This window comes from Sporomusa sp. 246TCP1 (assembly GCF_057319775.1).
The window spans coordinates 230685-320000 of sequence record NZ_CM170492.1 but is presented as its reverse complement, the minus strand read 5'-3'; the positions used below and the strand labels follow the sequence as shown (position 1 = coordinate 320000).

The following is an 89316-nucleotide window of genomic DNA, read 5'->3' as shown; positions in this document are numbered from 1 at the left end:
CTACCTTGTTACGACTTCACCCCAATCATCGGCCCCACCTTAGACGGCTAGTTCCATTGCTGGTTACCCCACCGGCTTCGGGTGTTGTCAACTTTCGTGGTGTGACGGGCGGTGTGTACAAGGCCCGGGAACGTATTCACCGCAGTATGCTGACCTGCGATTACTAGCGATTCCGACTTCACGGAGGCGAGTTGCAGCCTCCGATCCGAACTGAGAGCTTGTTTATGCGTTTGGCTTACCCTCGCGGGCTTGCTTCGCTTTGTTTAAGCCCATTGTAGTACGTGTGTAGCCCAGGACATAAGGGGCATGATGACTTGACGTCATCCCCGCCTTCCTCCGCATTGTCTGCGGCAGTCTCCCTTGAGTTCCCACCATTACGTGCTGGCAACAAAGGATAAGGGTTGCGCTCGTTGCGGGACTTAACCCAACATCTCACGACACGAGCTGACGACAGCCATGCACCACCTGTTTTCGTGTATCCCGAAGGATAGGAGCTAATCTCTTAGCTTTTCACTCAATGTCAAGTCCTGGTAAGGTTCTTCGCGTTGCGTCGAATTAAACCACATACTCCACCGCTTGTGCGGGCCCCCGTCAATTCCTTTGAGTTTCAACCTTGCGGCCGTACTCCCCAGGCGGGGTACTTATTGCGTTAGCTTGCGGCACAGAAGGGGTCGATACCCTCTACACCTAGTACCCATCGTTTACGGCCAGGACTACCGGGGTATCTAATCCCGTTCGCTCCCCTGGCTTTCGCGCCTCAGTGTCAGACACAGTCCAGAAAGTCGCCTTCGCCACTGGTGTTCCTCCCAATATCTACGCATTTCACCGCTACACTGGGAATTCCACTTTCCTCTCCTGCACTCAAGATCTCCAGTTTCCTGCGCCTATACGGGGTTGAGCCCCGCACTTAGACACACGACTTAAAAATCCACCTACACGCCCTTTACGCCCAATAATTCCGGACAACGCTTGCCACCTACGTATTACCGCGGCTGCTGGCACGTAGTTAGCCGTGGCTTCCTCCTTTGGTACCGTCATTGCTCTACATTATTCACATAGAACACGTTCGTCCCAAACGACAGAGCTTTACAATCCGAAGACCTTCTTCACTCACGCGGCGTTGCTCCGTCAGACTTTCGTCCATTGCGGAAGATTCCCCACTGCTGCCTCCCGTAGGAGTCTGGGCCGTGTCTCAGTCCCAGTGTGGCCGTTCATCCTCTCAGACCGGCTACTGATCGAAGCCTTGGTGAGCCGTTACCTCACCAACTAGCTAATCAGACGCAGACCCATCTCTAAGCGGTAGCATATTCAGAGGCCACCTTTCTTATCTCAGTCATGCGACTAAGATACCACATTCGGTATTAGCACCACTTTCGCGGTGTTGTCCCCAATTTAGAGGCAGGTTGTCTACGCGTTACTCACCCGTTCGCCACTAGGAGTTATAAATAACTCCCCGTTCGACTTGCATGTGTTAGGCACGCCGCCAGCGTTCGTCCTGAGCCAGGATCAAACTCTCCAATAAAATATTATTGAAGCCATTTGTTGGCTCTATAAATCAATTAAAAAGAAATTGTTTTTGGTTTTGATGTCGCAAGCGACATACAACCGCACATCTGGCTTTTTGATGCATTACTTACATTGTTCAGTTTTCAAGGAACACTTTTTGTTGTTCGCTTTCGCGCTGATCTTAAGCGCTGCGACGTTTCTATATGTTATCACGTTTATTACATCGTGTCAACATAATATTTTCGGATAGCTATTGAACCATTTTGGGATATTTTGTCGCATCAAGCGGCGACTTATTTATATTATCATATTCATCATTTAAATGTCAACACACATATTGTATATAAATTGTTGGAAAATAATACGCCCCCGGAATTTTTTCAGCAATACCCGGGGGCATATTGATTATTTCATTTAAGCTTATCTTGTTCCGATATTTTCACCATCACTAATAGCCGCTTGAGCTGCTGCCAATCTAGCTAATGGTACGCGATATGGTGAGCAACTAACAAAGTTTAAGCCTATTTCATGACAGAATCTAACTGAACTAGGTTCACCACCATGCTCGCCACAAATACCAATCTCCAGCCCTGACCGAATCTTGCGTCCACCTTCGACGGCCATGCGCATAAGTTTGCCAACACCTTTTTGATCAATTGCGACAAAGGGGTTTTCTTTTAAAATTTTACGTTCAAGGTAATGCGGCAAGAATTTCCCTTCCGCATCGTCTCTGCTAAATCCTAGCGTAGTCTGAGTCAAATCATTAGTACCAAAACTAAAGAAGTCACAGAACTCAGCCAATTCCTCAGCCAAAAGGGCAGCACGAGGCATTTCAATCATCGTACCAATAGAGTAATGGAAGGTAACATTGGCTGCTTTCATAGTTGCTCCCGCAATCACTTCAATTTTTTCTCTAAAGAACTTCATTTCGTTTACATCAATGGTTAACGGGATTTCAACTTCTGGCAATACTTTATAGCCTTCTTTAGTAAGTCTGGCCGCCGCATTAAAGATAGCTTGCATTTGCATTTCATAAATTTCCGGAAAAGTTATACCCAGACGGCAACCACGATGACCAAGCATCGGGTTGAATTCATGTAAAGCCCGTACTTTCTTTAACAACAGTAATTTTTCTTCAAGCAGTTTAGGATTTTTTTCGGTTATTTTAAGTTCAGTTGTTTCCACCAGTAATTCCTCTAAACTGGGGAGGAACTCGTGCAGCGGCGGGTCTAACAGACGAATCGTAACGGGAAATCCTTCCATAGCTTGTAGTATTCCATAAAAGTCTCCTTCTTGCATCGGTAGAAGATGGGACAATGCTTTTTGACGCTCTTCTAGAGATTCAGCTAAGATCATTTGTTGCACATATGGCAGCCGGTCTTGTTGCATAAACATATGTTCAGTTCTAACAAGACCAATCCCAATAGCCCCAAACTCCCGGGCTTTTTTAGCATCTTCCGGGGTATCAGCATTGGCTCTAATCCCAAGTCGTTTACATTCGTCTGCCCAACCCAATAAAGAATTATATTCCTTAGATATCTCCGGGTCCTTCATGGGCACCTCGCCTAAAATTACCCGGCCAGTAGATCCGTCAATAGAGACTATGTCGCCCTTTTTAATTACTGTTGCACCAATATTGAACTCTTGTTTTAAATAATCAATATGAATGGCTTCGCAACCACATACGCATGGTTTACCCATCCCCCGGGCTACTACTGCAGCATGGCTGGTCATACCGCCTCTACTGGTCAAAATACCTTGGGCCATAATAATACCGTGGATATCATCAGGTGTTGTTTCGGTACGTACAAGCAGTACTTTTTTACCAGTTTTGCCCATTCGCTCAGCCTCGTCAGCATCAAAGACAACCTGTCCCGAAGCCGCTCCAGGTGATGCGGGTAAGCCTTTTGCCACAACATTCAACGTAGCATTACCGTCAATCTGCCGATGCAATAACTGGTCAAGCTGACCGGGTTCAACCAGTAGTAATGCTTGCTGCTTGGTAATTAATCCTTCCTGTGCCATTTCAAAAGCAACACGTACACTGGCTTGCGCTGTTCGTTTACCGTTACGCGTTTGAAGTATGTATAACCGCCCGCGTTCAATCGTAAATTCAATGTCCTGCATGTTTTTGTAATGGCTTTCTAACAATTGGGCAATCCGTGAAAACTCAGTATATAATGCAGGCATCTCATCATTAAGCTGCGCTATCGGGCGCGGTGTACGGATACCGGCAACTACATCCTCCCCTTGGGCATTGGTCAGGAACTCACCATATAATAAGTTTTCACCAGTCGAAGGATTACGGGTAAAAGCTACACCAGTACCCGAGTCATTACCCATGTTGCCGAACACCATAGACTGAATATTTACCGCTGTCCCCAGGTCGTGGTCAATCTTATTAAGATTCCGGTATACTATGGCTCTGTCATTATTCCAGGAACGGAATACAGCCTCAATAGCCATAGCCAGTTGATCCAGCGGATTTTCCGGGAAAGCACTACTGGTTTTCGCTTGCACCAATTCTTTGTAACTGTCAATAATTTTGCGTAATGATTCCGGAGTAAGTTCCTGGTCATATTTCACACCTTGCACATCCTTTTGTCTGTGCAGGATATCTTCAAACTCATATTTTGGAATTTCCAATACAACATCACTAAACATTTGAATGAAACGACGGTAAGCGTCATAGGCAAACCTAAGATTGCCTGTATTTTTTGCTACAGATTGGACCGTGTCTTCGTTAAGACCCAAATTTAAAATAGTATCCATCATCCCTGGCATGGAAAACATCGCTCCAGACCGAACAGATACCAATAAAGGATTTTTTAGGTCACCAAACTTCTTCTCTGCTTGCTGTTCAACTACTGACAAATTGCGTTTAACCTCATCCATTAGGCCTTCTGGTAATTTTCGACCCAACCGGTAATATTCGGTACAAGCTTCTGTAGTAATTGTCATTCCCGGAGGTACAGGCAAACCAATATTGGTCATTTCCGCTAAATTAGCCCCTTTACCGCCTAATAGAGCTTTCATATCGGCTCTGCCTTCTTTAAATAGGTAAACAAATTTACTCACTTGTCACTACTCCTTTACGATAAATGTCCAGCACATATGCTGCTGTCTCTTCTACAGATTTGTTAGTTACATCAATAACAGTGCATCCAAGCTTCCGCATAATCGACCAAGCATACTCGTACTCTGTCGATATTTTCTCCATACTTGCATAGTCAGTGTCTACGGATAAGCCCATTGTCCTTAATCGCTGCTTGCGTATTTCCTGTAAAATTATTGGTTTAATTGTTAACCCAATAATTTTATTTCCTGGTAAATTAAAAAGTTCATCTGGTGGCGGTGCTTCGGCAACAAGCGGCACATTGGCAGCTTTAACCCCTTTATGGGCTAAATACATGCATAACGGCGTCTTGGAGGTACGTGATACTCCAACTATCACTAGATCAGCCTTTGCCAGCCCGCTGGGGACTTTGCCATCATCATACTTTACGGCAAACTCAACAGCCTCTACTTTGGAAAAATACTCCTTATCCACCTTCCTAATTAGACCTGATTCATTACGTGGTGACAAACCAGTAATACTTTCTAGTGCCGCAATGACCGGGTACATGATATCAACGCTGATTATACCAAGCTCTGCTGCTTTAATCTCCAAACACTCTTTTAAATCCTGGCGTACCAAAGTATAGACCACAACAGCACCAATCTGCACGGCCGCCTCTAAAGCACACATTATTTCTTCCTCTGAATTAATATGAGGTTTGCGCTTAAAGTTTATCTTGGCACCAGCAAATTGACTGGCTGCCGCTCTTACCACAAGTTCCGCGGTTTCACCAATGGAATCGGACATGATATAGACTGTTGGCATATTATTGGCTGAACGTATAGCCATTACCCCCCCATTGCCGTTGATTACTCATCCTGCTACTTGCAAATCAGCCCGCACCATTAAATATAGTATACTAAATACGATTTAAGAACTTAATAGCATACTCTAAATAAAGTCTATTCAACACAAATTGCATTTTTCCTTCCACATTAGCAAAAAAACTATGGACAGGTTTAGTATTCCATAGTTTTCGTATTCTGGATTATTCCCATCCAAGTTTCCTTTTAATCTCCGCCGATACATCCTGCGCTTCTTGGCAACAAATAGAGCCTTGTTTAGATTTTGCTAACTAAACGTTTATAATTTTTTAAATTTAGCTCAGTGTTAAATTTAGGCTCGAAAATAGTTTCATCTGCGCCTTTACTAAAATCCAGATGGACCGAATAATACTCTATATCCGGATCAGTAAATTTGTCTTTTATAGGAACTTTAAGTTGCTTTTGAATTGTTACTATATCTGATCTTTTACGCCGCTCAATACATATATTACTCAAACCAAAACTAGCCTTAATAAGTTCTTTTGCTGTTAAGAAGAATACTGAACAATTGTTATTTTCCAATATCTCTTGGTCTATGTTGATTTCTTGGATAAAAAACTCAACATCGCTTTCTCCGGTATCTTTTACTATTATCGATAATCTACGCGGAACCCATATTGGTAAACCTTTAATTGCAAATATGTCGGCAAGAACCACAATTACCAACTCCTCCATTCCCATTTCCTAACATCTTCGGCAAAAGAAAGTAGATTCCTGCTTACTGGTAACAAAGCTCATGCCTGGCTTTTTCTTTGAACTCTAATCAGGCGCAGCAATAATGCCGACGCACCAACAGCCAGCCCGGCAATAAAGCCAATCCAGTAGCCAAACGGACCAAAAGCCTTGTGATAGGACAGTAGATAACCAACCGGCAAACCAATAGCCCAATAGGATAGTAACGCCACAATAAAGGTTACTTTTACATCTTTGTAGCCTCTCAGCACGCCCTGGATAGGTGCTGCCACAGCGTCGGACAACTGAAAAAAGGCTGCATACAATAAGAAATGCTGTGTTAATGTTAGCACACCATAATCATTCGTATATAAGCCTGCTACTTCCTTATTAAACAATACTAATCCCACTGCAAAAAAGATAGCAGCAATTATCGCCAAACCCATACCTAAATACGTATAATGACGGGCATCCCGAAATCTTTTTGCCCCTATTTCAAAACCAACAACAATTGTCATTGCCATACTGATACTTAGCGGCAGCATATATACTAAACTCGCAAAATTGATAGCAGCTTGGTGCGCGGCAATTGTAACAGTACCAAATCGCGCCATTAATATTGCCACTGCACCAAAAACGCTTGTTTCACAGAAAATAGCAAAGCCAATCGGTATGCCGATGTGTAACTGTTCCTTCCAGGCTGCTATCGAAACAGGATACACTTTTTTTAATATACCATAGCAGGTAAACCGCCGCATTCGTAAAATAGTTAAGCCACTGACAAACAGCATAATCCAGTAGGTAATCGCTGACGCATAGCCTGTTCCTACACCTCCTAAACGGGGAAAACCGCAATTGCCAAAGACTAGCAAATAATTAAGTACCACATTAATCGGCAGTGTCCCCAGCACAATTAGCATCGTTATGCGGGTATAGCCAAGTGTATCAATAAAACCGCGCAGCACCATACTGAGAAAAAACGGCACCACACCAAAGGCAATAGCCGCTAAAAAACGGTAAGCAATATCAAACACAGCCGGTTCAAGATTCATAGAAGAAAGCACCGGGCGAATTAAAAACATACCGGCTATAATGACAATACCAGCAAGTGCCACAGCTAAATAACCTCCCTGCAGCACAATAAACGGCATCTCCTTATGGCGTCCTGCACCGTTAAGCTGGGCAATTATTGGCGTAAGCGCCATCAGTATGCCATTAACGCCTGTAAATACCGGCATCCAAAGATTCGCCCCAATCGCCACCCCAGCCAAGTCATTCTGACCGGCATGACCCGACATCACGGTATCAAAAAAACTTAAAGAACATAAGGTTAGTTGTGAAATAAATATCGGTAATAAAATAATCACTAACTGTCGAATTTTTTCTTGCAGCGTATATGTTTGCTTCACTATCGGCCACCTCAATATTCATAAAACCCTGGCAGTTAATGCATTTATACATTAACTGTCTGCCTATCACCTGCACTATATCGCTAAATAAGTAAATATTACCATATATATTGGAATCATCACCATTGCAATTACTGTAGTAACCGTTGTCATTAGCGCCGCATACTTATAATCTGCATTATATGCTTTAGCAATTATAGATGCACTAGCAATTATCGGCATTGCTGATTGGACAATAAATACTTCTTTCATCAATGAGGGCACCGGTATTAGTAAAGTAAGTAGAAATACTATAAACGGAGCGATGATAAATCTCCCCAAAACCAGAGCAACCACATCTTTACTTACGTGAATTTCATCAGGCTTAACACTATAAATCGATATACCGATAAACAGCATCGATAATGGAGTCGTACAATTCCCTAAGTATTTACAAACATCTGAGATAAACGGTGGTAGTTTACTATCAGCTATTACCAACAATATACCTACAATAAAACCCAAGAGCGGCGGCGAAAATATATGTTTTAGATTCTGATAACTAAATAATCTGGGGGTACTGTCGCTGCCGTCGCAGCTAATAAGGTAAATTCCAAGTGTCCAGAATAATGTTGTATTGGCTATATAATACAATAAAACATAAGGTATACTTTTATCACCAAATAGGGCTAAATTTATTGGTAAACCAATAAAGATGGTATTAGAAACAAAAAACATACAATTAAACACACCCTGGTGTTTAGCTTCAATGCCGATAAGCTTACTGATTAGCCAACCAACGCTATAGCAAGCTAACATTGATATAAAAGGAATAGTTATTCCACCAACTAAATGCAACAATTTTTCCTGGTCAAAAGTATTTGTGAGATTCCAAACCATATAAGCTGGCAAGGATATTTTAAGAACCATCGTAGTAAATGCTTTACCCGTATTTTCATTAAAAACTCCCCTTTGGGTCAAAATATAACCAAGAAATATCATTATGATTATGCTTAAAATGCTTTCTAATGAATTTATAAACACCATAAATACGTTTTCTCCTCTTAGCTTTCTCCCTGTTCCTGGGTTAACCATTTTGGCTGGTTATTCGTTTTGCCGCTGTTTTTCCATAGTAAAAAAGACCATCCGGTTTATACCAAGAAGGTCTCTAGCTTCGTTATACACACCTCACAATTTGGCAAAACATGGCTTAGGGCTAATACTCGTCCTTTGCATAAACATTATATCAAATTAAAATGTAACTGTCCAAAAAACAGAAAATAGCCGTTAACCATACGCTTACCGAAAAAGTACACCCGCAGAACCTTGATAAATCAAGGCTTGCGGGTTTCTTTCTTATTCCCATTCAATTGTAGATGGTGGCTTTGAGGTAATATCATAAACAATCCGATTTACACCTTTAACCTCATTAACAATTCGTCGCGATATGCCGTCAAGTACCTCGTAAGGAAGACGTACCCAGTCCGCTGTCATGCCATCTTCACTTTCTACGATTCTGAGACCAATAGTATATGCGTACGTCCGCTCATCACCCATGACCCCGACGCTCTTCATAGCAGGTAACACGGCGAATGACTGCCAGATCTTGCGGTACAAACCGGCCGCTTTAATCTCCTGATATACAATAGAATCAGCTTCACGCAGGATTTCCAAACGTTCCTCAGTGATTTCGCCAATGATTCTAATAGCTAAACCCGGACCGGGGAATGGCTGACGATATACAATATCTTCCGCCAGGCCAAGTTCAAGGCCTAGTGCCCGGACCTCATCTTTAAATAAATCTCTGAGTGGTTCGATCAGCTCAAATTTCATATCTTCCGGCAAACCACCTACATTATGATGACTCTTGATAACAGCAGCCGTGGCGGTTCCACTCTCAATCACATCAGGATACAATGTCCCCTGTACCAGATAATCGAGCTCACCTAGTTTAGCCGACTCCGCTTCAAATACACGAATAAACTCTTCGCCAATAATTTTCCGTTTTTGCTCAGGCTCAGTCACACCTGTCAGTCGCTTCATGAAGCGGTCGACGGCATCTACATACACCAAGTTCATTTTAAAGCCATCACGGAAGGTTTTCACAACTTGTTCAGCCTCGCCTTTACGCAGGAAACCATGATTAACAAATACACAGGTTAACTGTTCCCCCACAGCACGATGCACCAACACAGCAGCAACTGAGGAATCGACACCACCACTTAATGCGCACAGTACACGCTTATTCCCGACCTGTGCCCGAATCCTGGCAATGGCCTGATCAACAAAAGAACCCATATTCCAATTACCGTTACAGCCACAGATGGTAAATAAAAAATTCTTAAGCATCTTCATTCCTTCAGGAGTATGTACAACCTCAGGATGAAACTGTACACCGTAAATATGCCGTTCTTGATTTTCCATCGCCGCTACCGGGGTACTATTGGTATGTGCGGTAATAGTAAAACCTGCCGGCGGCTCAGTAATATAATCGCCATGGCTCATCCATACTTGAGTTTCAGCATTAATTTCTGTAAAAAAGCCTTCGTTTTTATCAACTAACAGTTTGGTGTTGCCATATTCACGCGAATCGGCATGGGCGACTTTACCACCCAGGGTGTGGGCGGCCAGCTGCATTCCATAACAGATCCCCAAAAGCGGCAAATTAATAGCAAATATCTGTGGATCACATTTAGGTGCACCCTCGCCGTAAACACTGGATGGACCGCCGGAAAAAACAATACCCTTGGGAGCAAGTTGGTTAATTTTATCAATACTGGTGTTAAATGGCACAATTTCGCAATAAACCCCGCACTCGCGGATTCGTCTGGCAATTAATTGGCTATATTGGCCGCCAAAATCCATAACCAAAATCATTTCTTGTTTTTCTGTCATCATGTATAGAGACCTCCACCTCGATAGTTCGGTAAATTTAGTTATCGACATAAGTCTGGAACTTTATGCAATCTCATGAATTTCGCCAAATATCGCCAAATTCCTGCCAAGCAAGGTAATTAAGTACAAAAAAACAAGATTGCTTCACCTTGTTCTGCATGACGATTATCTATCAAGTCATTGCAAATACAAGCTGGCAATCTCACTGTTTTAATGCCGCTGTACCCCTTTTTCGCTACACTTTTCTAATAGTTCTCCCACTGTAACAAAGCTGTAGCCCTCGGCCTTGATTTTCTCAATTAGAATGGGCAAAGCATCTGCTGTCTGCACCGGGGTATCGGAAGCATGCATCAAAATAATTGCCCCAGGTTTAAGACGTTTCATAACTCGTTCAACAATGACATCCCTGCCAGGATTTTTCCAGTCCAGCGAATCTACATTCCAGATGATTGTTTTATACCCAAGCTCATCAGTTGCTTTTAACGACTTTTGACTATAGTGGCCATTAGGTGGACGCAAAAGGCGGGGCTCTACGCCAGTAACTTCTTTTATTTGTTCATGGGCTTTTGTAATATCTTCCTTTACCCATTCTGGCGACCTATCGCCATAGTTTTCGTGCCGATAACCATGACTGGCAATCTCATGGCCATCTTGAGCTATACGCTTAGCTACCTCGGGATATTTCTGGGACCATGGCCCCATGATAAAGAAAGTGGAATGAATATCATTTTGTTGCAATGTATCTAAAATTGATGGTGTAAATTTATTGCCCCAGGAATGATCAAAAGTAAGTGCTACTACCTTTTGGTCAGTACGAGTCCCGGCAATTGCTATTGGGCCGCCGGAAATTACATCAGCGACCTGCACATACATAGCTGAAATAGCAAATAAGCCAATGATGCTATAGAAAATATTACGGTGATGAAACAGGCGGTGCAAGCTAATAATCATAGTTCTCCCTCCCTCCGCAGTACAATAGTATCTATGCGTCAGGCAGCATGATTATGCTCTTCCACCATCTCCAACTCTAATTTTCAAATTTTAACTGCCGTATTTCATCTCACCTTGGAAATACTAATTGGGGAGGTGATTCTTTTGAAAAGCTCATTTAGCGGCAGCAAATTATCCCGATCAATTGGTTACACTAGATACAACACTTCAGGTCAAGATGGAATTCAAGCTTCACCTAGAAAGAAAAGACAGTACACTATTGAGGCGCCTAAAGTTTCTACTCAACATTTTTAGTCGGCATAGCCGGCTTTTTTATTGACCTGTAGTACAAATCCCGCCTACCTGGATGAACCCGGCAGGCGGCCAACTATTCTGATTCTGCCTGCTTAGATTAATTTTGTTGTAATCAACACGTTGGACTACAAGGACTGCAATCATCATTAAAACACCATAACAGTAAGATAATTATAATGATTATTATAATCCAGTTATCACCAAATCCTCCACCGCCACAAAATCTATGTCCCATTTTGTATGCCTCCTTTGCTATATACTATTACATAATATGAGGCACAAACCTATTTTGTTCTAGTTTCATTGCGGGTCCGCCTGCCAATAATTAATTTGCAAACGGTCGCCGGCAATAATGAGTCCATGCGGATAGCGGTCTTTAAAAACCCGGTCATAATTTAACTCGATAATACCTTCCCGAAATTCCCGAATGTCCCGCTTTACTGCTGATTTCTTCATAAATTGGTATGAGATATCAGTTAAGGTGTCACCTGATTTCACGGTATACATTTCAGACACTAAATGCCCCTTCAGTTCCGCATTCCCGTAACTCGCTGCAGCCGCGACTATTAATCCTGCCAGTACTAACTGTTTAAACATCTAAATCCCCTCCTAGTTTGAATGCTTGTACATTCTATGACTAGAAATTCATTTTCATGCAGCAGTTTTAACTAGTTTCGTGAAATAATGAAACGATTAGGACACACTAATAGCGACACCCAACAAAGCGAGTGCAAGTATACCTGCAGATAACAAAGACATGAAAAAAGAGGCCGCCCACAAGTTTACTGCACTCATGGACAACCTCTAATTTTTCAACTGTTTTCGGTACTAAAATGGTACTAATTGCAGTTCGGCACTTGCTAGACCCAGTAAAATCAGGGGTCTGCAGGTATTCCTACATCATGCCGCCCATGCCGCCCATACCACCCATGCCGCCCATGCCGCCCATGGCACCAGCACCTGCACCGGCGTCTTTTTCCGGCTTGTCAGCAACAAGAGTTTCTGTGGTAAGAACCATAGCTGCGATACTAGCAGCATTTTGCAATGCAGAGCGAGTAACTTTAGCTGGGTCAACAATACCAGCAGCAATCATATCAATATATTTTTCATTCAGAGCGTCAAAGCCCTGACCTTTACCGGCTTTTTTAACATTCTCAACAACAACTGAACCTTCTAAGCCAGCATTGTTGGCAATTTGACGTACCGGCTCTTCAATGGCGCGTCTAACAATTTCAACACCAGTTTTTTCGTCGCCAGTAAGTTTCAGGCTGTCTAAGCTTGTCTGAATGTCGATGAAAGTAGTACCACCACCAGATACAATGCCTTCTTCAACAGCAGCGCGAGTTGCATTCAGAGCATCTTCAATACGCAGTTTCTTTTCTTTGAGTTCCACTTCAGTAGCAGCACCGACTTGAATAACAGCTACGCCGCCAGCCAGTTTAGCCAAACGCTCTTGCAATTTTTCTTTGTCAAAATCGGAAGTAGTTTCTTCAATGTGAGCGCGAATTTGGTTAACGCGTTTTTTGATTTCTTCAGTTTGTCCACTGCCATCAACGATCGTGGTTTCTTCTTTAGACACACGGACTTGACGAGCACGACCAAGATCTTCAAGAGTTACGCTATCAAGCTTGCGTCCCAATTCCTCAGTAATAACAGCGCCGCCGGTAATGATAGCGATATCTTCCAGCATAGCTTTTCTGCGGTCGCCAAAACCAGGAGATTTTACAGCTACAGCACGGAAGGTGCCGCGGAGTTTGTTCACAACCAAGGTGGCCAAAGCTTCGCCTTCCACGTCTTCAGCAATAATTAGGAGTTCCTTACCTTGCTGAACAACCTTTTCAAGTACTGGCAGCAGATCGGCAATGGCTCCAATCTTGCGGTCAGTAATAAGAATATACGGATCATTTAAAATGGCTTCCATTTTATCAGGGTCAGTAACCATGTACGGGGAGATATAACCACGGTCAAATTGCATACCTTCCACAACATCAAGGTCGGTACCCATGGTTTTGGATTCCTCAACAGTGATAACACCGTCTTTACCCACTTTTTCCATAGCTTCTGCAATCAGAGTGCCAATTTCTACATCACCGGCTGAAATAGAAGCAACTTGAGCGATAGCATCTTTGGTTTCTACTTTTTTAGAGCTTTTCTTAATTTCGTCAACAAGCACATTTACTGCCTGTTGAATACCTTTTTTAAGAATCATGGGATTAGCACCAGCAGCAACATTTTTCATGCCTTCACGAATCATAGCTTGTGCCAGCAATGTAGCGGTAGTAGTACCGTCACCAGCAATATCATTAGTTTTGGTAGCAACTTCTTTTACAAGCTGTGCTCCCATATTTTCAAACGGATCTTCCAAATCAATATCACGGGCGATAGTTACGCCGTCATTAGTGATCGCCGGAGCGCCAAATTTTTTATCAAGCACTACGTTACGGCCTTTAGGTCCTAAAGTAACTTTAACAGCGTTAGCCAGTGCGTTTACGCCTCTTTCGAGTGCCCGGCGTGCTTCCTCGTCAAACAAAATTTGTTTAGCCATTTATGTATTACCTACCTTTCACTTTATAATAAATTAGCTGATTATTAAATTATAGCCAGGATGTCTCTTTCGCTGATGATGAGGTACTCTTTGCCTTCAACCTTGACTTCTGTGCCGGCATATTTTGAGAAAATAATGTTGTCGCCAACCTTAACATCCAAGGCAACCTTTTGGCCATTTTCCAGAGTTTTACCTGTCCCAACAGCTACAATTTTACCTTCTTGCGGTTTCTCCTTGACGGTATCAGGAAGAACAATACCACTCTTAGTCATCTCTTCCTTTGCCAAAGCTTCAATTACTACTCTGTCGCCTAATGGCTTAATCATGTAAAGAACCTCCCTTTATAGTGTGTTATATAAATTTATTTGGTTGTTGTTAGCACTCGCTTAAGTCGAGTGCTAATCCCATAATTTATAATATAAAATTATCCGTGAAAAATCAAGGGGATTTGCGCAAAAAGTAGATAAAAATTTAAAAAATTTCTAGAAATAATAAAAGCAGAGACAATATAGTCTCTGCCCTGGCATCAAAAACGGTCTATTTATCTTTTACGGGTAGCAGACTCCACAATGGCTGCCGCTACGTCCCTGATTGATTTTCGTTTACTCATGCTGTACTGCTGAATACGGCGGTAGGCCTCAGTTTCAGATAAACTGTAGGCATCCATCAAAATACCCTTAGCCCTGTCAAGTATTTTTCTGGTTTCCAGTGAGTTTTTAACTTCCTCCAGTTCCCGCTCTAATTCTGCAAATTCCTTAAACCGCGACAAAGCAATTTCCATTGCGGGAAACAGGTTAGCCTCTTTTACCGGCTTGACCAGATAGGCGAGTACCCCCGAGTCTTTGGCCTTTTCTACAATTTCCTTCTGACTAAAAGCAGTTAAAAGCAGTACAGGCGCCAGTTTTTCATTGGAGATAATTTTAGCGGCAGTGATGCCGTCCATTTCAGGCATTTTGATATCCATAATAACAAGGTCAGGGTGGCATTTGCGGGCCAGTTCTACCGCTTTCACACCGTCAGTTGCCTCACCCACTACAGTATGCCCGGCTTCTTCCAGTATCTCTTTAAGGTCCATCCGTATGATTGATTCATTATCTGCAATTACTATCCGCAAAGTGTCCATGTTATACCTCCTTGGCCTCTTTAGCGCCTTCCATTAGGCGGGGAATGGTGATAAAGGCATGCGTTCCGGAACGGGAAAAAAGGCGGAATTTTCCCCCAAGATCATTTTCGATCAGTGTCCGGACAATCTGTAGACCCAGACTGTTGGTATTTTCAAGGCAAAAATCCGCAGGTAGGCCAATACCGTCATCATAAATATCAATCTGATAATTCTCCGGTGTTGTCGCAATATCTACGCCAATAAGTCCCTCTTTACGCCCCACGAAGCCGTGTTCAATCGCGTTTTGAATGAGTTCATTTATGACTAAGGCCAGACTACTGGCCTGTTCAGACGGTAAAATAACAGTTTCCCCATTAAGCACGGTTTCAATATTAAAATTAGGTTCCAGCATATTCTGAATTACCAGATCCAAAATATTTTTGGTAACTTCAGCCACATCAATAAAGCCTCTGTCCTGTTGAGATAAAAACTCATGCACGACCGATATACTCAAAATCCGGTTAACGCTTTCTCTTAGTGCCGCCTTAACTTCTGGCGTCTTGGTTCGTCTGGACTGCAATCTAAGCAAACTAGCAATTGTTTGTAGATTATTTTTAACCCGGTGGTGTATCTCTTGAATTACAGCTGACTTTATCAGTAATTCTTTTTCCTTTTTTCGAATTTCAGTAACATCGGCAATAATAAATACGGTACGTGACACCTGACTGTGAGCAAAAATTGGAATAGCGCGCTGTACCAAAATCATATTACCGGATTCAAATTCTTTTTCCATTAACTGCCCTGTAGATAGCGCCTGTTGGGCCAGCCGCATATTGACCTGGCGATCAGATACCCGCCGTCCAATAACCCGGTTGATACCGAGAACTTTGTAAATGGCATCAGCTGCTGAATTGGCAAACATAATATAACCGCGTTCGTCAATGATAATAATGCCGTCACGAGTACCCAACGGTCGATACAGCTTATGCCCCAGCGGTTTACCAACTGTTGCCATTGTTAAAAGCATAGATGCTGTTTCTACCAGCAGACCATGTCCATCAGCGCCAGCCTCCTGGTTACTGGTCTCAAAACTTGCGGCCGCAATAAATTTCCCTGTCCCATCTTGTATGGGATAGACCCGCATTTCGAGTGCATCCATACCAAGTGCCCACTCACGCTGCCCGGCAATAGGAGTACCAGAGGCAAGCGTTCGCCATATTAACGGCTCTTCTCCTGCTTGTACCGTACTACCAAGAATGTTGGTTTTAAAGGCAATATAACTGGTATTGGGTTTAGCCTGGGCAACAATAGCCAAAAAATTTTCACTGCGCGCCTGAGCATACAGCGTAACCTGTGCATGAGCAAGATCAGCTGCTAATCCCAGTACACTTGCCGCATTCGCAATCACTTGTATTTGCTCTGCGCTTAAAACAGTTATTTTTTGGCAAACATCGACAACTACGCCCATAAACTTTCCCCCGTTCAAAATTGAACTCTAAGCCGTTAGTCTTTATGTATTCAACTGTACCGTCAAAAATTCCTTGTTAGCTGGTACCAAGTTGACTAAAGAACGCGTCAAGATCTTAATCCACAACAAACAGCCGTGTTATCCCAAAGTTATCCACATTATCCACAGACTTATGCACAGTTAAACTGTCGATATCCAACTGTAATTGCCCACTTTGCACAAAGTTACCCACAATATCCACAATTGTCGTTTTATTGTTTTCCACATTGGCTGTGACCCAATGTAAGTGTAGGCACAGCATTAAGATTAAGATCAGCAAAATCCCCCACCAAATACTGATAATAGGCACGGCAGGCAATCATTGCTGCATTATCTGTGCAAAGCACCGGCGGTGGATAAAAAAATCCAATTCCCTGCTGAGTGGTCGCTGCGGTTAATTCAGCTTTCAGATATGAATTGGCGGCCACCCCACCAGCTAGGACTAACTGCCTGGCACCTACGTGCCGGGCTGCGGCTATGGCCTTCATGACTAATACGTCTACAACAGCGGCCTGAAAGCTAGCGGCTACATCAGGAATACTAACTGTTTCTCCACGCTGGGCAGCAGTATGTAAATAATTTAATACTGCTGATTTTAACCCGCTAAAGCTGAAGGCAAATTTATTTTCTCCTGTTAGATCGGAAAACGCCCGGGGAAAAGCAATAGCGGCAGGCTGGCCTTCTTTAGCGGCATTATCAATATGCGGACCTCCAGGATAGGGAAAATTCATAACCCGGGCAATTTTATCAAAAGCTTCCCCTGCCGCGTCATCGCGGGTTTGACCTAAAAGTTCCAGTTCATTATAATCCTTGATGTGAATGAGTGAAGTATGACCACCTGACACTACCAGGGCCACAAAAGGCGGTCTGAGTTCATTATGTGCCAAAAAATTAGCAAAAATGTGTCCCTCTAAATGATTGACGCCAATCAGTGGTTTATCAAGAGCAAAAGCTAAAGCCTTAGCTGTTGCTACACCCACTAAGAGCGCACCGACTAATCCCGGGCCATAGGTAACGCCAATGGCGTCGACGGCCCCAAGGGTAATCCCAGCTTCTGCCAAAGCCTGATCAATAACCGGTATAACATGTTCAATATGTTTGCGCGAGGCTATTTCGGGTACAACACCACCAAATTTTTGATGTGTTGGCACCTGCGACGAAATAATATTAGCTAAAATTGTGCGCCCGTTCGCAACAACAGCAGCCGATGTTTCATCACAGCTTGTTTCTATAGCCAATGTTAGACTTTGCTTCATAAGGACAGACCTCCATCATATGTCTGCTAATTATTACATGATCAAAATGATGTATTTAAATCGCAAAAGCGAGCCACATTAAAGCCAAGGACAGCAACATACAGTCCGCGAAAGGAGGTGCATGTAAAATGGCACGCTCGAATAAACCTGTAAACCCAGGAGCTGAAAATGCTCTCGACCAGATGAAAATGGAAGTGGCTAATGAATTAGGGATTTCCGAGCGCGTTCGTAGCCAAGGTTGGTCAACGATGACTTCTGCCGACTGCGGCCGCGTAGGTGGTCACATGGTTCGTAAAATGATTGAGCAGTATGAATCTACTCTCCGATAGATTTTATCACACAGGGCGGCTCTGGCCGCCCTGTCGCTTTATCTTATCACCTTTGGATGTACCGGTGCATATGTTACATTACACAATCACCCTTTGGGGGCTGCGAATACATCACGCGGCCCCCGTTTTTTCCTTGCCATAAACGCCCATCTGCGCGATGCTGTTACAACAATCCTACTGCCAGCCAATTGCCGTAAAGTAGTCTCATAGGCGACGGTGTTGCTCTTGCGGGCGTTCCCTTCGACGTACTTCCCAGTACGACTCCGGTCACGTCCTCATCGCGCCTCGCATCTGGACATTTCTAGCAAGTTTCGGGAGAGTGCCATTTTATAGTTTGTCCAGCCACATGATCAACGCATCTTCACCTAATTCGGCATAATAATTGGGCCGAAGACCGCGTTCAACAAAGCCGCGGCGCGAATAGAGTTTGCGGGCTGGTACATTGGATGGACGGACTTCGAGCGTCATACTGACTGCCCCTAACATTTTAGCGGTAAGAATCATGTGTTCTAAAAGCAGCGAACCGTAGCCTGCTCCCTGGTGTTCAGGCAAGAGAGCAATATTAGTGACATGTGCTTCATCCAGCACTAGCCAAAAGCCGCCATAACCTACCAGTTTACCATCCTCCACAACTACCAGGTAATACGCCAAATCATTAGTTATTTCTTCTTCAAAGGCGGAGCGCGACCAGGGAGTAGTAAATGCCCTATTTTCTACAACTAATACAGCATCAAGATCTGACTCCTGCATCCGTCTGATACTTATTTCAACCACTAGCAATGCTCCTGAGCTTGCCGCCGTTCCCATAATACTTCTGCCTCTGAACGTCTGATATATAGCGGCTCCAAGGCAGCTACATCATGCCTGATACCCTGAACATACATAACTTGCGCCATAACGGCTACGCTGCCGGCTCGAGGCATAATAACATGGGGCGGTACAGGGTGAACAATATCTGCTTTATGCATGACAGCCGCCTCCCCCAGCATTAAAGCCGGCTTCTCCAGTTTACCAAGCTCAGCCTGAGCCGCCGCAAAAGCCATCACCCGGGGTGGCTGTACTTCATAAACTGCATCCTCACGCCATTCATAAAGTCCTAAATATACATTGCCCTTTTGGGCATCAAGCATCGGCGCCAAAATCACTCCCGGAACCGGGCAGGAAAATGCCAGCGCTGCCAGGGTAGGCACACCGATAAGCGGGATATTCAGCGCATACGTCAGCGCTTTTGCTGTCGCTAAGCCAATTCTAAGACCAGTAAATGAACCTGGCCCAATGCTTACAGCAACTGCCTTCAAGCTAGTCTGTGTTATTTCAGCCATACTCAACAAACTGGAAATATGAGGCATGAGCCTCTCTGAATGGGTTTTTCGGGTCTGAATTGTAAGTTCAGCCACCAACGTGTCCGGTGTGGCAATGGCCACACTAGACACAAGGGTGGCTGTATCAATAGCTAGAATCGGCAACCTGTTTCAACTCCTCACACAGCGTTTGATACCGCTCCCCCTCGGCCTTGAGATTAATAACCCGCGCCTCTGGCAACTCACCATAGTCTAAGGTCAGCCATAAGCGCTCTTTTGGCAAAAACTCAAGAAATTTCCCGGGCCATTCAATAATAGCAATTCCACCGGCCTCTACATAATGGTCAAAACCAATATCATCAAGCTCTGCCGGATGTTCGAGACGGTATAAGTCAAAATGATAGATAGTAACGTCTTGTCTGTCAGCGGTCTGACCATCGTAAACATTAAGAACAGTAAAAGTAGGACTGCTTACAACATCAGCGACCTGCAGTCCTGCCGCAATCCCCTGACTTAGCAAAGTCTTACCGGCGCCAAGATCGCCGGACAAACAGATAACATCACCCGGCTTGAGATACTTGGCCAACGCCTGTCCAAACTCATAAGTTTCATCTGCCGACGTAGTTTTGCCTGCTAGTATAGCGGAGGGCTCCTCCTCGCGGAAGTGGTTATAACCTCTGGCTTCAAGGTCCTGCACCCCGCCTGCTTCATCAACTAAGGTCACACCCTGACTACTGTCAACAATCTCACCAATTTTGACTAGCTGCAACTCTGGCTGGGTAATCAACAGTTCCTCATATTTTGGGGGCTCCATGGTAAACAAGAGTTGAAAATCTTCACCACCATATAGTGCGTAATCCAGTGCCTGCTTATCTAGTTTTGCAGCAGCTGCTTTTAACTCAGGTGCAAGCGGAATTTGTGCAGCATACAGCTTTACACCCACCCCACTGGCTTTGGCAATTTCATGCGCCTCGCTGGCTAGCCCATCGCTAACGTCATCCATACTAGTGGCTCCGGCCGCAGCCAAAATAGCTCCGGTTTTAACCTGTGGCTGAGGAGATAAATGGGCAGTAACGAGTGGCCAGGCAAAATCAAAATCCTCCCACTCACCAACTGACAATAAGTCCAGCCCTGCCGCTGAATTTCCCAGCCAACCAGTAACTGCTACAATATCGCCAATCTGAGCCCCTGAACGTCTCACTAAATTGACTGGCGCAACCTCGCCAGTTACTGTAACATTGATCACAAGCCCCTGGGGGCTGGATACAGTATCGCCACCGACAATATTAACACCAAATTCATGGCAAATCTCTTTCATGCCCTGATATAGATTTACAACAAAATCTGCCGATGTTGACGGAGGCAAGGCCACCGATACTACAGCATGGCGGGGTACACCTCCCATAGCGGCAATATCACTTAAATTAACAGCAATTGCTTTATAGCCAAGCTGCCAGGGAGTTGTGGTAGCTAAATTGAAGTGTACAGATTCAACTAGCATATCAGTAGTCACCAGCAGCAATTGCCGGGGTGTCGGCAGTAATACGGCAGCATCATCGCCAATCCCAAGTACCACGCTGCCATGGTCACTAATCGTATCTTGTTTTATTAAATCAATCAGACCAAATTCCCCGAGTTTTGTAAGCTCATTCATTGAAACACCACCTTCTCTGGCTGCGTAATGCTTCTAATAAATTCTCTTTTATGCAAGTATTTCCTGCAAGGATAGTATGCCACACCGCGAAAAAAAGTTGTATGCTAACTAGGATTATCCCTGTCAATACCAAAAACAGCAGTCTTCTGCTGCGAAGCACTGCTGTTTTTTACTATTTTTTAATAATTTTTTCTGAACGGCTCAGCGGTTCACTTGTATCCATATGACCGGAAATGGTCTCAATTTTTTTGCCGTTAACCAGAATCTGTACCTGTTGAATATCCGGAAACTCAGTAAGAGTATTCACGATAGCACCTACCAACAATATTTCGCTGGCAGAACCACCATCATTTTTCTTGACTAATTTGTCATTAAAATCCGCATAAGCAATATGCTCTTTAACAGTTATGTTTTTTATTTGGGTTCCCGCCGGCATAACGCCAACCAACTCAGGATTTTTTGGCCCCGCCTGTAACAGTTCAATCGCTGTACGGGCCGGATGACTGTTGACAGGTACCTTGTGTGTTTCCGGTACAAGATACATCGCATCTTTAGTAGCATGGTAAACAACAAGCTGCATTGTCGACTCCGGCTCAGCAGCAGCATTACCGGCTGGTTGCGATTGTTCAGCCAACTTATTATCGGGAGTTGCCGGTGTCAGTTGACTGCCGGGAGCAGGATTATCACACCCTGCAATCAAAAACACTAAGGCCATCAGCGTAGCCATTAACAACATTCTAATCGTTTTCATCATACCCACCTCTTTAGTTTAGCTTGGCAGCCTGGTCAAAAAACCGTTCCAGCCCCCGTACTATTCCTAGAGACATTTTCTGTTGAAACCCGGGTAAGCTTAAAAGTTTTTCTTCATTTGGATTAGAAATAAAGGCCAGCTCCACAAGTGCTGCCGGCATCTGAGTCCGCTTAATCACATAAAAGTTAGCTGTTCTGGCCCCGCGATCCTGCAAATCCCCAGCTTCAATCAGACTTGTTTGCAACGCCTGGGCCAGCATGGAATCATACAGCGTTTTTTGATAATAATACGTTGTCGTTCCACCTGCAGCAGGATTAGTGAAAGAATCGGCATGAATACTTAAAAATATATCAGCCTTACGATTGTTACCTACCGAAGAACGGGCATTAAGCTCCTCAACATCAGTTGCTCCCGGACCAAAAACATCACAGTCATCCTGGCGCGTCATAATAACCTTGGCTCCTGCTTCTTCCAATAAATCCTGTACATTTTTGGCCACCGCCAAAGTCACCGTTTTTTCCTGATATCGAGTAGGACCAATAGCTCCCGGATCACTGCCACCATGGCCGGGATCAAGTACAATTACTTTATCCTTAAGTCCTGCCGTAAAAGAAAAATCAGGCAGCCCAAGGGGCTTATTGATATCCACAACCACCCGGAACGGTCGATTTGCTTTCGCATCACTAGGCAACGTAAATACCTTGTAATCGCCCGCTTCAACCTTCAGCGGCAAATCAAAAGTCACCGTGGTATCCTTACCACTAACATCAAAGCTGACCTTCTCGACAACTTTTCCGTCAAAAGAAAGGTCTGTAACATCTGTTCCCGGGGTTGTCCCTTTAACGGTCACAACCAGACGAGGCGTAGGCGCGTTAATAACTACACCACTGGCCTTAACAGGGCCGGACACATCCATAACCAGCCGCAACTTAGCAACGCCGGTAATAGCTTCCGTATGATTAGCCCAGCGAACTTTGCTAAGTTTTAAACCGTCCTGCCCAGGCGCTATTGCAGCCGAAGCAACATATAGACCTGTCCATGAAGTAACAAGCAGGGTAAGCATCAACAATAACACTATTTTTCGCAATAAAGGCACCTCCAAACCGCGAAGTGTCTTTATAGAATTCGTGTTAATTGTCAAAATTCCTGCAGGACTGCAGTCCCAAATCTATTAAAATAAAATTTATGCTCTACATTTGTAGAATATTACAGTTATTGACTGCCATTCCCCTGATTCTGTCGAGTAATCTGTTCAAAAAGTTCATCCACTTCGGCCTGGGCCTGCTTTGTAGCCTCAACATCAACAGTTATCTCTATCGCCAGGACATCTCCCTCTTTAGCTGCCGGCAATAGCTGGCTAGGCCAATTCACACTGATCTCCTGCTCTCCAGCCAAAAGCACTGCCTTACTCCCCTCAAAACGATCAATTACCGCTCTAAGCTTCATGTCTAGCGCTCCTTCGTAATTGTGTACGCTTTTCCATCACTGACAACCGTTAGCGTGCCATCAGTATCCGTACGATATACATCGATTTTTTTATCTTTGTATTTCTTTAACGTAGATGGATGCGGGTGATGATAGTCATTGTTGGCACCGACTGAAATAAATGCTGCTTCTGGCGTTACAGCCTGCAAAAAGGCCACCGAAGAAGATGACCGGCTGCCATGATGACCACTCTTTAACAGTGTGCTTTTTAGCGCAGAGGCATCTTTTTTGAGCATACGCTCTTCCGCTTCACTTTCGGCATCGCCAGTCAGTAATAGGGAGAAATTACGATACACCAGTTTAGCCACAATGGAGTTATTATTCAAATCAGGCTCACTACCACCAATAAAGGGGGCCTCAGGCGCCAACACCTTAAGCAGTATCTCATTTCCCAAATCAATTGTCATACCGGCACTAACTACCGTAAAAGGAATACCCTTTTTTTGAATCTGGGTTAAATATTGTTTGTATAAGTTTGATGTGCTTTTCTGGCCGCTATCATATATTTGCTTAACCATGAATTGCTGAAATACGGCTACTGCACCACCAATATGATCAGCATGTGGATGGGTAATAATCAATTTGTCGATCGTAGTAATCCCCTGGCTTTTCAGCATACTAACAAGTTTATCTCTAGCCGGGACATCACCTGTATCAACAAGTACTACCTGATCCTTAGCACGAATAAGAATAGCATCTCCCTGCCCAACATCTAGTACCTGAATGGTAAGCGGCGCGCTTGCTGCCACCAGGGCATTACTGCCAGACTGTACATCTTTACTAGTACCACCGCTGCACCCGCTCATAAAGACCAGTGAAAAAACGGTCACAACCAGAACCAGGCATGACCACTTGCGAATGATGTTCATTTTCTCTCTCCCCCGATATGTAACTATTCTCTTCTAAGTCTCCCCTGCTACTTAGAAGTGCCCAGATGCTAGGCGCACCGGAAAAACGCGCAGCGCCGCGTACTGGGTGTGTACGCAAGCAAGCATTTTGAGGAGCAACGACGCAGATGGGTGCTTATAAGTAGCAGGCTAAACTAAAAATAGGCAGTCGCCCGCCTATCCCCCAGTCAAAGTTGAACCAAGCCAATGCTTATCCGTACTGCCTCGTCCACTTTATTCATGATTTCTTCACTTAAATGAGTTACCTTATCCCGCAGACGCCGCTTATCAATCGTACGCAGCTGTTCTAATAATACAACAGAGTCTTTTTCAAGATTATATTGTTTGGCGTTTACTTCAACATGGGTGGGCAACTTCGCTTTAGAAATCTGCGAAGTAATGGCTGCGACAATTACTGTTGGGCTGTATTTATTACCAACATCATTCTGTATAACCAATACCGGTCTGTGGCCACCCTGCTCTGAGCCTACCACCGGACTAAGATTAGCATAATAGATATCCCCACGTTTGACAATCATGCTTATTCACGCTCCGCCAGTAGGCCAGGCATTAGCTCAAACGTGTCAACATCTGCCAATAAGCCTTCCTCTGCTAATGTCAGGTTAATGACTGCCATTTCCTGATAACCTTTTTTCATCATATCACGTACGGCTTTTCGCTTGCGGTCTTCAATATAAAGACGCATGGCATCCCGGACAAACTGACTTCTGCTTAATTTGTCCATAGCTATTATGCCATCAACTTCCTGTAACAATGCATTTGGAATACTTATCATAATTCGCCGTAATTCGGCCACACCATCACCCCCGCCAGTATGGAGCATATTAAAAGATAATATTATTATATAAGCACCGCTATACCAGTGTCAACTTTTTTATATACTTTAGCAGCTCTTTATGCCATACAATGCCGCCGGCACAGCTTTAATCAAATCGGTTGCCGCCATTCCCACCATCCCAGCCTGCGCCGCAATATCTCCGGCCAAACCATGAATATAAACGCCGGCTACAGCGGCGTCATGGCTTGACATACCCTGAGCAATCATCGCCGCAATAATACCAGTAAGCGCATCACCAGTACCGCCAGTAGCCATACCGACATTGCCTGTAGTATTAATATATACTTCACCATCAGGAAATGCAACAACTGTATGTGCTCCTTTTAAAACAACAATGCTGCCCCATTCTCCGGCCGCTTGCCGGGCTATCGTTACACGATCAGAATTTACCTCCTGCGGCGAAAGTCCTGTCAATAACCCCATTTCTCCGGGGTGTGGCGTCAATACCGGCAACGCCGTACACTCAGTTAGCAAATCTGTATAGCCAGCCAAAGCATATAAAGCATCAGCATCAATAACCAAGGGACACTCCACTGTAGTAATCGCGGCTCGCACCGCTGCCACTGTCGCTTCGTGACGGCCAATTCCGGGACCAATTGCCAACACATCATTCTTCGACGCCAGCGCGGCAATTTCGGCCACAGCGTCCTGGCTCATACCGCCGGTTGCAGTTTCGGAAAGTGCCGTCGTCATGACTTCAGTCAACTTCACAGCTACTACATTTTGAATACTGGCAGGAGTAGCCAGTGTAATCAGCCCCGCTCCTGCTCTGAGAGCAGCCTCAGCTGTCATGGCTGCTGCCCCGCTTAAACCGCGTGAACCAGCCACTACGGCTAACCGCCCGTTTATCCCCTTATGCGCATCTGGGCTGCGCTGCGGCAGTATTGTACGGATAGCACCGGCCATTAGTATGTTTTGTTTAATTTGTTGCCTAGTCACAACCGCTGTGGGAATGCCAATATTAGCTACCATCAGTTCGCCGGCAAACTCTGCTCCGGGATATAAAAACAGCCCTGGTTTCGGCAGACAGAAAGTTACAGTATGGGCGGCCCACACTGCTTTTCCACAAATCCGGCCAGTATCAGCCTCTACACCAGAAGGAATATCAACAGCGACAACCAATTTCCCGGCAGCATTAATACTATCAATAACCCTGGCCATGTCTCCGACAACTTCACCACGAAACCCTGTGCCTAATAGTGCATCTACTAAACAATCCGCAAAAGTGGCCGCTACTCTAACCTTATCCCAGTCGCGCTCACTTGCAATCTCAATAATATCAATATTCATCTTATCAATTATGTCAAGATTGATGCGGGCATCGCCACTTACCGACGCCTTTTCACCAAGCAAAAAAACCTTTACTTTCGCACCTTGATTGACAAGGTGCCTGGCAATAACATAGCCGTCACCACCATTATTTCCTTTTCCCGCAAAAATACAAAACTTTCGTTCTGACAATACTTCCATAATTGACTCCAAATATCGTACAACCGCCACTCCGGCATTCTCCATTAATACCGTTCCCGGAATACCATAGTCGCTAATTGCAATCCGGTCAATCTCCCGCATTTCCGCCGCTGTTGCTGCTTTCATTTCTTTTTCCTCCTTCTAAAACCGCCTGTGCGGCCGCATATTCCCGGGCATGTGTCAACGAAATATGTAAGCCGGTAACACCTAGCCCGGCAGCTAATACAGCAAAACTACCATGTAAAATAATCCCCGGCTTACCCCCATCTCCGATGGTAACTTCAATATCCCGGATACTCCCGCCGGCCAAACCACAGCCAAGTGCTTTGGCTACTGCTTCTTTAGCCGCAAATCGTGCAGCAAACGAAGCCGCCTGCTGTACACCACGGCTAAAGCAATAAGCCGCTTCATCAGCCGTAAATACTCGTTTTATAAATGAATCGCGGGCAATAGCCGCCTTGATCCGCTTTATCTCAATAATATCAATACCAATACCAATAACCATGTCATCACCTGCCACAAAATTACAACTATAATTATATACCAATTTTTTAAAAAACCAAATAGAAAAAGTGAGACTACCTCACAACCATGCGCCACTGACGAGAGAGACATCCATCTCCCTCTAGTCAGTGCAAACATAGCGTGGTAATCCCACCTTGCTTACTATTCTGTTACTATAGCCTCAGCTCATCGCCCACACTACGCAGCAGCGCGGCGCAGCAGATATAAGCCTGGCACAAGTGCCGCAATATTAGGCAGCCATGCGGCAAGCATCGCCGGTAGAACACCATTTTGCCCCATAGTTGTACCGATAGTCATAACAATATAATACAAAAAAATGATAATAATACTATAACCCAGCCCGCTGGACGAACTGGTCCGCGGCGAACTTAATGCCAGTGGTGCGCCAACGAGAGCAAAAAACAGACAAGCTGACGGAATAGCAACCCGTTTATTCAATTCTACCAAATAAACATTTTTTTGGCGTTCACCATCAGGCAGCTTGGCGGCAGCGCGTTTTAGTTCGCGGATTGTCATTTCTTCGCTGCGTTTTTGCTCAGATACCTTAACAGTTTTATTTTCAACAGGAAGATACTGCTGGTTGAAAAACATGGTCCTCGTACTATCAGATGATACAATATCCTGGATAGCGCCATTTGTAAGAGCCATACCCCCATCATAGCGAACTGCTGTATCAGCAGTCTCGATACGCACTGGACGGTTATTTTCAAATTCCTGAACAGTTACCTGTTGCATAACCGCGCTAGTTTCATCGTAGCGGCGGGCATAAGTCAGACGCCCAATACCATCCTTGGATTTTTCCAATATCACCATATGTTCCTGACTTTTGGGACGGGTATTGCCTTTAATCTCAGTACTGATAGTTGCATTATAAGCCTCAGTAGCTGCAGGAACCACAGTTTCATTAAAGACTACCGCAAACGTGCTAATAAAGAATGCTGTAATTAAAACAGGCGCCGTCAGCCGGTAAAAGCTCAGTCCCGCTGCCCGCATCGCAATAAGCTCCGACGAAGCAGACAGCCTGCCATAACATAGTAGCGTTGCCAGCAAGGTAGACATGGGAAATGTCAGCACAATAACCCCAGGCAAACTGTAGATAAACAACTTAGCAACAACAGCCGTTGATGCACCAAATTTACTAATATACTGCGCAATTCGATACATTGTACCGCCACCGATAAACATACTGGAAAATGCGCAAACACCAAAAATGAACGGCCACATCAACTCAGTAATAATGTACTTATCTAGTATTCTCATGGCATTGTCCTTTCTGGTAAGATAAATGAATCATGCCGCTTAAGCCAATTATTTACCGCAAACCAAGCCAAACCTATACCAAAAATAACGCCAGCTGTTACTTGCAAACCCGTATGAGAACTTGTTTCGATCCGTGACCAGGAAATAACTACTGCGCAGCCATACCACAGCCAGGCCAGCCGCGGATAAAACACAGATAACAAAAATGCCATGGCAAACGCGTGGGTAGTATGCCCACTGGGAAAGCCACTTGGAATACCATTAGGACGCAAAGACCATTCACCTAAATCAACATATTTGAGCGAATGAACAATCAACCATACTGCAGCATCCACTTTGACCACCAGATAAAAAAGGCTTTTACACTTCTTTTTATAGGCCACCCAAAACAAAATCCCATTACTAAAAGCCAAAAATACATCATTGCCAATACCGCTAAATAAGTTAGCGACAATTAAAATCTCATTCATGCCGCTTTGGTTAACCGTAAGAGCAATCAAAATCATAACCAGGCCAACAATAGCCGCAAACCTCATGTTTTGAAACAAAAGGCTGTTGCGGCCGGAAACCATAGCATTCTCTTTCAAAATAAGTACCTCCATTACTTATTGCCGCTAAAGCCATATGGTAAAGGATACTGTCCTTTAAAATTCTGTCCATAAAAAATTGCTACATCAAATTGAGGCTGCCCCTGTCGGTAAATAGGAACATTACCCTTAAACTCTATCGTCTCAAAGTACGGAGCCAGCTCTTTGGCGACATCAGCCATATTCTGCCGGCCAATAATCAAGGCATTCTTACCAGAGAAATCAGCAGGATTATGCATAAAGGCAAAGTGATGCGGTTCATTTGTCAGACATAAGAGTGGCAGCGTACCACCCATAACGTAATCAATCTTACCCGCATCAATCCAATGTCTTGCGATAAGAAACTCTACCGTAAGTGAACTGTCCAAAAAGCCGCGTTCTGCCAGACTTTCCGGCAAACTTGCCCAATTAAGCGCCTCCCAGGAAGGATCACCCTGAGTAAACCAGTCTGGTTTTGCCGTCTTCAGCCAGCCATTAGCCGTATGACTCCCCAAAACAACAGCAATAACAACAAAAACAGTAACGGAAAAAATCAGCCAACTACGCACTAAGCGACGACCAAACTGAAGCCAGCCGGCAACAGCTTGACCCAAGAGCGGAAACACCAATAAATATCCTGGTGCCTGCCAATGGAAAAGCCCCTGTGCTCCCCATATAGGTGCAATAGTAAATAATAGGATCGGCCCTGAAGCCAGGCAACACAAAAACCAGCGTTTATCCTGCAACCCACTAAACCTCGACCTGGCAGGACCACGGCTAATTCCTTTGACAAACTGCCAGATAAGTGGCAGCCAAATCCACGGCAGTACCCACACTGCCTGTCCTACAATATTAGCAAGCATCTTGCCTGGATAAAACCCGCTAACTGCCCCACGGCTGCCTTGAAACACAAAAGAAACCCAGTCATGCTGAGCATTCCAAATCAACACAGGAGAAAAAACGGCAACAGCAATACAAACAGCCAGATACGGCCCTGGTATTGCCAGGACCCAGCGACGATCCCGGCTGGTGATTAAGTAAATAAACAAACCAAAGACTAACAGCACCGCATGATATTTACTCAAAAGCCCCAGCCCTAAAAACACCCCGGCAATCAGCCACAAAGCTAACGATTGACCGCGGTCCGGCGGGAAAAACAGCTTACTGAGTAAATAAACTACAACCATCAGGCAAAACATCAGCGGACCATCAGGTAATAACCAACCACCGCCAGTCAAACCAAACACAGCTGACACAGTAAGCAGCAGCGCTGCCCACACACCAGCCCATTCACTAAACAGTCTGGCAGTAAGCCGGTACGAAAACCAAGTCGTCCCCGCAAACAATAAAATAAACGGCAAGCGCAAAATCACTGGATTTTCACTGCCAGTTACATATGTTGTCAACCAAATTATCCACAGATGTAACGGCGGATGATCAAAATAGCTTAGGCTTAACTGCCTGGCAACGGCTGTGACATAGGTCTCATCAACCCCCAGGCCAATGGTTGCACCTAACGCCAGACGTACCACAAAGCCGGCAATAATAATCAGCCATACCGCACTAAACGGCGAGAATATAATCGGCATAGAAATCTCCTTTAAGGCTTAATCGGTTTGATCCGGGCAGTTTTCATACTTGCCTGGGCCGCTCTAAGCTTAAGCACCATCCATATCGCTTCCCGAAAGATGGACGAAGACATCTTAGACTGACCTTCTGCCCGCTCTTCAAATACAATAGGAACCTCTTTAATGGTAAAGCCTAATAAGAAGGCTCGATATGTCATCTCTATCTGAAAAGAATACCCGTTTGACTTAACATCGTCAAGGTTAATTGTTTCCAGGACCTTGCGACGAAAGCACTTAAAACCACCAGTAAGATCATGAAAAGGCAAGCTGAGAATAGTACGGGAGTACAAACTGCCGCCCAGACTGATAAAACGACGGAGCAAACTCCAGTTAGTTACACCGCCGCCAACAACATAACGGCTGCCCAAAACAACATCACAGTCAGTAATAGCTGTTAAAAATTCAGGCAAATACCTGGGATTATGCGAAAAATCTGCATCCATTTCAAAAATCAAATCATATTTCCGTGCTAACGCCCATTTAAAACCAGCAATATAGGCAGTACCCAAGCCTAGCTTGCCTGAACGTTTTAAAATAAATAGACGCCCCTGGTATTCACTTGCCATAAGGTTTTCGATCAAATCACCCGTTCCGTCCGGTGATCCGTCATCAACCACCAAAACGTGGCTATCGGGAACATACTTATAAATCAGACCTAATAATTCACGAATATTATTCTTCTCATTATAAGTTGGAATAATTACAAGTTTCATGAGTAGTTGCTGCCTCCTCGCGCTTGCCACGTCTGTCATTAAACGTAATTGCATAATTAAGCGCAAAATTAAGAACCCCGGTCGCAGCAATGGCAATAAGCTGGGCCACCATCGCATTAATGCCAACTTGCTCAACCAAGACCTTTAAAATTGCCAAATTGACAAGTAAATTAATAATACTACAAGCCACAAATAAAATATACTTGCGCCGCAAACTCTTATCAAGCGCCCTGCCTTTAAAAGTCCACAGCAGATTCCAGATAAAATTATTGGTAACAGCCGCCAAAAATGATACCACTGCCGCAGTCATATAGTTTATACCCATCGCCATTAGTGGGACATATACGGCCATATTAACGCCCACACCCGACAGCCCAATTACAGAAAACTTGACAAACATTTTAAAAACCACAGTCTTGGTTCTCCTTATCCGCTGAATAGCCTGTCTATCCAATACCTATATTATATCCCAGGACAAACATAAGTCATTATAATGTTGTTTATCCCTATAGACAAGAAAATTATAGCAAAAATTGTCTAACAAATTAAAAATGAGGCCATATTACTGCCTCATTTAGCATAAACTAATTATTTACTTGTTGCAATAGTTTCCTGAAGATAAGCAACTTTGAAATCATCAACTAGTTTCTATGGCCGGTAGTTACGCTGGATAAGTATCTCAACCCGCCGGTTAGCCGCCCGGCCTGCTTCCGTATTATTGCTGGCAATGGGTCGATATTCACCGTAACCGGTAGCACTAAACCGTTCTGCCTTAAGTCCGGTATCCTGAGCCAACAAAAATCTCATGAAATTTACCCCACGCTGGGAACTTAGTTCCCAGTTAGAAGGAAATTCTCTGGTATTTATTGGTATAATGTCCGTATGCCCGGACACCGTAACTTTTTGTGTAAGCGGCTGCAAAAGTTTGGCTATCTGTTCACCAAAGCGGCGTGATTCCGGTCTAAGCGTTGCACTTCCTGATGGAAATAATGCGGTATCTTTTATGCGAATCATCAACCCATCATCAGTCAGCAAGGTTACCAAGTCATTGCCTAAACCATTTTCGGCAATATACTTATCCAGTTTCTTCTTCGTCTCAACCAGCTGAGCTGTTTCCTGCATATACGCTTTCTTTTCATTAGTCGCACCCGCATCTATAACAGTCGGTAAATACGGTACCGGTGGAGCCTGACTGCCCTTTTCCGGCTGAGGGGGTTTAGGATTGTCCAGCAATGCCGGACTACCGCTGAACGCTACATTGAATGAAGCTCTTAATTGATCAAATTTTTTCGAGTCAACCTGGGCAGAAGCAAACAGTACAATAAACAACGCCAAAAGTAATGTCAAAATGTCAGAGTAAGGAACCAGCCAAGTCTCATCCGCATGCTCCTCATGATACTCTTTTTTTTTCTTTCTACTCATTATTTACCCTCCGGTTTAGGCTTTAATAAATCCCGGACCTTCTGCGGAATAAATACCAGCAGCTTGGACTCAATAGCCATTGGTGAATCACCGGCTTGCAGCGATAGTATGCCTTCAACCATCATTCGCTTTAATTCCACTTCATCTTTGGATATTAACTTAAGTTTATTAGCAAATGGATGCCAAAGCACATACCCGGTAAATATACCAAGCAACGTTGCCACGAAAGCGGCAGCAATCGCATGGCCTAACGCTTCTATATCGTTTAGGTTGCCAAGAGCCGCAATCAGGCCAATTACCGCACCCAATACACCGAGCGTAGGTGCATACATACCAGCCTGGGCAAAAATGAGCGCCCCTGAGCGGTGGCGTTCTTCCATGGCCTCAATATCCGCATCAAGTACATCCCTAACAAAATCAACATCCATGCCATCAATAACCATACTCATACCATTTTTCAAAAATGGATCATGAATTTCTTCCAACCTGCTCTCTAAGGCAAGAATACCTTCCCGCCTGGCAACCTGAGACAATTCGACAAACAAGGTTAGTAAATCAGATTTAGAAATATGCTCATCCTTTTTAATCAATTTTTTGCATAATACCGGAAAGTTCTTAATTTGATCCATTGGGAATGCATTAAGTAACGCAGCCACTGTACCAGCAATAATAATTAAAAATGCTGCGGGGTTTATCAGAGCCGTTAGACTAGCGCCCTTAAGCACCATACCGACACCAATGGCCACAAGCCCCAATATTACACCAATAACTGTTGATTTTTCCAATGAAAGCCCTCCCTATAACATGTAGGCAAAGTACCACTATAATATATATCGCATTTTTTTGGGCGTAATTAAGGAAATTCTCTAAACATAAAAAAAATCCTGCCATTTATGACAGGATTTCCGAAATTATGGTAAACGATCTGACAAAATACCTCTTAAAATTACACATTAGCTGTCGGCGGCTGATACGTTCTGGTAGCCAATTCTTTGTCCAAATAGAACAGCCCCGAGCTTTTATCACCAACCATTTTAAGTTGTTCAAGAATTCCACTGGCAGTAGACTCTTCCTCCACCTGTTCAGTCACAAACCATTGTGCAAAAATTTGAGCAGCAACATCTTTCTCCTCAACAGCCACTTCGTGAAGCTTATTAATGAGATTTGTAACATGCTCTTCGTGAGCTAAAACCTTTTCAAAAACCTCAACAGGCTTGCCAAACTCAGTCGGCGTAGCGTCAATTTCCTTAAGTTCAAGCTCACCACCACGCGCGAGTATATAATCAACAAACTTCAGCGCATGCATAGTTTCCTCCTGGTACTGTACCCGCAGCCAATTAGCAAACCCCTTCAGACCTTTAGACATACAGTAGCCAGACATAGCCAAATATAGATTGGCTGAATACATTTCCGCTTGAATTTGGTTATTAATTGCTTTTTGTAATTTTACACTAATCATTTGTATTTGCCCCTTTCCCTTTGTAACTTTCGATTATAGTAAATCATTTTTCCAGGTATTGCTTAAATTCTTCCAAAGTCTGAACCGGGCGTTGACAAGCAAAATTTTCACAAATATAGCCGGTGGCCCGGCCACCAACAGCTACTTGCCCGGCAGCTACCGGGATTAATTCCAAATTGTCGGTTTGGTATTCCGGATCATTATAAATAACAGTCGTTCCCGGCATAAACCGCTGTCTCGCTAGCGCCAGCATAGCCTGAACCTCAGTGTCTTCTTTGTCCCCGGCAATAACAATATGGCTGGGTGCTGACAGGTAATAGTCAAGCGCCAACAAAAAGAAAGTATAGGCCCGGGGATAATGCGTGACTTCAGCACTAAAACATGTAAACATCTTTTCTACCATCACATTATATTCATTGTTATCTGTTAAGCGTGCTAGCTTGAGCAAAGCCAACGCGGCCACCGAATTACCCGAAGGCATCGCACCATCATATATTTCCTTGGGCCGCAGCAAAAGTTCTTCACTATCATGCCCGGTAAAATAAAAGCCGCCATCCCAACTGTCCCAGAACAATTCCTTAAGGTCCAGGCTGATATGAATCGCCTGCCGCAAATACTTTGGATTAAAGGTTGTTTCATAAACCTCCAGCAGACCCCAGAGCAGAAAAGCATAGTCATCAACATAACCCTTATAAGCCGCATCACCATCCCGGTACCGTGCCAACAATCGTTTCCCGTCAGCAGCAGTCAGCTTATTAAAGATAAACTCAACAGCCCGCTCTGCAGCCTGCGTGTAATCCTCGCGCTGCAGCACTCTGGCAGCCTTAGCCAATGCCGCAACCATCAGACCATTCCAGGCAGTTAAAATCTTGTCATCTTTAAACGGATGGATTCGCTGCTCACGTACCTGATACAATTTTTCCCTGGCTGCAGCCATTTGAGACTCAAGCTCATTAATATCAAGATTGTTCTTGGCCGCATAATCATATAAATCGTGATTAATCAAATTTATAATGCTTTCCCCTTCAAAATTGCCAGCCAGGGTGACATCGTAAACCTCAGCAAACAACTCGCCCAGTTCCGGACCCAATATCGCAAGAATCTCCTGGCGAGACCAAACGTAGAACTTGCCTTCAACGCCTTCTGAATCTGCATCCTCTGCTGAATAAAACCCGCCGCCGGCGTTAGTCATATCCCGCAGGACATAGGTAATGATCTCTTCGGCAATACGGGCAAAATCCGGATCAGCAGTACACTGGTAGGCTTCCACATAACCATAACACAACAGTGCATTATCATACAGCATCTTTTCAAAATGTGGTGCCAGCCATTTATTATCTGTTGAATACCGGGCAAACCCATAACCAAGCTGATCATAGATCCCGCCCCGACTCATGGCATCCAACGTCTTTACTACCATAGCAATAGCCTTTTTATCCTCTGACCGCCGCCAGTAGCGTAATAAAAACAATAAATTATGCGGTGTTGGGAACTTAGGCGCCGACCCAAACCCGCCATAAGCAGGATCAAAATCATGTAAAAGCTGAGAAAATGCCTTCTCCAGTGTAGCCTGCGACAACTGTCCCTTCTCCGGCTTAACCGTCTGCGGCCTTAACGATTGAGATAACTTTTCGCCAATCTCCTCAATCCTGTCCCGGTTCTGATCCCACTGTTCCTTCAGCATTGACAACACTTCAAGCAGCCCCGGTCTGCCCATCATAGCATGCTTCGGCAAATAAGTCCCCGCAAAAAACGGCTTCTTCTCTGGAGTCATTACAATCGTCAGCGGCCAACCACCCTGCCCGGTCACCGCCTGACACACCGCCATATAAATATGATCCACATCAGGCCGCTCTTCCCGGTCAACCTTGACTGCAACAAAATAATTGTTCAACAACGCAGCGACTTCCAAGTCCTCAAAAGATTCGCGTTCCATAACATGGCACCAATGGCACGTACTATAGCCACAACTAAAAAAGATCGGCTTGTCCTCTTCTCTAGCCTTCACAAACGCTTCTTCTCCCCACGGATACCAATCAATCGGATTATGCGCATGCTGCAATAAATACGGACTCTTCTCATTCGCTAGGTGGTTAACATGCTTCGTCGACACTAGCATCACCTCTTTTTTATAGCTACCATTTAGGATTTGCTTCATGCTGGTTTTACATACGTTATTTAATTGATAATTGTTATTTGTTAGGATTAGTTTTTATTATAATTGGTATGTTGTGGTAATGTCAAGGTGATATGAGGATAAAAATAGAAAACCAGCATCAATTTGATGTTAGATTCTTTTTCAGGACAATACCTCCGTCCCCTTTTCTAAGTTATCGATCGTTCCATGAACGTCCAAATAGTTCTTCTCCATCCACAGATAATTCTAACACTTTTGTTTGTTTAAATATTTTTTGGCTATTTAAACTATATGCAGAAATCTTATCAAAGGAAATAAATATTTGTTTACCAGAGCTTTTATATTTCAAAAAAATTCTTTCAATAGCTACATCTGATATTTGCTTTAACACTACGGAATCATGTATTAAAATCGGTAATTGTGTCAATTCCAATATACTCAAATCATATACCACCATGCTTTTATATGAAGTACCAGTACCAGTATCATCTATCGTTTGAAATATATATTGATTATCATCGAACGTAATAATAGGTGGTTTCTTCTTTCCAGAGTATATATAATCATTAATTTCTAACATCTTAGCATTGATGGTAGTTTGTAATTGTTGTAGCTGTTCCAACTTCATTTTATCTCGCCGCTGTTTTGCATCACTCTTAGATTGCTTTAATGATTCTAACTTCTCAAACGATCTATTCTCGTTTTCCAGAAGTTCAATTCTCTTTTGAAGATTTGAATATTTCATTAATATTACTTTAGAGAAACTAGAGCATTGAACAATTTCCTTAATATGTTTTTCTAAATCATCAACCTGACTTTGTGCAATTGATAGTAGTTTATTTAATTCGGATTGTTTTTTCTTTAGCTCAGACTTCAATACCTGACTAATCTCTTTGTGAAATTCTTCAATCTCAGATAAATCTCTAACTGCTGCGTTTGGAAAAAATGCTAATAGGTCATCAAATTTCTCTGCTTTTAAATTTATAGTTTCATCAATGTTTAAATTAATCATTTCCAATTGCGAATAAATTCGGCTACGATGTCGTTTTGCAATTGATAGGTCATGTTTTAACTTTAGTAATTCATCTGTTTTTACAGAATCTAAATCTAAAAGATTGCTATCTAACGCTTTGGGAATCTGTTCTTTATCGATATTTAAAGAGTCTAATTCTTTCACATTTAATTTATACTGTCTTATCCCTATAGAAGATAAATAATTGTATTTTTGAGCGTTCTTATATGCACCTTAATCCGTGGCACGGAAATACAAATGACATAGGAAAAGAGAGAAAAACGTCGAATTATAAAGGTATTGAGATATAATCAGGGAATAGTAATTCACCTTGGAGGTGTATCAATGAAATACCTTTTAAAACAATCAAGTGAAGAACTTACTACCTATTCGGGAATGACTTTAGTAGGCGCATTGCTCGCCAAGACTGAATTATATAAACGATTGAGTAAAACTCAGCTTAGCGGCGTAATAGCTCCTGAGCTTTCGCATGGTGATATAGCTATTTCATATATCGGTTTGTTATGCCAAGGAAAAAGCGATTTTGATTGCATTGAAGAATTCCGAAAAGACAAGTTTTTCCGGCAAGCTCTACGTATCTACCGTGCTCCCTCAAGTCCTACATTGCGTCAACGTTTGGATGCAGGAGCTACCCAACCGGCTTGGTCGAGTATTGTTGCTGAAGAATCCATTGCTCTACTCAAAGTCTTACAAGTTAGCATTACCCCGGTTACCCTTTCCAGAACGACTGAAGAAAACCAAGTGCAGCAGGTGAGATACATCCCAATTGATTGTGATGTATCTCCTTTTGATAACTCAAAAACTAAAAAAGAAGGGGTATCAAGGACATATAAAGATTTCGACGGCTATGCGCCCATGTTTGCTTATATAGGATTAGAAGGATATGCTTTGCATGTAGAGCTTCGCCCTGGTAGTGACCATTGTCAAAAAGGGACACCACAATTTTTGCGCCAGAGCATTGAGTATGCTAAACAATTAACATCTCTTCCAACCCTGATTCGTATGGATTCGGGTAATGATAGTATTGATAATTTGGCTATTTTTCTTAGACCGGAGACCAATACGGATTTCATCATCAAGCGCAATCTGCGTAGAGAATCTCGTGAACGCTGGTTAGAGCTAGCAAAAGCGGAAGGCATCTGCGTAAACCACCGTCCGGGAAAACGCGTATACTGGGGGGCGACCCAATTATATAGGGAAGAATTGGGGCAAAACGTGAGAGTCATTTATTGTATCACGGAAAGAACCATTCTTAAAAATGGGCAAATTCTCTTAGTTCCCAATATTGAGGTAGATACCTATTGGACGTCTTTGCCGGATGAGCCGCAAATCATTATTCAGCTCTACCATGAACATGGAACAAGCGAGCAATTTCACAGCGAAATCAAGACAGATATGGATTTGGAACGATTTCCATCTGGCAAATTTGCTACAAATGACATAATCTTAAAGTTTGCTATGTTGGCGTACAATGTACTGCGAATAATTGGTCAACAACTCGCAAACCAAGAGCATTCTCCATTAAAAAAGAAAGCGTTTCGGCGCAGAATTAAGACTGTCATTCAAACCATGATTACATTTGCCGCCCGTCTAGTTCATCATGCTCGCAGATATGAATTGCATTTTGGTAAGGATAGTCCATGGTTTGAAACATTTCGAGCAATTTATATGGCGTTAGTATAAGACAATATCATTATATTTGGATTGTACCATGCTGAAAAAACAGTCTACGCATGAGGTGTGTTAAGGTTTGCCTTCTTGAGGGTGATCCCTCGTAACATACGCTCAGTTATGTCATTAATGCCTATCATGACTACTACTGTATTTCTTAATTTGCAGTTTAAACGCTTATCAGTGTTAATGCAAAAAATGTGCCACCGATTCAGGATGCACTTAATTCCGATTCTTTCCCTTTCAATAAATAGTCTAATTCTGCAATAGCACTGTACAAATCAAATAACATTAATAATGCATTAGTTGGATCACCGGCTTTTTCATTGGGTACTATATTTAAAGGACGTTTCTCATCTAAATTATCCTTTCCGTATATTCTAGAAAAACGCCCAACAATATTACGAAAACTAATATCATGTAATGAAATTTTATAATTATTCTTAAGAAAATTACAATACTTGTCAAGACTCGTTTCAGATTGTATATTATAATTCTCATCGCACTTATTTACAATTTCTAAGTCGTCAGTATTTCTCGAAAAGTAGTATTTCCTTTTATCAAAAACAAAACAAATTTTTATTATATGGCTTCCAACATTTTTCTGTATATCAGATGATGCCATAACATAGTCTTTACCACCAAAAACAAAATCAATAATCATTAAAAAAGTAGATTTACCAATCGAATTGCTTCCGAAGTTATCTCCCAAAACAGTATTAAGCCCTGCATGAAATTCTATTCGTTTTTTCTTGAATTTGTCACAAATAATTTCATACAGCATTTCTGATTCTCCTTAATTCATTGTCATAATCAATTTTTCCAAGAGCGTATAAGCACTCCAGTACCTCTAAAAACTCAGATATATTATCAAACTTTCCTATTACATTCATATATAGTTGGTAAATTGTAATGTGTTCATTTTCAATTATTTCACTTAAAATAACAGGCAACTTACTAATTGTACTCTCTTTATAGGAAAACAATTTATTTGGTAATTTCATGAAATACCTCACAGTTCTGCACAAAGTATGATATTACAACTTCACAAGCTTCTATAGAAGATCCTTTTATTTGCGATTGCAACCAACTGACTAATGAATAAAATATATCACTTTTATTAGATAATTCTTTTTCGCATTTTAAAAAGCTTGTCTTTATTTCACTTGCAATAATATTGAAATGGACTTGGTCAGTTTCTTCTAAGTTTTGAAAAGTTTCTTTAATGAAATAATAATAATTGCAAGCGTATGATTCAATTTTATTTTTTAAAATCATGTAATTGCTTTCAAATTTATCTGCTATTTTTACTCCATTATATTTCAGTTTTAACCTTTGTATAGTACTTTCATCTATAGTGTTAAGAGCTTCTATGACTAGAATTATTTCATCTTCCAAACTCTGATATGAAGTAGATACCTTCGCATTAGACAAACTCATCAGTCTTTTTTTTACATCCAGCAAACTTAAATACTCGGATTTAGTCACATGATCATCATATATACCATGACAGTCTTTACATAATGCAATTTTATTTTCAAAATCTTCACATGTAGCCCCTAGACGTTCTAGCCCGTATAATTCTTCTATTTGTTCTGTGAGGGGGCTATTGGGATAAATATGAGCAATTTGATAAAGCTTAGTTTTGCTATTTGCTTTTGTAGCTAATAAATTCTTACCACATAAAGGGCATAGTCCAGTTACTTCTAATAAATATGCATGATCCATATTTCTAGTTATCGGAATTCGAGCATCCAAATATGAATCTGATTTTTTTACTTCTTTCAATTTAACCCCTCCTAACCAACTTTTATAACAAAGTTGCTATTTACAAGTTTACTCCATTCGCGGGGACGGCTCCGCTGAGTCAGATACATAACATTTTATTCTCTAATCTCAACATTCTGTTAACAGGCTAAAACTCCTGCCAAATTAATACAATTCAGTAGGAGTTTTTATCAGATTGACTCACTTCGAATTCTTTGATAATGCTCAAAACTTGCCATTACAGCGCATGAACCTCTGTCAATCACCTGACAAAGGTTTATGCCTTGCCATATATTATGTTATTAATACAGAAACAAAGTTCAATGTCACAGGAAATTGAAAAAGTTATTAGAAAAGCATTTGAAATACGTCATAAAGTGATACATGATGCTAATTTTTATTTCGATTTTGACGCTATGGAAATGACAAAGATGGAAGAGTGCTTAATCATGTTTCCTCAATTTCTAATGGTCTGGTTGACTCATAAATATCAACAAAAAGGTCTTGTTTTTAATTATAAAGAAACATATATACGATTGACAGATTCACCAACAAAAGATGAAGGTTGGTATATAGTTGGCACAAAAGAAATGCGTCAGAAGGATTGGAAAATTGTTAATTAATAGATTAATTTAAGTTCTATATAGATATTATATGCCCTATTTATATAGATGTTAGTTACTATTTTAAAGAATATTTGAATAATCCAAAAAGAGATATTGAAAGAATCAGAAAATTTATGGATCTAAATAAATCTAAAGTATCTATAGTATTAATTATTGACGGTTTTGATAACAATGAATATATCAAATATAATTCAGAAATAATTGGAGATTTTATCTCGTTATTACATTCTGATAGAATAAAAAAAATAATAGGAACAAGGGGAAATGTTCCTAACAACATATATGAAGATAGTTATTTAATAACGTTTTCAGGTATTTCATCAAAGAATGAAAATTTCGATATATTCATTAAGTCATTTTTAGATACTTCAACCTATTCTAATTATGATTTTAATTCCGTTAGTAAGTTTATAAAAAATGCAATGGATAATTTTAAGTTTCCACAAATAGATATTTTAACAATTCATTTATTGGTTTCTCAATATGAAAAAATAAAAGAAAAGAATGAAAAAATAAAATTAAGTGATATATATTATGAATTTTGTTGCGACCAAATAAAAAAATATGACAATACTACAAATTCCCATTCTTTATTATCAGAATTAGCTTCGTTAGCTTACAATAAAACAAAAAATATTTATACTAATCATATTCAAAAATGGAAAGAATTGCTTATTGATTTACATCCAATCGTTAATGATTATTTAATTGCTTATCATGTTGTTGAAAATTATTTACAGTATGACAAAAATAGAGAAATAACTACTAATGTATTCAATGAAGTTTATAAATATAAATATAATAGATTCATAAAAGAGATTATAAACGATAAAACAGTTGACCAAAAACATTTGTTAGATGTAATTGAGATAATATTGAATGATGATTTAACTTGTTTAAATTGTGATCAAAAAGAAAAACTTAATTTAAAAATTGGTTCTGCATACATAGCAGGTCGATTAGAAGGTGGAAATTATCGCCATAGGGCCTTAAATATTTTAAATTCTGTAAAGAATATTATATTACAAAATAATAATATTGCCAGAGATGAAATTATATTTTATATTCGCACCATTTATATTAGTTTAATATACTTAGGTGATAATAATACAGCTAATGAATATATTGAGAAATTAATAACAAATCCACAATGGGATGATTTAAATAGAGGATTTCATTTGCAATACTATGGAGATATTGAGGTATTGAGTTTAGTATATCATATAGATGATTTAGGAAAATGTGATAAAACATATACGCATTTATATATCAAAATCACTAATCAGCTTAATAACAGCACTTTTGATAATGGTTTTGAATTGGATATATATACATTACTATCTCTGGGAAAGAGTAGATATGTTAAGGGTAAGCTAGAGAATCATATTCTAGAAAAAACTAAAGAATTAATAGATAATATTCTTGCAAAGTCTAGAATAACAGGTTTACTATATCGCTATATTAATTATATAAAAGAATTATTTTGTAAACCATATCTTGCAGGAAATTTGCTTGCAGAACTTTACGATTTAAAAGAAACGCCTAGATCTGGATGGATACATCGTGAAATATATTATCCGGAATCTGTTGCAGAGCATACTTTTGGTGCATATTTAATTGCATTACTTTATTTACCTGCAATTGATACAGATAATGACAAATATGATAAAGAAAAAATATTAAAAATGTTATTTATTCATGACTTACAAGAAGCGTATACAGGAGATATTCCTACTCCACAAAAACAGCATATTAATATAAAAAATGAAAAAGATGCATGGGAAAAAATTGGATTTAGGAATACCCAAGACATTCATACTTGTGACTTAGCTCAATTATGGAAAGAATATGAAAAAGGAGATACAATTAATGCAAAAATAGCAATAGATATTGATTCCCTAGAGAATTTGATACAATTATTTTTGTATAAAAAGTGTGGATGGAAAATTGACGACTATGATACCTGGAAAAACGATCTTATTCATAAGATTGATACTGAACATGGACAAAAGATTCTTCAAATTGTAAAAGACATTGAATTTTTACCGTTAAAACAATTAAATTAATTGTTACTTTAATGTACATGGCACCACTGGCATGTCAGAAGTGGAACAAAAATCTGACCCTTGAATTTACTGGCTTCACAGGCATTTTCTAGTTCTAGTACATGCGATTAATCCGTTCCAGTACATGTCATTTAAGGTTACCAAGAATCCATATATTATCTAGCTTTGCAGCTTCATAAGCATGCTCCATAACATGCCACGAAACATCCGTCAATAAATTGACCAAAGTCCCTATTTACAGCGTAAATCAGAATCACCCAGAGCCCCTAGAAACATCTGAAACAGTAAGACCAATATAAATATATTAACTGCAAATGAACAGTTTCCTCAATATCACTGAAATCATTCAGACTTAGCTACCGTTTAGACTTGTGATCATACCTAGATGGTTTTATGATTCATAACATACTACTGCACTGATTTCCAGCATACTTGCAATGTATTTGGCTACTTCGGCATGTACAGGATGAACAATATATGCTTCTAAATCTTCCATGGTATTGTATTGTGCGATCATCAGGATGTCATAGGAGGATGCTCCATCACGTATGTTCGTTTCGACTTTCAGATCACGAAGAAATTCAATTTTCCCCTGCATACTGAGCAAAACCTCCCGCACCTTAGCGATATTTTCAGAACTTCTATATTTTAATTTAAGCAGTTGATTGTTCGTGATCATTTTTTATCTCCTTACTATCCTATGTTTTCCTGGATAATGCCGGTGGTCGTCAACTCCTTCCGTCTATGTTTCATAAGCTAATTACTCGCCTGTTAAACGGATGCTTAACTGGCCGATTTTACCTTCGCTGATCGTAAAATGATAGTCGAGCAAAACCGGGCTCCCCTCAAAATTACCGGAGACTTGGGCGGTAAGAACAGTCTCGTTGTCACGCTCAGCAAGCTTCTCGGCAGTAACAGTAATCTGGTACTTTGCATTGCTATCCTCAATCCATTGTTTGATGACGGCTGTACCTCGCATTTCCCGCCCTTCGTCCTGGACAACGGCATGATCCGCAAAACAGGCGACAAATGCGGTACTATCATGATCATTTTTTGCCTGAAGAAACGCGTCAATGACCGGCGGTAGTTTTATAGACATGGTAGTTTCCCTCCATTTTATATTGTTCATAGTTTACCTCATTTGGAAAAGTTTAAACGAATCCTAAAAAGCATGAAGTTGTTTCCGTTTATTGCCAAATAACTTGTAAGGGATTTCTGTCCACCAACCGTTGATAGGTATATCTCGGATAACCAACCATCATTCCGCTGGTCACTTGCATGTTTTTCGGCAGGTTTAGCAGGTTAAGGAGCGGTTCATGACCGGAAGCGGCACAGTACTCAAATAAACCCGCCCAGCACGTCCCCAAGCCCATTGACGTTGCGAACAACTGCAAATAGGCAAACGATATATAGGTATTATCCCGGCCAACAGCAAGGGAGTTTTTATCGGCTGTAGCCACAATTAAACACGGGGCAGAGCGCAGGGCAGTATCCTCCCCTATTCGCTGGTATATTTCCACCATCATAGCTGTATGGGGCGCATATTTTGATGAGGCCATCGCAGGAGAGCTATTTAGTTCAGCTTCTGTCCAGTCAATGACGGCTGCCGCAATCTGACGCAATGTGTCCGGATGATCCACCACGTGATAAGCGACTCCTTGCGAATTGCAGGCAGTAGGTGCTATCCGGGCGATGTCCAGCAACTGTCGTACCTGATCCCGAGGCACAGCCTTTTGCTGATAGTTTCGGATGGACCGGCGCGAGTGCAAGAATTGAGCCGCTGAATCCGAATCAAGAACAGCGTTTTCCCCAACAGGGATCTGATTGGCCAATGGAGCATTTGTATTATCCAGTGCCCCTTCAGGGCAGACAGCCACACACTGGCCGCAGCTCACACAAAGATCCCTTATTGCCTGCGGTCCATTGTCACCCATACCAATAACACCTGGACAAACCGTAGCACAGACGCCGCACCGGGTACATTTGTCTTGATCGACTTGAATAAAATCCATAGTCATAATCGATTATCACCTCATGTTTTTTCTTTATTATATACAGGGCAATAAGACAACAGTATGTCATATTAGAATTAGGACTCATAAATTTTTAAAACTTGTCTCATTCGTTCTGCAATGGATTTTCTGACATGTTCCGGTTCCAATACTTCAACCAAAGCACCAAAAGATAGGATGTAGCCATAAATCCATTCCCCGTCGGGAAGAGCAACCTCTAAGGTAAAGCTGCCGTCATCATTTTGGATAATATACGAGTCGTCAAAATAATCGTATAGCCGATTTAAAGCCGTTGACTGAAAGCGAAGTTTTAAATGCACAAGCGGTTGTGAAAAGTCTTTTGCTTCGGTATTCGGTTCGAGAGGTAACTTTTGTTCAAATGATTCCGCCAGTACTTCCAGCTTTTTTAATCGTGAAATCCGAAAAGTTCTATACTCTTGACGCTGTCGGCAAAAGGCCACTAAATACCACGCATTATCTTTAAAAATCAGTTTTTCCGGTTCAGCCAATCGACTGCTCTTCTGCCCTTCGGCATTCACATATTGAAAACGAATGACTTTTCGTTGCAGCATGGCCCGCCTTATGTCGTTGAACTTATTTTTTTCGTTTGGCATGCTTCCCCAAGGAGAAAAATCAACTTCGACCCAATCGTAGCTAGAAGCGCTTTTAAATATTGCCCCTAGCTTTTCAAGGATTCTATCTAATTCCGGATATTGAGTCGCCTGCAGCGCTCTTATTGCCAGCAGCAAACTTTCGCTTTCCTGAGTGGAAATAAGGGTCCGGTTAATCACATAGTTTTCCAGAAGATATATACCGCCGCCGTTGCCTTTGTTCATATACACGGGTACACCGGCTTCAGAGAGAACATCTATATCGCGATAAATTGTCCTCGTCGATACGCCGAAACGCTCAGCAAGTTCTTTGGCAGTGATTGTTCCTTTATTAAGTAAAATAGTCGTTATTTCAAATAACCGGTTCATCTTCATTTTTTATCACCCAAAACAATTATAGCATTAAATATGACGTTGCAATGTCATATTTAATGCTATATATTACCTTATTCACTTGGTATTAAATACATCTCATTTATTGTTTTGCTCCCTTTATTATTTAACTAATTCTGTCAATATTGTGATTATTCCGCACGATTCGTACCGCGAATCGCAATTATAGATACTGTCTGTCCATGCTAAGCGTACTGGTAGTCCGCTGGTCAGTACCGCTCCGAAGAGCGGTACCCAACACAGCTTTTTTGTTACTCGTTAACCTTTACCTTGCGCATATTCAGATCGCCGGAATAAATCCGAATGGAATTATTCACAATGCGGTCAATGATCGCATCCGCATGGATTCCACCACCAAGGCGTGTGTGCCAATCCTCAATTCGATACTGCGTACAGAATACGGTGCTTCTGTCAGTATAACGACGCTCAATCAGTTCGAACAGGAAATGTTCCTGCTGGCGTGACAGATCATCGATAAGCCATTCATCCAGAATCAGGAGTGTGTAACTCTCAAACTTCTTGAGGAGTTTTGATACGCCAGTGACAGTGGTAGCGGCTTCATCATGCAGCTGTAACAGATCCGGCATCCGGATGTATCTAGTTCTGTATCCCAACCTGCAGGCAGCTTTGCCAAATGCGCAGGCTAAATAGCTCTTGCCTGATCCCGTGAAACCGTCAATAATGATATTCGTATTGGAATTCAGGAACTGACAGCTAGCAACGCCAAGTACCTTGTCCCGGTCAAGATGACGGTCTGTGTAGTAGATATCATCGACATTGGCCTGTGGGAAGCGGAACTTTGCAAGTTTCGTCAGACGTTTCACTTTGTTTGTATATTTTTCCTGGTATATATAATCAACCAGGAGCTGCATGCGTTCCTCAAAAGTGAGGGTCTGGCAGCTCTGTTGACCGGATTGGAGCTCCAGTCCACGCATCATTTCGCTCAGATTGAGTTCTTCCAGTTTGCGGCGGGTTTCCTCATTTATCATCATCGTATCCTCCATAATAAGCGGCACCGCGGACATATCCGCGCACCTCACTATTCTTTTGACGGATTTCGCTTTCTTCTTTCTGGGCAAGATAGATTTTATCTTGATTGCCGGAAAGAACGGCTTTAAGATGATGGTAACGGGGCACCCGTATACTGGACAGGACGATTTCACATGCGGTTTCCAGACGCTCTTCGGAATACGTCTTTGCCAGATGTAACACCGACAGGGCCGAATTATAGCCCTGCTCTTTTATAGTTACGCTACGGAAAATACGGTCAATGACTTCCGCCGTACTTTCTCCTATGGACGCAGCCCAGCGTTTGATGCGGTTTTCATCCATTTCAGGCTGATTGTATGCATCCGGCATATCCTCCTTGTGCGTGCTCCATCCGTTGCTCCGGTAATCGGGGAACTTTGGATGGGTGGCAATGCGCTCGTGATTGTAATAGATTTCGAGAAGCGTATCCGTGATCCGTACACTTACTTCCTTGCCGCGATAATGAAACGGGCAGGAATAATGATTTTTCCAGAACACGATATGGCAGTCAGGATAAACCTTTACCCCATGCTTCCACTCGCAGATCTCATAAGGAACTGCCGGCAGTTCATGCAGATAGGGTTTTTCCTCCACATACACGAGGTAGCGGCTGCCTTCCCGCTTCTGAAACGGCGCTTCATTCAATTCAGCCAATGCTTTGCTCACTGCAATCCTGAGTTCACCGAAGGAATGGAATTCTTCATTCCTGAGCTTTGCGATGACCGCAGTGGCAATTTTACCGACCGTCCCTTCTACAGAGGCTTTCTGCTTGGGTTTGCGGACGCCGGTAGGCATGATAGCGGTGCAGTAGTGATTGCCAAGTTCCTCATATGCGCTGTTAAGGAGGATGTCTCCTTCTTTTGGGTGTTTGATAACGCCCGTCTTGAGGTTATCGCATACAGTTCTCACAGGCACACCGCCAAAGAATTTATACATGTTGATATGGCATCTGAGCCAGGTATTCAGTTTCATATCAAGGCAGGGCTCAACATAAGAATACTGGCTGTAAGGAAGAGTCGCTACAAACAGGTAAACCTTTATGAGCTCACCAGTGTCCGGATCCATAAATTTCATGGTAGGTCCGCTCCAGTCCACTTCGCACCGGATTCCCGGCTTATGGATAAGATGATTGGTAAGCGCCTTCTCTGCAACGTATTGGCCGTAATCTTCGCAATACTTGGAGTATCCGACTGGTATTCTTCCGTTTGCTTCGCACTCGGCTTTGTATTCTTTCCAGAGAAGTTTTAAGGTAACACCTACCTTTTTGAGTTCGTCATGAACCTGATCATACGACGGTAATTCATAGAGCTGGCTTAGATCCGAGTATTTGTTGGGGAAGAACATCTGATAGACTTCATCTTCAGCCAATTCTTTAACATCGTCATAGCGGATCTGTTTCTCATCAGCGATGTGGCATACTTCGCTGACGGAGGATTTTGACATGTTTCGAGTGGCAGCAATGCTGTTCTGAGACATGTGTGCATCCCGCAGTTCCAAAATCAGTTTGACTTTGATTTTGTTTGCCATAGTGATGGTCTCCTTTATCTTAGATTTGAACCAAATGGTTCTTACTAGTAAGATAAAGGAAACCGGTATCATTGTCATGGACTGATGGTACGATTGCGGTAGATTAGGGAATCGAAGTGGTGGTATCATTGCCATGGAGTGCCGGTATCATTGTGCGGATTAGCGGTACGCCACGCACGGAATATTCAATATTGAATGTTACTTTAATGAACATGACACCAATGGCACGTACTATAGCCACAACTAAAAAAGATCGGCTTGTCCTCTTCTCTAGCCTTCACAAACGCTTCTTCTCCCCACGGATACCAATCAATCGGATTATGCGCATGCTGCAATAAATACGGACTCTTCTCATTCGCTAGGTGGTTAACATGCTTCGTCGACACTAGCATCACCTCTTTTTTATAGCTACCATTTAGGATTTGCTTCATGCTGGTTTTACATACGTTATTTAATTGATAATTGTTATTTGTTAGGATTAGCTTTTATTATAATTGGTATGTTGTGGTAAGTCAAGGAAAAAAATACACCAGCATCAAATAGATGCTGGCTGAATGTTTAATTGTATAGATTTTTGAACCTCTTTTATTAGCTCACTACCCTTTGCAACTTTATCGGTTCCCCCTATCTTTTGGTAGAGGTCAAATATTTCTTGAGCGCACTCTAAAATAAAGGATTCTGTGAATTGCTGTAAATCAATTGTTGCTAACAAGTTGCTAGTTATTTTTATTTGATTCGCCTTCTTACAAGCTGTCATATAAATAACATAAAATAATATGTCTGCTTTTTGTGCCGTCGTATATTGGCTGCTTTTTTTCAGAACGTTTTCAACTTGTTTCCCAATAAATGCAGCTGCATAAAAAGTATTTAGATTTTGGTTATCAACATATAGTTCTTTATATGCACGATCATCAGTCAAAAGAGTTGAAGGTCGTGCCCTAGCATAATTAGGCATCTGGAGTAATAACGACATAAGACATTGGGCAAGAAAAGAAACACTCACAATTTGAGTTGCCTTTTTGCCAAGATTTTTATAGTAATTCTTACGACGATCATAGTACAAATTTCTTGGCTTAAAGAACATTTCAATCTGTCGATGAATACTGTCAGTTGCTCTTAAAGAAGACTTGGGTATACTGGTCTGGCTATTTGTAGCCAAAATAATTCTATCTCTTGATTCATCACTATCAGGAACAATAATCCGAACAAGTATGTTTCTACGCTCATCAGACAACTTATTCTTATGTTCTGAAAAATAATTGAATATCTCTGTTGACGTTTGTAAGCCATTAACCACTTCCGGGTCTGTTATACATATTTCTTTTCCTGTAGTCAGATTAGCCTTAGACGCTACAATAGTTACTCCATTGTTTAGCCACCAAAAATCTTCTACATTATTACTTTCTAATGATTCTTGGATTTCTTTGTTTACCGTTGTATGCCCTTGATAATCTCGTACATTCGATTCAAATATATGCTTGATCATTTCTTGTTTTTCATTTGTTATAAAATAGAAATATTCAGCTAAGTTGACTAATGTAATATATACTTGCTGAGATGATATCGTAATCGGAGCTTCAGTTAATTTCAAAAAAAACTCATTATTTACTTGTGTCCCTACTAAGTCCATTAACATATCAGCCCCAACAAATGAGGTGCTAACGGTTACCGTAGGACTAGGAAACAATGATTTAATCTCTTGGCACAATTCATCAGCTTGATACTGCACATTTTGATGTACCTCGTTACCCTTAGATACATATTTAAACTCTATACTTAGTTTAGGTTTTTTTCTAATCAATTTAATGTAAGCATCTTTAAATAAATCGAAGGCTTGAAGAACCTTTACATCATATCTGGCTTTAAATGATTCACTAGAATTGCTTAAGTCTAGTAAATTTTTACATACCGTTTTCCATTTCATAAGAGGATCTTCGTTAAAGGATGTTGCGTTTTTTGCCTGAATAATACATAATACAAACTTAACATCTTTTTTATACTTTTCAGCAACGTCATCTTCTTCATTGATCAAATCACCATTAACAAAAACATAAATACCATCGCAACCACCATCTAAACTTGTTCCTGTTAATCCTTGTTCTATCTCCTCAAAACTTAAATCGTAATCTTTTAAAACTTGCTGAGCAGCAAAAAACTCAAAAAAATCGTCTTCTCTTACGAATTGTGGATTCTCTTGATGCTCTTGATGGATGATTTCATTAAGCAGTATTTGATTATTCGTCAAGTTTTTCCCCATAGTTAAACAGCCTCCGCTATATAATGCTGCTTTAGCATATAAAATTTCAACTATACAATGAGATAGTTCACCTTTATTTCTTTCGCCACCATTAACGCAAGTTTTCTTATTTTTTGCTTAATTCGCCATACAAACACCAAGCTAAATTGATACAAAATTAGCAGGATTTTCTCTTTATTGCCTCATTTAATAATTCATTTGTATAAAACCTCCGTCAATGATTTGCCTAATGTTCGTTAAATACCACTATTAATATGTTTCGTACTCAAATTATTTAAAAATGCAAGTTTTGTACCTAGTTTTTGCAACTTTTGTCACAATTTTTGCAGGTTTTGTACGTGACATAAGAAACAAGGGGGGTATTTGTTTCTCTCATAGAATTCTCCAAAACGAAAACGCAATCCCTATCCCCCTATTTTATTCATGGAAAAATTGTCCATGCAGGTTCTTGCAACTAAAGTGATAATAAATTTAAATTTCTCAATTGTTATAAACAATTCTTTGTAAAGATATTTTTAACATATTCGACTTCTTTTTGGAGCAAAGCCTGTTGTATGTATATTTTTCTGGTTTTCCACCTTTAAATCATCTAAACGATGGATAATCTCTGTTGCAAGTGTACTTAAATTATCATTATTGAAACTTATATAATCAGAGCAAATGTTTCGAATTAACTCATAACTATTTGCTCTTTGCTTTCCTCCTTTTAATTCACTATTCAAATATTTAGGATTATATTTATAATGATTAGAAAAAACTGCTTCATGCGCAAGTGATATTGCTTCCCGCTGATAATCATGCCTGACATGAATGTCTTTTTCTAAATTATGCAACAAACAACATATTAATGCCGTTGAAAGTGCTGCTTTAGTCTCATTGTAGGCCAGCCATCAACATAAGCTTTTTTAGCATACCAATAGGCTTTTTCCAATTGGTTTTGTTCTGTTGGTAGTAATCTATAAATACTTTTTGCTCTTTGTAACCAATAATGCAAACTATCATTTAATTCTGGCTCTAATGCTTTATAAACCTCAAATATAAGATTACCAGCCCCCTGTTTTCCGCCAAAAAGTTGGTTTAGTGTATCAAATAAAATAATTTCAATGTATATTCTATACCTAGTTTGATCTCTTTTTATTTTTCTTACAACATGCAGAATACCGTCAATAATTTCTGTATTACTTAATGATCTAAGTATTGAAAACAGTACCAATTTACTGTTATGTACTAATTTTGTCGAAGAATGGGTAACTGCTTCTCCATGTTCTACGTTTACTTCTTCAATAACAATAGGAAATCTTTTTATCAAATCATTTATTTCAGTTACAGACATTCCTAAAGAAATCGCATCAGCAACAAATACTTTATCTATTGCGCATAAAAGTAATATGATAACTCTTTCATATAGAGACAATGTACCTTTTTGTGAATACTTTGCTAAATTAGGTATTGGTATTCGTTGTTCATCCGATAATTTTTTTATATAATCAATATTTGTTTCGCGCCTATTTCTTTTGATTATTCCATATTTGTTAGACAAATTTTTATTTTCTTTTAATTCATCATCGTCAAATTGATTAGGAATTTCTATTAATCCCGAACGTAACGAATCCAACATAAAATTATCATTGGAATTAATTGCAATAATTACCTTATTATTTCGCTGTCTTAAAATATCATAACTATTTACAATTAGTTTATAAGTATTTGCAGACAACGAATTACTGTCAAAAATAAATAATGATGATTCCTTAACGTTAATTAAATGAAAAATAAATTGTGCATCAGTTAATGATGTCGATGGGAAGAAGTATATTGAATACTTTTTTTGTTTTTCACAAAATTCACTAAGCAAACTTGTTTTTCCGCTAAATCTTCTTCCTTTTATTATTACACAATCATTATCTTCTAGCTGTTTTTCCAAGTTATCAATACAACTTCTACTTACTTGCATCCCTCCTTTATAAAAAGCATTCTTTTCGTCATCAAAAATTCTTGTTCCAGCTAAATATTTTATTGTTTCATCTTTTTATACTTTAACAAAAACTTTTGGATTTTTAAATTTATAATCATCAATTTTATTTGTTAGTTCAGCCTTTTGAATACTTCTTACTAAATCTTTATAAAACAAATCGTAGTCATCAATCAATATAATTTGATTAATACCATACTTTTTCAAATCAGTTACTTCCCTAAATGTTGGTCTTTCAGATCTTAATAAAATTCGATAAGAAGTATTTAACGAAGAATTAACTTTTCCAAATACATATTCAATATCCATTTCATTATGCAAACTACATCCTATAAATAGTAGGTTTTTTTGCAAAAAATCGGCGTGAAGGTGATTTAATATATCACAATTCTGCTCACTAGTAATTGATTGCAAATATTGTTCTTGACTAAAAATGATATTTTCATTAGTTTTATAAGTAATCTCAGTAAGAGCATCTCCATGTAATTTAAATAGTAACTTAATAGAAGTATCCGGTCTATTCAAATTTTTATATGGTAAAACGGGTTGAAAGAATTGTGTTCTTTCTATCCCATCATCGATATTAATAGTATAAGCATAAGGCCAAGATAATTTAAGCAATTCTTTTCTAAAGCCCTCTATTTTTACATTTGTAAAATAATTTCTAAAAAATTCTCTTCTAATGTCACTAGGAACAAATTGATAAAAGTATCTAGACATTTCGTTAAATTTACAATCATCTAGTTCATTGTTTCTAAATTCAGTACAATTCTCCAATATATATGCTTTCATCAATTCAGTAGTGTTTGGCCCATCAGGTACAACTCCATCATACGATTCAGATCCTTTAGTAAAACCAGACCCAAAAATTGGAATTAAATTACAATCAACAAATAATCTTAATAACTCTTCAATCCCTGCCTTTTGCTCTAGCATTGTGATACTCACCTAAATCCCCTCACTCACTATCACTTTAATTACTTTGTATTGCTATTATTTATAACGGTTATGCTTAATTAATACTATATAACTAGAAGAAATCCTGCCAAATTAATACAAAATATAGCAGAAGTTCCCCATTTATTACTTTATTTAAAAATTATTCTAAGCTTTGTCTGTCCATCCAGATAGGGGACGGTTCATCCTGTTTCCTTTAGGCCACCGCTAACGCGAATTCTCTTATTCTTGCTTAATTTGCCATACAAACACCAAACTCCTGCCAAATTGATACAAATTTAGCAGGAGTTTCTCTTTATTGCCTTATTTAATTCATCTGTATAAAACCTCTGTCAATGCTTTGTCTAAGGTTCGTTATAAAACCTATTCCGTTTACTCTACATAATCGAGTGAACTTAATTTTCAAATGGCTTATTAAAAAATTATCATTTAATGATATGAATTGATTTATATCATTAAATCAGCGACATTGCAATAAATTCTATTAAAATCAGTTTTCTTTAAATTAATGAAGTATTGTACTATACCATTACCAAATATGCACAAAATCCCAGATGTCATTTGGAAGAATCTAGAATGTCATCCGAAAAAAATCCCAAATGTCTTGCATTACTAGATTTAATTATTACTAGAAGTTACTATTTCTCACTACGTTCGAAATAGTAACTGCGAGACAAGCTCGCAGTTAAAATTGCGCTTCTTTTTTTAAAAACAAACTAGCTGTTAATCACTGGACAGAAACTGGAACGATGTGCTTAAATGATTATCATTTAAAGACGTTATAAATAAATTCGTATTGGCCCTAGTTATTAATTTTTTAGTTTAGTTAAACGTTTAAATTATCACTAATATAAAATTTGTTACCGGAAATATGTTTCATTTCAAAGTTTGGCGGCTTACCCTCTTCCCACGTAGCTTTACCTATTTTATGTAGCCATTCATAAATTTCTTTTTTTATAAGCTCCCGGCATGTTGAATTCCAAAAAGTATCTTTATTAATATTTATTTGTACGTCCTTATTTAACTCCTTCAATGTCAAAATAATAAATTCCGTTTCTCTCTTAAAGTATTTATCTCTATCCTGAGAAGATATTTTAAGTCCATATCCAGAACCAGAGTTAGTCCAAGCTGTAACTATCATATAGTACCACCTATCTTATTATCAAATTCAGGCATAATAGCACTTCCCCAAAGAGAATTATAAAAATTCATAATACAATACAGCTTATCTTCCTTAATAATTATGTAAGAAAATACTTTTTCCTGAATATGTATCCAATGTTCCAGCGGATATCTTATCATAATTTGCTCTGGTATAATGCCTGACCAAACTTTAACTGAATTGATACTATCCCATTCTGGTATTTTTTTGTATTGTCGCATGTATAATCCAAACGCAGTTTTATGAACTATTCTTTCTAATCTATCAGTTTGTGGATTCATATAACATCTTCCTGTATCTGTAACATTTACACTTTCAAGGATTTGTTGATCTAACGCAGGTCTCCTACCTAAAGCCCTATCAATTTTCCCTACATCTTCTGCGAGCTTTCTATAAAGCAGTTCATTATTACCAATATGAGCCAGTATCGTTTCAAAGTACTGTTCATCTAGTGAAAACCCCTTATTACAACGTCCACATGCTGGTACAGTAAACAAATTATTAGGATACGGCTTTTCTAAAAGACATTTTGAAGGAACATGATCTTTTGTATCCGCTATATCTCCACAGTAAACACAAGTACTCACTTATATCACTCCGTATTAGTACGTTACTTCATTTATAACCATATTCTCGTATACGTTCAACAAATCTATTAGATAATTCCTCAGCTTTAATACCTATCTCTTGCAATTTATCTCTTAACTGACCGTTAAATCTAAGATTCGCTATATCTGCTGTTCTTGCAAGATATTCAATTGCTGGCAATAATACTTTAATATCTTGAATAATCCAATCATTTCTATCTTTAAGTTTAAATGTCGCATCTTCAATTGTATACTCGTTAGCAAAACCATTTGGCATTACATGTGCTTTTAGACTAAGCTCGTGATAAATAAACTTCAAACATTCCCTAGAATAGTGTTCTCCAACAGCTTGACAATTAACTTGGTCAATATTCTTGCTAACTTTATTTATTATGCTAGTTTTGCTTTCTCCCCAAGAAGGATTGAACCATTCTCCACGAGGCAACTTTTTATTACCTAAATTTCGTCTTACATCCTTAATTTTATCTTGTTTTACAAATTGCATACAATGCTCTTCTAATTTTTCTAAAAGATATTCAATGTCCTCTTGGTTAACCGTAAATCTATTCTCTAATTTTTGCTGATATGTTCGAAGTATATCAACATATTGATACGCAGCCCATTTATCAGCATATGTATCATCCTTTTTGGTGTAATATAAATGGGACATATTTTCTAGCATTGCTCTAGTTAAAATACTCATTGCATTAAAGTTTCTATGTCCACTTAATTTTATGACCGAATCTAATAACTCAATCTGCCTAAAAAGAAATAAAAAGGCCATTGTACAGTTATTATTTCCGCCGTTTTTTTCAAGACTTCCTAAAAATTTCTTTGATATGTCAATTAAATCCAGAGACATCTTTATAAGTTCGGCATATATTTCCCGCAATTCCTCATCTATCATCAATACCCCTCCCATTTATATTTTAAAGGGACCTGATAATGTCTGTCACTAGTCAAACCTCCGACAATGATCATTAATTATACGATAACCTTTGATATTAGTTTAGCTAAGTTAAAATTACCTATATATTACTTCCAGCGTCATACCATTATCTAAACGATCATGAAAATCGATCGTGGCTCAATCGCACTAGAACATAAAGCCTTAACTTCTAAACCTTCTTAGGAGAGCACAAGGCACTTTATATGATCTATTGATAATACTCCAGTAATTTTTCAACAGTAATCTTTATTTTCGCTTTAGCCAATCTCTCTTTACGTTTATTAAATAAATCCAATAACATATCTTTCTTATCTTGAAACGTTGCAAAGTGTAGCGTACGATGGCACACAGGACAAAGCGATATAATATTTGTAAATACATCAATACTTTTTTCAAATTCATCTTGAAACCTCATAGGTATTAGATGGTGACACTCCACATAGTTACGACCTGTGCTATTTGAAATAAAAAAATTATGATTGCTATCATACTCACATTTAAAATCTGCTTGCACTATAGCTATTTTCCCTTCCTTAGGGTCTCTCCCCCATTTTTTTTGTGTTGCAGATATGGGAGCCAGTTTAGGTTTAGATACATCTTTTATATTTGTAGCGTCAACAGCAACTACATTTACCTTTTCTTGATACGTCATTTCATTCAACTTAAGTTTTTCATCAAGTAATTTAAGTAGATTCTGTAAGATGTCAATGTTTACATACTGTTTAGATTGGTTAAACTGCATTATCTTTGGATCTAAATTTCCCAACTCATTTGCTCTTATGGGTTCAAAAATAGAAACCGTACCGCTATCTAACCATAAGGCTCCGTCATATTTTCCCCCATGTTGGTTTTTCCCAGGAGCTTTATCGTCTTGTTCAAATTGAGCTGAAGCGATAATTTTATTATCATACTGAAAAAGTAACAATGCACCCCGTTTACTATCAATTCCCTTCCCATCATAAGTATATTTACATTCACGACGCTTTTTGAGATCTTCAATAAAATATTTTTGTTGAACAAGCTCTGTCGGCATATTATCAAATACTTGTTTATCCATAGGAATAATTCTGATTTCAGGTACATTACTATCTTTTTTAATAAACATTACTTCCCCCTTGCCAATACGCAGATCAGCCTCAACCAAGAATTATTATTGATAATAATTCTTTTCGCTAATTTTTTTTAGTCTTTCAACTGCATCATTCTATTTAACGCATGATTTGACTCTTCACATTACAATGTATATCCATGAGCAATAAGCCGCTTTCTTGCTTCATTAATTTCAATTTCAGTAAAAAGTACATTATATTCTGGTTTTATCACATGTGCCTCCATGGTAAGGTCAAGGCGATTTTATTTCCACAGTACGTCAAATCCGTATTGTATGTCTTTATATCGTAGTAGTTGTTTCGCTGTTTCTACTCCTCCATTATTAGCAACCATTCCACGAAATATCTTTGGATTATATCCAAATTCTTTTTTAGCCACATTACAAATTTTTATCATGTCAAAATAAAATTGTTTCTCTAATTCTGTCACTATAACACCTCACAAATTACTATACAGAGATAACTCACAGATACGGTTCCGCCGATTCAGATACATAAATTCTATTCCCTAATCTCAACATTCTGTTAACAAGCTAAAACTCCTGCCAAATTAATGCAAATTTAGCAGGAGTTTCTCAATTTATTACATCATTCAATTTATTTATACAAAACTTCCAGCCTTAAACCATTATCCTCTCGATCATAAACAATCTTTTCAATCAACAATCTAAATGCCCTATTCTGCTCACTAGAATCAACAGCGTTAATCCATAAATTTTTAAACTCGTTAATCCTCTTCTGAACCATCTCTACTGTCACTAGATTAACCTGAGATGCCAAAGCCGTTTTACACTTCTCTATCTCTGCTTCTAGCTCATTTTTGTTCTTCTCATGCCCAGCAATCCGATCACTTAACCGCTGTTTTGGCATCTTACCATCTTCATAAAGCTCAAATAGATTTTCTATTGCTTGCTCCGTCTGTGCTAACTCCTTTTGCTTCATCTTACGAAATGCTTCAAGCTCCTGATACTGCTCATTAATTTCATCAACTAATTCAAGTGTCTGCTCGTCAAGTTTAGTTATCTTCTGATACAAAGCTTGATAGAAAGCATCATCAAGCTTTCGACCTACCTGATCACATTTTGTACCATCTGGATAGGTATAGACACACATAGCAGTCCAATAGCCCCCATTCTTTGTATCTCTTCGCTTAAATTGCATCCGTCTACCACACTTGGAACAATATAAGAGTCCTGATAATGGCAGTGTCCCCACTCGACATTTCCGGGGAATAATCGTATTTTGTGCAATTCTAGCCATTATCTGGTCATGCTCTTCTTGCGTCTTAACTGCTTCATGCTCGCCCTTTACCTTTATCCAGGCTTCCTTATCGATTAATTGAGCAGTAAGTCTTTGGGCAATATCCGTTGTATCTTCCCCGCTTTATCCAGTCGATCAACGAGAAGCAAAATATACGTCCCTTTGCTTCTTTATATTCTTCTTACCAATAAGTGAAGACAATTTTCAAAAATATCGAATCGATAAATAAACCAGTTGAGGACGAGTACCTCAACTGGTTTATTTTAAGAAAAAAGGGCGACTCCCGTTAATTTTCTTTAACTATTCTTTAACTGTTATAGACAGCTATAGTGGTATACTATGGTTATAAACTAAAATCGTATGTCATGTTAAAGGGCATAACTAAGCAGCTATCATCAAGAAAGAAGCGAACTTTAATGGATTCAAAAAACCTTATATTTAAAAATATCAGCATAAAACATAAAGAAAAAATTGAATCTCTGGCTTTACTGGACGGAACTAAAAGTTGTCAACATACTTTTGCAAACATTAATTCTTTGCAGGAAATATATAAAACACAAGTAGCTTTTTATAATGAAATGGTGATTTTAAGAATACCAATAATGGATGAATTAGGCTATGAAGCTTATAGATTTCCCTTTGGCAGTACAAAAATTTTAGATACCGTTCAAAGAATACTTGAGTACACTAAAAATCATGATAAAAAATGCTTATTTTATAATATCACTGATGGTCAACGTCAATTATTAGAAAGTAAAATGAAAAATAAATGGAATTTTGAGGAAAATAGAAACTGGGCCGAATATATTTATAAAGCTGAGAAATTTAATGCATATTTAGGTGATAAATTAAGGAAAAAACGTCAACATCTCCAAAAATTTATAAAAATTTACGATAAGCGATATTTAATAGAAACAATTTCTAAAAATAATATAGAAGAAGTAAAGTTTTATCAAAAACGATGGCTATATGATAAAGTAGAATCTCAGGAAAATTCTGTAGAATTACGCACCACAAATTTACATTTTGAAAACAAGAAAATATTCAAAGAGTTGGATAGTTTTTATGAATTAGGATTGCAAGGGATTACATTAAGAATTGACGGAATTATCCGAGGATATTGCTATGGCACGGTTATAACAGATGATACAATTGATTATTTAGTACTAAAGGGAGATCGAGATATACAAGGAGCATATACGATGCTGACTCATTCATTTGTCTTAAAGTGTTATAATCAAGGTTATAAATTCATTAATTTCGAGGAAGATATAGGCTTACCTGGTTTACGACAAATGAAAAATTCTTATGTCCCTGACTTACTTTTATGTAAATATGTAGCCAGAGAAGTTTAGGACAGAAGGGATACTTAAGAGTTATGAATAGGCTGGAATCAAATATTGTTTTGCTCAGTGTTAGTTTTTTGTGGGGAATACAATACATTTTTATGAAAGATGTAAAAAATGAAATTTCAACTTTTGCTTTTTTAACACTTACGTGTGGCATTGGTTTTTTTATATTAATAGTTCCATTTTGGTATAAATTAAATAGTTTAACAATAAAAAAAATTTTTCAAAGTTTGATTTTAGCTCTATTATTAGTCGGATTTAACATATTGTTATTTGAAAGTCTTCAACTTTTGGAGGCTTCTTTTGTATCGTTTGTTGTTAATGCTGCTTATCTTATTTTTATAATGTTGTTTACATTTATTTTAAAAGGATCAATAACAAAAAGTAATTGCTTTGGCATATTAATAGTAATTGGTGGATTAGCATTAATAACTGGCCGTATTGAAAGCTTTGAATCGTGGTTTGGTTTCGCAGAAGTTGTCGTTGCTGCTGCCTTATTTGCTTTACATGTACTACTTGTAGATAAGATAGCAAAAAACGTTGATCCATTGTTATTATCAATCGGCCAAATGTTTTTTTGTACAATATTTTGTTTTTTGGGGTGGTTTATCCTACGTCCGGATACTTTTTATCAAATAAATATGTCTGGACATTTTTGGAGCAATGTATTGCTAATTGCTATTTTCATTAGAGGTTACACAACGATTGCTCAAATTTATGCTCAGAGATTTGTTTTACCCATAGATGCATCATTAATTTTTTCATTAGAAATCGTTTTCACTTTAGTTACTTCGACTTTTTTACCATCATTAATTGGAAATGCTTCAGAAGAGCTGAGTTTTCATAAAGTAATTGGCTGTTTAGTAATACTTTTGGGATTGATTGTGTCATCTTGTGGGTTATTCGAGAAATGCAAAGACAGCTAAAAGAGAAATGTGATGGGGGAAGCTAGGGACACTAGGGGACGTTCCCGTTTTGTCAACATTTTGCTACAACACCACGAGATATTCCAGTTGCCCTCTCAATTTGGCGAATTGAGAGGCATTCTTTTTCTTTTAGTCGCCTAAGCAATGCATCTCTTTCCGGTTTAGGCCATGCGGCTACTTCATGGGGTTCCCTTCCCTCTGTACATTGCAATATCCTGCGTCGTATTTCTTCCTCTGATAAATTTTTCTTTCCAGACACATCAAAATCGTCGTTTCTAATAATCTGATGCAATCTTAACCACTCATCTCTTCCTAACATTTTCAAAGAAAAGGATGTATCCGTCATGTTTCCACCCTGCACATAATCATTATAACTGCTAAACCTATATTCTTCAGGTTTTTTGACTATTCCAGCCCTAATGGGATTTTTGTGTATATAGCACATCAAAGGAACAAAGTATTCGTCAATTTCTACTGGCACACTTTTATACCTACTAGCAATTAATGCGCCGCTTCGCTCATACTTCCGATTAAAATACATTACATACTTCGTTAAAACTCTTTTCATTATTACTGAAATATCGCCTATTTGCTTTTCCCTCATAAGTAAATGGACATGATTACTCATTAAGCAATAGGCATGTAACTCAAACAACATCTCTGCTTTTAATTGCTTCAAGCTTTCAATAAAATATAAAAAGTCGCTCTCTTCCTCAAATAAATGCTGCCTATTAATTCCTCGAAAGACTACATGGTAATAGCCTGTAGTACTCATCTTTCTTGCCTGTCTTCCCATTCCATCACCTCTTTTTTTATCTTACCATCTTTATGACAAAAAGGGAACGTCCCCTTTGTCTCTTCCGTGCCGATCGCAAAGTTTCTATGCAGAAACTTGCCGAAGAAATCGGCTTAAAAAACAAAGGAACAATTGGACAATTTGAAACTGAAATAACAGTTCCATCTGCAGATACACTTATTAGTCTCGCAGACTATTTCAATGTGTCAATTGATTACTTGGTAGGGCGTTCCGATAGCCCTATGAGACGATAAATTAGGGGGACAAGGGGACGGTGGTAGCGTCCTGTTAATTAGCGGGCACATCACAAGACAGAACCGCCGTCCCTTTTACCATAACAAAAACCTTTACGTTCCATGGTACTGGCTTCAGTTATCTTTGGTTATTAATTTGGACTTCTGTCATATCAGTAATAACTTTAGGTCTATATTTTCCACGGGCTTATTCCGCCCTGGAAAGAAACACGGGGACAGGGATATTGTTTCATTATTTGACATTGCAAGGAGACATTTCCTTTTCTAATCAAGTAGCCAATCAGCCAAATAGGGACTGTACTGTTGCGTCAGCCTATTATTTCACGGAATCATCAGTACCGTCCCCGCGATTCCCAGCGTATGAACCTCTGTCACTCGCCTGACAAAAGTTTCGCCTAGGACTTGTTAAAAATACTCTTCATATTCCTTGAAAAAATCGAAATATATCTTAACGTTCTCTAAATCATACCAATTTCTAACTTTAGCAGGAATAGAATCAAGGTCGTAAATTTGTGCACCATCAACTGACAATATAAACGGTGAATGTGTTGCAATAATAAATTGACAATTACAATAATAAGCACAATCGATTATTAACTTCGAAAGTTGCAACTGGAATTTTGGAGATAAACTATTTTCCGGCTCATCTAAAAGATATAAACTATTTGTTTGAAACTGTTTATCAAAATAAGACAGAGCTGTTTCACCATTTGAAAACTGTTCGATATTACGACCAGCACGGTCAGTAACAAAGCTGGTTTGAGTTTGTCTTCTGGCTGCATTTTGAACTTTTAACCGTTCATAATCATCCATTGATTTAAACTGAATTTTCTCTTTATTTATATCAGTTAGTTCCTGATATTTTTGTTTCTGTAAAGCTTTATTCTTATTTATACGAGAATTCTCATTGCGGATGGTAAGTATGTGGCTGAAGACGTCTTCACTTGTAATTATTTTACTACCAAGAGGTATATCTAAATTCAACCCATCATCATCTGTGTCGGTGATATATTTACATTTTGTTTTAACATATTGACCGAAAAGTGGGCTAGAATTAAATGGAGTCGTTCTCGGCAAATTCAATTTTTCTGCAATTAAATTTAAAAGGGTTGACTTTCCAGAACCATTTCCTCCATAAAAAATGGTTATTGGCTTAAAACCGATATTTTCTAATTCCTTAAAAGGGAATATCCCATAAGGATATGCACGCGTCGTTGAATTACCAATTTCTTCCTCATGTAATGACGGCAATATAAAATGTTGCAGAAAAACCATTGCAGAAACACCCTCCATTCATAAAAGTTCATCACAATATCCTACTGATGCGTAAAATCAACAAAGTGGAGACTCGCAGGGACGGTTCCGTCGAGTCAGATACATAAACTTTATGCCCTAATCTCAACATTCTGTTAACAAGACAAAACTCCTGCCTAATTCATACAAATTTAGTGGGAGTTTCCCTTCTACCATCCTTCATTCAGTTATTTATACAAAACTTCCAGTCTCAAACCGCATTTTTCCGGTCATACACAATCCTATCAATCAACCACCTAAATGCTCTATTCTTAAATTCGTCAATCCTTTTGACTATCTCAACTATATTGTTATTTCTCTTAATAATGTCACTAGTCAAACCTCCGTCAATGAATTACCAAAAGTTCCGTTATAAATACCACTATTATGTACTCAAATTATTTAAAATCATCACGTTTCGTATTGTAAAATAACAGTTCAAGCCTCCAACGTTTATAATGGCATCATCGGGACTACCAAAAAGCGCAACTATCGTTCGGACATTATGTACCTGGTCAATGGTGCTGCTATAAACCTGGGAGTAAATTTCATTGCCTGTATCTGCAATTTGTTAAAAATCCCGGCAATAACCACGGATTTTCCGTCCATCAACGCACGATATCCCGTTTGTGCTACAACGTTCCCATTCATAACGCCGATATTAAACAACCTGGTCCGAGTCATACCTGCTTTAGGGGCAAATTCTGTTTGTGTCGCACCTGGGCAAAGGCAAGTAACAGTGATTCCGGTACCATAAAGTTCTTGTGACAAGCCTTCTGCAAAACTCAAAATATAGGCTTTGGTAGCACAATAAATTGCGTCATAAGCTGCAGGCACAAATGAACCCGTAGAGCCAATAAACATGATTTTCCCACGCCTACGTTCGAGCATACCAAGCAAAAATAACCTTGTTAGATGGGTAGGAGTAATAAGGTTGACTTGGATGAGCTTTTGCTGCTCCAACAATTCAGTTTGATGTAGAGAACCATAGACGTTAAAACCGGCATTGTTGACAAGAACGTCGACTGCTATATCGCGCCGTTGAATCTCCTCAAAAATCTTCTGAGGAGAATTATGTTCTGATAAATCCGTTATTATTCCAATGGTCGACAATCCGTCTTTTGTTTTAATTCTTCTTCCAGTGCATTAAGCTTTTGCTTATTTCTCGCTACCAAAACCAGATTATAACCGTCCTTGGCAAACAAATAGGTTAACTGGCGTCCAATCCCGCTGGTCACTCCCGTAATTAAAGCTACTTTATTATTTTGCTTTTTAGTCTCCATTTAGAAAACCTCCTAAATTATAAATTTGGATTATGTTTTTCAAGGCGTAAATGACTCCAGGTCATTTATTATGCAAAAAAATTATCAACCTCCTCTAGCTTTGAGTCCCTCTAATATGGCTCTTATCGTAACACAAAAAAAATTATCAAAGTTAACGCGAAACATTCCCAGTCGTTCATCACTGATTACTTGCTTTATAACTGGCGCAGGTTCCGATAAATGCTGAATACCAATTGCGAGCGCCTGCAACTGCAACAAGACCATTTCACCCTCACTCTGCCGCAAGAAAGGAAGAACTCTTTCAAAAAGATTCCCAGTATGTTTTACTTGTTCAGCAAGCATCAATTTAAACTCAAGCGCAGTGACATAGTTTATGTTTTGTTCTAGCATGACACTATTGATGGCAATTAAGCGCAATAAAACCTGGTTCTCCGTAAAGGCGCTACGCAATATCTGAAGAAATTCTTCGATAGAACAATTCGTAGACAAACTGAGATATCTACTCAATCCGGTGTTCATTTCTTTAAAACACTTTTGATATTCTTGCCAGGAAAGAGCAAGGAATAATTCTTCCTTTGTTTCAAAGTAGAGAAAGATCGTCCCTTTAGCAATACCGGCATCTGCCGCAATTTGTGCCATACTCAGGGAGTTATATAATGTTTCTTGAAAAAGACGTTGTGCCGACTTTATAATTATCTGCCGTCGTTCTGCTTTTTGCTCATCAGTAATAGCTCTCTGCTTAATACTCATTTAAATCACCTATTTATAATTATAAATGACTTTCGGTCATTTGTAAGGCTGAAAACGAGCATCTATTAAAATGCTAGAACTCCTCGTCAATGTTTTTCAAAAAAATGCAAAAAAGTGTTACTTTAACTTTGTCATAAAACTACTGGATTTATATAATAACAAACAAAATCAAATTATTGAGCTGCCTTACCTGCCGGTTTGACTTCTTTGGCATTGTCTCGCACATCCTGAGGAATCTCTATAGGATCTACTTGATTATATTTCGAATACGTTACCTGCATATTCAATGTTGATTTTGTTAAAAAATCTTCGATTGCAATTCTATCCTTTGGATTAGCTATATCCAAAAGCGATCCTGCCCCTTTTCGAATCGGTTCCGTTAAATCCATATCTATTTCTTTTACCATCTTAGTCGCTTTATCAACTTTAACAATATATTTTATATCGCCAGCAGCTAACAACCCAAGCCGTCCTACCGCAACCAATCTCAACATGTCCTTATCCTGCGCATTATTCAGTTTGACAGCTGCATCTATAGCATCAGTTATTTTTAAAGTATCCAAAGTTATTTCCATATATTTGTACGATGGTGTTTCCCTTTTCAGTTTCACAGATTTCATCAACTGCAACATATTCATCCGAGCAGCGACCTTTTCGTCTGCTGAAAGTTTTATATTCAAGAAAGAACCGATCGGCACAACCTGTTTTATCCATGTTTTATTACCTAATAAATACACCACTAGATTGTCTTGGTTTTGTTCTATATACTGCTTTAGCATCACTGTATTTTCTTTATTCTGTACGTCACGATAGCAAATGTTTATATCGTTCTTGAGGCTCAGCGGTTTTTCCTGGACTTCCCCGTTGATTGCAGCTTGCACTTCTCCCATCGGGGTTTCAGCTTTGATCGCTATGTCATAATGCAAGCTGTTTACATCCATCATATTTTTATATACATCGTTCAAATATGCCTTTTCCGGTGGTAGTTTTTCAACGGCAAATGCAAACGAACTGTTCATCGCCACAAACAACAATCCCCATACTAAAACAACTCCCCAATTGATCTTTCGCAAAAATCCCATCATACCATCAAACTCCCCTTAACAAATTCCATTACAACTATATATTGCTATTTTCTTCTTACAGTCATAAAATCCTTTAAAAATATTAACATCCTGCTACCCGCCTAAGGTTGCAAGCTGCATTTTTATCTCTTTCTCGAACTGTTATGTTTTAATGCTGTCTAACAAAAAGAAGCAGAGAGACGTTTATTTAAATCTGAGTTTTCATAAAGTAATTGGCTGTTTAGTAATACTTTTGGGATTGATTGTGTCATCTTGTGGGTTATTCGAGAAATGCAAAGACAGCTAAAAGAGAAATGTGATGGGGGAAGCTATGTCGAGTAAAGGCGGAACTCACGTTCCAGCCCCGCTCAAAGGCGGACAAGGGGACGGTGGTATCGGTCTTAATCTCAAGACAGTTCCTCCGTCCCCTTGTCCGCGTTCTGGGTTTGCACCTCTTGATTTTACTTCCATAACATGCCACAAAGCATTAAATAGGACATCCGTCAATAAATTGACCAATGTCTTTTTAAGGCGTGAATCTGAATCACCCAGAGTCCCCTGGAATATTTGGGGAACCAATGTCAATTACCTCAGATATCTATATTTCAACTAAAAAGACACTCGAATCCAGAATCATACACTGTGCCTATCAATATAACACGTGTCTTGGCCTATACCTTTATAAGCCTGTATTCCGTACTAACCTCAACATTGTTTTTACACGCCACCCATACGGGGGATAATTCCTCAGCTTGTCTGATTGCGTGCTGAAGGTCCGAGTCACCTGCATCCTTTGATTCTAAAACAACTTCAAGATAAATTTTTTGAAGCGATAAGGGGTGAATTCTATTTATGCCTTTTGCATTCATCTTAAACCCTGAAATGTTTTTTCCCATCTTTCTCAATAAATACACAATAGTAGTACTTACACATCCGGCAAAACTCATGAGCAATAATTCAAGACCTCTATACCCTTGCCCATCACCTAGCGGGGGTAGATAATCAAATACAATCGGATGATCAAAATTTGACGTTGATACTCCGATAAATTGAACTTTTTGATTCGTTAAATTAACAGTAATTTCCAAATTATTATTATTCATAAAATAATCTCCTCTCTTCTGTTTCTAAATAATTAGATACAAGAAAAAGAGAAAAGTTACAAAAATATTCGTCATGTTAGAATTTTTAGCATTCCCGTTGAAATAATATCTCTTATTTTTACAATGAATTCTTCACTGGATGCATGTTTTGGCTGATTATCATATAATTTAGTTATTTTTCTTAAAAAATCTATTTCTGATGATATTAAATTCATATCGGCATTACTTCTCTTTTTCACAGGATTATGAGCCGTTATGTTGTCTATTTTTCCCGTTTCGATCAGATATCCCCGCCAGTTTGCACATTGACAGGGATTTTTAGGATCAATGAATGAACATCGTCCTTCTATATTGTTTTTTAAATGCTGCTTTGCACGATAAACATTTACTTTAACAGCACTTTCGGATATATCCATAATCTTGGCCACTTCAGCTGATGGCATTTGCATTAATATCTTCAATGTAAAGGCAATTCTTTGTTTCTTGGGCATGCATATAAGAAATAATTGAATGCATGTTTCACGGATATCTTCAATTATTGCGCTTTCTTCTACAGATTCATTTGATTTTATTGATTCCCAAAAAGCAGCTTCGGGTATACCACTTTCGGAAGTGATTATTTCAACCGGAAGCTTGTCTCTCTTCTTCATATATCTATAAGAACAATTTAGCATAATCCTATATATCCATGTACCAAATGAACTTTTATAATCAAACCTTGAAAATGCTTTAAAAGCATTTATATATGTTTCTTGAATGACATCTTCCGCATCTTCCTTACTTCCAGTCAGGCGGAATGCTGCTATAAAAAGTTTCTCATAATATTCTTTATAGAGATCCTCAAATTTAAGGTTTAATTCTTCCAGCATCTTACTTCTCACATTCATCGTGTTATTTCTGTTCAGAACTTTATCATTACAGCTTATTTGCAACTTTTAAATAAAAGAAACGGTTTGACGATTGGTAGTTTTGATGGCCTACATATAATCTCTTTTTCGTTATATTATATTTATTTTCCTGCAAATTTCAAATATGAAGAAAATATTTGTTTCCTTGACGGCTGCTCCAGACAGGTTCCTTGTCCCACTAGATTCTATTAATTACACTTTTGGGTATCCCTGTTATTCTTGCTATTTGCCTTATTGTAGCACCCTTGCCATTTCAGGGACAACGTACTTGTCCCCATGTCCCTTATTTTGCCTCCCATAGCAAACGTCACTGACAATTGCAGTAGTGTTTTTGTCAATGGTAGTTTATAATTGAAAGTGCCCCATTATCCGGGGTGCTAATGAAAGAAATTGTGACAGTGGTCGTAGTCCATAGAGTGCGATAGAGTAGCAAGAAAGAGTGATAAAGTGTTAATAACAAAACTAAAACAACATGATGAATATTCTGATAATGAACGAGCAGCATTTACAATGATACGACCAATTTTACGCGGTTTATTATTTGCATTAAAATCGGATGTTGTAAGTTGGTTTGGCGAATACAAAGATGTATCATTATGGCAATTAGCACGAGTCTATAGAGAAGGTGATGGTGATTGTGGAATTTGTTTTGAATATGCTGTTCATGATGCCATACAAAGAAATGATCCTTTAGTAATGGAGCGTGTTTTAGAAGCGTTAAAGATGTGCAGAATACCAGGCCACAAAATAGATTCCCTGCTTTTCGGTGTCGAAAAACAAGGTGCTATGCAAGTTATTGATAATACTAAAAATATTCTTACAGATGATTCCAGACTATTAACAGGTAGCAGAGCACAGCCAGCAAAACTAAAAAAGCATATCGATATGGTTGCAGCAGCATTTAGGCATCCCAAGGAAAGGATGAAATTACCATCAAGTATTTATGGTTTATGGAAAGCAGATTTATTTATTGGAGACACTGATACGGATCGATGGGTTGCTGCAACAGTTAAAATGAATAGATCTAAATTAGAAGGGGCGAGTGGATTACGCATAGGATTTTTCCCAGAAAAGTATGGCAAAGAAGATAAGGTACACTACGATGATAGATACAATTTAATAATATGTCCAATTCCTTATAAGCAGAGTTTTATGGAAGTCTTTTATAGCTCTTGGACTTTAGTTAAAGGCTTTATTAATAGTGATGCAGACGTCCCAATTGATAGCAAATACTTTCTATATCGAGAAATATTATACTACCTCGCAAGTAAAAGAGAGTGGCCTGTTCTTAAAGTAGTTGAAGATCTTAAAAATTATGCTTACCCCAATCTTCTTGAAGTAAAATTCCACAAACCCATAATTGATAATATAAATAGCTCTCAAGTTTCAAATATTCAGTCCATTTTTACTACTATTTGACGAATTAAGTTTAATTATCGTCTACTTTAGAAATTGTACCCAACTCATATTCACCACAAAATAGGGTAGTGCAGAATCACAGTTCTATATTTTGACGAGTTGTTCATGATAATATAAATACATAATTGAAACTAGGAAGGGATTATGATGAAGATCGGTTTTTTTGACTCGGGTATTGGCGGCTTAACTGTTCTTGGTCACGCTTTAAAAATACTACCGTTTGCTGATTACACTTACTATGCTGATATTGAGCATTTGCCTTATGGTGAAAAGACGAAAAGAGAAGTAAAACAATACGTCCAAAAGGGTATGGATTATATGGCTAAAATCAAAGTAGATGCCGTGGTGATCGCTTGTAATACGGCAACAAGTGTTGCTGTTGGGGAATTGCGAAAAAATTATAGTTTCCCGATCATTGGTATGGAACCTGCTGTAAAACCAGCTGTTGCTTATTGTAAAGAAAGAGGTAAAAAGGTTTTGGTTTTGGCAACTAGTCTTACTTTACGGGAAGAGAAATTTCATCAATTAATTCATAGACTTAATGCAACAGAAGTGGTTGATACGATGGCATTAGGCGGCTTGGTAAAATTCGCCGAAGTGTTTAAGTTTGACACTTCAGATGTATATCAGTATTTGCAAAAGAAATTTACGCCATTAGCGATACCTGATTATGGTGCTGTTGTTCTTGGCTGTACACATTTTCCATTATTTAGTAAAGTTTTGCGACACTCGTTTACAAAGGAAACTGTTTTTTTCGACGGAAGTGTTGGAACCACAAATCACTTGGCAGATATATTAAAGCAAAAAGGAATAGCACCTAGTGTAGATGATAAAATTAAATTTGTAATTACAAATGGCAAACTCCCACCAAATGATGTTGATTACAAAAAAATATTACAAACTTATTTGCATAGCATATAGAGACTGTTAAGGAAGTGTGTAAATGGTAATAAGCTCCATAAAGAAGATGTTACAATATGCATGAACGAGAACAAGAATTAGTAGGCCTGTTATCCAAGCAATACACAAACATGGAGGAAGTTCACAAGCTACTGAAATCGCTGTTTAAAGGTACACTTGAGGAGATGCCTGAGGCAGAAATGGACGAACACCTCGGTTAGGCTGTCTAAGGGTCTGACCTGCCATTCCTGCACCGACTTTAATTAGCTGGTCTATGTCTTCTGCCGTCCCTTGACTCTTTAGCAAACAGAAAAATTAAGTTATCCATTGTTTAGTGTCATCATATAGTTTATAAAATGTATCAGGTGGGTAGCCCATGGAAGAATCAATTCTCTTTTCTCTTGACTCTGAGCAGCAGGTACTGCTCGCAGCTTTACTAGCGATAATAGTATCTGATAAGCTTAACGAAAACCAACTAAATATTTTGGGGAACTTTGTAGAATCATTAGGGCAAAACATCCTGCTAATACAAGCGATAGTATCGTCTAATCCGCCATCAACAAAATCGGACAGTTCCTCAAATACACAAGTTCAAAACCTGCAAAAAAGCATTAATATGTTACATCAGGATTTAGAAACCATGAAGGCAAAGATTGCTGCTTTAGAAGGAAAACAACAATAGCTATTATCACAACAAAATAAGAGTGTTTCTGATTTAGAAGGGGAGCAACGGGACGGTTCCACTGCTCCTTTTATTTTTAATGCGCATGGTAAAAACCACAGACTTCCAGTCCGTACCGCTTCCAGGATAGACTCGGCGGAAGAACGAAATCGCTCACGCGATGGCCTTGGTAGTCCCCCGCAACCAACAATTATGACCACTGGCTTGAAGAATTCATTTATTCGGTGAATACAAAAGGCTAAGCGGTATTATCTTATGTATTGGATCTTATATTAAAGATATACCGAATTCTCTCATTGACTACTGCAACTCTCATGGATTGCCGCTTCTCATCATACCCTGGGAAATACGCATGGTTGATATTATGCAGGATTACTACGATGATACCATTAAAGAGAAACAAGAAGCAGAATATTTTAGCAAAATATTCTCCAATGCCATGTTTAACAATACTATCGACAATGAATTTATTGCTAAACATGAAGACATGAAACCGTATTCCTATTCCACCTATGGAATTATCGCTTTCAAAAATATCGCTAACGATAAATTAACTGCTGTTCTAATATCGCATTGCCAAAATCAAAAAATTACTCCAAAGCGACTTGTCTTCCATAGAAGAACGTTGCCGCATTCAGCTTGCCTTTTGTTTTATGATTTAAAGCACCAAACCGATATGAAAAAGGGCTTAAGTGAATAGATCAAATCAACCACACAGTAAAATATCTTATTATTTCTCACTACGTTCGCAATAGTAACTCGAAACAAGCTCGCAGTTACTATTGCGCTTATTTTTGAATTAACGCCGCCTATAGAGGCGGGAGTCTTGACTCGTATCCAAGATAAAATATGGGGACTTTTAATTTTACCGATTTAAAAATTTGTCACAAAACCCAATGAAACGCCATGGGCATCATACCCGGGATTATGAGTTTTAAAACCGTTAGAAACATGCATTAGCATATACCCGACATTTACTGAAGAGTTATCGTTGAATTTATAAATGAATTTAGGCCCGACCCGCCACATAAAATCATAATATCTTCCTCCCGCTGGAAAAGGTTTGTCATATAAAATAACTCCGCCGCTCATATCTAATGCAGCCAATAGCTTGCCAGCGTAGGGCTTTTCAGCACGAATCATGTATATTGGTCCGATGCCGACTGCGGAACTGTCTTGAGACTGTGTCTGGTGCTCGAGAGTTACGTTTCCAAGCGGTCGAGTGATTGTAATACCTCTATATATAGACTTATTTTTTGTTTCCGAAATTTTCTTAAGTATATGTAGTGATACCGTATCAAGATCGCGGTCATTTTGGGATGTAGTCAAGTAATCCCAATCCAGTTCAAGCTTGGAGTCAGCCGCATAGCAATATGACTTTCCCGGCATAAAAGTCAGCAAAAAACTAATGAAAATTATTACACAAATTATTCTACGCACAACACGACACTCCTATCTCTTTATATGAAGATTTATCTACAAATTGCTCCGTTAAACACAGTATTTCATTTTAATACCGTATATTGAAAAAATGATGCAATAAAAGTCTACACATTACTTCCATTTTTCCGCCATTACTATCCAAAAACTCACGCTATCACTGGTATCTAAGGTCGAGTAGAAGCGGACTTCACGACCCAGCCCGCCGGGTAGAGAGACCACCTAATTCGGGGCCCACCCCCCCCCACAGACCCCGGCGTGCGGATTTCCCGCACCGGGTTCTTCAAAAATCGGCTCACAGCATATCGTACATTTTCAATCTACTGTAGGGTATTGTTGACACCAGGACACCAACATTTTGCTACAACGCCACGCGATATTCCAATTGCCCATCAATGAAACGAAGTATTCGTTAAACCTTTTTTAGTTTAATTAATTTAATATGCTGTTTATTTTATTAACGATTTCCGTAGCGCTTATATCATTATCCGCAGTGGTGATAATCTGCTGTTCACCAATGTAAACCGCCCCGTTATCGCCAATATAGGCAGCAGCCAACTCGTGATTATGATAGACCTGGGCAAGACGTCCCGCCATCAAATACGCTCTTTCTTCGCCGAAATGATTATCCGTTTTTACAGGAGTCATAATTTCCTGGCCATCAATCTGCACCGTTTTATCGTTTTTGACTGTAATATGTCCTTCACTGTAATTCATCATTTTTTTTGCGAAGTTATTGATTCGAGCAGTGGTCTTAGGATGATTGTTAGGATTCACTGTTCGTGCCAGCCCCTCGTGCCATAAATCACCTAACAAAAACCGCAGCTTCACCATAGAAGCGGCAGGACCTCCTGGATTATACCCTGCGGCAGTAACATACTCAAAGCCATAGTTATCGGCTTCCCATTCCTGATCCATCGTAAACATTTCATTATTAATGTAATTTCCGGCAATCCCGGATAAAATATAGCTGGCATTATTCTTATTGCTTGACAAATAGATATCAACTGCTAAGCCTATGCCTACCGCTTTGGTAACCCCCTGCACCGGATGTTTTGCTTCTCCATGCCGCATTTCATGAGCGATTACGGCAGCCAGCTCATCATCGTCCAAACTGTCCAGAGCACCTTTATTTACACTAATCACATGTCCTAATGTACAAAATGCATTAAACTCCTTTTTAGGATTGACATAAATGGCATAATTCTCCTTAATCAACCCGGAACTTTTTAGACGATTGGCGATAGTGTAAAGTCGCGTATTGGCCTGCTCATCATTATACACTCCGGTTTGCTTCTTTGTATTGGCAAGTATATCTTTTTGTCCATGATCATTTAAATGATTAAAATATGTATTAACAAGTGTAACCGCAATACCTGCATATAATAGCCGCTGCCCTAAACTTGCCGCTTCTGCCACTTTATACTGCGCCATCATAGACATTACAAACAAAAGAGCAATCAAACAAATTACAATTCCCTTTTTTAACCGCATTGTGACCTTCACCGACATGCACAAACCTCCTTTTAGACCTGTCCTGTTCAATTCTTCCATAATGGTCTTTATTTGATTTTACCATAAAAATACATGATTATGCATTAAGCGTCCAATAAGAAGGTGGATGGAAGTACAATTTAGCCTGTGAGCCTCATAATATTACTCCATACGGACTTATCCCCATATTCACTACCATTTGATGGAATTCTGCCGGAGGCATGTCTCTTAGACTACCATGAAGATAGCAGTTTATATAAAAATCAATATATTTTATTACTATTTTATGTGCTGAAGTATAACTTTCAAAATCATTCTTAGCGTAGCAGTCGCGTTCAAGAATACTGTAAAATGACTCTATATGAGGCTAAAAGGAGAACATGGTATAATCATAAAGTAAAAAGTACGTTTCTCCTTTCTGGTTGTTAATAAGCTAAAACTCCTGCCAAAAGTATAGCAGGAGTTAGTCCGCTACAGAAAGATATTCGTAGGTTGCTATAGCGGCATTTTTCGCTGAGGGGAATGTCATGGATGCGGGGTTATTGACATACGGCTGTCGGTGACCCCGCCCCCATAACAGATAAAACGAATACTCTCGAAAATTGTTTAACCCAAAGCCGGCTTAATTACCTTTATCCAAGTTATAATCGTATCAAGAACTAGTTTGGCATTTCCTGCATTACAATGATTTTCGGCACTCTCCTTCTCAGTAAAAAGCCTGTATGTCAATGACTTAACATTATGTAGGCAATCAATAATCGGCTTATAGAATTCTACTGGAATAAAATGGTCTTTTTCAGCGCCCAATAACAAAAAATCCTGAGTTATTTTCGTTCCAATATCTAAATATTGAAATTGGTTGATCTTCCTTAAGTATTCATAGGGAGTATGTACGCCCATATTATGCATTCCATGATTAATTGCCCATTCGATCAGCGGCTCTTTTTCCATTAAACTTTTTATTAGCAGATTTAAAAGATTTTCGTCACCGGTTGTCATCAATAAGCGAATTACATCTTGAAACTTCTTTGGCATATCATATATTAACAGATCAAAAAGATTCGGCAACAAACTCCATGCTACAACCCGTTTGATCCGATTTTCGAATGCCGCAGCCCTTGGTGCTAACATTCCGCCAAGAGATAAGCCAATAATCGTTACATCATTCAGATTGTAGTAATCCAATATCTCTTTTACCGGTTTTTCCCATTCAGGAATAAACGTTAAGCCTTCTTTTCTCAAAGCGCCCCCTTGTCCTGGCCCTTCAAAAAGATACACTGCAAAGCCATTTTCACGAAGGTAAAGCATCATTGGTACAAATTCTTCCATATAAGAATCATATCCACCATGTAACAGGATAGTATCAATATATTTTTCTATTTCTGGTTCAGTATATAATACTGGAAAGTGTGCTGTTCCAAAAGGCACCGAATCTTTCTTTATGATTCCTGATTTAAAAAGGTCAGCGTGATAATTATAAAAAAGATTGACGGCTTTATCATACGTCTCTAATTTAGCAGGATGACCATCATACATAAAAAATTCCGCCATACGAAAATAGGCTATAGCATGTTCTATACGTTTTTCCTGCAAAGCTTTTTCAGCAATTTGTAAAAATTCTTTCTCCCAGGTCTCAGCATTTGTAATTCTTTTAGCAACCGCTTTAAGCTCCTCCAAATCACCATTACTCCAAGCGTAGGTCCGGTTTAATTGGTAATTAAAATTTGGATTGGGATGAAAATTAAAAGTTCCTTTTTTAAAATTAATTTTACTTTTCATATTAATCTCCTCGTATATTTTTATATCAAAAATTGATTTACTTTAAAACTTTGGCAAATATCGTTGTGCTACTTCTTTTGTTACATAAGTTTCACCTCTTTGCAGTGCCTTTTTTGTAATAGTCTTTTTGATAATTTCCTGCACTGCGTCAGGAATAACAGCTTTTAAAGCATTAATAGATTCGTTGTCCCAGTTTAACGAATCTATTACACCGTTTAAATCACGGTCGATTTGATAATCCTCTTGCGGTAAAACATCAGAATTCCAATAAGCTTCCAATCTTTGACTAATTTCTTCACTAGCCAGCATTCCCCCAATCACATTATCAATGATATGCTTTTTATGCTCAATCGCTCCTTCAACGGAAAAACGATTGAAACTAGCAAGATTATTATCTGGCGTACCCTTCAAATCCCTACCACAAACCATGCAAACCAATCGACCATCTTTATAAATATGAAATGCATCCGCCAAACAATGGGGACATACCAATTTTGATTCATATTCATTGATGTTTGATTTTATACAATGTTCTGTTTTGATTGATTGTATAAGATTCTTACCAAGTTCATTCACTAACTTTAGCTTACTTGGAACTAATAAGACTTCACCCCTATTAAAGGTATGCCCAATGGTAAATTGACCAACAATTTCGCAATTATATAATCCAAGGAATAGGCTGGAAAACATTCGCTGTAGTGAAAATTCAAATGGTTCTCCTCCTGCAACTGAAACTGCCACTCCATATTTTTTTTTCTTGCTATTAGCCATTATATTAATCGCCCAAGCAGCCGAACGATCCATAATTGCTTTTAATGTAGATGGCGTAGAAAGATAATAGCAAGGTGAAGCCAGTGCAATCGCATCTGCTGCTTCGATTTTGTCCTTGACCATTTCCAGATCATCTTTTAGAACACATTTGTATGAACTGCTGCAACCAAAACAACCTTTGCAAGGCAAAATTTTTAATGTTCCTAAATTTAATATTTCAGTCTGATAGCCCGATTCTTTTGCAGGCCGCAACAGTTCATTCAAAATAATCGAGCTATTGCCATTTCTTCGACCGCTAACACAAATCCCCAATACCTTTTTGCACTTTGTCATAACTTTCACTCCTTGTTTGTTTTCGGTTTAGTTGCTAAACTAAAAATAAAAAAAATATTTATGTGATTCTTTTAATTTTTCTTTCCTAGCAGTATGTATTTATTAACTTGTTTTTCTAATTGAATCAACATATTTTGAAAAGTCAGTAAGTCCTCATCAGAATAACCACCTATTAACTGTACCATTTCCACGTCCATTGTCTTATGCAATTTTTTATGAGCCCGATAGGCCGTCATTCCCTTTTCAGTAAGCGATAAAAGTATCTCTTTACTATAGGCTATATTACGGACTTTGTGGACATAGCCTTTTTTGTGAAGTTTTAAGATAACCTGAGATACCGCTCCTTTGGTTATACCAAATTTTAAACTGATTGCGGTAACTGTATCACATTGATCCCCAATAGCATCGATTGTATGAATTTCCGAAGGGTAAAGCAATTCATCAGTGCCAAAATCAATTGGAGTACTTTCAAGTTCAGTTAATTTATAAGCTAGTTTTACAAGCTGATCCATTAAATTAGTAATCATTTTATTTCTCATAAGCTAAGTATAGTAGCTAAACTGATAATTGTCAATAATTGCTTTTATACAAGTTTTCTAGTTTTTACGAGATATAATTATAAGCACACATTAGTCTAATTTTATTGTGAAAAATATTTATGTTAAATTAAGTTTCTTCCGATCAAAATAACTTTTGCTATCCTTTCCCTTACACCAAGCTTGGGATACATCGTATTTAAACCTTGACAAAAAAAACGAAAAAGATTACTATGTAAGTAATTACTTAGCAATAAGGAGAAATACATTGATTACCAAAGTACGCCTTAATGGCGAAGATCGCCGTGCACAAATTATCGAAACTGCGTTAAGCGTTTTTTCAGAAAAGGGTTTTAGCGGAAGTCGAATAAAAGAAATTGCTGAGCTGGCCGGCATAAGCGAAACCCTAATTTTTCAGCACTTTGCCTCAAAAGAAGAGCTGTACCGGGTCACTCTTCAAACATTATTTAGCCACCATCCGGTGTTGCCAGAAGTTGAAGCCGCGATACAAACAAAAAATGATAAACATGTTTTCTCTTCAATAGCCGCCCATTTAATAAATCACGGTCAACAAGATCCAAGGATTATTCGTTTGGCTTTGTTTGCAGCTTTAGAGAAACTGCAATTCAAGGAGATTACTCATAATGGGGCTGAAACAAGTCTAACACTGACTGATCTTTTGGCGGGCTACGTCCAGCAGCGAATCAACGACGGTGTTTTCCGGAAAATCAACGCAACAATAGCTGCTCGTTTATTTATTGAAACTGTGTATATGTATGCTTTTGATCAACACGCGGCCATAAGCGGACCTGCCCTACCTAACCCAGGCGACGAGGTTATGGAAACATTGACAACCCTCTTCTTGAATGGCCTCAAATCATAATACATGCTATGGATGATGGTTACTCCAATCGAAGGAGTAACTTACTTTTTAAAACTTTTATTAGTAAGTACTTAGTTATTTTTTTAAAGGGGAAAGGAGCCCTGCATTATGACTAAACAAATAAGGACCTACTGTGGGCAATGTTATAATAATTGCCCCGTTGTTGCCCACGTTGAAAATGATACCTTTGTAAAGGTTACCCCTGACAGAAATCACATTTACTATCGTCCAATCTGCCCAAAGGGTATTGCTGGCCCTGAACTGGTTTATAACGAGCAACGTATACAATATCCCATGATGCGAACCAGACCCAAAGGTGATAATAACCCCGGATGGGTTCGTATTAGTTGGGATGAAGCTCTCGATACCATTGCCCACCGACTGACACAAATAAAAAAAATCAATGGCCCGGAAGCTATCGCCGTCAATCAGTCCTTTGCAGGGTCACCTTTATGGGAAATTGGCTGCTATGTACAAAGGTTTTCCAATCTTCTTGGCACCCCGAATAATATAACCACGACACATATTTGCAATTGGCACCGTGACTTTGCCTCAGCGCTCACCTTTGCTAAGCCCGGTGTTGGTTTTCAATCAGGTTGGCCGGAATTTGAAAAAAGCAGGTGTATCCTTATTTTGGGGAATAATCCGGAAAACACTTTAAATTCTTTCCGCTGGAAAATTAATAATGCACATAAAAATGGGGCCAAATTGATTGTCGTTGACCCTCGTAAAACTGCATTAGCTTCCCAGGCCGATCTTTGGCTCCAGGTAAAACCGGGAACTGATGGAGCATTGATTCTTAGTATGATTCACATCATATTAACGGAAAATCGTTATGACTTGAACTTTGTACGCGACTGGACCAATGCACCCCTCTTGGTCAGGATGGATACTGGTAGTCTGCTCAAAGGTAAAGACCTTGGCCTGTCTGCAGACGAAAATACCTTTGTTGTGCTGGACGCTGAAACAGAACAACCAAAACTTTATCGTCCTGGAGCAAGGTTGTTTTCAGTCCCACTATTGGAAGGCGAAATCACTGTACAAATCAGTAAACAGGCAATTAAGTGTGAAACCGTCTTCCAATTACTCAAAAAAACTGCCGAACAATACCATCCGGACCGGGTAACATATCTGACTGGAGTTGATAAAAACCAACTCCGAGAAGCGGCCCGGCTAATAACTCAACATAAACCCGCTTGCTGGTATTCCTATAACGGTGTTGAACAAAGTTTCAATGCCACCCAAACAAATAGAGCCATTTGCATTCTTTATGCTCTCACAGGTGATTTTGACAAATCCGGGGGAAATGTGCTCCTATCTCCGTTTCCGCCACTAAACTACCCATATGGCTTTGAATTTGCCACTCCAGATATGTTTCAAAAAAACCTTGCCCTCCATGATCACCCGCTGGGACCTGCAGGAACAATTATGTCAGTTCCCCCTTACCTTGCCTATGAAGCAATTTTTTATGAAAAACCATATCCGCTTAAGGCACTGCTCTGTTTTGGGGGAAATTTAGCTATCTCCAATCCAGACAGTTACTTTGCCAAGAAAGCATTACAAAAACTTGACTTTCAGGTGAATGTAGACCTTTTTATAAACCCCACGGCAAATTTTGCCAATATTGTACTCCCGGCGGCCAGTTTTTGGGAAGTCAATCGTTTGGGGTATATCCCCAATTATCAGGGTAATGAATCAACCCTACAGTGGCGGCCTACTGTTGTTCAGCCCCAGGGAGAAAGTCGGGACGATTTATGGATTATCTTTCAACTAGCTAAAAGACTTGGTTTTGAGAATCAATTTTGGCATGGGGATATTGAGGCTTCCTTCGAACACCAACTTAAACCTTTGAATATCACTCTAGCGGAGTTAAAAAAAGCGCCCGGCGGCATCTTGATAAAACACGACATTACCTATCAAAAATATAAAACTCAGGGTTTTGCAAATTTGACCGGACGGGTAGAAATTTTTTCACAGCCACTTAAGGATATCGGCCAGGCTCCGTTACCCAATTGGCAAGATCCCTATATTCAGTTTTCAGACAGGGGTTGGACAGAACAATATCCGCTTATTCTCATCACTGCAAAATTAAAAGAATTTTGCCATACACAAAACCGGTCCATGCCTTCCTTGAGAAAACAACATCCCCATCCCTTTTTGGAGATCAATGACCGTCAAGCCGCACAGCTTAACATTCAGAATGGCGATTGGGTAACATTAGAAACTGTTCAAGGCGCAATTACCCTAAAAGCCAAAATATCACGCGACATCGCTTACAATGTCGTATGCACACAGCACGGCTGGTGGCAGTCTTGTCCCACTCTCAAGCTTCCAAATTACGATCCCTTTTCAACAGCAGGAGCTAACGTAAACTTATTATTCAATAACGAATTAAGGGACCCAGTAAGCGGGTCAATTCAAGCCAGAGGATTTCCCTGCAGAGTTAAAAAGAAAACTGGACACAGCCAAGAAGGGCTTAAATCTAAATAATTATTATCGTCAAGCTTACTTGATAACTAGTCAAGTTGTCAAACTGGAAACGAGGAGAGTTTCCTTACTTCCAGTCTGCCCTCCATACCAATGAGCAGTTTTCACCACCCAAGTTTCGGAGAAACGGGTCGCATGATATGGTTCTCCATATCATTGGTCACTTTTGCAAACTTAAATGTATGCTATCTACTCATACTACCAAAACAGCATAAATGATATGTTGCCAGTTCTTTAATAACTTGTAAGAAAAGCAACCAATAGCAATGTAGCTAAGCAAGAATTGTCCTGTTCTTGGCATACATTCACCCCAAAACCTATCTTATTTCTCATTTATTTTGTTGTCAATAACTCCCGTCCCTTTGACACTCCGTCTATGAATTAATTATACAGACCTATTTTAACAGTCTCTCATATAACCAATTCCTATCAATATGTACAGCTTTCTTAGGACATAACTCATGGCAACAAAAACATCGAATACATTTCTCTACACACACTACTGGTCTGCCATTCAGCATGCTAATAGCTTTTGGTGGACAACTCTCAGCACACAAACCGCATGAAATACATGTAACGTCATTAAATACAGGTTTAGGTCTCATATGATTTAACACGAAATTCTCAACAAACTTAGGAACTCGCCCTCCCATTGCACTTACACCATGGGTAACTGGATATTTGAATGGGTTCAGCTTAATTTCTTGCAATTGTACACCTTCAACCTTAATATCTTCTAAATTTCCGCTGAAAATATTCCGTCTCTTGACCTCACGCATTATTGGAACATCCATTGGATTTATGCCAATGATTTGAAGAGCTGCCAGATCGAGGGCGTAAGGACTTTCTGAGGCTATGACGAGTCCAACATGCCGCTTATCCCCTGCTGCCGGGCCATCCCCTTCCATTCCCTCCACAGCATCAATCACCGAAAATAGCGGTTTCACATACTCACATATGTCCACCAGAAGTGCCGCGAAGTTATCCGTATTATTCATTTTTAAATGGTAATCAATTTTAGTACGCCCGGGAATGATGCCAAACAAATTCTTAACAGCCCCCGTGTAAGTCATCATAGCATGGGTCTTCAATTTAGCAGCTGATACAACAAAATCAACATCATTGATTACCTTGATGATTTGCATGTTTGGAGCAATCTTGGCGGCTTTATTTACAACTTCAATAACCGAACAGTCATAATTCAATTCACAGCCAGTGTTTTTAGCAACACCCAACATTCCAGTTATATTATAAACCGAGTGTAATAGTTTTTCATTAAAATTCAAAGCTGACCCTGGACTATCACCAATGATCACCGAACATCCCAATGCCTGCAAATATCGAACAATTGCCTCTACTACACTAGGATGCGTCGTAATAGCCTCTTCTGGACTGTTTCCTCGTAAAAGATTAACCTTGACTAAAACTCTGGTTTTAGATTTTACTTTTTGTTTTATCTCTGGAATTTCATCAAGGCACTGAAATACTGATTTTTCGACATTATTATATTGGTAATCAGTGCATCTGGCTATACTTACCTTATTCATTCTAATACCCCCTACACTATTAAATTGATTTTGCTTCAGATAATCCCCAATTCCATTATGAATCTCCCAGTTAACCATCACCATATTTTAAAAGTTGTTGAATTTTATAACTATCAAAATATCAAATTAAAAAATTTAAGTCTTGCGTAATTGATCAACAAAAATTTTATTCACTTCCGCCACGGTTTCTTCTTTGACCTTAGCAGATAGATATTTTCCTTTTCTTTCCGTCATGATCAATCCAGCATTCTCAAGCTCCTTAATGTGGTGTGAAATAGTAGGTGCACCAAGTTTAAGCGAATTGATCATATCAGTAACAAAGCATTCACATTCACACCCTGTTTCAAAATCCACTTCACGCTTTTCGGCAATTTTAAAAAACAATTCTAAGCGTTTCGGATGGGAAAGCGCTTTTAAGACTTTTGCCAGCTTGACCGTATCCATCATATTCGATTCCCTTCATAATTGCAATAATACATTTCGATAACTATCAAACTAATAATAACTAACCTTTCTTCACTTGTCAAGTTACTTTCAGTTTTATTATCTGTTAATAAAAAATGTTACTTTAATGAACATGGCACCAATGGCATGTACTACAGGCAAGTAGCACCCACTACGTTGCAGAAGTAGAACAAATAACTCCCATACAAAATTCCTACAACTGCTAGTTTATGGTATTATATAGACAATGCTTTTTTTAATCACAGTTCTATATTTTGACGAGTTGTTCATGATAATATAAATACATAATTGAAACTAGGAAGGGATTATAATGAAGATCGGTTTTTTTGACTCTGGTATTGGCGGCTTAACTGTTCTTGGTCACGCTTTAAAAATACTACCGTTTGCTGATTACACTTACTATGCTGATATTGAGCATTTGCCTTATGGTGAAAAAACGAAAAGAGAAGTAAAACAATACGTCCAAAAGGGTATGGATTATATGGCTAAAATCAAAGTAGATGCCGTGGTGATCGCTTGTAATACGGCAACAAGTGTTGCTGTCGGGGAATTGCGAAAAAATTATAGTTTCCCGATCATTGGAATGGAACCTGCTGTAAAACCAGCTGTTGCTTATTGTAAAGAAAGAGGCAAAAAGGTTTTGGTTTTGGCAACCAGTCTTACTTTACGGGAGGAAAAATTTCATCAATTAATTCATAGACTTGATGCGACAGAAGTGGTTGATACGATGGCGTTAGGCGGCTTGGTAAAATTCGCCGAAGAGTTTAAGTTTGACACTTCAGATGTATATCAGTATTTACAGAAGAAATTTACGCCATTAGCGATACCTGATTATGGTGCTGTTGTTCTTGGCTGTACACATTTTCCGTTATTTAACAAGGTTTTGCAACAATCGTTTACAAAGGAAACTGTCTTTTTCGACGGAAGTGTTGGAACCACAAATCACTTGGCCGATATATTAAAGCAAAAAGGAATAGCTCCTAGTGTAGATGATAAAATTAAATTCGTAATTACAAATGGCAAACTCCCACCAAATGATGTTGATTATAAAAAAATATTACAAACTTATTTGCATAGCATATAAAGCAATGAGACAATGTCGTATTCAGTGAATTTATGAATTAGCAACTTTTCAAAGATGACTAATTTTCTTCGGCAGTTAGACTGAAGCATAAAAATTTTCGAAGCAGGCACGACCTGAATTTCGATGTACTTCCTACTATCTTTTCAACTGCTGTTTGCAATCTATTTGATTAGGAATACCAACACAAGATTTTAATATTTCCATCATATCTTGTACATTACCCTTATGAGTACCTTTTACGTTTGTTTCTTGTTTATTTGTTGCTTGACCCAAAGAATTATTTTCACTAGTTGTCGCTAATGTATCTGATTGGCTTAGCTGTTCAACAGGAACTTGGTTAATTAGTATTTTATTTCCTTCTGAATCAATGAGATACGTACAGTAAAAATTCCCCTCCACTTGGGAACAAACTGTTCTTTTCTGCTTCGTACCTTCTTTTTTATCGTCAAAGTCAACGGCTTTCTCCGATTGGTTGGAGTACGCATCCGGAATGGCAGACCGCTCTGCCTCCGATTGGATATAACTATCAAATTCAGTCTTCTGACTGGCTGTTTGTCTAGCTGCTTGTGTAAAAACCCCGCTCAAATTGTTCATCACTGTATTGCCATTAACACTTTGTATCAAAGTATCACCTCATTAGAAAAAATTAGTCTAATAATTTATCGTAATAATTTCGACATTTCTTAAATTAGGATAATATTCCTATAGACTTCCGGCCTCTCCTTGGGCATAGCGCTCGATAGAAAACACAGAAGGATACAAAGAAGGATACAAGGGGACGGTTATCAAAGGCGTGCGCACTGTTCCTGGACAACCTGTGCAGAAATGAGCAATAAAACCAGGCGCATAAAGCGAATTTTACATTCAAATTGGCAGGAGCATTACCTGCTATGGACTGAATATCGGCAGACCATCCCTAATACTCCGACGTGACTTAAGTAGATTATCCTGCTGAGGTACGAAGCTCGGTGAAGACGGCGAAAAGCAGACCTGTGAAGTGGTTAGCGAAGTAGTCGGGGGGCTATAAAGTGATCATGCCTACTCATCAGGAACTTCCGTATGTACGACCCGTAAAGAACAAGATACCTAACTGAAGGTATTTACTCCCTTCGTGGAGTCCAAGCGCAGGAATGGAAATTCCTTTTTTCATTCCTGTTCCAAACCCAATGATAACCCAATGAGGTTTGGAGTCTTACGACCGCCGATAATGGTCAAAAAGATGATTGGCGGGCCAAAGGAAGAGGTTAAAGTCACTATGTAAAGCTAGAATGTAAGAAACAGTGGAACTTCGGACGAGAATGCTAATGCAGATAAAAGCAGATGACTCGAAATGGGAGGAAATGCCCGTTGTATCTGGAGGGCGGCAGCCCGTAGTAATGATGAAATGGAGTAATGTCCATGGAGTGAAGGGGCATAGTCAATATTTATATGAAAGTCAACACAACCTGCTAGGGAAGGCGTGGAGCCATACCTGACATGAAACCAGCTGGCCAAATCGAAAACGAGGAGGCTGATGCTTGGAACAACAATCTAACTATCCCGTCCTAAAAGTTCCTGCCGACGAAAAGGAACTGTATCAATACCTTGACCAGTTGTATACAAAGACCCAGAAAGCAAAAAAAGATAGAAAAGCTATAAAACATAACGGTCTGCTGGAAATCATCATATCAGGGGTTACCATACAAACCGCAGTCCACAATATTAAAGCAAACCGTGGAGCTGACACGCCGGGAACCGATAACGAAACCATGCGGCAAATCCTTGAATTACCCTATGAGCAAGTTATCGATACAATCCAGAAACATTTTAGCCAGTACCAACCTCGGATGATACGCAGAGTGTACATCCCCAAACCGGGAAAAATAAGCCTTCGACCGCTGGGAATACCCGCTGTTACAGACCGCATTATCCAAGAATGTGTTCGCATCGTCATAGAACCAATCCTCGAGGCTCAGTTCTATAGTCATTCTTATGGATTTCGACCCTACCGAGACACACATATGGCTTTGGAAAGAATAGCAGACATCGTCCATAAAACTGGATACCACTGGATCGTCGAGGGAGATATAAAAGCTTATTTCGATACCATAAATCATACCCGGCTGATCAAACAACTTTGGCATATGGGTATCAGGGACAAACGAGTCTTGATGATAATTAAACAAATGCTTAAAGCCGGAATTATGGGCGAAGTTAAGCGAAATCTAATGGGAGCCGCGCAAGGCGGAATCATATCGCCGCTACTGGCAAATGTGTATTTAAATCGATTCGACTGGTCAGTTGCCAATGCCTGGGAAGAAAAGAAAACCCGGTATGCATACACGCGAAAGGATGGTAAGTTACAAGCCTTACGGGAGCGTAGCGCACTAAAACCGGCGTATGTTATCCGCTATGCGGATGACTGGGTACTTGTCACCAACACAAAAACCAATGCAGAAAAGTGGAAATTCCGCCTACAGACAGAATTTATGTCCAAATATAAACTGGCACTATCAGAAGAAAAAACAAGAATCACGAACGTCAGGAAAAAACCAATAGAATTCCTGGGGTTTACCTTCAAGGTCATTAAGTTCGCTAAGGCGCGTAAAGGATACAAGACAAAAACAAGACCCAATCCCTTACGGCTTAAAGACAAAATAAACAGCCTACGCGAACCCATACGGCAGATAAGTAAACAAGGGACGCCAGAACAGACAATAAAGCACATCCATCTGCTAAACAGTCAAATTCGGGGAATCATCAATTACTATGACAAGGCGACTCAAATCACAACGGATATAAACAAACATTCTTGGAATCTTATGTACCTTGCCCGCCGTGAAATGAAGAAAATTGGTGGTCGGTCGATTCCTGCGAATCAGACTGACAATTTATCATCGGTGCATAGTCAATATACAACAAAAATACCGATGCTAGAAGTAAACGGACAGAAAATTGGACTTACCTCTCTGGCCTTTTGCAAATGGCGAAAAACCAAACTGAAAAATCAAGAGGAAACTCCATACACGCAGGAAGGGCGCGAGAGGTATCAACAACGGACAGGAAAGACCAAGGGATTATTTCGCCAAGACAAATTGCTCAACGCGAGCAAAATTGCGAGTCAAACAAACGGTTTAGGGTATAACTTTGAGTATCATTTAAACTGTGCGTATGCATTTAACCGGGATAAAGGGACATGTAGAGTGTGCAAAGTAAAGCTTGGGAGTGAAAATGTGGAATTTCACCGCATTCGACCATCTTTGTCTTTGAAAGACCTTAACCGTGTCCCAAATTTAGCGAGTGTTTGTAAAACGTGTCATGAAAGAATCCACTGGACTGCGGTACATCCGAAATTACCTGTAAAATCGGAGAAAAAGCTTAACAGGATGAGAGAAAAGTTGTTGTTGACTAACCATAAAATATTGATGGAACGCGCGGTGAAGCGAAAGTTTCACGCCGTGTGTGAATCAGGGGAAAAGGGAGTCCGAACGGCGCAAAATGCGTGCGAGGATGCCCCTTACCTACTGGTACTTCAATCGGAAGTTTTGCGCGCAAAAAGGCTCAACTAACAGCTCCCAGCTGCCAGTTGAGCCACAAAACTATCTACGCGCAAAATTTTTGATTACCCCAGAAGAATGAAGTCGCGGGCTGCCTAGCTATGGAATTTCACCATCCCTTTGTTTCTTTAATCCCCTTTTGCTCATTGAGCGATGCTAAATCTTCCTGGCCTTTATGATAAATGATAACGGGAACTTCTTAGCCTTGTATGGTGTGTAATAGCCAGATGAAAATTCTGCTGGCCGCGTTAATGTTACATCGTTAGTCTCTTCGACAAGTTGTTCAACCATAAATCCGGCTTCTACAAGGGCGTTTATGTAGGTTGACAGCTTGCGGTTTTTAATTGTGACCGAATTGCCGCGTTGAATGTAAGAAAAAATATCTTCGTTGAGATAACAACCTTTAAAAATAATTTTATCGTCTTGAACTTCAACACAATGCATGAGCGGGTGATCCCATGAGAAAATGAAAACGCCGTCTTTTTTAAGATATGACGCAATATTATTGTATGTCGTCTGCAAATCCACTGTCCAGCCAATCGCATAAATTGAATATACAACATCGAAGTATTCCTTTGGTAATCCACAGTCCGCTTCCATCGGGGAGTTGAATAGTGTCGGCGCGTATCCGTTTTCGTTCAAAAACCGTCTTGCATTTTCAATTTGCTTTATCGACATATCAAGGCCCCATAGCTCAGACACGCCATTATCTCCGCACCATTTCAGCGAATGGCCGCTTCCA

The 89316-nt window shown here is 39.6% G+C and carries 87 protein-coding genes, 1 rRNA gene and 1 pseudogene (2 of these 89 running past the window's edge); 16 read left to right on the top strand and 73 right to left on the bottom strand.

The window, feature by feature from the left end; translation table 11 throughout:
• From AC1ECB_RS01510 to tsaD, 14 genes are all read right to left on the bottom strand, one after another.
• Positions 1 to 1522, bottom strand: a 16S ribosomal RNA gene (locus AC1ECB_RS01510) (it extends 34 nt beyond the left edge of the window).
• 404 nt (positions 1523 to 1926) lie between these two features.
• The gene (ppdK, locus tag AC1ECB_RS01505; RefSeq protein WP_485667156.1) at positions 1927 to 4584 is read right to left on the bottom strand and encodes a pyruvate, phosphate dikinase; all 2658 of its coding nucleotides are present in this window, start codon (positions 4582 to 4584) and stop codon (positions 1927 to 1929) included.
• Positions 4577 to 5413, bottom strand: a complete 837-nt coding sequence (locus AC1ECB_RS01500; protein WP_485667155.1) for a pyruvate, water dikinase regulatory protein — start codon at positions 5411 to 5413, stop codon at positions 4577 to 4579. The genes ppdK and AC1ECB_RS01500 overlap by 8 nt, the downstream gene beginning before the upstream one ends.
• A 272-nt stretch (positions 5414 to 5685) precedes the next feature.
• A complete protein-coding gene (locus AC1ECB_RS01495; RefSeq protein ID WP_485667154.1) occupies positions 5686 to 6129 on the bottom strand; it encodes a hypothetical protein in 444 nt (147 codons plus the stop codon).
• A gap of 53 nt (positions 6130 to 6182) precedes the next feature.
• The gene (locus tag AC1ECB_RS01490) at positions 6183 to 7529 is read right to left on the bottom strand and encodes an MATE family efflux transporter (RefSeq protein ID WP_485667153.1); all 1347 of its coding nucleotides are present in this window, start codon (positions 7527 to 7529) and stop codon (positions 6183 to 6185) included.
• 75 nt (positions 7530 to 7604) lie between these two features.
• A complete protein-coding gene (locus AC1ECB_RS01485) occupies positions 7605 to 8555 on the bottom strand; it encodes an AEC family transporter (protein ID WP_485667152.1) in 951 nt (316 codons plus the stop codon).
• Positions 8556 to 8864: 309 nt separating this feature from the next.
• Complete coding sequence (gene guaA, locus AC1ECB_RS01480; protein ID WP_485667151.1) at positions 8865 to 10406, bottom strand: glutamine-hydrolyzing GMP synthase; 1542 nt, start codon at positions 10404 to 10406, stop codon at positions 8865 to 8867.
• Between the two features lie 207 nt (positions 10407 to 10613).
• Entirely contained in the window at positions 10614 to 11354 is a 741-nt protein-coding gene (pdaB, locus tag AC1ECB_RS01475; RefSeq protein WP_021166811.1) for a polysaccharide deacetylase family sporulation protein PdaB, read from the bottom strand.
• Between the two features lie 594 nt (positions 11355 to 11948).
• Positions 11949 to 12245: a LysM peptidoglycan-binding domain-containing protein gene (locus tag AC1ECB_RS01470; protein ID WP_485667150.1), complete on the bottom strand. Its 297-nt coding sequence runs from the start codon at positions 12243 to 12245 to the stop codon at positions 11949 to 11951.
• A 298-nt stretch (positions 12246 to 12543) separates the two neighbouring features.
• Complete coding sequence (gene groL / locus AC1ECB_RS01465; protein ID WP_485667149.1) at positions 12544 to 14193, bottom strand: chaperonin GroEL; 1650 nt, start codon at positions 14191 to 14193, stop codon at positions 12544 to 12546.
• Between the two features lie 44 nt (positions 14194 to 14237).
• Positions 14238 to 14519: a co-chaperone GroES gene (gene groES, locus AC1ECB_RS01460; RefSeq protein ID WP_145097374.1), complete on the bottom strand. Its 282-nt coding sequence runs from the start codon at positions 14517 to 14519 to the stop codon at positions 14238 to 14240.
• A 215-nt stretch (positions 14520 to 14734) separates the two neighbouring features.
• Positions 14735 to 15316: an ANTAR domain-containing response regulator gene (locus AC1ECB_RS01455; RefSeq protein ID WP_145097371.1), complete on the bottom strand. Its 582-nt coding sequence runs from the start codon at positions 15314 to 15316 to the stop codon at positions 14735 to 14737.
• Position 15317: 1 nt separating this feature from the next.
• Positions 15318 to 16763 carry a sensor histidine kinase gene (locus AC1ECB_RS01450; protein ID WP_485667148.1) on the bottom strand — a complete coding sequence of 482 codons (1446 nt, stop codon included), beginning with the start codon at positions 16761 to 16763 and terminating at the stop codon, positions 15318 to 15320.
• Positions 16764 to 17014: 251 nt separating this feature from the next.
• The gene (gene tsaD, locus AC1ECB_RS01445) at positions 17015 to 18058 is read right to left on the bottom strand and encodes a tRNA (adenosine(37)-N6)-threonylcarbamoyltransferase complex transferase subunit TsaD (RefSeq protein ID WP_485667147.1); all 1044 of its coding nucleotides are present in this window, start codon (positions 18056 to 18058) and stop codon (positions 17015 to 17017) included.
• Positions 18059 to 18186: 128 nt separating this feature from the next.
• Here tsaD and AC1ECB_RS01440 point away from each other — a divergent pair, with 128 nt between their 5' ends.
• The gene (locus AC1ECB_RS01440) at positions 18187 to 18387 is read left to right on the top strand and encodes an alpha/beta-type small acid-soluble spore protein (RefSeq protein ID WP_021166802.1); all 201 of its coding nucleotides are present in this window, start codon (positions 18187 to 18189) and stop codon (positions 18385 to 18387) included.
• 327 nt (positions 18388 to 18714) lie between these two features.
• On the opposite strand, the gene rimI is transcribed toward AC1ECB_RS01440, so the two are convergent.
• The 21 genes from rimI to AC1ECB_RS01335 all read right to left on the bottom strand — a co-directional run bounded on the left by rimI (position 18715) and on the right by AC1ECB_RS01335 (position 37681).
• Positions 18715 to 19161 (bottom strand): ribosomal protein S18-alanine N-acetyltransferase, encoded by a 447-nt coding sequence (gene rimI, locus AC1ECB_RS01435; RefSeq protein WP_485667146.1) that lies wholly within the window; start codon positions 19159 to 19161, stop codon positions 18715 to 18717.
• On the bottom strand, positions 19161 to 19853 hold the full coding sequence (gene tsaB, locus AC1ECB_RS01430; protein WP_485667145.1) for a tRNA (adenosine(37)-N6)-threonylcarbamoyltransferase complex dimerization subunit type 1 TsaB: 693 nt from the start codon (positions 19851 to 19853) through the stop codon (positions 19161 to 19163). The genes rimI and tsaB overlap by 1 nt, the downstream gene beginning before the upstream one ends.
• Positions 19834 to 21342, bottom strand: a complete 1509-nt coding sequence (thiL, locus tag AC1ECB_RS01425) for a thiamine-phosphate kinase (protein ID WP_485667144.1) — start codon at positions 21340 to 21342, stop codon at positions 19834 to 19836. The genes tsaB and thiL overlap by 20 nt, the downstream gene beginning before the upstream one ends.
• Positions 21343 to 21514: 172 nt before the next feature.
• Entirely contained in the window at positions 21515 to 22096 is a 582-nt protein-coding gene (locus AC1ECB_RS01420; RefSeq protein WP_485667143.1) for a GerMN domain-containing protein, read from the bottom strand.
• Positions 22097 to 22106: 10 nt separating this feature from the next.
• Positions 22107 to 23180: an N-acetylmuramoyl-L-alanine amidase family protein gene (locus AC1ECB_RS01415; RefSeq protein WP_485667142.1), complete on the bottom strand. Its 1074-nt coding sequence runs from the start codon at positions 23178 to 23180 to the stop codon at positions 22107 to 22109.
• Positions 23181 to 23305: 125 nt separating this feature from the next.
• Positions 23306 to 23539 carry a DUF3006 domain-containing protein gene (locus AC1ECB_RS01410; protein WP_485667141.1) on the bottom strand — a complete coding sequence of 78 codons (234 nt, stop codon included), beginning with the start codon at positions 23537 to 23539 and terminating at the stop codon, positions 23306 to 23308.
• A gap of 2 nt (positions 23540 to 23541) precedes the next feature.
• On the bottom strand, positions 23542 to 24447 hold the full coding sequence (locus AC1ECB_RS01405) for a ComEC/Rec2 family competence protein (protein ID WP_485667140.1): 906 nt from the start codon (positions 24445 to 24447) through the stop codon (positions 23542 to 23544).
• Positions 24448 to 24653: 206 nt separating this feature from the next.
• Positions 24654 to 25004 (bottom strand): type II toxin-antitoxin system PemK/MazF family toxin, encoded by a 351-nt coding sequence (locus AC1ECB_RS01400; RefSeq protein ID WP_021166794.1) that lies wholly within the window; start codon positions 25002 to 25004, stop codon positions 24654 to 24656.
• Positions 25005 to 25006: 2 nt separating this feature from the next.
• On the bottom strand, positions 25007 to 25282 hold the full coding sequence (locus AC1ECB_RS01395; protein WP_021166793.1) for a CopG family ribbon-helix-helix protein: 276 nt from the start codon (positions 25280 to 25282) through the stop codon (positions 25007 to 25009).
• Between the two features lie 87 nt (positions 25283 to 25369).
• Positions 25370 to 26920: an NAD(P)H-hydrate dehydratase gene (locus tag AC1ECB_RS01390; protein ID WP_485667139.1), complete on the bottom strand. Its 1551-nt coding sequence runs from the start codon at positions 26918 to 26920 to the stop codon at positions 25370 to 25372.
• Positions 26883 to 27299, bottom strand: coding sequence for a holo-ACP synthase (gene acpS / locus AC1ECB_RS01385; protein ID WP_021166791.1), 417 nt, complete (start codon positions 27297 to 27299; stop codon positions 26883 to 26885). Before acpS ends, AC1ECB_RS01390 begins: the two co-directional genes overlap by 38 nt.
• Positions 27300 to 27496: 197 nt before the next feature.
• A complete protein-coding gene (locus tag AC1ECB_RS01380) occupies positions 27497 to 28579 on the bottom strand; it encodes an LptF/LptG family permease (protein ID WP_485667138.1) in 1083 nt (360 codons plus the stop codon).
• On the bottom strand, positions 28576 to 29166 hold the full coding sequence (locus tag AC1ECB_RS01375; protein ID WP_485667137.1) for a phosphatase PAP2 family protein: 591 nt from the start codon (positions 29164 to 29166) through the stop codon (positions 28576 to 28578). Before AC1ECB_RS01375 ends, AC1ECB_RS01380 begins: the two co-directional genes overlap by 4 nt.
• Positions 29167 to 29180: 14 nt before the next feature.
• Positions 29181 to 30734, bottom strand: a complete 1554-nt coding sequence (locus AC1ECB_RS01370) for a glycosyltransferase family 39 protein (protein ID WP_485667136.1) — start codon at positions 30732 to 30734, stop codon at positions 29181 to 29183.
• A gap of 11 nt (positions 30735 to 30745) precedes the next feature.
• Entirely contained in the window at positions 30746 to 31486 is a 741-nt protein-coding gene (locus tag AC1ECB_RS01365; RefSeq protein ID WP_485667135.1) for a polyprenol monophosphomannose synthase, read from the bottom strand.
• Complete coding sequence (locus AC1ECB_RS01360) at positions 31458 to 31898, bottom strand: GtrA family protein (RefSeq protein WP_485667134.1); 441 nt, start codon at positions 31896 to 31898, stop codon at positions 31458 to 31460. Before AC1ECB_RS01360 ends, AC1ECB_RS01365 begins: the two co-directional genes overlap by 29 nt.
• Before the next feature lie 236 nt (positions 31899 to 32134).
• Positions 32135 to 32908 (bottom strand): flagellar motor protein MotB, encoded by a 774-nt coding sequence (locus AC1ECB_RS01355; RefSeq protein WP_485667133.1) that lies wholly within the window; start codon positions 32906 to 32908, stop codon positions 32135 to 32137.
• Entirely contained in the window at positions 32908 to 33693 is a 786-nt protein-coding gene (motA, locus tag AC1ECB_RS01350) for a flagellar motor stator protein MotA (RefSeq protein WP_485667132.1), read from the bottom strand. Before motA ends, AC1ECB_RS01355 begins: the two co-directional genes overlap by 1 nt.
• Before the next feature lie 161 nt (positions 33694 to 33854).
• Positions 33855 to 34367 carry a ferritin gene (locus AC1ECB_RS01345; RefSeq protein ID WP_485667131.1) on the bottom strand — a complete coding sequence of 171 codons (513 nt, stop codon included), beginning with the start codon at positions 34365 to 34367 and terminating at the stop codon, positions 33855 to 33857.
• 43 nt (positions 34368 to 34410) lie between these two features.
• Positions 34411 to 36480, bottom strand: a complete 2070-nt coding sequence (locus AC1ECB_RS01340; RefSeq protein ID WP_485667130.1) for a thioredoxin domain-containing protein — start codon at positions 36478 to 36480, stop codon at positions 34411 to 34413.
• A gap of 217 nt (positions 36481 to 36697) precedes the next feature.
• Positions 36698 to 37681 carry a DUF2326 domain-containing protein gene (locus AC1ECB_RS01335; RefSeq protein WP_485667129.1) on the bottom strand — a complete coding sequence of 328 codons (984 nt, stop codon included), beginning with the start codon at positions 37679 to 37681 and terminating at the stop codon, positions 36698 to 36700.
• A gap of 180 nt (positions 37682 to 37861) precedes the next feature.
• On the opposite strand from AC1ECB_RS01335, the gene AC1ECB_RS01330 reads away from it, so the two are divergent.
• On the top strand, positions 37862 to 39220 hold the full coding sequence (locus AC1ECB_RS01330) for an IS1380 family transposase (RefSeq protein WP_485666752.1): 1359 nt from the start codon (positions 37862 to 37864) through the stop codon (positions 39218 to 39220).
• A 199-nt stretch (positions 39221 to 39419) separates the two neighbouring features.
• On the opposite strand, the gene AC1ECB_RS01325 is transcribed toward AC1ECB_RS01330, so the two are convergent.
• The 3 genes from AC1ECB_RS01325 to AC1ECB_RS01315 are packed head-to-tail and all read right to left on the bottom strand — an operon-like array spanning position 39420 to position 40996.
• Positions 39420 to 39992 (bottom strand): hypothetical protein, encoded by a 573-nt coding sequence (locus AC1ECB_RS01325; RefSeq protein WP_485667128.1) that lies wholly within the window; start codon positions 39990 to 39992, stop codon positions 39420 to 39422.
• On the bottom strand, positions 39982 to 40212 hold the full coding sequence (locus AC1ECB_RS01320) for an ABC-three component system middle component 7 (RefSeq protein WP_485667127.1): 231 nt from the start codon (positions 40210 to 40212) through the stop codon (positions 39982 to 39984). Before AC1ECB_RS01320 ends, AC1ECB_RS01325 begins: the two co-directional genes overlap by 11 nt.
• Positions 40196 to 40996 (bottom strand): ABC-three component system protein, encoded by an 801-nt coding sequence (locus tag AC1ECB_RS01315; RefSeq protein WP_485667126.1) that lies wholly within the window; start codon positions 40994 to 40996, stop codon positions 40196 to 40198. Before AC1ECB_RS01315 ends, AC1ECB_RS01320 begins: the two co-directional genes overlap by 17 nt.
• A gap of 302 nt (positions 40997 to 41298) precedes the next feature.
• Between AC1ECB_RS01315 and AC1ECB_RS01310 the strand changes: the two genes are divergently transcribed.
• Both AC1ECB_RS01310 and AC1ECB_RS01305 read left to right on the top strand, forming a co-directional pair.
• The gene (locus AC1ECB_RS01310; protein ID WP_485667125.1) at positions 41299 to 41598 is read left to right on the top strand and encodes a hypothetical protein; all 300 of its coding nucleotides are present in this window, start codon (positions 41299 to 41301) and stop codon (positions 41596 to 41598) included.
• Positions 41599 to 41714: 116 nt separating this feature from the next.
• Positions 41715 to 43667, top strand: coding sequence for an HD domain-containing protein (locus tag AC1ECB_RS01305; protein WP_485667124.1), 1953 nt, complete (start codon positions 41715 to 41717; stop codon positions 43665 to 43667).
• Between the two features lie 391 nt (positions 43668 to 44058).
• On the opposite strand, the gene AC1ECB_RS01300 is transcribed toward AC1ECB_RS01305, so the two are convergent.
• The 17 genes from AC1ECB_RS01300 to AC1ECB_RS01220 all read right to left on the bottom strand — a co-directional run bounded on the left by AC1ECB_RS01300 (position 44059) and on the right by AC1ECB_RS01220 (position 59492).
• Positions 44059 to 44346 carry a Dabb family protein gene (locus tag AC1ECB_RS01300; protein ID WP_485667123.1) on the bottom strand — a complete coding sequence of 96 codons (288 nt, stop codon included), beginning with the start codon at positions 44344 to 44346 and terminating at the stop codon, positions 44059 to 44061.
• An 81-nt stretch (positions 44347 to 44427) separates the two neighbouring features.
• Entirely contained in the window at positions 44428 to 44766 is a 339-nt protein-coding gene (locus AC1ECB_RS01295; RefSeq protein WP_485667122.1) for a nuclear transport factor 2 family protein, read from the bottom strand.
• Positions 44767 to 44854: 88 nt separating this feature from the next.
• Positions 44855 to 45685 (bottom strand): nitroreductase family protein, encoded by an 831-nt coding sequence (locus AC1ECB_RS01290; protein ID WP_485667121.1) that lies wholly within the window; start codon positions 45683 to 45685, stop codon positions 44855 to 44857.
• A gap of 71 nt (positions 45686 to 45756) precedes the next feature.
• Positions 45757 to 46665 (bottom strand): helix-turn-helix transcriptional regulator, encoded by a 909-nt coding sequence (locus AC1ECB_RS01285; RefSeq protein ID WP_485667120.1) that lies wholly within the window; start codon positions 46663 to 46665, stop codon positions 45757 to 45759.
• A 269-nt stretch (positions 46666 to 46934) separates the two neighbouring features.
• Complete coding sequence (locus AC1ECB_RS01280; RefSeq protein WP_485666229.1) at positions 46935 to 47675, bottom strand: ATP-binding protein; 741 nt, start codon at positions 47673 to 47675, stop codon at positions 46935 to 46937.
• The gene (gene istA / locus AC1ECB_RS01275; RefSeq protein ID WP_485666228.1) at positions 47662 to 49239 is read right to left on the bottom strand and encodes an IS21 family transposase; all 1578 of its coding nucleotides are present in this window, start codon (positions 49237 to 49239) and stop codon (positions 47662 to 47664) included. Before istA ends, AC1ECB_RS01280 begins: the two co-directional genes overlap by 14 nt.
• A 203-nt stretch (positions 49240 to 49442) precedes the next feature.
• Positions 49443 to 49631, bottom strand: a complete 189-nt coding sequence (locus AC1ECB_RS01270; protein ID WP_211289564.1) for a DUF255 domain-containing protein — start codon at positions 49629 to 49631, stop codon at positions 49443 to 49445.
• Between the two features lie 143 nt (positions 49632 to 49774).
• Positions 49775 to 51496: an AIPR family protein gene (locus tag AC1ECB_RS01265; protein ID WP_485667119.1), complete on the bottom strand. Its 1722-nt coding sequence runs from the start codon at positions 51494 to 51496 to the stop codon at positions 49775 to 49777.
• Positions 51497 to 52011: 515 nt separating this feature from the next.
• On the bottom strand, positions 52012 to 52329 hold the full coding sequence (locus AC1ECB_RS01260; RefSeq protein WP_485667118.1) for a hypothetical protein: 318 nt from the start codon (positions 52327 to 52329) through the stop codon (positions 52012 to 52014).
• An 11-nt stretch (positions 52330 to 52340) separates the two neighbouring features.
• The gene (locus tag AC1ECB_RS01255) at positions 52341 to 53450 is read right to left on the bottom strand and encodes an ATP-binding protein (protein WP_485667117.1); all 1110 of its coding nucleotides are present in this window, start codon (positions 53448 to 53450) and stop codon (positions 52341 to 52343) included.
• A gap of 75 nt (positions 53451 to 53525) precedes the next feature.
• Positions 53526 to 54404, bottom strand: a complete 879-nt coding sequence (locus AC1ECB_RS01250) for an SIR2 family protein (protein WP_485667116.1) — start codon at positions 54402 to 54404, stop codon at positions 53526 to 53528.
• An 847-nt stretch (positions 54405 to 55251) separates the two neighbouring features.
• Positions 55252 to 55566: a hypothetical protein gene (locus AC1ECB_RS01245; protein WP_485667115.1), complete on the bottom strand. Its 315-nt coding sequence runs from the start codon at positions 55564 to 55566 to the stop codon at positions 55252 to 55254.
• Complete coding sequence (locus AC1ECB_RS01240) at positions 55563 to 56174, bottom strand: hypothetical protein (RefSeq protein WP_485667114.1); 612 nt, start codon at positions 56172 to 56174, stop codon at positions 55563 to 55565. Before AC1ECB_RS01240 ends, AC1ECB_RS01245 begins: the two co-directional genes overlap by 4 nt.
• Before the next feature lie 28 nt (positions 56175 to 56202).
• Positions 56203 to 57081 carry a DUF5677 domain-containing protein gene (locus AC1ECB_RS01235; RefSeq protein ID WP_485667113.1) on the bottom strand — a complete coding sequence of 293 codons (879 nt, stop codon included), beginning with the start codon at positions 57079 to 57081 and terminating at the stop codon, positions 56203 to 56205.
• Positions 57082 to 57331: 250 nt separating this feature from the next.
• Positions 57332 to 58228: an HNH endonuclease gene (locus AC1ECB_RS01230; RefSeq protein ID WP_485667112.1), complete on the bottom strand. Its 897-nt coding sequence runs from the start codon at positions 58226 to 58228 to the stop codon at positions 57332 to 57334.
• A 248-nt stretch (positions 58229 to 58476) separates the two neighbouring features.
• Positions 58477 to 58662, bottom strand: coding sequence for a hypothetical protein (locus AC1ECB_RS01225; protein WP_485667111.1), 186 nt, complete (start codon positions 58660 to 58662; stop codon positions 58477 to 58479).
• A gap of 167 nt (positions 58663 to 58829) precedes the next feature.
• Positions 58830 to 59492 carry a recombinase zinc ribbon domain-containing protein gene (locus AC1ECB_RS01220; protein ID WP_485667110.1) on the bottom strand — a complete coding sequence of 221 codons (663 nt, stop codon included), beginning with the start codon at positions 59490 to 59492 and terminating at the stop codon, positions 58830 to 58832.
• A 416-nt stretch (positions 59493 to 59908) separates the two neighbouring features.
• On the opposite strand from AC1ECB_RS01220, the gene AC1ECB_RS01215 reads away from it, so the two are divergent.
• Both AC1ECB_RS01215 and AC1ECB_RS01210 read left to right on the top strand, forming a co-directional pair.
• Positions 59909 to 60847: a DUF2156 domain-containing protein gene (locus AC1ECB_RS01215; protein ID WP_485667109.1), complete on the top strand. Its 939-nt coding sequence runs from the start codon at positions 59909 to 59911 to the stop codon at positions 60845 to 60847.
• Between the two features lie 23 nt (positions 60848 to 60870).
• Positions 60871 to 61767, top strand: a complete 897-nt coding sequence (locus AC1ECB_RS01210; protein WP_485667108.1) for a DMT family transporter — start codon at positions 60871 to 60873, stop codon at positions 61765 to 61767.
• Between the two features lie 52 nt (positions 61768 to 61819).
• Here the strand turns inward: AC1ECB_RS01210 and AC1ECB_RS01205 are convergent, their stop codons facing one another.
• Entirely contained in the window at positions 61820 to 62563 is a 744-nt protein-coding gene (locus AC1ECB_RS01205; protein WP_485667107.1) for a transposase, read from the bottom strand.
• Between the two features lie 32 nt (positions 62564 to 62595).
• On the opposite strand from AC1ECB_RS01205, the gene AC1ECB_RS01200 reads away from it, so the two are divergent.
• Positions 62596 to 62817 carry a helix-turn-helix domain-containing protein gene (locus AC1ECB_RS01200; RefSeq protein ID WP_485667106.1) on the top strand — a complete coding sequence of 74 codons (222 nt, stop codon included), beginning with the start codon at positions 62596 to 62598 and terminating at the stop codon, positions 62815 to 62817.
• A gap of 405 nt (positions 62818 to 63222) precedes the next feature.
• Here AC1ECB_RS01200 and AC1ECB_RS01195 read toward each other — a convergent pair whose 3' ends face one another.
• From AC1ECB_RS01195 to AC1ECB_RS01165, 7 genes are all read right to left on the bottom strand, one after another.
• Entirely contained in the window at positions 63223 to 64092 is an 870-nt protein-coding gene (locus tag AC1ECB_RS01195; RefSeq protein WP_485667105.1) for an AAA family ATPase, read from the bottom strand.
• A 507-nt stretch (positions 64093 to 64599) separates the two neighbouring features.
• The gene (locus tag AC1ECB_RS01190; RefSeq protein WP_485667104.1) at positions 64600 to 65223 is read right to left on the bottom strand and encodes an SDR family NAD(P)-dependent oxidoreductase; all 624 of its coding nucleotides are present in this window, start codon (positions 65221 to 65223) and stop codon (positions 64600 to 64602) included.
• Entirely contained in the window at positions 65205 to 65393 is a 189-nt protein-coding gene (locus tag AC1ECB_RS01185; RefSeq protein ID WP_485667103.1) for an SDR family NAD(P)-dependent oxidoreductase, read from the bottom strand. The genes AC1ECB_RS01190 and AC1ECB_RS01185 overlap by 19 nt, the downstream gene beginning before the upstream one ends.
• Before the next feature lie 84 nt (positions 65394 to 65477).
• On the bottom strand, positions 65478 to 66143 hold the full coding sequence (locus AC1ECB_RS01180; protein WP_485667102.1) for a TetR/AcrR family transcriptional regulator: 666 nt from the start codon (positions 66141 to 66143) through the stop codon (positions 65478 to 65480).
• Positions 66144 to 66316: 173 nt separating this feature from the next.
• The gene (locus AC1ECB_RS01175) at positions 66317 to 67228 is read right to left on the bottom strand and encodes a DUF6612 family protein (protein ID WP_485667101.1); all 912 of its coding nucleotides are present in this window, start codon (positions 67226 to 67228) and stop codon (positions 66317 to 66319) included.
• A 650-nt stretch (positions 67229 to 67878) separates the two neighbouring features.
• Entirely contained in the window at positions 67879 to 68310 is a 432-nt protein-coding gene (locus AC1ECB_RS01170) for an OsmC family protein (protein ID WP_485667100.1), read from the bottom strand.
• Positions 68311 to 68381: 71 nt separating this feature from the next.
• A complete protein-coding gene (locus AC1ECB_RS01165) occupies positions 68382 to 69179 on the bottom strand; it encodes an RNA polymerase sigma factor (protein WP_485667099.1) in 798 nt (265 codons plus the stop codon).
• Positions 69180 to 69665: 486 nt separating this feature from the next.
• On the opposite strand from AC1ECB_RS01165, the gene AC1ECB_RS01160 reads away from it, so the two are divergent.
• From AC1ECB_RS01160 to AC1ECB_RS01140, 5 genes and pseudogenes are all read left to right on the top strand, one after another.
• Positions 69666 to 70637, top strand: a complete 972-nt coding sequence (locus tag AC1ECB_RS01160; RefSeq protein WP_485667098.1) for a hypothetical protein — start codon at positions 69666 to 69668, stop codon at positions 70635 to 70637.
• A 144-nt stretch (positions 70638 to 70781) separates the two neighbouring features.
• Positions 70782 to 71558: a glutamate racemase gene (gene murI, locus AC1ECB_RS01155; RefSeq protein WP_485667097.1), complete on the top strand. Its 777-nt coding sequence runs from the start codon at positions 70782 to 70784 to the stop codon at positions 71556 to 71558.
• Between the two features lie 56 nt (positions 71559 to 71614).
• Positions 71615 to 71755, top strand: a pseudogene (locus AC1ECB_RS01150) (IS256 family transposase); the annotation flags it as partial.
• A 158-nt stretch (positions 71756 to 71913) separates the two neighbouring features.
• Positions 71914 to 72219, top strand: a complete 306-nt coding sequence (locus AC1ECB_RS01145; RefSeq protein WP_485667096.1) for a hypothetical protein — start codon at positions 71914 to 71916, stop codon at positions 72217 to 72219.
• A gap of 211 nt (positions 72220 to 72430) precedes the next feature.
• Positions 72431 to 72919 carry a PucR family transcriptional regulator ligand-binding domain-containing protein gene (locus AC1ECB_RS01140; RefSeq protein ID WP_485669253.1) on the top strand — a complete coding sequence of 163 codons (489 nt, stop codon included), beginning with the start codon at positions 72431 to 72433 and terminating at the stop codon, positions 72917 to 72919.
• Positions 72920 to 73092: 173 nt separating this feature from the next.
• Here AC1ECB_RS01140 and AC1ECB_RS01135 read toward each other — a convergent pair whose 3' ends face one another.
• From AC1ECB_RS01135 to AC1ECB_RS01110, 6 genes are all read right to left on the bottom strand, one after another.
• Positions 73093 to 73659, bottom strand: coding sequence for an acyloxyacyl hydrolase (locus AC1ECB_RS01135; RefSeq protein WP_485667095.1), 567 nt, complete (start codon positions 73657 to 73659; stop codon positions 73093 to 73095).
• A gap of 432 nt (positions 73660 to 74091) precedes the next feature.
• Entirely contained in the window at positions 74092 to 75171 is a 1080-nt protein-coding gene (locus tag AC1ECB_RS01130; RefSeq protein ID WP_485667094.1) for a M48 family metallopeptidase, read from the bottom strand.
• Positions 75172 to 75307: 136 nt separating this feature from the next.
• Entirely contained in the window at positions 75308 to 75514 is a 207-nt protein-coding gene (locus tag AC1ECB_RS01125) for an IS3 family transposase (RefSeq protein ID WP_485669252.1), read from the bottom strand.
• 245 nt (positions 75515 to 75759) lie between these two features.
• Entirely contained in the window at positions 75760 to 76932 is a 1173-nt protein-coding gene (locus AC1ECB_RS01120; protein WP_485667093.1) for an alpha/beta fold hydrolase, read from the bottom strand.
• 42 nt (positions 76933 to 76974) lie between these two features.
• Positions 76975 to 78036, bottom strand: a complete 1062-nt coding sequence (locus AC1ECB_RS01115; protein ID WP_485667092.1) for a flavodoxin family protein — start codon at positions 78034 to 78036, stop codon at positions 76975 to 76977.
• 71 nt (positions 78037 to 78107) lie between these two features.
• Positions 78108 to 78563, bottom strand: coding sequence for a MarR family winged helix-turn-helix transcriptional regulator (locus AC1ECB_RS01110; RefSeq protein ID WP_485667091.1), 456 nt, complete (start codon positions 78561 to 78563; stop codon positions 78108 to 78110).
• A 277-nt stretch (positions 78564 to 78840) separates the two neighbouring features.
• On the opposite strand from AC1ECB_RS01110, the gene AC1ECB_RS01105 reads away from it, so the two are divergent.
• Both AC1ECB_RS01105 and AC1ECB_RS01100 read left to right on the top strand, forming a co-directional pair.
• Positions 78841 to 79455 carry a TetR/AcrR family transcriptional regulator gene (locus AC1ECB_RS01105; protein WP_485667090.1) on the top strand — a complete coding sequence of 205 codons (615 nt, stop codon included), beginning with the start codon at positions 78841 to 78843 and terminating at the stop codon, positions 79453 to 79455.
• A 108-nt stretch (positions 79456 to 79563) separates the two neighbouring features.
• On the top strand, positions 79564 to 81945 hold the full coding sequence (locus AC1ECB_RS01100) for a molybdopterin-containing oxidoreductase family protein (protein ID WP_485667089.1): 2382 nt from the start codon (positions 79564 to 79566) through the stop codon (positions 81943 to 81945).
• 392 nt (positions 81946 to 82337) lie between these two features.
• Here the strand turns inward: AC1ECB_RS01100 and AC1ECB_RS01095 are convergent, their stop codons facing one another.
• Positions 82338 to 83489 (bottom strand): DUF362 domain-containing protein, encoded by a 1152-nt coding sequence (locus AC1ECB_RS01095; RefSeq protein WP_485667088.1) that lies wholly within the window; start codon positions 83487 to 83489, stop codon positions 82338 to 82340.
• A gap of 135 nt (positions 83490 to 83624) precedes the next feature.
• Positions 83625 to 83936: an ArsR/SmtB family transcription factor gene (locus AC1ECB_RS01090; protein WP_485667087.1), complete on the bottom strand. Its 312-nt coding sequence runs from the start codon at positions 83934 to 83936 to the stop codon at positions 83625 to 83627.
• Between the two features lie 328 nt (positions 83937 to 84264).
• Here AC1ECB_RS01090 and murI (AC1ECB_RS01085) point away from each other — a divergent pair, with 328 nt between their 5' ends.
• Positions 84265 to 85038 (top strand): glutamate racemase, encoded by a 774-nt coding sequence (murI, locus tag AC1ECB_RS01085; RefSeq protein WP_485667086.1) that lies wholly within the window; start codon positions 84265 to 84267, stop codon positions 85036 to 85038.
• A gap of 135 nt (positions 85039 to 85173) precedes the next feature.
• Here the strand turns inward: murI (AC1ECB_RS01085) and AC1ECB_RS01080 are convergent, their stop codons facing one another.
• Positions 85174 to 85662 (bottom strand): hypothetical protein, encoded by a 489-nt coding sequence (locus AC1ECB_RS01080; protein ID WP_485667085.1) that lies wholly within the window; start codon positions 85660 to 85662, stop codon positions 85174 to 85176.
• A gap of 893 nt (positions 85663 to 86555) precedes the next feature.
• Between AC1ECB_RS01080 and ltrA the strand changes: the two genes are divergently transcribed.
• Positions 86556 to 88586 carry a group II intron reverse transcriptase/maturase gene (gene ltrA / locus AC1ECB_RS01075; protein WP_485664615.1) on the top strand — a complete coding sequence of 677 codons (2031 nt, stop codon included), beginning with the start codon at positions 86556 to 86558 and terminating at the stop codon, positions 88584 to 88586.
• Between the two features lie 144 nt (positions 88587 to 88730).
• Here ltrA and AC1ECB_RS01070 read toward each other — a convergent pair whose 3' ends face one another.
• Positions 88731 to 89316 carry the 3' portion of a class I SAM-dependent methyltransferase gene (locus AC1ECB_RS01070; protein WP_485667084.1) on the bottom strand. The gene runs 164 nt beyond the window's last position, so the window shows 586 of its 750 coding nt (coding positions 165–750); its start codon lies beyond the right edge, outside the window; the stop codon is at positions 88731 to 88733.

Excerpts from the sequence above, each read along its gene's own strand:
- AC1ECB_RS01310 (WP_485667125.1), top strand. The coding sequence starts at position 41,299 with ATGTCACAGGAAATTGAAAAAGTTATTAGAAAAGCATTTGAAATACGT.
- AC1ECB_RS01280 (WP_485666229.1), bottom strand. The coding sequence starts at position 47,675 with ATGATGATAAATGAGGAAACCCGCCGCAAACTGGAAGAACTCAATCTG.
- AC1ECB_RS01325 (WP_485667128.1), bottom strand. The coding sequence starts at position 39,992 with ATGCTGTATGAAATTATTTGTGACAAATTCAAGAAAAAACGAATAGAA.
- AC1ECB_RS01230 (WP_485667112.1), bottom strand. The coding sequence starts at position 58,228 with ATGTTTATTAAAAAAGATAGTAATGTACCTGAAATCAGAATTATTCCT.
- AC1ECB_RS01485 (WP_485667152.1), bottom strand. The coding sequence starts at position 8,555 with ATGGTGTTTATAAATTCATTAGAAAGCATTTTAAGCATAATCATAATG.
- AC1ECB_RS01270 (WP_211289564.1), bottom strand. The coding sequence starts at position 49,631 with ATGCTAGTGTCGACGAAGCATGTTAACCACCTAGCGAATGAGAAGAGT.
- AC1ECB_RS01345 (WP_485667131.1), bottom strand. The coding sequence starts at position 34,367 with ATGATTAGTGTAAAATTACAAAAAGCAATTAATAACCAAATTCAAGCG.
- AC1ECB_RS01090 (WP_485667087.1), bottom strand. The coding sequence starts at position 83,936 with ATGATGGATACGGTCAAGCTGGCAAAAGTCTTAAAAGCGCTTTCCCAT.
- AC1ECB_RS01455 (WP_145097371.1), bottom strand. The coding sequence starts at position 15,316 with ATGGACACTTTGCGGATAGTAATTGCAGATAATGAATCAATCATACGG.
- AC1ECB_RS01130 (WP_485667094.1), bottom strand. The coding sequence starts at position 75,171 with ATGTCGGTGAAGGTCACAATGCGGTTAAAAAAGGGAATTGTAATTTGT.
- AC1ECB_RS01220 (WP_485667110.1), bottom strand. The coding sequence starts at position 59,492 with ATGGCTAGAATTGCACAAAATACGATTATTCCCCGGAAATGTCGAGTG.
- AC1ECB_RS01245 (WP_485667115.1), bottom strand. The coding sequence starts at position 55,566 with ATGATAGTTACAGCTTGGACTAACTCTGGTTCTGGATATGGACTTAAA.
- AC1ECB_RS01295 (WP_485667122.1), bottom strand. The coding sequence starts at position 44,766 with ATGTCTATAAAACTACCGCCGGTCATTGACGCGTTTCTTCAGGCAAAA.
- AC1ECB_RS01285 (WP_485667120.1), bottom strand. The coding sequence starts at position 46,665 with ATGAAGATGAACCGGTTATTTGAAATAACGACTATTTTACTTAATAAA.
- AC1ECB_RS01355 (WP_485667133.1), bottom strand. The coding sequence starts at position 32,908 with ATGAGTAGAAAGAAAAAAAAAGAGTATCATGAGGAGCATGCGGATGAG.
- AC1ECB_RS01500 (WP_485667155.1), bottom strand. The coding sequence starts at position 5,413 with ATGGCTATACGTTCAGCCAATAATATGCCAACAGTCTATATCATGTCC.
- thiL (WP_485667144.1), bottom strand. The coding sequence starts at position 21,342 with ATGAATGAGCTTACAAAACTCGGGGAATTTGGTCTGATTGATTTAATA.
- AC1ECB_RS01100 (WP_485667089.1), top strand. The coding sequence starts at position 79,564 with ATGACTAAACAAATAAGGACCTACTGTGGGCAATGTTATAATAATTGC.
- AC1ECB_RS01440 (WP_021166802.1), top strand. The coding sequence starts at position 18,187 with ATGGCACGCTCGAATAAACCTGTAAACCCAGGAGCTGAAAATGCTCTC.
- groL (WP_485667149.1), bottom strand. The coding sequence starts at position 14,193 with ATGGCTAAACAAATTTTGTTTGACGAGGAAGCACGCCGGGCACTCGAA.
- AC1ECB_RS01365 (WP_485667135.1), bottom strand. The coding sequence starts at position 31,486 with ATGAAACTTGTAATTATTCCAACTTATAATGAGAAGAATAATATTCGT.
- tsaD (WP_485667147.1), bottom strand. The coding sequence starts at position 18,058 with ATGAAGCAAAGTCTAACATTGGCTATAGAAACAAGCTGTGATGAAACA.
- groES (WP_145097374.1), bottom strand. The coding sequence starts at position 14,519 with ATGATTAAGCCATTAGGCGACAGAGTAGTAATTGAAGCTTTGGCAAAG.
- guaA (WP_485667151.1), bottom strand. The coding sequence starts at position 10,406 with ATGATGACAGAAAAACAAGAAATGATTTTGGTTATGGATTTTGGCGGC.
- AC1ECB_RS01165 (WP_485667099.1), bottom strand. The coding sequence starts at position 69,179 with ATGCTGGAAGAATTAAACCTTAAATTTGAGGATCTCTATAAAGAATAT.
- murI (WP_485667097.1), top strand. The coding sequence starts at position 70,782 with ATGATGAAGATCGGTTTTTTTGACTCGGGTATTGGCGGCTTAACTGTT.
- AC1ECB_RS01495 (WP_485667154.1), bottom strand. The coding sequence starts at position 6,129 with ATGGGAATGGAGGAGTTGGTAATTGTGGTTCTTGCCGACATATTTGCA.
- pdaB (WP_021166811.1), bottom strand. The coding sequence starts at position 11,354 with ATGATTATTAGCTTGCACCGCCTGTTTCATCACCGTAATATTTTCTAT.
- AC1ECB_RS01210 (WP_485667108.1), top strand. The coding sequence starts at position 60,871 with ATGAATAGGCTGGAATCAAATATTGTTTTGCTCAGTGTTAGTTTTTTG.
- AC1ECB_RS01205 (WP_485667107.1), bottom strand. The coding sequence starts at position 62,563 with ATGGGAAGACAGGCAAGAAAGATGAGTACTACAGGCTATTACCATGTA.
- AC1ECB_RS01405 (WP_485667140.1), bottom strand. The coding sequence starts at position 24,447 with ATGAACATCATTCGCAAGTGGTCATGCCTGGTTCTGGTTGTGACCGTT.
- AC1ECB_RS01380 (WP_485667138.1), bottom strand. The coding sequence starts at position 28,579 with ATGAGAATACTAGATAAGTACATTATTACTGAGTTGATGTGGCCGTTC.
- AC1ECB_RS01450 (WP_485667148.1), bottom strand. The coding sequence starts at position 16,763 with ATGGGCGTAGTTGTCGATGTTTGCCAAAAAATAACTGTTTTAAGCGCA.
- istA (WP_485666228.1), bottom strand. The coding sequence starts at position 49,239 with ATGGCAAACAAAATCAAAGTCAAACTGATTTTGGAACTGCGGGATGCA.
- AC1ECB_RS01420 (WP_485667143.1), bottom strand. The coding sequence starts at position 22,096 with ATGATGAAAACGATTAGAATGTTGTTAATGGCTACGCTGATGGCCTTA.
- AC1ECB_RS01305 (WP_485667124.1), top strand. The coding sequence starts at position 41,715 with ATGGATCTAAATAAATCTAAAGTATCTATAGTATTAATTATTGACGGT.
- murI (WP_485667086.1), top strand. The coding sequence starts at position 84,265 with ATGAAGATCGGTTTTTTTGACTCTGGTATTGGCGGCTTAACTGTTCTT.
- acpS (WP_021166791.1), bottom strand. The coding sequence starts at position 27,299 with ATGGTTATTGGTATTGGTATTGATATTATTGAGATAAAGCGGATCAAG.
- AC1ECB_RS01330 (WP_485666752.1), top strand. The coding sequence starts at position 37,862 with ATGAAATACCTTTTAAAACAATCAAGTGAAGAACTTACTACCTATTCG.
- AC1ECB_RS01095 (WP_485667088.1), bottom strand. The coding sequence starts at position 83,489 with ATGAATAAGGTAAGTATAGCCAGATGCACTGATTACCAATATAATAAT.
- AC1ECB_RS01175 (WP_485667101.1), bottom strand. The coding sequence starts at position 67,228 with ATGATGGGATTTTTGCGAAAGATCAATTGGGGAGTTGTTTTAGTATGG.
- AC1ECB_RS01185 (WP_485667103.1), bottom strand. The coding sequence starts at position 65,393 with ATGGAGACTAAAAAGCAAAATAATAAAGTAGCTTTAATTACGGGAGTG.
- AC1ECB_RS01180 (WP_485667102.1), bottom strand. The coding sequence starts at position 66,143 with ATGAGTATTAAGCAGAGAGCTATTACTGATGAGCAAAAAGCAGAACGA.
- AC1ECB_RS01235 (WP_485667113.1), bottom strand. The coding sequence starts at position 57,081 with ATGATAGATGAGGAATTGCGGGAAATATATGCCGAACTTATAAAGATG.
- AC1ECB_RS01115 (WP_485667092.1), bottom strand. The coding sequence starts at position 78,036 with ATGACAAAGTGCAAAAAGGTATTGGGGATTTGTGTTAGCGGTCGAAGA.
- AC1ECB_RS01250 (WP_485667116.1), bottom strand. The coding sequence starts at position 54,404 with ATGCTAGAGCAAAAGGCAGGGATTGAAGAGTTATTAAGATTATTTGTT.
- AC1ECB_RS01255 (WP_485667117.1), bottom strand. The coding sequence starts at position 53,450 with ATGCAAGTAAGTAGAAGTTGTATTGATAACTTGGAAAAACAGCTAGAA.
- AC1ECB_RS01390 (WP_485667139.1), bottom strand. The coding sequence starts at position 26,920 with ATGAAAGCAGCAACAGCGGCGGAAATGCGGGAGATTGACCGGATTGCA.
- AC1ECB_RS01195 (WP_485667105.1), bottom strand. The coding sequence starts at position 64,092 with ATGGTTTTTCTGCAACATTTTATATTGCCGTCATTACATGAGGAAGAA.
- AC1ECB_RS01200 (WP_485667106.1), top strand. The coding sequence starts at position 62,596 with ATGACAAAAAGGGAACGTCCCCTTTGTCTCTTCCGTGCCGATCGCAAA.
- AC1ECB_RS01400 (WP_021166794.1), bottom strand. The coding sequence starts at position 25,004 with ATGATTGTCAAACGTGGGGATATCTATTATGCTAATCTTAGTCCGGTG.
- AC1ECB_RS01320 (WP_485667127.1), bottom strand. The coding sequence starts at position 40,212 with ATGAAATTACCAAATAAATTGTTTTCCTATAAAGAGAGTACAATTAGT.
- AC1ECB_RS01170 (WP_485667100.1), bottom strand. The coding sequence starts at position 68,310 with ATGAATAATAATAATTTGGAAATTACTGTTAATTTAACGAATCAAAAA.
- AC1ECB_RS01265 (WP_485667119.1), bottom strand. The coding sequence starts at position 51,496 with ATGGGGAAAAACTTGACGAATAATCAAATACTGCTTAATGAAATCATC.
- AC1ECB_RS01110 (WP_485667091.1), bottom strand. The coding sequence starts at position 78,563 with ATGATTACTAATTTAATGGATCAGCTTGTAAAACTAGCTTATAAATTA.
- AC1ECB_RS01300 (WP_485667123.1), bottom strand. The coding sequence starts at position 44,346 with ATGATCACGAACAATCAACTGCTTAAATTAAAATATAGAAGTTCTGAA.
- AC1ECB_RS01145 (WP_485667096.1), top strand. The coding sequence starts at position 71,914 with ATGGAAGAATCAATTCTCTTTTCTCTTGACTCTGAGCAGCAGGTACTG.
- AC1ECB_RS01470 (WP_485667150.1), bottom strand. The coding sequence starts at position 12,245 with ATGTTTAAACAGTTAGTACTGGCAGGATTAATAGTCGCGGCTGCAGCG.
- AC1ECB_RS01120 (WP_485667093.1), bottom strand. The coding sequence starts at position 76,932 with ATGAAAAGTAAAATTAATTTTAAAAAAGGAACTTTTAATTTTCATCCC.
- AC1ECB_RS01290 (WP_485667121.1), bottom strand. The coding sequence starts at position 45,685 with ATGACTATGGATTTTATTCAAGTCGATCAAGACAAATGTACCCGGTGC.
- AC1ECB_RS01215 (WP_485667109.1), top strand. The coding sequence starts at position 59,909 with ATGGATTCAAAAAACCTTATATTTAAAAATATCAGCATAAAACATAAA.
- AC1ECB_RS01370 (WP_485667136.1), bottom strand. The coding sequence starts at position 30,734 with ATGCCGATTATATTCTCGCCGTTTAGTGCGGTATGGCTGATTATTATT.
- AC1ECB_RS01410 (WP_485667141.1), bottom strand. The coding sequence starts at position 23,539 with ATGAAGCTTAGAGCGGTAATTGATCGTTTTGAGGGGAGTAAGGCAGTG.